Origin of the sequence: Micromonospora sp. WMMC241 (assembly GCF_027460165.1) — a bacterium.
In the GTDB taxonomy this organism is placed as follows: domain Bacteria; phylum Actinomycetota; class Actinomycetes; order Mycobacteriales; family Micromonosporaceae; genus Micromonospora; species Micromonospora humi.
In genome coordinates this window covers 3,531,662-3,645,024 of record NZ_JAPZBF010000001.1, presented here as the reverse complement: position 1 = coordinate 3,645,024, position 113,363 = coordinate 3,531,662, and the positions used below count along the sequence as shown (strand labels likewise).

Genomic DNA, 113,363 nt, shown 5'->3' with positions numbered 1-113,363 from the left:
CGCTTGGACTGCTGCGAGTGGTCCGGGCGGACGGCCGCCTTGCCGGACCGCCCGTAGCCGCGCATGTCGGGGCAGACGACGGTGAACCCGGCATCCACCAGTCGCGGGGCGACCCGGTGCCAGGTCGCCCCGGTGCGCGGGTGGCCGTGGACGAGGAGGACGGCAGGCCCGCGCCCGGCGTGCCGGACCCGGAGTTCCACCTCCCCGACGTCGATCCGCTCGTCGGTGAAGTCGTCGAACACGCACGACAGGTGTCCGGGACGGTCCCCGGCCAAACGTCCGCTCGGCGGCGCCCCGGCACCGGTCGAGCTGATGTCGATCATCCAGCCCGGCCCGGGGGTCTCAGTCGCCGCCGCCGAGTGAGCTGAACTGGACAGCGGCCAGCCGCCAGCCCTCGGGCAGCTCGACCCAGGTCTGCCCGACGCGTACGGTCAATGCCATCTCCTGCCCGCGCCAGACCGATCGGGTGCGTTGCACGCACCTGACGACGGCCGCGTGACGGTAGGAGGACACCGCCACCTCGCTGCTCTCCAGGCTGGTGTAGGCGAACTCGGCGAACTTGCCGATCCACTGCGACTTGTCGAGCACGTAGCCCTGCTCGCCGATGGAGTGGAAGTCGTCGGCCAGCAGGGCGTCGAGCGCCCCGGCGTCGGCGCGCAGCTCGGCCTCGTCGAAGGCGTGGTGAAGTCGGCGGATCTCTGCGCTCACGGACCGATCCTGCCGGATGGCGCGGTCGTGCGGTAGTCGACCGACGTCGACGCGTCGGAGCACATCAGCGTCGTACCGAGAGCAGGAGCGGCGTGGCGAGCACGACGGGCCTGAGCTGGTTCCGGTGTGCTGGGGACGGTCGGTCAGGCGCGGGACGGCAGTGGTGCGGCCGGGCGGATAGCGGTGAACCCGTCGTGTCGCTCCCGGGTCGCGGCCAGCAGCAACAGCCACTCGTCGCAGCCCTGCCAGGGAAAGAGGTCGGCGGCGCCGCCCCGGACGGTGCGGGGCCCATCGCCGATGCGTGGTCGGCCGTCCGTCGGTGCGCCAGCGAACCCGGGCAACCAGGTGTCGGCGCACATCTCGTTCGCCGAGCCCATCGCCGCCAGCCCGAACGCGTTCTCCAGGGCGGCGGTACGTCGCTCGTCGGCGAAGTCGTCGAGCAGGTGCTCCTCGCCGGGCTTGTCGTCGCCGTGGAAGGTCAGCGTGGTGGTGCCGGCGCGAGCGGCGTACTCCCACTCCGCCTCGCTGGGCAGCCGGAACGGCAGCGCGTCGAGCAGTTCGTCCAGCTCAGCCTCGACCCGTGCGGTGCCGGAGTCCGCGTCGGCGTACTCGTCCTCATAGTCGGGGAGGAAGTGCCGGACCTGCGCGACCGTGAGCGGGTGCCGGGCGAGCAGGAACGGTTCGACCCGCACCTCGCGTACCGGCTGGGCGTCCTTCGCCGCCTCGAAGAACGGCTCGACGGTGTCCTCGACCCCGCCGCTGCGCTCGATCGCGCGTACCGCCGCCACCTCGACCTCGGACAGACCCATCCGGAAGGAGCCGCCGGGAACCTCGCGGAAGACCACGCCCGACGGGATGTGTCGCCACGCCGGCCGGCCCGCGACATTCTCCTGCGCCCACATGGCGCGAGACCCTAGCAGCCGGGGCGTCGCCCGGGCAGCAGGAGCGGCGTGGCCAGCAGGCATACGCCGGAGACGGTGATCGCGGCCAGTGGGCCGACCACGGTGGCGAGGACGCCCCACAGCACCGTCGACGCGGCCTGGGTGAGTCGGCTGCTGACACTCCACGCGCTCAGCACCCGGGCGGCGCGGTCCGGGGGAGTGCGCCGCAGGCGTTCGGTGGCGAGGATCGGGTTGAACACGCCCATGCACACGATCAGCAGGGCCTCCACCACGATCACGACGGCCAGCCCGGTGACGCCGGGCCGGAGGAACGCCAGACCGAGCGGGAACACCGCGCGCAGCCAGCCGGACACGGCCATGACCCGGTGCAGGCCGTACCGCCGCGCCAGGCGCGGGGACAGGCGGGCACCCACGAATCCGGCCAGCGCCGGCAGGCCGAAGGCGAGGCCGTACTGCCAGGCCGGGAAGCCGTACTCGCCCAGCAGCAGGACGGCCAGCAGCGGCACGGTGGCCGTGATCAGACCGCTGACCAGTACCGAGTTGAGGAACAGGCACCGCAGCACCGGGTCGTGGCGGATGAACCGCCAACCGGCGAGCACGTCGGCGCCGCGAGGCCCGCCGGCCCGGGGCGTCGCCACGTCGCCGCCGCGGATGCGGCGCACCGCGGCCGCGGACAGCAGGAAGCTCACCGCGTCGGCCGCGACGGTGACCACCGGACCGAGCAGCGCGACCAGCGCGCCGCCGAGCGGCGGCCCGGCCGCCGTCGCCACCCAGGCCGTACCCTCGAACCGCCCGGTCGCGACCAGCAGCCCGTCACCGCGGACCAGATGCTTCAGGTACGCGCCGGACGCCGCGGTGAACGCGATGCCCGCGCTCCCGGAGACCACCGCGACGGCAAGGAGCTGACCGTAGGTCAGCAACCCCAGGCCGTACGCGATTGGCACGCTCGCCGCCGCGGCGAACCGGACCAGATCCGTCGCGATCATCACCGGTCGCTTCGGTCGGTGCTCCACCCACGGCCCGAGCGGGATCGCGACGACCGCCGCGACGGCGAGCCCGGCCGCCTCCAGGAGTGACACCGCGAACGCCGACGAGTGCAGCACCCGCACCGCGAGCAGCGGAAACGCCCCGAAGGCGAGCCACGTGCCGTAGGTGCTGACCGCGTAGGCCGACCACAGCCAGCCGAAGCCGGCCCCCAGTTTTCCCCGCACCCGGGCATCAGATCGAGCACCGGCGCACCCGAGCAAACAACCGCCGGCCGGCGAGCCACAACCGTCGGTTGGGCGGCCATAGGGTGGGCCGGTGGACACCGAGGCAGTGCGATCGTTCGTCCGGGCGGCCGAGCTGGGTCAGTTCCAACATGCCGCCGACGAGCTGGGCGTCACCCAGCAGGCCGTCTCGAAGCGCGTCGCCACCCTGGAGCGGGAGCTGGCCGTGCGCCTGTTCACCCGTACCGCCCGGGGGGTGGACCTGACCCCCGACGGCCGGGCGTTCCTCCCGCACGCCCGCGGTCTCGTCGCGCACGCCGACCGCGCGGTGGCCGCGGTCCGGCCGGGCTCGCGTGCCCCGCGCATCGACGTGCTCGGCCTGCGCAGCGCGCAGGCCGTCCTGCTGCACGACTACTGGCGGGCACGCCCCGGCCTCGACCTCGACGTGGTGACGCTGCGGGTGGACGACCCGCACCGGGTGGCCGCCGCCGTGCGGGACGGCGACCTCGACGCCGCCTTCCGCACCGTCACCGACCCGGCGACGCTGCCACCCGACGTGCGGATGGTCCACGCGTTCGACAACCCGCTGGAACTCCTCGTCGGACCCCGGCACCCGCTCGCCGCCGCCCGCACGCTGACCCCGCCCGAGCTGCGCGGCCACCGGATCCGCGTGCCGGGCATCGTGGCCGGCAGCGAATGGTCGGAGTTCTACGACCAGCTCACCGCCGCGTTCGACCTGCGCGTCGACGCCACCGGTCCGAACTTCGGCACCGAGGTCCTCCTCGACGCGCTGGCGGGCGCCGCCGACCTGGCCACAGTCGTCGGCGCCCGGGACCGCTACCTCTGGCCGGCCGGGCACGACCTGCGGCGCATCCCGATCGTGAACCCGACGCTCGCGTACCCGATCTCGCTCCTGCTCCCGGCGGCGGACCCGCACCCGGCGCTCCGGCCGATCCTCGACCACCTCGCGGGCCTGCCGCCGCTCCCCGAGCCGGTCTGGCGGCCCTCCTGGCCGCGGTTCACGCCGGCGGCGGTTCGGCGGTGACGCGCGCCAGGGTGCGCCGGCCCATCCGGCTCATCGGCGGGTTCGACTCCCGGTAGTACCAGACCAGGCCCATCGCCTGCTGGAACGCCCACGCCCGGCCGCGTTCCCATTCCAGGTCGTCGCAGCCCAGGCGCCGCCGCAGCGCCGCACGCGGCCCGGAGTCGAGCAGGTGCCAGCCGCCGACCAGGTCGAGCGACGGGTCGGCCGGTCCCAGACCACCCACGTCGAGCACTCCGGCCAGCCGGCCGTCACGCACCAGGACGTTGCCCGGGATCAGGTCGGTGTGGTTCATCAGGTCCGGCATGGCGCCCCGGGGCAACTCCCGCATGGCCGCCCAGTACCGGCGCAGCAGCGGCACGTCCAGCAGCGGCTCGCTGTGCCGCAGGCAGGTTTCCATCCAACCGTCGTGCGTCCGCAGGTCACCGCCGCGACCCTGACCGGAGAACGAGCGTCCCCGGGTGTCGATCGCCCGCACGTCGGCGATGAATTCGGCCAGGTCGTCGGCGAACGCGTACGACCCGCCCGGGTCCAGGTCGGTCGCCACGACACCCGGCAGCCAGGTCTGGACCGACCAGGGCAGGGGGTAGCCGGCGCCGGGTCCGCCGACGGCGACCGGCTCCGGGGTGGGGAAGCTGGTACGACCGGACAGCTCACGAGCCGCGTCCGCCTCGCGTTCCAGCCACCGCCGCGCCGTCTCCGGTTCCTGCGGCTGCCGCGGGAACCGCGCGGTCAGCCGGTCCCCCAGCCGGAAGATGGCGTTGACCGTGCCGTGCGCGACCAACGGGCGGACGGGCAGATGCCGCCACTCGGGAAACTGCGCGTCCATCAGTTCCCGCACCGTCTCCGGCGAGACGGTCAGCTCTCCCTCGTGCATCGGCATGCCCGGCAGCCTGACGGTCGCACGAAGTGCCCGCAACAGGTTTGGCGCAGCACCGCTAGTGTGCGGCCGTGGACGATTCCGGCTGGCTCGACGACACGCGGGCCTCCTACGACACGGTGGCGGAGAGCTACGCCGACCTGCTGCGCGGCGGGCTCGCCGACGAACCGTTCCAGCGGGGCATCCTCGCGCTCTTCGCCGAGCTGGTGCGGGCCCGGGGGAGCGGGCCGGTGGCCGACGTCGGCTGCGGGCCGGGGCGGATCACCGGGTACCTGCACGGCCTCGGTCTGGACACGTTCGGCGTCGACCTGTCTCCGGCAATGATCGAGGTGGCCCGACGCGACCACCCCGGCCTGCGGTTCGAGGTGGGCACCATGACCCGCCTCGACCTCGCCGACGAGTGCCTCACCGGGCTGCTCGCCTGGTTCTCGCTCATCCACGTCCCGGACGACGAGGTGCCCGCCGTCCTCGCCGAGTTCCACCGCGTGCTGCGCCCGGGCGGCGTCGTGCTGCTCGGGTTCCACGCCGGCGACGGCAGCCGACTCAAGACCGAGGGGTACGGCGGTCACCCCATGCGCGTCCACGTGCACCGCCGCCCGCCGCAGCGGGTCGCGGCCGGGCTGGCGGCGGCCGGGTTCACCGTGGAGGCCGAGATGGCGCACCATCCGGCCCCGGGTGTCGAGGGCGGGTTCGTCTTCGCCCACCGGTGAGCGCGCTACCGTGCCGGGGTGATCGAGGCTTCGGTGACGCCGGTCGCCGCGACGTCCACGCTCGACTACTACCTGCTCGGCCCGGCCGCGCCGGGCGGACTGCTGGTGGAGGAGTTCGAGCTGGCCGACGACCTGTCGGCGACGCGCCTGCGTACCGCCGGCTGGACGCCCGCGGACGGCTGGTGGAGTTCGGCGGCCTTCGCCCGCGCGGTCCGCGCGGGCCCGGACGTGCGGACCCGGGTGCGCGCCGTGACCCGAGCCGACCTCACCGGCGTCATGCCCGGCGGGACCACTCGGTGCCTCCCGTCAGTCGGCGAACTCGACACCGGCGAGGGTCGCCGAGCGGTGCGCGGCGAGGCGTTCGGCCTGCTCGGCCACGGCCCGGCGGTGGGCGGCGGTGAGTTTCTGCCACGGCTGCACGGCGACGGTCAGCTTCGCCCCGGCCTTGCGCGGACGCCAGGTGCCGACCAGGTCGCCGTCGGCCAGCACCGCGCCCGGTCGACCCAGCACCGGCCACAGCTCCCGGGCCCGGGCCGGGTCGGATGCCAGCGTCGCCCGGTCCTTGGCCTGAAGAAAGAGGTCGAACGGGCCGAGCAGGCGGGTCGGCGTGCCCCCGGCCGACGACAGTGCCGCCTCGTCGGCGGCGAGGAGCCAGCGTTTCTCGCCGTCGACCGTCACCTCCACCGCGTCCTGCGGCCAGCGCGCCTTCACGTCCTTGACCGGGGCGTCGAGGTAGTCGGCCACGTGTTTCGGCGTGGCCGGGCCGAGCAGCCGGAGGTAGGCGCGGACGAGGTCGTGCCGCTCACCGGGGGACGCCGCCCGCCGTAGGGCCGGGATGCGGCGCAGCACCGGCGGTGAGGTGCCGGGCGTCAGCTCCAGACCGGCGCGCACGGCGGCCAGGCGGAACGGCATCTCGTAGAGGTGGATGACGCCGCACGGCCGGCAGAACCGCAGGTAGGGCTCGGGCAGCGCCGCGGCGAGACGGCCCGAGACATCACCCTTGACCGTTGGCTCGGTGACGATAGTCCGCATCTTGTCGGCCACCTCGTCGAGCGCGGCGAGGATGCCGATCCCGGCCGCCTTCAACGGCTTGGCCGCGTCGTAGATGCGCTTGGCCGCGTCGGCGTCGGAGAACGGCTCGACCGCGGCCGCCACCCGCCCGACGTCGGCGCGACGGTAGAGGTGCGGAGCGCCGCGCACGCTCCAGAGCAGGACCAGGTCGTCGCCGGGGGGCGCCGACACGTCGACGCCGCGCACGGCCAGCGCCCACCGGCCGCCGTCGGGGCCGGTGTCCTGCGCGCCGAGGTCGAGCACCGCGGTGTCGGCCACCGTGCCCTCGGCGCGGTCGAGCTGCTGGGCCCGGACGCGGAAGCTCATCACCTGCCGTCGGTCGACCATCGCCACAGCCTAGGCGCAGGCACCGACACCGGCCGCGGGACGCGGCCGGTGTCGGATCAGCGTGCCGGTTACCCCGCGATCGGCGCGGAGGTCGAACCCTCCGCCCGGCGGGAGCCGCCAGAACGCTTGAGCGCGAACACCCCACCGCCGATGAACACGGCGCTGAGGACGATCCCGAAGAGGTTGCCGTCGGCGAGACTGCTGAACGCCATCAGCAGACCGATGATCACCGCCACCCCACCGACCAGTCGCAGAAGATACCGCCCGACCGCCTTGCCCCGTGAATCCATCATGGACGCCCGTCTACCCGTGGCGTCGCGCCGGCAAACCGTTCACCGGGCGCGGCGCAGCACCGTCAACGTGGCCGCGTCCACCGGCTCGGCCGACGCGAAGCGGAAGTCGGCGGGCGTGCCGGTGGCGAACAGCCGATCACCCCGCCCGAGGACCGTCGGGAAGGTGATCAGCCGATACTCGTCGACCACGTCGGCCCGGGCCAGCGCGTGCACCAGGCTGAGGCTGCCGATCACCACCACGTCGCGCCGGGCCCGCTCCTCGCCGGCCCAGGCCACCGGGTCACCGTCGATCGCCGCCGAGTTCGACCAGGCGCTCGCGTCGATGCCGGTGCGGGTCGCCACCCGCTTCGGCACGGCGTTCATCAGTCGGGGGTAGTCGCCGTCGCGGCCCGGCCACAGCCGGGCGAAGTGCTCCCACGTCCGCCGGCCGTACAGCTGGACGCCCCGCTCCATCCGCTCCCCGAGGCGGAACTTGTCACCGGCGACCGCGCCCGGCCCGTACCGGAAGGCCCAGCCGCCGTGGTCGGTGCCGCCGCGCCCGTCGGGGTCGGAGACCACCCCGTCCAGCGTGACGAACGAAATGACGATGACGTCGCCCATCGAAGGCTCCCTACGGTCGTGGCGGTGCCGGTCGGACCGCTCACCGTGCACATACCGGCGCGACGCGCAGAACTCATCGCGTCCCGGGGAGGGGAACTCCGCGTAGGCTCGCCCGGGTGGCGGGGGACACGACGCAGCACGAGGCGTACCGCGGTGACCTGCTGGCGCACTGCTACCGGATGCTCGGCTCCGTCGACGAGGCCGAGGACGCGGTGCAGGAGACGCTGGTGCGGGCGTGGCGGGCCGCCGACCGGTACGACCCGCGTCGGGCGTCGACGCGCACCTGGCTGCACCGGATCGCCACCAACGTCTGCCTCACCGCGCTGGCGGGGCGGGCCCGACGGCCGCTGCCCAGCGGACTGGGTCCGGCCGGCGACGACCCGTACGCGCCGCTCACGCCGGCCCGGGACGTACCGTGGTTGCAGCCGTTCCCGGACGGCCGGCTCGGCGACCCGGCGGACGCCGTCGCGCAGCGCGCCGGCCTGCGCCTCGCCCTGGTCGCGGCGCTGCAGGTACTACCCGCCCGGCAACGTGCGGTGCTGCTGCTGCGCGAGGTGCTCCAACTGCCGGCCGCCGAGGTGGCGCAGGCCCTGGGCAGCAGCGTCGCGGCGGTGAACAGTGGCCTGCAACGGGCCCGGGCGACGTTGCGGGCCGCCGGGCCGGTGCTCGACGAGCTGCGCGAGCCCGCCGACCCGGACGAGTACGCGGTGGTCGAGCGTTACCTGACGGCGTTCGAGGCCGCCGACGTGCCCGCGCTGACCCGGCTGCTGGCCGACGACGTGGTGCTGGAGATGCCGCCGGTGCCGCTCTGGCTCGCCGGCCGGGCGCACTACCGCGCCTTCCTGGAGCGGGTCTTCGCCATGCGCGGGACCGGCTGGCGGCTGCTCCCGGTACGGGCCAACGGAAGCCCGGCGCTGGCGGCGTACGCCCCGGCCGACGGCGCCGTACGGGCGCACTCGATCCAGGTGTTCGCGGTGCGGGGCGGTCTGGTCCGGCGGTGCGTGACGTTCGCCGACCCGGCGGTGTTCGACAGGTTCGGCCTGCCGCACGTGCGAGAGGCCGACGCGCCGCCCGCGCCGACGTCCGGCCCTGAGCGCCCCGCCACGCGCTCAGGGCCGCTGGCGGATCTCCATCTCGGCCACCAGGCCGTCGACGAGACGGTAGACGTGGGTGATCGTGTGGTTCGCCAGCTCTGATCCGGCCCGGTCCCGGACGACCTGGTGGACGGCGACCGCGATGCGGCCGTCGGGTTCGACGGCGAAGGCGGTCGGCGTCACCGTCGGGTCGATCTCCGCCCACTGCCGGCGCCAGTAGGCGCCCACCTCGGCGTGGCCGTGCAGGACACCGCCCTCCCAGCCGTTGGGCCATCTGACGTCCGGGGTCATCGCAGCCAGCAGGCTGACTGCGTCACGCTTGTTGAAGGCCGCGTAGAGGCTCGCGAGCCGCGTCTGCGCGGGCATCCGGTCCAGGATCCGTCATCCCGCGATTCTGGCCGGTCCGGGCGGATCGCGGTCGGTGACTTCGCGCTCGGCAGAACGGGCCGGACTCGCGCCTGTGCGGGTCGGCCGGCTGCCGACGCCCTTCCCGGCCGGGGCGTCGGTGACACAGCGGATAGTAGGGTCGCGCGGTGACCGCGTACGACATCGCCGCCGAACTGCCCGACATCGACGTGCTGAAACGGCGGTGCCGGGCGCTGGCCGTGCTGGAACGCGTCCTCGACGGTGGGCATCCGTACTACGCCTACGATGCGGCGTGGGGTCCGGACGAGGCGGCGTTGATGAGCAACGGCAGCGGCGACGAGTGGGCCGTCGTGTTCACCGCCGACGGCGTGTTCATCCGGGTCTTCGACCACGAGTCGTCCATGTCGCCGTACGTCGACCCGGACCGTGAGCTGTGGCCGGGTCTGCTCGACGGCCTGCCGGAGGCGCTGGGCGTGATGGTGGACGAACCGGCGTTCGGCGACGGGGAGGGGAATTTCCTCGCGACCGCCGTGCTGTGGCGGCTGACCGGCGACGACCGTTGGCACGCCGGCGCGGGCATCGACTTCCCGCCGCTCGCCGGCCCGTACGACGACGTCGGGCCGGACGGGGCCGCCATGCTCACGATCCTGCTCGACGACATCGTGGACCGGTACGTGGCATTCGCGGACGACTACTACGGGATCGCCGTGGACCGGGCCGCCGTCGAGCACGTGGTCGCCCACCGGCCGCTGACCGACGCGGTGACGCGGGCTTTGAACCCTCGCCTCGCTCTCGCCGACGTCCGGCACGACGTCGCGACGACGGGCTATCCGGTCGACTGACGCGCGGGCCGGGTTCAGCCGTCGGCGAGCAGCCGGTCGCGGACCTCGCGGCGGAGGATCTTGCCGATCTGGGAGCGGGGCAGGTCCTCGACCACCACCACCCGGCGCGGCACCTTGTAGCCGGCCAGGTGGGTCCGGCACGCGGTGCGGATCGCCTCCGGGGTGCCGGCCACGGCGACGTCGAGCACCACGGCCGCGACGACCTCCTCGCCGTCGGCGGTGGGCACACCCACGGCGGCGGCCTCGACCACGCCGGGGATGCGGCGCAGCGCCTCCTCCACCTCGGACGGATAGACGTTGAAGCCGCCGGTGATGATGAGTTCCTTGATCCGGTCGACCACTGTCACGAAGCCGTCGTCGTCCATGGTGACGATGTCGCCGGTGCGCAGCCAGCCGTCGGGCAGCAGCACCCGCGCGGTCTCGTCCGGCCGGTTCCAGTAGCCGGAGAACACCTGCGGGCCGCGCACCAGCAGTTCGCCCGGCTCACCGGCGGGACGATCGCGGGTCGGGTCCTCCGGGTCGACGATGCGGACCTCGGTGGAGGGGAACGGCACCCCGACCGTGCCGGGCCGGCGGGTCGGCGCGACCGGGTTGCCCAGCGTGATCGGGGACGTCTCGGTCATCCCGTACCCCTCGACGAGCAGCCCGCCGGTCACCTGTTCCCACAGGTCGACGGTGGCCGGGGGCAGGGCCATCGCGCCGGAGATGGCGTACCGGATCGAGGTGAGATCGGCGCCGCGCTCGCGGGCGGCGGTGGCCAGCCGCGCGTAGACCGGCGGCACCGCCGGCAGGAACGTCGGCGGCCGGCGGCGGGCCGCGTCGAGCACCTGGTCGGCGTCGAAGCGCGGGAACAGCACCAGCGTCGCGCCGATGCCCACGGCGAAGGTGAGGCAGAGCGTCAGCCCGTAGGCGTGGAACAGCGGCAGCACCGCGTACACGGTCTCCGCGCCGTCGCGCAGGCCGGGCACCCAGGCCCGGCCCTGCGCGGCGTTGGCCCGCAGGTTGCGGTGGGTCAGCACGGCGCCCTTGGGCACTCCGGTGGTGCCGCCGGTGTACTGCAGCAGTGCGATGTCGTCGACGCCCGGGCCGGGGTGCGCGGCCGGCAGTCCGCCGGCGGCGGCGACCAGGTCCGACCAGCTCAGGGCGCCGGGCGCGGGACCGGTCATGGCCGCGCGGGCGGCGCGGACCTTCGGCAGCGGCAACCGCAAGGCCCACCGCTTGAGCCGGGGCAGCGCCGCGGTCAGGTCGACCGCGACCACGGTACGCACGGCGCCGCGCCCCGCGACCAGCGGCGCGATCCGGTCCCACACGATCGCGACCTCGGCGCCGTGGTCGGTGAGCTGCCGGTCCAGCTCGTCGGCGGTGTAGAGCGGGTTGTGCTCGACCACCACCGCGCCGAGGCGCAGCACCGCGTAGAAGGCGACCACGTGCTGCGGGCAGTTCGGCAGCACCAACGCCACCCGGTCGCCCGGCGAGACGCCGAGCCGGCGCAGCGCCTCGGCGGCGCGGGTCACCTGGTCGGCCAGCTCGGTGAAGGTGGTGGTGGCGCCGTAGAAGTCGAGCGCCACCCGGGGGCCGAACCGGCCCGCCGCGTCGGTGAGCAGGTCGACCAGCGAGCCGTCCGGCTCGGCGATCTCGGCCGGCACCCCGGGTGCGTAGCTGCGGGTCCAGGGCCGCCGGTGGGTCGCGTCCATCGCCGTCTCTCCTCGCTGCGCGGATGACGGCCCCAGCCTAACGTGACCGGCCGGTAACCTACGCCAGCGTAGGTTGCCGGTTTGGTCACATCAGCGATGCGTGGCCGAATGTCGGTGTGCCACCCGCCGGGTCTTCACGATCGCGAAGATGACGACCGCGGCCAGCGCGATCACGCCGATGATGACCAGCCAGCGGACCGCCTCCAGCAGCAGCCCGAGCAGGATGAGCACGCCGGCGACCACGCCGACCACCCAGAGCAACGCGCGCATGTCGTGCCTCCGTCTCCTCCGGTGGCCGCGCGCTTTCCCGCTCCGCCGGCGACCATGCCACCGGCGGGGACGGTCAGCGCCGGGCCACGTAGACGGTGTTCGCCGCCTCCCGGCCCTGCAACGGATTGGGGAACCGGACGACGTGCGCCACCGAGGTCGGAAACACCTCGGTCAGCGTGCGCTGGAACTCGGAGTCCGGCGGGTCGTTCGACCAGAGCGCGAACACCCCGTCCGGGTGCAGCAGCGCCGCCAGCCGGCGCAGCCCGTCGACCGTGTAGAAGGGGGCGTGGCTGGGGTGCAGCACGTGGCGGGGGGAGTGGTCCACGTCGAGCAGCACCGCGTGGAAACGCCGCCCGGGCTCCTCCGGGTCGAACGCGCCGTCGGCGACCGCGGCGAAGAAGTCCGTCCGGACGAAGCGGGTACGCGGGTCCGCGGCCAGGCCGGCGGCGAACGGCAGCAGGTCCCGGCGGTGCCAGTCGATCACGTCCTCGATCGCCTCGACCACCAGCAGCGACCGCACCCGGGCGTCCTCCAGTGCGGTGCGCGCCGTGTAGCCGAGCCCGAGGCCGCCCACCACCACGTCGAGCGTCTCCCCGGTGAGCGGGGCCAGCCCGAGTCGGGCCAGCTCGATCTCCGCGACCGGGAAGGCGCTGGACATCAGGTATTCGTCGTCGAGCTTCACCTCGTAGACGTCGGCGTCCAACGCCGGGTCGTGGCGCCGGCGCAGGCTGATCTCCCCGATCGGGGTCTCCCGCCAGGCCAATTCCTCGAAACGCACGCCCACCGGGTGTCCTCTCCGCCGATCCGTCACCGGATGCTACCGGCCGGCTCGGGACCCGGCCCGGCGAACGCCCCGGCCGGCGGTCAGTCCGCGGGACGCGTGGCCACCACCACGGTGTCCAGCGCGTCGACAGTGCCGCCGTCGCTGGTCGGCACCGGGCGGCGGGCGGTCTCGGCGCGCCGGATGCGCAGCCCGGCCAGCCCGTCGACCACCGCCTCCGGGGTGAGCAGCACTGTCGCGTCCTGCGGGCCGCCGGTGCCGCCGGAGAGGTTCGCCAGGTCGTGGCCGACCACCACGAGCGTGCCGCCGGGACGCAGCGCCGACCGGGCCGCGGCGAGCACCCCGGCGAAGTCGGCGGCGGGCAGGTGCAGGTAGCTGATCAGCACCAGGTCGTAGCTGCCCGGCACCGGCCGGTACGCGGTCACGTCGGCGACCCGCCAGTCGACCGTGACGCCCCGCGCGGCGGCCAGCTCCCGCCCCCGATCGATGGCCACTGTCGAGAAGTCCACCGCGTTGACGCGCCAGCCCTGACCGGCCAGCCAGACGGCGTTGCGCCCCTCGCCGGCGGCGATGTCCAACGCCGAGCCGGGACTCAGCCCGGCGACCGACTCGACCACGAACCGGTTGGGCTCAGCGCTCCACACCAGCCCGGATGCGTTGGCGTAGCGGTCGTCCCAGGCGCTGCTGTCCACTGTGTCCCCTCCTTCGGCGGCCCCACACCGCCACCGTGACCGTACCGGCTGCGGCGAGAATGGCCAGCGCGAGTCCCGCAGCCGGCGGCAATTGCCGGGCCAGGACGAAGACGCCCATCACCACGACGAACCAGCCGAACGCCCTGCGCAGCAGGTCCTCCGGGATGCGGCCGGCGAGCCGGCCACCGAGCAGGCTGCCGACGATCGCGGCGGCGGTGACCGCGCCCGCGAGGCCCCAGTCGATCTGCACGCTGGACAGGTAACCGGCCAGGCCGGCGAACGACTTCATCGCGATGACGACCAGCGACGTGCCGACCGCGACCGGCATCGGCAGCCCGCCGAGCAGGGCCAGGGCGGGCACCACCAGGAAGCCGCCGCCGGCGCCGACCAGGCCGGTGACCAGGCCGACGACCACGCCGTCCAGGATCACCCGGGGCACCGGCAGCTCGTGTGGCGTCGGCCGGCCCTCGACGGGGCGCCGGCCGCGGATCATCGCGGCGGCGGTGGCGAGCATCATCAGGGCGAACGCGGTGAGCAGGACGCTCGCCGGGACGAACTCGGCCAGCCGGCCGCCGGCGTACGCCCCGGTCATGCCGGCCAGGCCGAAGACCAGCCCGGTGCGCCAGCGGACCCGGTGGGCGCGGGCGTGCGGCAGCACGCCGACGGCGCTGGTGGCGCCGACGACGAGCAGCGAGGTGGCGATGGCCTCCTTGGTCGGCAGGCCGGCGACGTAGACCAGCAGCGGCACGGCCAGGATGGATCCGCCGCCGCCGAGCAGGCCGAGGCTCACGCCGATGAGCACCGCGCCGGCCACGGTGAGCGCGAGGGCGGTCACGACCGCCGCCCGGCGTCGCGCAGCTGGCCGACGACGGTGTCCAGGTCGCAGCTCGCGCCCCGGTTGTAGGGCAGCTTGCTGAGCAGCATGCCCATGGCGCAGGTGTTCGAGACCGCCGCGAAGGTGAGGCCGGCGCCGATGGCGCCGGCGACCCACTTCAGGCCCGGCACCCACGCCGAGCCGACCACGGCGGCCAGCACGATCGAGCCGGCGACGAGGCGGACCTGGCGCTCCAGGTCCCACCGCGGCCGGCCCTGGTTGACCGGGGCGTTCGTGGCCTGCCACGCCAGCATGCCGCCGTCGAGGACCTTGAGGTTGGGCAGGCCCACGGCGGCGAGCGCCTGCTCGGCCTGGCTGGCGCGGGCGCCGGAGCGGCAGATCAGCACCACGTCCTCGTCGAGGTGGTTGCGCAGCTCCTCGCGGTGCTCGCGAAGCAGGTCCAGCGGCACGTTGTAGGCGCCGGCGACGTGCGCGGCCTCGAACTCGCCGGGAGTGCGGACGTCCAGCATGCGGGGGGCACGGCCGGCGGCGATCAGCTCCCGCAGGGTGGCCGCGTCGACGGTCGAGGGGCTCGCGGTGGTCATTTTCTCTCCTTCGATGGTTCCGGGCAGGGGGCATCGCCGGCCGGCGCGGTGGGCGCGCCGGCCGGGTGGGGAACGGGAAGGTCAGGCGGTCGGTGCCATCCGGACGCCGGCGGTCTCGGCCTGGCCGAACATGTCGTCGATCAGCACGACGTCGCGGCCGGCGTTGGCCAGCAGGGACGCGGCGGCGGTGGCCCGGTAGCCGGAGCCGCAGTGCACCCAGACCGTGCCGGCGGGCACGTCGGCGAGCCGTGTGGGCAGGTCGGGCAGGGGGACGTGCACCGCGCCGTCGACGTGTCCGGCCTTCCATTCGTTTGTCATCCGTACGTCGAGCACGACCTGCGGGGCCGGCAGCCCGGCCGGGGTGTTCCCGGCCTGCGCGGCGGCCAGCGCCGGGAAGTCGGCCACGGTCAACCCGCGCAGCTCCGACCGTTCGGTGACCCACCGCTCGGGTGCGCCGGTGGCCTGGGCGGCCGGTCGGTCGATGCCGATCCGGACCAGCTCCCGCTGGGCGTCCGCGACCTGGTCCGGGGTTTCGGCCAGGAGCGTGATCGGCACGCCCCAGTCGATCAGCCAGCCGAGCCAGGTCGACATCGGCCCGTCCAGGCCGAGGCTCACGGTGCCGGCCAGGTGCGAGGCCGCGTACGCCTTGCGGTGCCGCAGGTCGACCACCCACTCGCCGGCGGCGATCCGGCGGCGCAGCTCGCCCGCGTCGGCGCGGGCCACCGGGGTGAGGTCGACCGGGGCGGGACCGGCGGCGTTGGCCACGCCCATGTGGGCGTAGTACGCCGGGTAGGCGTCCAGGCCGGCGAGCGTCTCGGTGACGAACCGGTCGGCGGCCAGCCGCAGCACCGGGTTGGCCTCCTTCTCCCGGCCGATCGTCGACTCGGGCGCGTCGGCCTGGCTGGCCGAGCAGAAGCTGCCGAAGCCGTGCGTGGGCCACACCTGCGCGCCGTCGGGCAGCAGGTCGACCAGCTTGCGCGCGGAGGCGTGCTGGTGGTGGGCGAGTTCGTGGGCGTGCTGCTGGCCCAGCAGGTCGGTGCGGCCGGTGGTGCCGAACAGCAGGGAACCGCCGGTGAACACGCCGGCCGGGGTCCAGCCGCCGTCGCCCGCCTCGTCCAGCACGTACGACAGGTGGTGGAACGTGTGGCCCGGGGTACCGACGACCCGTAGCCGCAGGTCGTCGGAGACCGGGATCACGTCGCCGTCGGCCACCGGCATCCGGTCGAAGCCGACCTGGTCGGCGGCGGCCACCAGGTAGTGCGCGCCGGTGATCCGGGCCAGTTCCCGGCCACCGGAGACGTAGTCGTTGTGGATGTGCGTCTCCACCACGTGGGTGACGCGCACCCCCTTCGCACCGGCCAGGTGCAGGACGCGGTCGATGTCGCGCTGCGGGTCGACCACGATCGCCACCCGGCCGTCGGTGGCCAGGTAGCTGCGGTCGCCGAGCGAGGACGTGGCGATGACGGACACCTCGACGGTCACGTGCCGTTCTCCTCTCGATGTCGTACATACCCCAGGGGGTATGTACGGGACAGACTCCGGCCCGGGTTCGCGGGCACGGGTTACCCGCCCGGGTCGCGTTCACGCGGCCCGGGTGGGGTGTCGTTGGTGCTAGGCCAGGGAGAGGAAGAGCTTCTCCAGCTCCTCCTCGGTCATCTCCGGCTCCTCGCCCGCCTGTCGGGCGGTGCCGCAGTGCCGCATGCCGGAGGCGATGATCTTGAAGCCGGCCCGGTCGATGGCCTTGGACACCGCGGCGAGCTGGGTCAACGCGGCGCGGCAGTCCTCGCCGTTCTCCATCATCTCGATCACGGCGTTGAGCTGCCCCCGGGCCCGCTTGAGCCGGGTCAGCGCGTCGCCGGTCATCTCGGGTCGTAGCTTCACGTCCCACCTCCTGAACCGAACATACCCCAGGGGGTACCCATCCCGCCACCCGCCGCGTCCCAGGGGGCACGGAGGGTCGCAGGGGATCGACGGAGCGCTTATCCTGTGCGCCGGTGATCCGGTGGAGGGGACTCGATGGCGTCGCGGCAGGACCAGCTGCACTCGTACCAGTTCACCGTCCAGCGGGCGGTCGCCGCCCTGGTCATGCGCGAGACCGACCCGGCGCAGTCGCCGTTCCGCCGGCTGGCCGGCGCCGGCCTGGCCAGCGTGCTGGTGGCCGCGATCGCGCTCGGTGGGGTGGCGCTGTACGGGCTGTTCACCGGCGGCGGCAACTCCTGGCGGGACACCCGTGCGGTGATCGTGGAGAAGGAATCAGGCGCCCGGTTCGTCTACCGCGACGAGAAGCTGCACCCGGTGCTCAACTACGCCTCGGCCCTGCTGATCATCGGTGCGGACCGGCCGAAGACCGTGCTGGTCACCGGCCGCGCCATCGAGGGGGTGCCGCGTGGCCTGCCGCTCGGCATCGCCGACGCCCCGGACTCGCTGCCCGCCGCGAACCGGCTGGTCCGCGACGGCTGGACGCTCTGCTCGTCGGTGACCGGAGAGGCGGGCCGGCCCGAGGCCCGGTCCGCGCTGCTGATCGGCCGGGGCGTACCCGGCGGCCGGGCGCTCGGCGACCAGGGCCTGCTGGTCCGCCACCCGGACGGCGGGCTGCACCTGCTCTGGCACGACCGGCGGTACCTGCTGCGCGACACCGACCGGGTGCTCGCCGCGCTGGCCGCCACCCGGGAACGAGCCGTGCCGGTTGCGGCGGCGCTGCTCAACACCGTGCCGGCCGGCGCCGACCTGGTGCCGCCGCCGGTGGGCGACCTCGGCGCCCCGTCCGAGCGGGTGGAGGGAGCCGCCGTCGGCGACGTCTACCTGGTGCGCAACTCCGGCGGCGGCCGGCAGTACGCGGTGGCGGGGCGCGGCGGGTTGGCCGGGATCACCGAGTTGCAGGCCGCGCTGCTGCTCGCGCGCACCGGCCAGGGCGAGCCGGAGCCGATCACGCTCGGCCGCTTCGCCGCGCTGCCGAAACTACCCGACCTGGTGCCGTCCGGGCCGACCGCGCCGCCCGCCGTGCCACCCCGGCTGGCCACCGGTGAGGGTGGCGCGCTCTGCGTCCGGGCCGGTGACGACGCGGGCGTACGCGAGATCCGGCTCGGCGCGACCGCTCCCGACCTCACCGCCGCCACGCGTACCGCCGGGGGCCGGGGCGGGCTGGCCGACCAGGTCGTGGTGGAACCGGGGCGCGGCGCGCTGGTGGAGGCGGTGGCCGCGCCGGGCGCGACCGGCGGCGCGGTCTGCGTGGTCACCGACCTGGGCCGGCGGTACGCGCTGGCCGGCGCGGACGTGGCGGGCATGCTCGGCTACGCCGGGGTGCGCCCGGTGCGGCTGCCGGCGAGCCTGGTCGACCTGTTGCCGGCGGGCAGCCCGCTGGACCCGGAGGCCGCGCGGGCGGTGGCCGCCCCGGCGTGACCGGAGCGCCTCGGCTCAGGCCGGGCGGCGCAGCACGGTCACCGCGAACTCGGCCCCGTCGTGCCAGGGGCGCAGGTCCCAGGTGGCGAAGCGGTGTTCGAGGCGCAGCCCGGCGGCCACCGCGTCGCCGTCCAACTCGGCGAGCGGGTAGCCCCGGTCGGTGCCGAAGCCGACCACCACCAGCCCGTCCGGGCGCACGTGTGCGGCGACGCGGGCCAGCACGGCGCGTTCGGTGCCGGGGGCGACGAAGGTCATCACGTTGCCGGCCACCACCGCCGCGTCGAACGGTTCGGCCTCACCCTGCCCGGGCAGGTCCAGCTCGGCCAGGTCGGCGACCAGGAAGCGGGGGCCGGGGTGGTCGGCGCGGGCCGCCTCGACGAGCGTCGGGTCGGCGTCCACGCCGACGAGCGTGTGCCCCCGGGCGGCCAGCGCTCCGGCCACCCGGCCGGTGCCGCAGCCGGCGTCGAGGATCCGCGCGCCGGGCGACACCAGCGCGTCCACCAGCCGGGCCTCACCGGCCAGGTCGGCACCCTCGGCGGCGAGGCGGCGGAACCGGTCGACGTACCACTGCGAGTGGCCGGGCTTGGTGTCGGTCACCCAACGGGTCGGCTTGCTCATGGGCCAACCGTAACGGTCAGGTCAGCGCGAGGAACGTGCCGGCGGCCAGCGGCGTGCCGAGCGCCACCCCGGCCAGCACCTGTGGCCAGGTGTGGTCGCGCAGCCGCACCCGGGACCAGCCGACCGCGGCCACCAGCGGCCAGCCCAGGTGCGCCACCGGACCGACCAGCAGCACCAGCACGGCGACCGTGGCGCCGGCGACCGCCGCGTGGATGCTCAGCTTCCACCAGTGGTTGACGAGCGTGCAGGCGGCGCCGACCACGAAGATGACCACGATCACCGCGAACAGTTCGGCGGGCGCGCGCAGCGCCGCCAGCAGGAGCAGCCCGACGGCCACCGAGGCCAGCCCGATCGACAGCGGGCGGGCCCGCTGCCGGTGGTCGCCGACGTGCCGGTCGGTGAGCCGGCCCCGGCGTACGCCGTGCACGATCACCCCGACCGGGATCACGGCGCAGAACAGCAGCGCGGCGCCGCCCCAGAGCAGGAACTGGGCCGGCGAGCGACTGACCCGGGCGGCGGCGACCAGCGGCAACGCGGTGACCAGGACGCCCGGGGCGAGCACCTCGGTGAGCAGCCGGGCCAGTCGCGCGCCGGCCGGCCGCTCCCGTGGTGATCGCACCCGGTCATCCTGGCATGCCGGGTCAGCCCTTCTCCGCTCCGCTGGTGAGGCCCTCGGTGAGCAGGCGTTCGCCGGCGAAGAAGAGCACCACGATCGGCAGGGTGAGGATCACCGAGCCGGCCATCAGCACGGTCTTGGGCACCTCGACGCCGTCGGCGAGCAGCGACAGCCCGAGCGAGACGGTCCACCGGTTCGGCCGGTCGACCAGGAACAACAGCGCGAACAGGAACTCGTTCCAGGCGATCATGAAGTCGTAGAGCGCGACCGCCATCACCGACGGCGCGGCCAGCGGCAGGCTGACCCGGCGGATGATGCCGAGCCGCCCGGCCCCGTCGATCGCGGCGGACTCCTCCAGGCTGACCGGGATGGTCTCGAAGTAGTTCTTGAGCATGTAGACCGAGACCGGCAGCGTCTGCGAGATGTAGACCAGCACCAGCCCGAACAGCGACCCGCGCAGCCCGGCCCGGCTGAAGACCACGAACAGCGGGATCGCGATGACGATCGACGGGAACAGGTAGACCGCCAGGAACAGCGCGCTGACCTGCCGGCGGCCGAAGAACCGCAGCCGCGAGACCGCGTACGCGCCGGGGATGGCCACCACCAGGGTGAGCGCGGTGGCGGCCAGCGCCACCAGGCCGCTGTTGCGGATGAACGTGAGGAAGCCCTGGCCGCCGTTCTCCACCGACCGCAGCACCTCGGCGTACGTGGCGACGGTCAACTCGCCGAACGGCACCCAGAGCGAGCCGGGGTCGAGCAGCAGCCGCTCGATCGGGCGCACCGAGAGCACCAGCATGTACCAGAACGGCAGCAGCGTGACCACCAGGAAGCCGGCGATCACCAGGCGGCGCAGCCAGCGCAGGCTCACCGTCTCGATCCGGTCGCGATCCATCACGCCTCCCGTTTCGCGCCGAAGAAGCGCAGGTAGATGGCCACGAACACGAGCAGCACCACGGCCAGCACGACGGCCTGGGCGGCGGCCGCGCCGATGTCGGTGCGGGCGGTGAGGAACTGGTAGACCCGGACGCTGACCACCTCGGTGCCGGCCGATCCGCCGGTGAGCAGGTAGACGTCGTCGAACTTGTTGAACGTCATGATGAACCGGAGCACGCCGATCAGCGCGATCACCGGCATCAGCTGCGGCAGCAGGATGTGCCGGAACCGCTGCGTCGGCGTCGCGCCGTCGACCCGGGCGGCCTCCTCCAGCTCCGCCGGCACGGCCTGGAGCCGGGCCAGCAGGAACAGGAACGCGAACGGGAAGTAGCGCCACGCCTCGAACGCGATGACGGTCCACAGCGCGGTGGACTCCTGCGACAGGAACGCCACCGGGGCGTCCCAGCCGAGGAAGCGCTGTCCCCAGTCGTTGACGATGCCGAGCTGCGGGTCGAGCATCACCTGCCAGACGAACGTCATGGCGACCACCGGCGCCACGTACGGCAGCAGCATCGACGCGCGTACCAGCGTGCGGCCCCGGAACGGCCCGCGGACGACGAGCGCCGCGGCCAGGCCGACCACGATCGAGCCGACCGTGCCGCCGACGCTGTAGAGCACTGTGGTCCAGAGCGTGTCGGCGAACCCGGGCGTATGCAGCACCCGGTCGACGTTGTCCAGTGTCAGCTCGCCGAAGAGGCCGGTCTTGCGCAGCGTCGCCAGGCGTACCCGTTGGAAGGCCAGCACCACCGTCCACACGATGGGGATGCCGATCACCGCGAGCACGACGAGCAGGGTGGGCGTGACGAGCGCGAGCCCGTCGCGGGACTCGCGGCGGCGCTGGGTCAGCGGGCGGCGGCCGGGCCGGCGGGGCCGCTCCTCGGTGGGGGAGCGGCCGGCCTCCGGCGCGGTGGTGGTCAATTGACACCCTTGGCGATGGCCTCGACGTCCTTCTTGGCCCGCTCGGCGGCGGCCTGGGCGTCGGTCTTGCCGCCGACCACGTCGGCGAGCGCCTTCGGCACCGGCAGTTCGCCGAGGATCGCCCCGACCAGCTTGCCCTGGCCCTGGGTGAGGCCCCAGCGCTGGAACGTGTCCGGGCTCTTGCGCAGCGTGGCGAGCACGTCGTCGCCGTAGACGTCGGAGAGCGGCTTCTTCGTGTCCACCCCGGCCGGGCTGGTGTTCCAGGCGGTGCGGAACTTCTGCTTGTCCTCGGGGGTGCCGGTACGCACCGGGAAGCGCCCTTCGGGGGACATGCCGAACCAGCGGGGGTAGCCGTCGGAGAGCATGTACTCCACGAAGGACTTCGCCGGATCGGCGGCGCCGTCGAGCACCGCCCAGGAGCTGACCTCGCCGTACTGGGCCGGCTCGGTGCCGTTCGGACCCTTGATCGCGGTGACGAACCCGCTGTTCTTCGCCAGCCACGCCGGGTCGGACTGGCACTGCGGGCAGGTGGGCCGGGCGTCGTTGCGCAGGCCGGCCAGCTCGTCGAGGACGAACGGCGACCAGATCAGCATGGCCGCCTTGCCGGCGAAGTAGGTGGCCCGGGTGGTGTCGACGTCCTGGGCGCCCTTGACCGAGTTGTTCCGCATCAGGTCGCCGTAGAACCGGAACGCCTCCACGCACTGCGGCGAGTCCAGGGTGACCTTGCCGGAGTCGTCGGTGAGCTGGCAGCCGTTGGCGAGCGCGAGGTGCTCGAACGTCTGCTGGGTGAACACGTCGCCGGGGGCGGTCGCCGCGGTGATGCCGGCGACGCCGCCGGTGTTCAGCTTCGCCGCCGCGGCGGCGATCTTCTCGTACGTGTCGGGGGCCGGCAGGCCGGCGGCGTCGAACAGGTCCTTGCGGTAGACCAGCAGTTGGCCCCAGCCGTCGCTGGGCACCGAGAGCTGGGTGCCACCGTCGCTGGTCAGCTCCAGCGCGCGGGGGGAGAACGTGTCCCGCCCGAGCTTGTCGACCACCGCCTTGTTGGCGTCCGGCTCCAGCAGTTCGTTGGCGGCGAGCGTGCGGACGCCGGCCAGCGACACCGAGCCGACCACGTCGGGCAGGTCGCCGGCGGCGGCGCTGGACGCGATCAGGGACGGGAACTGGTCCTCGTTGACGGTGACCAGGTTGACCTTGACGCCGGTCTTCGCGGTGTAGTCGGCGATGATCGCCTTGGTGGCGTTGACCCGGTCGGCCACGTCCTCCAGGCTCCAGACGGTGATCTGCGTACTGTCGGATTTCTGCCCGTCGTCGCTGCAGGCGGTCGCACCGACCCCGGCCAGTGCCAGGATCAGGCTCGACGCGAGCAGCCGTGTTGAGGGTGATGACATCGGTGGCACCTTTCTCCAAGGAGCACGGCGTGGCATCAATACCCACGGATTCATCAATCTAATCACATATGCCCATTTTTTGGGGTTAGCATTGAGGCCGGCACTTTCTTCGGAGCGACGCCATGAGCAACTGGGTTGTCTCTCTGGCCGGGCCCCGGCGCGTTCGCCTGGAGCCCTGCCCCCCGGACCGGCTCGGCCCGGGCCAGGTCCGCGTCCGCACCTGCTACTCGGGCATCTCCGCCGGCACCGAGCTGACCCTCTACCGGGGCAGCAACCCCCGGCTCCGCAAGGACTGGGACGCGGGCGCCCGGATGTTCGTGCCCCGCCAGGCCGGACCCGCGTACCCGGTGGTCGGCTTCGGCTACGAGGAGGTCGGCGAGATCGTCGAGGTCGCGCCCGACGTCGCCGACCGCCGCGCCGGGCAGCTCGTCTGGGGCATCTGGGGCCACCGCGCGGAGGCGGTGCTCCCCGCCGTCGCGGCGCACCCGCTCGCCCCCGGCCTGGACCCGCTCGCCGCCGTCTTCGCCCGGCCCGGCGCCATCGCGCTGACCGCGGTGCTCGCCGGCGACCTGCACCTCGGTGACTGGGTCGGCGTCTTCGGCCAGGGCGTCATCGGGCTGCTCGGCACCCGCCTCGCCGTGCTGTCCGGCGCCCGGGTGGTGGCCGTGGACCGGGTGCCCAGGCGGCTGGCGTACGCGAGCCGCTACGGCGCCCGCCTGGTGGTCGACGCCGTCGGCGACTCGGCCGCCGACGCGCTCCGCGCGGCCACCGACGGCCGGGGCGCCGACGTCTGCCTGGAGCTGTCCGGCGTGTACCCGGCGCTGCACCAGGCGATCAAGGCCACCGCGCACGCCGGCCGCGTCGTCGCCGCCGGCTTCTACCAGGGGTACGCACACGGGCTGGAACTCGGCGAGGAGTTCCACCACAACCGGATCCAGCTGGTGGCCGCGCAGGTCTCCGGGCCGGACCCGGCACCGGGCACGGCCGGCCGGTGGACCCCGACACGGATCGCACACACCTTCATGGACCTGGTGGCGGAGGGCAGCGTCGACCCGCTGCCGCTGGTGAGCCACGTCGTCGACGCGGGCGCGGTGGCCGACGCCCTGGCGTTGCTCGACCGCGGTGACGGTGACGTCCTCCAAGTGGTGCTGAGGTTCTGAATGGACATCCCACTGGCCTGCCAGGAGCAACTGCTTCCCGGCGCCGACCTGATCGACAAGTACGCCCTCGCCGTCTCCCTCGGCTACCAGGGCATCGAGCTGCGCGGACGGGGGGACCTCGCGCTGGCCCGGCGGCTGCCGGAGCTGCGCCGGGCCCACGCCGCCGGGGTGGTGACGCCGACCGTCTGCGTCGAGATGGACCACTTCATCGGCGACTTCGACCCGGACCGCTCCCGGGACGCGGTGCGCAACCTCCGCTCCCAGCTCTCCGTGATCGCCGAGCTGGGCGGCGTCGGCGCCATGACGCCGGCCGCGTGGGGCATGTTCTCCCGCCGGCTGCCTCCGTTCGAGCCGCCCCGGTCCGTCGACGGTGACCGGCGGGTGCTCGTCGACGCGCTCGGCCAGCTGGGCGAGCACGCCCGCGCCGAGGGGGTCACGCTCTTCCTGGAACCGCTCAACCGGTACGAGGACCACATGGTCAACCGCCTCGACCAGGCCGTCGAGCTGTGCCGGGCGGTCGGGTCACCCGCGGTTCGGGTGGTCGCCGACACCTACCACATGAACATCGAGGAGGACGACCCGTGCGCCGCGCTGCGCGCCGCCGCGCCGTACCTCGGGCACGTGCAGGTCAGCGACTCCAACCGGCACCAACCCGGCGCCGGGCACCTGGACTGGGCCGCGCTGCTGGACACGCTCGACGAGATCGGCTATCCCGGGTGGCTGGCGCTGGAGTGCCGGCTGCGGGGCGAACCGGTCGCCGCGCTGCGCCAGGCCGCCGCCGCGTTGCGCCCGGACCGGCCGTGGCGGGTCGCGGCGTGACCGGCAGCCTGGCCGCCGGCGTACGGGCCGGCGCCGAACGGGACGCCCGGCTGCGCCGGCTCGCGCTGGCCACCCTGGACGCCAACTGGGAACACGACCACACCGTGCCGTCGCGGACGCTCTACCCGCACCAGTGGAGCTGGGACTCGGCGTTCATCGCGGTCGGGCTGGCGCACGTCCGCCCGGACCGGGCCTGGCGCGAGCTGCGCACGCTGTTCGCCGCGCAGTGGGTCGACGGGCGGGTGCCGCACATCGTGTTCAACCCGGCGCTGCGCGTCGGCTCGTACTTCCCCGGCCCCGAGTTCTGGGACTCGGCCCGCGCCGAGGGCGCCCCGGCGGCGCCCACCTCCGGCATCGTCCAACCGCCCGTGCACGCCCCCGCCGCGTGGTTGGTGCACCGGCGCGCGCCGTCGGAGGCGTCGGTGGCCGCGTTGCGCCGGCTCTATCCCCGGCTGGTCGCCCAACAGCGCTACCTGACCGGGCGACGGGACGTCGGCGGGGGCGGACTGGCCGCGATCGTGCACCCGTGGGAGTCCGGCCTGGACAACAGCCCCGCCTGGGACGCGCCGCTGGCCGCGGTGCCGGCCGACGAGTCGGTGATGCGCGCGTACCGCCGGCACGACACCGCGCACGCCGACGCCGCGCACCGCCCCACCGACCTGGACTACGCGCGCTACGTCGCCCTGGTGGACAGCTACCGGGCCGGCCGCTACCGCGACGAGGGGCTGCTCGGCCGGCACCCGTTCCTGGTGGAGTGCCCGCTGGTCAACGCCGCGCTCGGCGTCTCCGAGTACGCGCTGGCGCGGATCGCGACAGTCGTCGGCGCGGACCCGTGCCCGCACCGCGACCGGGCCGCCCGGATCACCGAGGCCCTGGTGAACCGGCTCTGGGACCCGGTCGCCGGCACGTTCCGCCCGCGCGACGTCCGCACCGACCGGCTCGTCGGTCCCCGTACCGTGCTCGGGCTGCTGCCGCTGGCGCTGCCCGAGCTGCCCGAGCCGCAGGTGCGGGCCGTGCTGGCCGAGGCGTGCTCGCCCCGGTTCGGCCTGGCCGCCCGGATGGACCGGCCGCTGCCCACCCACGACCGCACCGCGCCGAACTTCGAGCCGCTGCGCTACTGGCGCGGGCCGAGCTGGGTGAACACCGGCTGGCTGCTCTGGCAGGGGCTACGCACCCACCGCCGGGCCGACCTGGCGGCCGGGCTGCGCGAGTCCCTGCTCGACCTGGTCGACGGCGCCGGCTGCCACGAGTACTTCCACCCGGACACCGGGGCCGGCCTCGGCTCACCGGCGTTCAGCTGGACCGCCGCGCTGGTGCTGGACGCGCTCGCCGAAGGGTGAGCGGGCCGGCGGCGTCACCCCCAGGCCGACGCCGCCGGCCGTCCCGGCCCGCCCCGGCGGCGTACCCCTGCCGGCCCGGCGGCGCGCTCGCTCAGGCGATGCCGGCCGGCATGCCGCCGCCGAGCCGCAACGCCGAGTGCGGCGCGTCGTCGATCGCGTAGCCGAGCGCGTCGATCACCTCGACCACGCCGCTGACCTGCCGGGTCAGCCGCAGCGCCAGGCGCACCGTGGACCAGCGCTCCAACTGGCCGGTGAGCGTCACCACGCCTTCGTGCACTGTCACGTCCACCACGCCGTCGCGCACGCCGAGCGTGCGCCGCAGCACCTCGTCGACCACGTCCCGCCGGATGTCCGCGTCCGGGCGCAGGTGCACCTTGAGCAGGTCACCGCGGGTCACGATGCCGACCAGCCGGCCCAGGTCGTCGACCACCGGCAGTCGTTTCACCCCACGCGAGTCCATCCGCCGGGCCGCCTCGACGAGCGTCGCGTCCGGCGCGACGGTGACCGGGGGAGCCGTCATCAGGTCGGCCGCGAGCGTCGCGCCGGCCTTCGCCCGCGCCTCCCGGCGGTGCCGGTCGGGCACGATCCGACGCTCTCGCGGCTGCCCGGACAGCTCCACCTTGTACATCAGGTCCGCCTCCGAGACCACCCCGAGGACCCGCCGGTCGCCGTCCACCACCGGGGCCGCCGTCACCCGCCGGTCGGTCAGCACGTCGACGATCTCCCGGTACGCCGTGCCCTCGCGCACCGACGCCACGTCGGTGGTCATCACGTCCCGTACCTGCCACGTACGCATGGCGTCCTCCCTCGTCCCCGCCGCCTCCGGCACCCTCGTCCCCGACGCTAGGCGGCGGGGACGAGGTGGAGCAGGGGCGCACGGACCCGGTGCCCGGGCCGGAAGTCCCGGGGTTCAGCGGGCCGGCACCGGCACGTCCGCGACGTGGTCGGCGGGCGGATCGGTGGCCAGCAACTCGGCCGGCACCGGCTCGACCTCGACCCGGCAGTCGTGGAACGTCGGCGCCCCGCCCAGGTCGGCGTCGCGGACCGCGGTCACCGCGTTCACCGTGGACCGCCCGGGGCTCGACCGGGCCCAGTACGCCTTGTAGGTGAACGCCAGCCCCGGCCGGGTCGCCTCGTCCACGGCCACCGCGGCGAGGAACGCGCCCCGGTCGTTGCGCACCCGAACCGCGTCGCCGTCGGCCAGCCCGCGCGCCGCCGCGTCGTCCGGGTGCAGGTGCACCCGGGGCGGCCCGGCCCGGCGGGCGTGCCAGGGCAGCGAGGCGAACGTGGAGTTCATCAGGTAACGGCCGGCCGGGGCGAGCAGCAGCAGCGGGAACCGGCGGGCCAGGTCGACGTCGACCGCCTCGACCGGCGGCGTGTAGCCGGGCAGCGGATCCACCCCGAGCCGGGCCAGCGTCGGGTCGTGCAGCCGGGCCCGCCCGTCCGGGGTGGGGAACCCGCCGTCGGCGAACGGCGCCGAGCCGACCGGGACACCGGTGAGCCGGGCGTACGTGCGCTCGCGCAGCTCCTCGAAGCTGATCGGCGCGCCGGCCAGCAACTGCCGGGCGAGGTCCTCGTCGCTGTCCCGGAACGCCGGGTGGTCGACGCCGAGCGCGGCGGCGATCCGGCGGAAGATCTCGGTGTTCGGCAGCGCCTCGCCGGGCGCGCGGGTGACCGGCAGGTTCAGCGTCGTGTAATGGTGCCCGTAGGAGGTCTGCAGGTCGAGGTGCTCGGGCTGCATGGTGGCCGGCAGCACCACGTCGGCGTGGTCGCAGGTGTCGGTCCAGCGCTGCTCCAGCACCACGGTGAACAGGTCGGCGCGGCGCAGGCCGGCGAGCAGCCGGGTCTGGTCCGGCGCGGTGGCGGCCGGGTTGGCGTTGAACACCACCAGCGACGTCACCGGCGGGTCGGCCTCGCCGGTGAGCACCGCGGCGAGCCGGCTCATGTTCACCGACCGGGCCGGCGGCGCCGGCATGCCGGCCGGCCGGATCACCGGCCCGTTGTCGACCACGTGGTGGCCGCTGGTGGTCACCAGCGCCCCGCCGCCGGGATACCGGAAGTCGCCGGTGACCAGCGGCAGCGCGCAGATCGCCCGGATCGCCTGGCCGGCGCCGGCGTGCCGTTGCAGGCCGAGCCCGACGCGGATCGCGGTGGGCCGGGTGGTGGCGATCCGGTCGCCGAGCCGGCGCACCACGTCGACCGGCAGGCCGCACTCGGCGGCGGCCCGCTCCACCGGCCACTCGTCGAGCCGGGCGGACAACTCGGCCCAGCCGACGGTGTGCGCGGCGAGCCACGGCTCGTCGGCCGCGCCGGCGTCGCGCACGTGCCGCATCAGCCCGAGCGCGAGCGCCGCGTCGGTGCCGGGCAGCGGCGCGACGTGCTCGTCGCTGCGGGCCGCCGTGTCGGTCCGCAGCGGGTCGACCGTCACCACGTACGCCCCGCGCTCGCGGGCCTGCTGCACGAACGGCCACTGGTGCAGGTTGGTGACGAGCGGGTTGGAGCCCCAGAGCACGATCAGCCGGGCGTCGACGACGGACTCCGGCTCGAAGCCCACCGAGCGGCCGTAGATCGACCGCGTGGCCGCGTTCGCCGCCGCCGTGCAGATGGTGGTGTCCAACCGGGACGCGCCCAGGTGGGCGAAGAGCCGCGGCCCCATGGTCCAGCCCTGGACGAGCCCCATGGTGCCGGCGAAGTAGTAGGGCAGCACCGACTCCGGCCCGTCGCGGTCGATGCTCGCCCGCAGCCCGGCGGCCACCCGGTCGAGGGCCTCGGCCCAGCTCGCCGGCCGGTACGCGACGCGCCCGGCGCCCTTCGGGCCGGTGCGGATCCAGGGCGTGGTGAGCCGGTCGGGACCGTTGACCGCGTCGAGGTAGCGGTTCACCTTGCCGCAGAGCGCGCCCCGGGTGAACGGGTGGTCGCGGTCGCCGCGCAGCGCGACGGCCCGGCCGTCGTCGACGGTGAGCTGCCAGACGCAGGTGTCGGGGCAGTCCAGTGGGCAGGCGCCGGGACGGGTGACGGGGGCCATGCCGCGGATGCTACCGATCCGGGGCGTCTCGTCGGGGGCGGCGGATCGGGGACCGCTCGGGCAGGATGGTGCGGAGCCGACCCGGGAGGACACGATGACGGTCACCGCCGACGACCTGGACCGGGCGGCCGCGTGCGTGGCGGCGTCGCTCGCGTCGGTGACCGGGGCGGACTGGTCCCGACCCGCCGGCGGGCTGGACTGGGACTGCCGGCACACCGCCGAGCACCTCGCCGACACCCTGCTGTCGTACGCGGCGCAGGTGGTGTCCCGCCCGGCCGCCCGGTTCGTGCGCCTCGCCGCCGTGGTGGAGCCCGGCGCCTCGCCGGCCGAGATGGTCGAGTGTGTGACCTGCGCGGCCGGGTTGCTCGCGCTGGCGGTCCGCGGCACCCCGGCCGGAGTACGGGCGTTCCACCCGTCCGGCCAGGCCGACCCGGCCGGTTTCGCCGCGATGGGCGTGGCCGAGGTGCTGCTGCACGGTGAGGACATCGCCGCCGGCCTGGGCACGGCCGTCGACGCGCCCCGCCCGGTGTGCGCGCGGGTGGTGGCGCGGCTCTTTCCCGACGTGGCGCCCGGCCTGGCCGGCGTCGACCCGTGGGCGGCGCTGCGTTGGTGCGTCGGCCGCACCGACCTGCCCGCCCGCCCCCGCCGCGACACCTGGCAGTGGCGCGGCGCCCCGATCGGCGGTTGACCTCCACTCCTCCTCCTCGCCGAGAGGCGATTTCCGGTCCCGTCTCGATGGGCGATCGGCTGAGCGTGGCGCCTTCCCCGTCACTTCGCGCCCCACTCGGCACCCGGGTGGAACGGTATGGGTGTGTCGCGCCCCGGTAGACACCCATGGCGTTCCACCCAGGCCCCACCCTGGCCGTGAGTGGAGCGGTATGGGTGTGTCGTGGGGCGGTAGACACCCATGGCATTCCACTCGGCGGTCGATGCCCTAGCTGAGGAGGCGCTGCCAACCCGGCGTCCCGCGAGCGCAGCCCGTCCGAGTAACCGCCGCCCACTCGTCCGACCGGGTGAAGCGTTCGGTGATCAAGGAGTTCGCATCGGAGTCGATCTTCGCGGCGACGCGAACTCCCTCTCGCCGATCTTGCAGTTGGTGCCTTCGATACGTCGCATTTATCGCCTCTGCCAGGGCCGCAAGTGCAAGATCGCGGGAGCGGGAGCGGGAGCGGGAGCGGGAGCGGGAGCGGGAGCGGGAGCGGGAGCGGGAGCGAGGGGCGTTTGGTGGGGGTGGGGGTGGGTACTCGCCGGGGCCGGCGGGGCGGCGCGGGGTCGCGGCGGTCGGCGGGGAGGGGAGGGGCGGGGTGCGGTTTCCCCTGTTCGTCGATGCGGTGGCGCGTCGGGCCGAGTTGCCCACCGACGACGCCGCGACGATCTCCCGGGCGGTGCTGCAGACGCTCGCCGAGCGGATCACCGCCGACGAGTCGGCCGATCTCGCCGCCCAGTTGCCGGACGACGTCGGCGGCTACCTGTCGGCGCCCGACCGGGGCGGGGCGACCGGCGCCGCGGTGGACTTCCTCTACCGGGTGGCGGAGCGGGCCGCGGTGGACCCGGCGGTCGCCGAGGTGGGTGCCCGGGCGGTGCTCGCCACGTTGCGCGACACGGTCACGGTCGGCGAGTTCGAGGATCTCGTGGCGCAGCTCCCGCGCGGGTTCGACGCGATGGTGGACCCGATTCCGCGCCCGCCGTACGATGTCTGAGCAGGCTCCCCGCGACCCGGGTTGAGCTGCCCAGCAGGGCCCGTCGAGCGAAAATTTGACGGCTCGGAAGTATTTTCACCGTAAAATAACTCGCCAGTAGCCGCCTACGCTGAAAATCGTCTACGCGCTAGAGGGATGATCGGACGAAATCCTCCGTCCCGGGTACCACGTGCCCTCCCACCTTCGGCTCAACCCGCATCGATGCTCTTCCGGTCGAGAGATTGAGCTTTATTCTGCTTCCAATGTGAAGTCCTGGGGGGGATCAATGGTCACATTCGTCGATTGCTGCGTGCCTGCCGTCAGTGGAGCGCAACCCGCATCCTGATATGGCAGAGACGATGATCATCAATCGTTTCGGCGCGGTCGCAGCGGTCCACGGTGGCCGTCCGGCGCTTCTCGGTGAGACCCACGAGGTCGGTTACGCCGAGCTGGCCGGTGCGGCCGGCGGGAACGCGGCCGTGCTCGTCGCCGCCGGTCTCCGGCCGGGCGACCGCATCGCGCTGCTCACCACGCACGGCGCGCCGACCGTCGCCGCGCTGCTCGGCACGCTGGCCGCCGGGTGCGCCTACGTGCCGCTGGACCCGGGCTTCCCGGTCGCCCGACTGCGGCACATGGTCGCCGCCGCCGGGGTCACCGCCGTGGCGTGCGCCGCCGAGCACCGGGAGCTGGCCCGTGAGCTGGCCGACGGGCGTGCCGTGGTGCCGCTGGACGACGTGCCCCCGGCCCCGCTGCGACCGGTCCCGGTCGACCCGGACGCGCCGGCGTACGTGCTGTTCACCTCCGGCTCCACCGGCGTGCCCAAGGCGGTCGGGCAGACCCACCGCAACCTGGCCCACGTGGTCGACAACCAGATCGAGGCGCTCGCCGTCGGCCCGGCCGACCGGCTCAGCCTGCTCGCCTCGTTCAGCTTCGACGCCGCCATCCCCGACCTCTACCCGGCGCTGCTCACCGGCGCCGCGGTCGTCCCGGTCGACCTGCGCAGGCAGGGCCTGGCGTACGCGGTCGAGCAGCTCGACCGGCACCGGACCACCGTGCTGCACTGCACCCCCACCGTCTACCGGTTCCTGCTCGACACGCTCGGCGAGCGCCGGCTGGCCTCGGTACGCGCGGTGCTGCTCGGCGGCGAGCAGGCCACCTGGGCCGACGCCGCGCGCGGCCGGGACCGGTTCGCCCCCGACTGCGTGCTGGTCAACGGCTACGGGGCGACCGAGATGACGTTCGCGGCCCGGCACCTGCTGCCGCTGTCCGAGGTGGACCCGACCGCCGTCGGGCCGCTGCCGGTCGGCACCGCGTTCCCCGGTTACCGGCTCGACCTCGACCCGGACACCGCCGAGATCGTGGTCCGCAGCCGGCACCTCGCGCCCGGCTACCTCAACCAGGACAGCGACCGCTTCGCCGTCGGCGAGGGCGGCGTGCGGTCGTACCGCACCGGCGACCTCGGCCGGCGCCTGCCCGGGGGAGAACTGGTCTGCCTGGGCAGGCTCGACCGGCAGGTCAAGGTGCGCGGGCACCGGGTGGAGCTGACCGAGATCGAGGCCGTGCTCGCCGACCGGCCCGGCGTGGCCGGCGTCCGCGCCATCGCCCGCGACGGCGAGCTGCTGGCGTACGTCCGGCCGACCGGCGTCCGCCCCGACCCGGCCGCGTTGCGGGCGGCGCTGGCCGCCGCCCTGCCCGACTACGCCGTGCCCCGCGCGGTGGTCGTGGTCGACGAGTTCCCGCTCACCGTCAGCGGGAAGGTCGACGAGCGGGCGCTGCCCGACCCGGCCGCCGAGGTGCCCGCCGAGGCGGCGCCGGCCACCGAGACCGAACGCGCCGTGCACGACATCTGGTGCGCCGTGCTCGGCCGCCCCGCGGTCGGCCGCACCGACAGCTTCTTCGACGTGGGCGGGCAGTCGCTGCTGCTGGGCCGGGTGCAGCAACGGATCGCCGAGCGGTTCGGCGTCCGGCTGCCGATGCTGCGCCTGTTCGACCACCCCACCGTCGCCGCCCAGGCGGCCCTGCTCGACGCCCCGCCCGACGCGGTCCGCGCCCCGCTGCTGCCCGCGCCGGCCGCCCCGGTCAGCGCCGCGCGCGACTACACCGGCGACGAGATCGCCGTGGTCGGCGTCGCCGGCCGCTTCCCCGGCGCGCCCGACGTGGCAACGTTCTGGTGGAACCTCTGCACCGGCGTGGACTCGATCCACGACCACACCGACGACGAGTTGGCCGCGCTCGGCGTCGGGCCACGGCTGCGCGCCGACCCCCGGCACGTCCGCGCCACCGGCCGGCTCGACGGGGTGACCGACTTCGACGCCGAGTTCTTCTCGTTCGGCGCCGACGAGGCCGCCCGCACCGATCCCCAGCACCGGATCTTCCTGGAGACCGCGTGGGAGGCGCTGGAGGACGCCGGGCACGACCCGCGCCGCTTCCCGGGACTGGTCGGCGTCTACTCCGCCACCTCCGCCAACCGCTACTTCCTGTTCCACCTGATGGACAACCCGGCGGTGGTCGGCGACGTCGACCCGGACGACTGGGAGGCGCGGCTGGTCGGCCGGCAGTTCACCGACCATCTGCCCGGCCAGGTGGCGTACCGGCTCGGCCTGACCGGGCCGGCGCTGGCCGTGCAGAGCGCCTGCTCCAGCTCGCTGGTGGCGGTCTGCCTGGCCGCGCAGAGCCTCGCCGACTACCAGTGCGACCTCGCGTTGGCCGGCGGCGCCACGGTCACCTGGCCGCGGCAGCGGGCCACCCCCGGCGGCCTCGCCTCGCCCGACGGCCGGTGCCGCGCCTTCGACGAGGCCGCCGACGGCTCCGGATTCGGCTCCGGCGCCGGCGTGGTCGCGCTGCGCCGGCTGGCCGACGCGCAGGCCGACGGTGACCGGATCTACGCGATCCTGCCCGGCTGGGCGGTCACCAACGACGGCCCGGACCGGGCCGGGTTCGCCGTGCCCGGCCCGGCCGGGCAGGCCGCCGCCGTGGCCAACGCGCTCGCCACCGCCGAGGTCGCCCCCGGCGAGGTCCGCCTCGTCGAGGGGCACGGCAGCGGCACCCCGCTCGGCGACGCCATCGAGGTGGCCGCGCTGCACGAGGTGTACGCCGGCGCCGCGCCGGCCGGCACCTGCGCGCTCGGCTCGGTGAAGACCAACATCGGCCACCTCGACGCCGCCGCCGGCATCGCCGGGCTGATCAAGACGGTGCTCGCCGTGCGCCACGGCGTGATCCCGCCGAACCTGCACTTCACCCGCCCGCACCCGGAGATCGACCTGGCCGCCGGCCCGTTCTACGTGCCCACCAAGGCCCGGGACTGGCCGGACGGCGGGCGCCGGGTCGCCGGGGTGAGCGCGTTCGGCCTCGGCGGCACCAACGCCCACGTGGTGGTGGAGCAGCCGCCGCCGGTCGAGCCGGCCGACCCGCCCGGGGACGGGCCGTGGCTGCTGCCGGTCTCCGCGCGTACCCCGGTGGCGTTGCGGGCGGCGCTGGCCCGGCTGCGGGCCCACCTGGCCGGCGCCGCGCCGGCACTGCCCGAGGTGGCCGCCACGCTGGCGCTCGGGCGGCGGCCGTTCGCCCACCGGGCGGCCGTGGTCGCCGCCGACCTGCCCGCCGCGCTGTCCGCGCTGGACGTGCTGCTCGACACCGACGCCCGGACGGCCGGCGACGCCGGGCCGTTGCGCGAGCTGGCCGCCGACTGGGTGGCCGGGCGCGACGTCGACTGGGACGCCCTGCACCCCGAGGGCGCCGTCCGGCGCACCGGGCTGCCCACCTACCCGTTCCAGCGCCGCCGGCACTGGATCGACCCCGTGCAGAGAGGCCCGCGGTGAACTGGTTCGTCTCCACCGGAAGCCGACCCGAGGCGCCGGTGCGGTTGTTCTGCCTGCCCTACGCCGGCGCGGGCGCCAGCGCGTTCCGGCGCTGGCCGGCCGCGTTCGACCCGGGCGTCGAGGTGCTGCCCGTGCAGCTGCCCGGCCGGGAGAACCGGATCACCGAGGACCCGCGCTTCTCCGTCGCCGACGTCGCCGACGCCATCGCCTCCCGGGCCGACCGCCCGTACGCGATCTACGGCCACTCGATGGGCGGTCGCCTCGGCTTCGAGGTGGTGCGGGAGCTGCGCCGTACCGGCCGGCCGCTGCCGTTGCGGCTCTACGTCGGCGGCGCCCGCGCCCCGCACGTCGCCGCGCCGGGGCTCTTCGACGGGTTGTCCCGGGCCGACGACGAGGAGCTGCTGCGCCGCCTCGGCGACGGCGGCGGCCTCCCGGCCGAGCTGCTGGAGCACCCGGAGCTGGTGGAGCTGCTGCTGCCGCTGCTGCGGGCCGACTTCGGCCGGGTGGACGACTACCGCTACGTCCCCGGCGAGCCGCTGCCGGTGCCGATCGTCGCGTTCGCCGGTGACCACGACGGGGCGGTCACCCGGGAGCAGAACGCGGCCTGGGCGGAGCACACGGCCGCCGGGTTCACCCTGCACGAGCTGGCCGGTGGGCACTTCTTCCTGCACGACCGGCTTCCCGAGCTGGCCGCGCTGATCGGGGCGGACCTGGCCGCCGCGACGACGCCGGGCAGCGCGACGACGCCGGGCGCCGCGCCCGGCACCCCGACCACCCGCGCCGCGATGCCGGACGCGGGGTCGGCACCGGTGCGCGCCGCCGGCCGCGGGACCGCCGGCGGTGCGCACCGGGTGCCGCTCGGGAACACCGACTGGTCGGTGTGGCGCGACGCGATGCTGCGGACCACCGGCTTCCCCGCCGACGGGCTGGAACTGCTGAGCGCGCCGCGGGCCGCGGCGGCCGCCGACGAGCTGCTCGACACCGGCACCGGCGAGGACCGCTTCGACAAGGAGTTCGACGAGGCGGTGCGCGCCGGTGCCGAGCGGCTCACCGCGCTGGCCGCCGACCCGCTGCTGCGCGAGGCGGTGACCTGGCAGAACCGGGGCGCCCTGGTCGCGCTGGACGGGCTGGTGCGCGGCGGCGCCGACGCGCCCCGCAACGTGCGCCGGCGGGACCGGGAACGGGCGCTGCTCAAGTACTGGCAGCGCTACGGCGGCAAGAACGAGACGGTCGGCTTCTTCGGCCCGGCCTGCTGGGTCACCGTCGACCCGGACGAGCCGGAGGTTGCCCGGGTCAACCCTGGTGACCGGCTGACCCGGCGGCGCTGGGTGTGGTTCGAGTCGTGGGCGCTGACCGCGTACGCCGACCGGATCGGCGCGGACCTGGCGGTCCGCCGCTGGTGGCCGCCGGCGCTGCGGCCCCACCTGGCGATCCGGGACCGGGCCGTGCTGCGGCCCGGCCGCCCACCACTGACCCTGACTCCGGTGGAGGCCGCGCTGCTGCACGCCGCCGACGGTCGCCGCCCCGCCGCCGACCTGGTGGCCGACCCGGCGATCGGGCTGCGCCGGCCGGAGGACGGCTACGCGCTGCTGGACCGGCTGGTGGAACGGGAGTTGATCACCTGGGGCGCGGCGCTGCCGGTGAGCCCGGACGCCGAGCGGGTGCTGGCCGAGCGGATCGCCGCGATCGGCGACGAGCCGGCCCGCGCCGCCGCCCGGGCCGGCTTCGACCGGCTGCGCGCCGCCCGCGACGAGGTGGCCGCGGCGGCCGGCGACCCGGTGCCGCTGCGGGCCGCGCTGGACGCCCTCGACGCCACGTTCACGGAGCTGACCGGCGCGCCCGCAGCGCGCCGCGCCGGCCAGATGTACGCCGGCCGCACCATCTGCTATGAGGACACCGCGCGCGACCTCGACGTGGTCTTCGGCGCCCCGCTGCTGGCCGAGCTGGCCGCCCCGCTGGACGTGCTGCTGCGCGCCGCCCGCTGGCTGGCCAACGCGCTCGCCGACGCCTACCTCGGCGTGCTGCGCGGCCTCCACGACGAGCTGCGCGCCGAGTCCGCCGGCCCGGTCGCACTGGCCGACCTGTGGTTCCTGGCGCAGGGCATGTTCTGGGGCGGCGGCGAGCGACCGGTCGACGCGGTCGCGGCCGACTTCGCGGCCCGCTGGGCCGGGCTGTTCGGCCTGGACACGCTGCCCGTCGGCGCCACCGCTGTCGAGCTGCGCGCGGCCGACCTGACCGAGCGGATCGACGCGGTCTTCCCGGGCACCCGGCCGACCTGGTCCAACGCCGCCATGCACAGCCCCGACCTGCAGATCTGCGCCACCGACGAGGCGGCGCTGCGGCGCGGGGACTACACCGTGGTGCTCGGCGAGCTGCACGCCGCCTGGTCGTCGTTCGACTGCGCGGTCTTCACCCCGTCGCACCCGGACGTGGAGCGGCTGCGCGACGCGCTCGCCGCCGACCTGGGCGAGCGGCGGATCCGGCTGCTCTTCCCGGCCGACTGGCCGCGCCGGACCAGCCGCACGGCGGAGTCGCTGACCGGCCCGACCGACAGGCAACTGGCCTTCCTCGACGCGCCGGGCGCCGACCCGGCCCGGGTGCTGCCCACCGTGGACCTCACCGTCGACGAGACCGACGGCGAGATGGTCGCCACCGCGTCGGACGGGCAGCGCTGGCCGCTCGCCGAGATCTTCGCCGAGGCGTTCAGCGCGCACGCGGTGGACGGCTTCAAGCTGGTCGCCGCCGCGCCGTACACGCCCCGGATCACGGTGGACCGGCTGGTGGTGGCCCGGCAGACCTGGCGTACCACGGTGGGGGAGAGTGGCCTGGCCACCGCCACCGGTGAGCGGCAGCGGTTCCTCGCCGTGCGGGACTGGCGACGCCGGCTCGGCCTGCCCGAGCAGGTCTACGTCAAGCTCGGCACCGAGACCAAGCCCTGCTTCGTCGACCTGTCGGCGCCCGGGTTCGCCGCCATGCTCTGCGCGCTGGTGCGGGCCGCGCGCGTCGACGGCGGCGACGCGGTCCCGCTCACGGTCAGCGAGATGCTGCCCGCCCCGGACCAGGCCTGGGTGCCCGACGGCGCGGGCCGGCGCTACTTCAGCGAGCTGCGCCTGCACATCACCGACGCCGGACGGGAGGACGCGCGGTGAGCCACCTGGTGCCCCTGGGCGAGACGGGCTGGTCGGTGTGGCGGGACGTGGTCCTGCGTACCGCCGGGTTCCCGGCCGCCGGGCTGGACCGGTTCGCCGCGCCGGAGTGCGCGGCCGCCGCCGACGGGCTGCTGGCGGGCGCCGGCACCGTCGAGGTGTTCGACAAGACGCTGCGCGAGGCGTTCGCCGAGTCGTCGGCAGTGGCCGGTGAGCTGGCCGCCGACCCGCTGCTGCGCGAGGCGGTCACCTGGCAGAACCCGGACATGCTGATCGCGCTGGACGGCCTGCTGCGCACCGATCCGCTGGTGCGCAACGTGCGCCGGCGCAAGCGGGAGCTGAGCCTGCTGCGCTACTGGCAACGCTACTGCGGCAAGGCCGAGACGATCGGCTTCTTCGGCCCGGTCTGCTGGGGCACGTTCGACCCGACGGTGCGCGGCGTGCGGACCGCGCCCGGCGCGACGCTGGTGCACCGCCGCCGGGTGTTCTTCGAGGCGTGGGCGCTGATCGCATACGCCGACCGGCTCGCCGACGACCTGGCGGTGCGCCGTTGGTGGGCGCCGGCGCTGCAACCGCACCTGACCGTCGCCGGTCGGGAGCTGCGCTGGCCGCTGCACCCGCCGATCGCGCTGACCCCGGTGGAGGCCCGGCTGCTCGCCGACTGCGACGGGCGCACCCCGGCGCGGGAGCTGGCCGAGCGGCTGTGCGCCGAGGGAGCGGTGCACGGCGCGGACGACGTCTACCTGCTGCTCGACCGGTGGGTCGAGCGCGGCCAGCTGAACTGGGGCGCGAACCTGCCGATCGCCCCGGACGCCGAGGAGGTGCTCGCCGCGCGGATCGCCGCCATCGGCGACGAGCCGGTCCGCGCCGCGACCGCGGCGGAGTTCGACCGGCTGCGGGCCGCCCGCGACGAGGTGGCGGCGGCGGCCGGCGACCCGGGCCGGCTCGGCGCCGCGCTCGCCGCGCTCAACGCGGAGTTCACCGCGGTCACCGGGCGCCCGGCCACCCGCAACAGCGGGCAGATGTACGCGGCCCGCACGGTCTGCTACGAGGAGACCGCCCGGGACCTGGAGTTCCGGATCGGCTCGGCGGTCACCGACGCGCTCGCCGAACCCCTCGCGGTGGTGCTGCGCACCGCCCGCTGGTTCACCGGGCAGGTGGCCGAGCGCTGCGGCGTCCTCTTCACCGAGCTGCACGAGGAGTTGGCCGCCGGCGGCGAGCCGGTGCGGCTGGCCGACCTGTGGCTGCTGGCCCAGGGCACGCTGATCGCCCCGGACGGCCCGATCGGCCGGGCCGGGACGGCGCTGACCGAGCGGTGGGCCGAGCTGTTCGGCCTGCGTGACCTGCCCGCCGGGCAGGCGGAGCTGCGGGTGCGCGCGGCGGACCTGGCGCAGCGGGTGCGGGAACTGTTCCCGGCCGACGGCCCCGGCTGGCCGTCGGCCCGGCTGCACAATCCGGACGTGCAGCTCGGCGCCGCGTCCCCGGAGGCGGTCGAGCGGGGCGAGTTCCTGCTCGTGCTCGGTGAGCTGCACCCCGCCTCGGTGGCGTTCGACAGCGCGGTGCTCAGCCCGTTCCACAGCGACCCGGCCGCGCTGCGCGCCGACCTCGACGCCGACCTCGGCCCGGTGCGGCTGCGGGTGCTCTGGCCGGACAGCTTCCCCCGGCGGACCACCCGCACCACGTACGCGCTGACCGGCCCGGCGGACCGCCAGCTCGGCATCGACACCGCGCACGGCGCCGACGTGGACCGGTTGGTCCCGGCCACCGCGGTGGTGGTGGAACGGGACGGCGACCGGCTCACCGCGGTCTTCCCGGACGGGGCCCGCTGGCCCCTGATGGAGGTCTTCGCCACCCTGCTCGGCTCGCTGCTGCTGGACGCGTTCAAGCTGTTCGGCGCCGCGCCGCACACGCCCCGGATCACCATCGACCGGCTTGTGGTGGCCCGGCGCACCTGGCGCACCACGGCCGGGGAGTGCGGGCTGGGCGGCCACCCCGACGAGAGCGCCCGCTATCTGGCGGTGCGTCGCTGGCGGGCGGCCACCGGCCTGCCCGAGCGGGTGTTCGTCAAGGTGGGCACCGAGATCAAACCCTGTTACGTGGACCTGACCGGTCCGCTGTACGCGCAGTCGCTGTGCGCCATGGTGGACGCCGCGCTGCGCACCGGCGCGGACGTGCCGGTGGTGGTCTCCGAGCTGCTGCCCGCCCCCGCCGAGGCCTGGGTGCCCGACGCCCGGGGCCGTGGCTACGTCAGTGAACTCCGCCTCCAGATCACCGATCCGGCCGAGCACCTGGGAGCACACCGGTGACCGACACCCTGACCGTCAGCGCCGCCTTCGGGGCGGACCTGCCCTGGCCGGACGCGACCCTCGCCGACCTGATCACCGACCGGGCCGCCCGGGTGCCGGACGCGGTGGCGGTACGCCAGTGGGACACCCGGCTCACCTACCGGCAACTCGTCGAGCGGGCCGCCGGGGTGGCCGCCGCGCTTCGCGCGCACGGTGTCGGCCGGGGCGACCGGGTCGGCGTGTGCGGGGCCCGCACCCCGGACCTGGTGGTGACCGTGGTCGGTGTGCTGCTGGCCGGCGCCGCCTACGTGCCGCTGGAGCCGGGCGGCCCGCGGGACCGGTTGCGCGAGATCGCCCGGGACGCGGGCGTGCGGGTGGTGGTCGGTGACGCGGCGGCGGCCGAGTTCGGCGACGAACCGGGCGTCGAGGCGCTGGGCCTGCCCGGCCCGGCCCCGCTCGCGCCCTGCCCGGCCCGCCCCGGCGACCCGGCGTACGTGCTGTTCACCTCCGGCTCCACCGGCCGCCCCAAGGGCGTGCTCACCACCCACCGCAACGCTGTCGAGTTCGTCACCGGGGTCACCGCGCTGACCGGCGCGGACGCGTCGGTGCGCAGCCTCGGCATCGCCTCGCTCGGGTTCGACGCGGCCACCATGGACCTGTTCGTGCCGCTGACCCTCGGCGGTGCGGTGCAACTGCTCGGCGCCGACGACCGGTCCGACCCGGCGCGGCTGGCCCGGTTCGTCGCCGCGCACGAGGTGACCTGGGGCTTCGTCACGCCGACCGTGCTCGCCCTGCTCGATCCGGCGGACGCGCCGTCGTGGCGGGTGCTGCTCTGCGGCGGCGAGGCGGTCCCGGCCGAGTTGGTCGCCCGCTGGGCTCCCGGGCGGCGGTTCCTCAACGGTTACGGGCCCACGGAGACCACCGTGCTGGCGGTCGGCGGCGACCTCACCCCGGCCGACGCCGACCCGGTGCCGATCGGCCGCCCGCTGCCCAACCACCGCGCCTACGTGGTCGACGCCCAGCTGCGGCCGGTGCCGCCGGGGGAGACCGGCGAGCTGCTGATCGGCGGGCCGGGCCTGGCCGACGGCTATCTCAACCGGCCCGCGTTGACCGCCGAGCGGTTCGTGCCCGACGAGTTCGGCGACGTCCCGGGCGGGCGGCTCTACCGCACCGGCGACCTGGTCCGGCAGGCGCCGGACGGCCGGATCGTCTACCTGGGCCGGGCCGACCGGCAGGTCAAGGTGCGCGGCCAGCGGATCGAGCTCGGCGAGATCGAGGCGGTGCTGGCCGCCCACCCGGGCATCGAGCGGGTCGCCGTGGAGGCGGTGCCCGGCCCGGCCGGCACCGAGCTCGTCGCGTTCCTCACCCCGGCCGCCGCGCCGGACGACGACGTGCTGCGGGCGTACGCCGAGCAGCGGCTGACCGCCGCGATGCTGCCGGCCCGGACGGTGCGGCTGGCCGCGTTGCCGGTCAGCCCGACCACCGGGAAGCTGGACCGGCCGGCGCTGCGCGAGCTGGCCACGGCCGCCGCGCCGTCGCACGACAGGCCCGAGGGCGGCGACGAGGTGGAGCGTGCGGTCCGGCGACTGTGGACCAGGCTGCTCGGCGTCGCGCCCGCGCCGGACAGCGACTTCCTCGCCGCCGGCGGCAACTCGATCGCCGCGATGCGGCTGGTCGCCGCGCTGCGCGCGGAGACGGGCCGGCAGGTGGACACTCGGGTGCTGTTCACCGACCGCACGTTCGCCGCGCTCGTGGACCGGGTCCGCGCCGCCGACCCGGCCGGCGGCGACGGCCTGACCACCGGCAACCCGCCCACGCTCTCCCCGCCGCAGCGGCGGCTGTGGTTCATGGACCAGCTCGCGCCGTCCAGCGCGCCCTACAACATCGCTGTCGCGCACCGGCTGCGCGGGCCGCTCGACGTCGCCGCGCTCGGCGCCGCGCTGCGCGTGGTGGCGGAACGGCACGACGTGCTGCGCTGGCGCATCGCCCAGCAGGGCGGCGTGCCCTACGCGGTGCGCGAGGAACCGACCGACGTCGCGGTGCCGGTGGTCGACCTGACCGCCTCCGCCGCCCCGGACGCGGAGCTGGCAGCCATGCTCGCGGCCGGCGCGGGGCACGCGTTCGACCTGGCCACCGGCCCGCCCTGGCAGGTGACCGTCTACCGGCTCGCGGCCGAGGAACACGTGCTCGCGGTGACCGTGCACCACGCGGTCTTCGACGGCTGGTCCGAGGCGTTGCTCTACGACGAGCTGGCGACCGCGTACGACCGGGTGCTCGGCCGGCCGACGCCGGGCCGCCCGCCGCTGCCCGCCACGTACGCCGACTACGCGGTGTGGCGGGAGGACCGCGACCGTCGGCGGGGCGAGGCCGACCTGGCCTGGTGGACCGGGCACCTGGCCGGCGCGCCGACCGTGCTGGAGCTGCCCCGCGACCGGCCCCGCCCGGCCGTGCAGACGTACGCCGGCGCGGAGGCCGCGGTCGCGCTGGACGAGTCGGCCGACCGGGCGGTGCGTGACCTGGCCGCCCGCCGCGGCACCACGGTCGCGGCCGTGCTGCTGGCCGGCTTCGGTGAGCTGCTGCGCCGGCTCACCGGCGGTGACGACCACGTGCTCGGCGCGATCGTCGCCGACCGGCGCCTCGCCGCGTTCGACGAGGTGATCGGCTTCTTCATCGACGCCGTGCCGGTGCGGGTGCGCGCCGGCGGCAGCTTCGCCGAGCAGGTCGACAGGTGCGCCGCCGAGCTGCACGAGGTGACCGCGCACCCGGGCGCGCCGCTGGAGCGCATCGTGGAGGCGCTCGGCGTCGGCCGGGACACCTCCCGCGCCCCGTTGGTGCAGGTGCTGTTCAACGTGCTCAACTTCGTCCCGCCCCGGCTGAGCCTGGCCGACCTCGCCGTCGAGGCGGTGCCGGTGCCGAAACCGGGGTCGCCGTTCGACCTCACGGTCTACGTGGTGGAGCGCGACGGCCGCGCCGGCGTCGAGGTGGTGCACAACCCGGACCTGTTCGACGGCGACCGGATCACCGCGCTCCTGGCCGACCTGGCCGCCCTGGTCGGCGCGCTCGCCGCCGACCCGGACGCGCCGGCCGGCGAGGTGGCCGTCGAGCTGCCCCGCCCGGCGGTGCGGGTGGCCGCGCTCGGCGCGATGACAGTGGTCACCGCCGAGCCGGCCCGGGCACCGCTGCCCACCGGGCCGGACGCGCTCACCCCGACCGAGGAGCTGATCGCCGGCATCTGGCGGGACGTGCTCGGCCGGGACACCGTCGGCGTGGCCGACAACTTCTTCGACATCGGCGGCCACTCGATGGCCCTCGCCGCGGTGCACGCCCGGCTCACCGAGGCCACCGGCCGCTCGATCACCATGCTCGACCTGTTCCGTCACCCGACCGTGCGCGCGCTCGCCGCCAGCCTCGACGGCGCCGCCGAACGGCCGGAACTGGCCCGCGCCGCGCTGCGCGCCGCCGCCCGGCGGGGCCGCGCCCGCCGTACCCCGCCACCCCGCCGACCTCACCAGCCGTGATGCCGCAACCCCGTGCGAATGAAGGACGACCTCCCATGCAGAACGACATTCCCGCCGCCGACGACGGCATCGAACCCATCGCCATCGTCGGCCTGGCCGCCCGCCTGCCCGGCGCGGCAGACGTCGACGAGTTCTGGCGCAACCTGGTCGACGGCGTGGAGTCGACGACCGAGCTGACCCGCGAGGAGCAGCTCGCCCGCGGCGTCAGCGCCGACGAGGTCGACGACCCCAGCTGGGTGAACCGGGCCCCGCTGGTCGACGGCTACGACGAGTTCGACGCCGGCCTGTTCGGGATGACCGCCCGCGAGGCCGAGATCACCGACCCGCAGCATCGGCTGTTCCTGGAGAGCTGCTACACCGCGTTGCAGGACGCCGGCTACGACCCGGGCCGCTACGACGGCGCGGTCGGCGTGTACGCGGGGACCGGCGGCACCACCTACCTGAACCGCTACGTGCTGCGCAACAAGCGGGTCGGCGGCAGCCCGCACGGCGCGGTCTCCATCGCCACCGGCAACTCGCCGAACTACGTGGCCACCAACGTGTCCTACCGGCTGGACCTGCGCGGCCCGAGCCTCACCGTGCACACCGCCTGCTCCACCTCGCTGGTCGCGTTCCACCTGGCCTGCGAGGCGCTGCGCAACGGCGAGTGCGACATGGCCCTCGCGGGCGGCGTCAACATCGAGCTGCCGCACGCCGGATACATCGGCATGGACGGCTTCACCTCGCCGGACGGGCGGTGCCGCCCGTTCGACGCCGACGCGAACGGCACGGTGTGGGGCAGCGGCGTCGGCGTCACCCTGCTCAAGCGGCTCTCCGACGCGATCGCCGACGGCGACACCATCCGCGCCGTGGTGCTCGGCAACGCGATCAACAACGACGGCGCCGGCAAGGTCGGCTTCACCGCACCCAGCATCGACGGTCAGGTGGAGGCCGTCGCCCAGGCCGTCGGGCTGGCCGGGATCGACCCGCGCAGCATCAGCTACGTCGAGGCGCACGGCACCGGCACCGCGCTCGGCGACCCGATCGAGATCGCCGCGCTCTCCGCCGTCTACACCCGCGACACCGAGGACCGGGGCTGGTGCGGCATCGGCTCGGTGAAGTCCAACATCGGCCACCTCAGCCAGCCCTCCGGCATCGTCAGCGTGATCAAGACGGTGCTCGCCATGGAACACGGGCTGATCCCGCCGACCATCAACTACGAGACGCCGAACCCGGCCATCGACTTCGCCGACACCCCGTTCTACGTGGCGAACACGCTGACCAAGTGGGACGCCGACGGCGGGCCGCGCCGGGCCGGGGTCAGCTCGTTCGGCATCGGCGGGACCAACGCGCACGTCGTGCTGGAGGAGGCGCCGGCCGCGTACCGGTCGGAGCGGCGGGTCCGCCCCGCGCACCTGCTCCAGGTGTCCGCGAAGACCCCCACCGCGCTGGACGCCGCGGTCCGCGACCTCGCCGACCACCTGGAGCGCGCCACCGCGGGCGGTCCGGACCTGCTCGCCGACGTGGCGCACACGCTGCGCGTCGGCCGCCAGCGCTACCCGCACCGCGCCGCCGTGGTCGCCGGTGACCCGCAGGCCGCCGCCGCCGCGCTGCGCGACCGGCGCAGGGCGCAGCGGGGCGTCGCCGACGGGCCCGCCCCCCGGGTGGCCTTCCTGTTCAGCGGGCAGGGCTCGCAGTACGCCGGCATGGGCGCCGAGCTGTACGCCGAGGACCCGACGTTCGCCGCCGCGGTGGACGAGTGCGCCGAGCTGCTCCGCGCCGACCTGGGCCTGGACATCCGGGACCTGATCCTCGGCCGGGACCCGGAGGCGGCGACGAAGCTCACCGAGACCCGCTGGACCCAGCCCGCCCTGTTCACCGTCGAGTACGCGCTCGCCGCCGCGTGGCGCGCCGCCGGGGTCACCCCGGCCGCGATGATCGGCCACTCCATCGGCGAGTACGTGGCCGCCACCGTCGCCGGGGTGCTCAGCCTCCCCGACGCGCTGCGGGTGGTGGCCGCCCGGGGCCGGCTCATGCACGCCCTGCCGGCCGGGTCCATGCTGGCCGTCACGCTCGACGAGTCGGCGGTGGCCGACCGGCTGCCCGAGGGCCTGTCGGTGGCGACCGTGAACGGCCCCGGCACCTGCGTGGTGGCCGGCGAGACCGCGCTGGTCGAGGCGTTCGCGGAGAGCCTGGGCAGCAAGAACAAGTCGAAGCTGCTGCGTACCTCGCACGCCTTCCACTCGCCGATGATGGATCCGATCCTCGACGAGTTCACCGCGCTGATGGCGGGCGTGCCGCTGCGCGCGCCGGCGATGCCGTTCGTGTCCAACGTGACCGGCACCTGGATCACCGACGCGCAGGCCACCGACCCGGCGTACTGGGCGGCGCACCTGCGCCGGCCGGTCCGCTTCGGCGCGTGCGTCGCCACCCTGCTCGCCGAGGGCACCTGGGCGCTTGTCGAGTGCGGCCCCGGCCGGCAGCTGGCCAACCTGGCCCGGATGCAGGTCGCCAAGGCCGGCGAGGCGCAGCGCGCGCTCACCCCGCTGGGCAGCCTGCCCGGGTCGGGGGAGCCCACCGGCGACCTGGCCACGCTGCTCGGCACCGCCGGCGCGCTGTGGTGCGCCGGCGTGCCGGTGGACCTGGCCGTCGACCCGGACGCGCGGCGGGTGCCGCTGCCCACGTACCCGTTCGAGCGGCGCCGCTACTGGGTCGACCCGGACCCGGTGCGCGCGGAGGCCGCGGCGCCGGTGGAGACCGGCCCCCGCCCGCTGCCGGAGTGGTTCGCCGTGCCGGTGTGGCGGCAGGCCGCGCCGGCCCGCGCGGTCGAGCCGCTCGGCCGCTGCCTGGTGCTGGCCGACGGCCCGCGCGGCGAGGCGCTCGTCGCCGCGTTGCGCGCCGCCGGCGACGACCCGGTCGAGGTACGCGCCGGCGCCGCGTTCACCGCCACCGCGACCGGCTTCCGGCTGCGCCCCGGCGCCCGGGAGGACGCCGAGGCGCTGGTCGCCGCGCTCGGCGCGGACCTGCCCCGGCGGATCGTGCACGCGTTCGCGCTCGACGGCGAACCGGCCGGCACCGACGTGGCCGCCGCCTGGGCGGCCCAGGAGCGCGGCTTCTTCGGCGCGCTGCACCTGGTGCAGGCGCTGGCCGGCGCCGGCCTGACCGCCGACGAGGCGGGCGTCCGCCTCGACCTGGTCACCGCCGGCATCGGCGACGTGCGCGGCGACGACCTGGTCCGGCCGGAGCACGCCACGCTCGCCGGCCTGGCCCGGGTGCTCCCGGTCGAACTGCCTGGCCTCACCGTCCGGCTGCTCGATGCCGACCCCGCCGCGCGCGGGGTGGCCGCGCTCGCGGTGGAGCTGCGCAGCCCGGTCGACCCGGAGCACCCGGAGGTGGCGCTGCGCCGCGACCGGCGTTGGGTGGCCGGCTACGAGCAGGTCACCGTGGCCGCCGAGGACGAGCCGGGCGTGCTGCGCGAGGAGGGCCGCTACCTGATCACCGGCGGTCTCGGCGGCATCGGTGTCACCCTGGCCGAGGACTTCGCCCGCCGGGCCCGCGCCAAGTTGGTGCTGCTGGCCCGCTCCGGCCTGCCCGAGCGCGACGACTGGGACGCGCACCTGGCGGTGCACGGCGGCGCGGACCGGGCCGGCCGGGCCATCGCGGCGATCCGCCGGATGGAGGCCGCCGGCGCGGAGGTGCTGGTGCTCGCCGCCGACGTCACCGACGCGGCGGACCTGCGTCGGGTGCGCGCCGAGGCGGAGCGCCGCTTCGGCGGGCTGGACGGCATCGTGCATGCCGCCGGCCTGCCCGGCGGTGGCATGGCCGAGGTGAAGGAGCGGGCCGAGGCGGAGCGGGTGCTCGCGCCGAAGCTCGCCGGCACGCTCGCGCTGGCCCAGGTCTTCGGCGACCTGCCGTTGGACTTCGTGGCGCTCTGCTCGTCGATCACCGCGGTGATCGGCGGTTTCGGCCAGGTCGACTACTGCGCCGCGAACAACGTGCTGGACGCGCTGGCCCGCTCCGGCGCCGGGTTCCGGGCGCCGGTGGTGTCGCAGAACTGGGGCGGCTGGGCCGAGGTCGGCATGGCGGTGGAGACGGCCGCGCCGGCCGCGTTCCGGGCCGCCGGGCGGGACACCGTGACCAGCGCGGTCACCCACCCGGTGCTGACCACCATGGTCGCCGGGCCGGACGGCACCGTGCTGCACGGCCTGGTCGCGGCGGACACCCACTGGCTGCTCGACGAGCACCGGATCGGCGGGGTGCCGGTGGTGCCCGGCACCGCCCACCTGGAGTCGGTGCGCGCCGCGGTGGTCGCCGCGCTGCCCGCGCCGGCGCCGGACGCCGCGGTGGAGCTGCGCGACGTGGTCTTCCTGGAGCCGTTCTCGGTGCCCGACGGCACCGTCGCCCAGTACCGGGTGGAGCTGGCCCCGACCGAGGAGGGCGTGGACTTCACCGTGGCCAGCCTCGCCGCCGGCCGGCTGCGCACGCACGTACGCGGCACGGCCGGGTGGACCACCGAGTCCGCGCCGCCGGCCGCCCCGGCCGCTGTGGCCGGCCGGCGGGTCGACGACGACGCCTCGTTCGGGCGCGGTCGCACCAGCATGCTCACGTTCGGGCCGCGCTGGGCGGCGCTGGCCGAGCACCACCTCGCCGAGGGTGAGGAGTTGGCCCGGGTGCAGGCGCCCGCCGCGGCGCTGGCCGACCTGCCCGACTGGGGGCTGCACCCGGCGCTGCTCGACGTGGCCACCGCGTTCGGTCGCGGCCAGGGCGCCGGCACCTACCTGCCGCTGTCCTACGGTCGGATCGTGGTGCGCGGGGCGCTGCCGGAGCGGTTCCTCAGCCACCTGCGGCACCGGCCCGCGGCCACCGACGAGGTGGTCGCCGCCGACCTGTCGCTGCGCGACCCGGACGGCCGGGAGCTGGTCTCGATCAGCGACTTCGTGCTGCGTCGGGTGGACCAGGGCGCGGTCACCGGCAACCTCGCGGAGTCCGCGGAGGCCACCGACGCGCCGGCTGCGGTCACCGAGGACATCCGGCCGGTCGACGGCGCGGAGGCGTTCCGCCGCAGCCTCGGCGCCGGCCTCGGCGCGCAGGTGGTCATCGCCACCCGCACCGTTGCCGACATCCGGCGCCGGGCGGCCCGGGTCACCACGGACAGCCTGGCCGAGGAGACCGACGCCCCGGCCGGCCCGGCCACCGCCGGCGGCGGCTCGGCCGCGCCCGGCACCGAGCTGGAGCGGACCATCGCCCAGGTGTGGCGCGACGGCCTCGGCGTCACCGACGTCGGCGTCGACGACGACTTCTTCGCCCTCGGCGGCAACTCCCTGGTCGCCGTGCAGCTGATCGCCGCGATGCGCAAGGCGACCGGGGTGCGGCTGCCGATGCGCAGCCTCTTCGAGACCCCCACCGTGGCCGGACTGGCGGCCCGGATCGAGGAGCTGCGGGCCGAGGCGCCCGCCGACCAACCGGCCGCCCCGGCGGCGATCCCGGCCATCCCGCGGCTGCCCCGCGGCTGACACCCCCCGACGGAAACAAGGAGACACCGCATCATGAGCGAGACAACCGCCACACTCCCGGTGGTCGTCGAGAACGACGGCCGGCCGCTGACCGACCTCATCGCGGCCCGGCGCGCCGAGCTGCGGGACACCCTGGTCACCAGCGGCGGGCTGCTGTTCCGCGGCTTCGACGTGGGGGGCGTGGACGGCTTCGACGCCGCCGTGCGCGCCCTGGCCGGTGAGCCGCTGACCTACACCGAGCGGTCGTCCCCCCGGCACTCCATCAAGGGCCGGGTCTACACCTCGACCGACTACCCGCCGGACGAGGAGATCTTCCTGCACAACGAGAACTCGTACCAGGCGCGGTGGCCGCTGACGCTGTTCTTCTACTGCGTCACCGCGCCGCAGACGCAGGGCGCGACGCCGCTGGCCGACGTGCGCCGGGTGTACGAGCTGATCGACCCGGCGGTGCGCGAGGAGTTCGTCAGGCGGCGCTGGATGCTGGTGCGCAACTTCCACGGCGACTTCGGCACCCGCTGGCAGGAGGTGTTCAACACCGAGAGCCGCGCCGAGGTCGAGTCGTACGCGGCGGCCAACGGCATCACCCCCGAGTGGGTCGGCAAGGACGGCCTGCGCACCCGGGCGGTGCGCGACGCGGTGCACCACCGGCCCGGCTCGGACACGCCGCGCTGGTTCAACCACGCCACGTTCTTCCACCTGAGCACCTTGCCGAAGGACTACCAGGAGGGGCTGCTGGCCATGTTCGGCGCGGACGGGCTGCCGTCGAACACCTACTACGGCGACGGCGGCGAGATCCCCGCCGACGTCATGGACCACCTGCGCGCCGCCTACCGGGCGGCCACGGTCCGCTTCGACTACCAGCGCGACGACGTGCTCGTGGTCGACAACATGACGGCCGCGCACGGCCGGGAGCCGTTCACCGGCCCCCGCAAGATCGCCGTGGCGATGGCCGAGGCGTACACCCCCGACACCGCTGGAGCGAACTGACATGGCCGAACCCCGATTCCTGGTCGTCCGCAACGACGAGGAGCAGTACTCGATCTGGTCGGCCGACCGGGAGCTGCCCGCCGGCTGGCACGACGCCGGCTTCGCCGGCAGCCGCGAGGAGTGCCTGGCCCACGTGGACGAGGTCTGGACCGACATGCGTCCTCGCTCGGTGCGCGAGGCGACCTCATGAGTCAGGAGTGGACCTTCCCGGCCTCGTACGCCCAGGAGCGGGTGTGGATGGCCAACCAGCTCGACGCCGGCTCGCCGGTGTTCAACGTCTCCGTCCCGTGGGCCTTCCCGGCCGGCGTGGACGCGGCGACCGCGAGCGACGTGGTCAACCGGATCGTGGCCCGGCACGAGGCGCTCCGGACCCACCTGCGGGTCGACGACGGTGCGCTGGTGCAGGTGGTGCGCGCCCACGAGCCGACCCCGCTGCCCACGGTGGACCTGAGCCACCTGCCTGCCGGCGAGCGGCTGGCCGAGTTCGAGCGGCTGCGCGGCGAGCTGGCCCGCACCCCGATCCCGCTGGACGCGGCGCCGCTGTGGCGGGCCCGGCTGATCCGCCTGGAGGACGCCTGGGCGCTGGCGTTCGTGGCGCACCACGCCGTCTTCGACAGCCACTCCGCGGTGCTGTTCCATGCCGAACTCGCCGCGATCTGCGAGGCCGCGCGCACCGGCGCCGAGCCCGCCGTGCCCGAGCTGCCGATCCAGTACGCCGACTTCGCGGTCTGGCAGCGCCAGCAGCTCACCGGCGACGAGTTGGCGCGGCAGCTGGCGTTCTGGACCGGTCACCTGGCCGGCGCGCCGGCGGTCACCGGCCTGCCGCTGGACCGGCCCCGCCCGGCCCAGCTGGGCTTCGCCGGCGACGAGGTGCGCTTCACGCTGCCCGACGGGCTGCTCGACCGGGTCGGCGCGCTGGCGGTGGGCGCGCAGGCCACCCCGTACATGGTGCTGCTGGCCGGCTTCGCGGCGCTGCTGTCGCGGATCTCCGGCGACACCGACGTGGTGGTCGGCGTCTCCACCGCGGGCCGCGACAACCCCGAGCTGGCGCCGCTGATCGGCATGTTCGTCAACCCGGTGGCGTTGCGCTGCGACGTCTCCGGCGACCCGACCTTCGCCGAGCTGCTCGGCCGGGTGCGCAACGGCCTGATCGACGCGATGGAGCACGGGCAGACGCCGTTCCAGAAGATCGTCGAGGCGGTCGACCCGCAGCGCGACCCGTCGGTGCAGCCGGTCTTCCAGACCGCCCTGAACTGGATCCCCGACTCCGGCCTCGACCCGGTGGAGCTGGGCACCACCAAGGACGACCTGGCGTTCGACATCACCACCGGGGAGTCCCGGCTGGTCTACCGGTCCGCGTTGTTCGACCGGGGGAGCGCGGCGGCGGTGGTCCGACGCTACGTGCGGCTGCTCGCCGCCGCGGTGGCCGAGCCGGAGCGCACGGTCGGCGCGTTGCCGCTGCTCACCGACGACGAGCGGGACCTGGTGCTCGCCGGCGACACCGCGCGCGACGTGCCGGTGACCACCGTGGTCGACGAGGTGCAGCGGCAGGCCGCCGCCACCCCGGCGACCGCGGCGCTGGTCTGCGACGGGGTGACGCTCAGCTACGCCGAGCTGAACACCGCGGCGAACCGGCTGGCCCGGCTGCTGGTGGCCCGCGGCGCCGGCCCGGAGACCCGCGTCGCGCTGCTGCTGCCCCGCTCCTGCGAGCTGGTGGTGGCGATGCTCGCGGTGCTCAAGTCCGGCGCCGCGTACGTGCCGGTGGACCCCGCCTACCCGGCCGGTCGGATCGCCTACCTGCTCGCCGACGCCACCCCGACGCTGGTGGTGGCCACGCCCGACACCGCCGCGTCCGCCGTCGGCGACACGCTGGTGCTCGACGGGGAGGTCGGCGCGGACCAGCCCGGCGACGACCTCACCGACGCCGACCGGGTCGCCCCGCTGCGCCCCGGGCACCCGGCGTACGTGCTGCACACCTCCGGCTCCACCGGCCGCCCGAAGGGCGTGGTGGTCGAGCACCGGGCGGTGAGCGCCTACCTGGCCTGGGCCCGGGAGACCTACCCGGGGCTGGCCGGCGTCGCGCTGCTGCACTCGCCGGTCTCGTTCGACCTCACCGTCACCGGCCTGCTCGGCACGCTCACCGCCGGCGGCACGGTGCGGCTGGCCGCGATCGACTCGCCGGCCGCCCGCGCCGGCGGCCGGCCGTCCTTCCTCAAGGTCACCCCGAGCCACCTCCCGCTGCTCGACGGTGAGCTGTCGCCCACCACCGACCTGGTGATCGGCGGCGAGGCGCTGACCGGCGAGCAGCTCGCCGGCTGGCGGGCCGCGCACCCCGAGGTCGCGGTGGTCAACGAGTACGGTCCGACCGAGGCGACGGTCGGCTGCGTCGCGGCCCGGATCGCCCCCGGCGCGCCGGTGGCCCCCGGCCCGGTGCCGATCGGCACGCCCACCTGGAACACCGGCGCGCTGCTGCTCGACGGCGCGTTCCAGCCGGTGCCGCCGGGCGTGGTCGGCGAGCTGTACGTCACCGGCGTCCAGCTGGCCCGCGGCTACCACGACCGTCCCGGCCTGACCGCCGAGCGGTTCCTGCCCTGCCCGTACGGTCCGCCCGGCGCGCGGATGTACGCCACCGGCGACCTGGCCCGCCGGCGTCCCGACGGGACGCTGGACTACCTGGGTCGCCGCGACGACCAGGTCAAGGTGCGCGGCATGCGGATCGAGCTGGGCGAGGTGGAGGCCGCGCTGCTGGCCCACCCGGACGTGCGGGCCGCCGCCGCGGCGGTCCGCGTCGACGGCGGTGGCGAGCCGATGCTCGTCGGCTACCTGGTCGGCCCGGCCCACGAGGACTCGGTCCGCGCCGAGCTGGCCCGCGAGCTGCCGGCGCACCTGGTGCCGGCCGCCCTGGTCCGGCTGGACGCGTTGCCGTTGACCCCGAACGGCAAGCTGGACCGGGCCGCGCTGCCCGCCCCGGCGGCCACCGAGCCGGCCGAGGACCGCTACGTCGCCCCGCGCACCGAGGCCGAGGGCCTGGTCGCCGAGGTGTACGCCGACATCCTCCAGGTGGAGAAGGTGGGCGCGCTCGACGACTTCTTCACCCTCGGCGGCAACTCGCTGCGCGGCATGCGGGCGATGGCCCGGATCCGTGCCGAGGTGGACGTCGATCTGCCCATGCGGGCGCTGTTCGCCAGCCCCGTGGTGGCGGACCTGGCCGCCCAGATCGAACAGCGGATCGCCGCCGAACTCGACGGGCTCTCCGACTCCGAGGTCGCCGCGCTGCTCGCGGCGGAAGAGGGAACCAACTGATGACCGACCTGAAGGATCCGGCCCGCGAAGCGGCCCGGCAGGCGCTGATCGCCAAGCGACTGCGCGCCCGCCAGGCCGCCCCCGCGGCCCGGATCACCCCCCGGCCCGAGGGCGCCGAGGTGCCGCTGTCGTACGCCCAGGAGCGGGTCTGGTTCATGGACCAGCTCGCTCCGGGCGAGGCCGCGTACCACATCGCGGTGCCGCTGCGGGTGCGCGGACCGCTCGACGTCGACGCGCTGCGCGCGGCCCTGGCCGCGCTCGGCGCCCGGCACGAGTCGCAGCGCACCCGCTTCCCGGCCGACGCCGACGGCCGTCCCACGGTGGTGGTCGCCGAGACGCCCGACATCCCGCTGACCGTGGTGGAGGCGGCCGACGAGGCCGCCGCGCAGGCCCTGGTGGACGCGGCGGCGGCCGAGCCGTTCGACCTGGCGCACGGGCCGCTGCTGCGGGCGCTGCTGATCCGCCTGTCCGACTCGGACCACGTGCTCTTCCTCGGCCAGCACCACATCGTCGGCGACGGCTGGTCGGTGGACGTGCTGCTGCGCGACCTGATCACGCTCTACCGGGGCGGGGAGCCGCCGGCCCTGCCGATCCAGTACGGCGACTTCGCCGCCTGGGAGGCGCGGGAGCTGGACGGCCCGCAGGCCCGCGCGCACGTGGACTACTGGAAGCAGCGCCTCGCCGGCATCACGCCGTTGGAGCTGCCGTCGGACCGGCCCCGCCCGGCCACCCAGACCTACCGGGGCGACTTCGTCGAGTTCCAGCTCGACCCGGCGGCCACCGAGGCGCTCAACGCGCTCACCCGCGACAGCGGCGGCACGTTGTTCATGACGTTGCTGTCGGCGTACCAGGTGCTGCTGGCGCGGCACGCCGGGCAGGACGACTTCGCCGTCGGCGCGTCGGTGGCCGGCCGGTCCGCTCCGGAGCTGGAGAACGTCGTCGGCATGTTCATCAACATGCTGCCGCTCCGCGCCGAGCTGGCCGGCGACCCCACCTTCACCGAGCTGCTGGCCCGTACCCGCCGCGGCGTGCTCGACGGCTTCGAGCACGCCGACGTGCCGTTCGCCAAGGTGGTGCACGAGCTGGGGCTGCCGCGCGACGTCAGCCGCTCGCCGGTGTTCCAGACCATGTTCGTGCTCCAGAACTACGAGATGGGCCGCTTCCGCGGCGTGTCCCGCAGCGACGAGGTCACCTTCGAGTGGACTCCGATGGAGCTGAAGGCGACCCGGTTCGACTTCGAGCTGCACGCCGTGGAGACCGTCGACGGGCTCTGGGGCAAGCTGGTCTTCAACACCGACCTGTTCGACCGGGCCACCGTCGAGCGGATGGCGCGACGCTGGACCGCCCTGCTCGACGCGGTCGTCGCCGCGCCGGACACGCCGGTGTCCCGGCTGCCGCTGCTGTCGGACACCGAGCGGGCGCTGCTGGCCGGCTGGAACGACACGGCGGCGGACTTCCCGCGTGAGGAGACGCTGCACGGCCCGATCGAGGAGCGGGCCGCCGCCACCCCGGACGCGGTCGCCGTCACCATCGACGGACACAGCCGCACGTACGCGCAGCTCAACGCGGACGCCAACCGGATCGCGCACCGGCTGCGCGCGGCCGGCGTCGGCCCGGAGACGCTGGTCGGGGTGTGCGCCGAGCGCTCCGTCGAGCTGGTCGCCGGCCTGCTCGGTGTGCTCAAGGCCGGCGGCGCCTACCTGCCGCTGGACCCGGAGTACCCGGCGGACCGGCTCGCCTTCATGGTCGCCGACGCGGACGCGCCGGTGGTGCTGGTCCAGTCGCACCTGCGCGACGTGCTGCCGGCCACCTCGGCCACCGTGCTCGACCTCGACGACGCGACGGTCTGGGCAGACCAGCCGGCCACCGACCCGGCGCCGCTGGCCGGCCCGGAGCACCTGGCGTACGTCATCTACACCTCCGGCTCCACCGGCCGGCCGAAGGGGGTGCCGAACACCCACCGGGGCATCGTCAACCGGCTCGACTGGATGCAGAAGACGTACGGCCTCGGCGCCGACGACGCGGTGCTGCAGAAGACGCCGGCCAGCTTCGACGTGTCGGTCTGGGAGTTCTTCTGGCCGCTGCGCACCGGCGCCCGCCTCGTGCTGGCGAGGCCGGGTGGGCACAAGGACGCCGGTTACCTGCGTGACCTGCTGGTGTCCGAGCGGATCACCACCACCCACTTCGTGCCGTCGATGCTGACGGTCTTCCTCGCCGAGGAGGGCGTGGAGGCGGCCACCGCGCTGCGCCGGGTGATCTGCTCCGGCGAGGAGCTGCCGTTGACCGCGGCGGTCGACTTCACCGCCCGGCTGCCCTGGTGCGGCCTGCACAACCTCTACGGCCCCACCGAGGCGGCCATCGACGTCACCTCGTGGCCGTGCGAGCCGGCGCGGCTGGCCGAGGTGAGCGCGGTGCCGATCGGCGCGCCGATCGCCAACCTGCGGCTGCACGTGCTCGACCCGTCCGGGGCGGTGTGCCCGGTCGGTGTCGCCGGTGAGCTGCACATCGGCGGGGTCGGGCTGGCCCGCGGCTACCACCGCCGGCCGGCGCTGACCGCCGAGAAGTTCGTTCCCGACCCGTTCTCGGCCGAGCCGGGCGCGCGCCTCTACCGCACCGGTGACCTGGCCCGCTGGGTGGTCGGGCCGGACGGCGCGGGGGTGATCGAGTTCCTCGGCCGGATCGACCACCAGGTGAAGCTGCGCGGCCTGCGGATCGAGCTGGGCGAGATCGAGAGCGCGCTGCGCGAGCAGCCGGGCGTCACCGAGGCCACGGTGATCGTCCGGGAGGACAGCCCCGGCGACAAGCGGCTCACCGCCTACCTGGTCGGGTCGGCCGAGCACGCCGCGCTGAAGGCGGCGCTGAAGGACACGCTGCCGGAGTACATGGTGCCGGCCGCGTTCGTCACGCTCGACGCGTTGCCGCTGACCCCCAACGGCAAGCTCGACCGCAAGGCGCTGCCCGCCCCGGTGGTGACCCGCGAGGCGTCGGTGGCGCTTGTCGAGCCGCGCGACGACACCGAGCGGGCCCTCGCGGCGATCTGGTCCGAGGTGTTGGGCGTGGAGACGCTCGGCATCGACGACGACTTCTTCGACCTGGGCGGGCACTCCATGCTCGCCACCCAGGTGGTCGCGAAGATCCGCAAGGCGGAGCTGGGCGGCCGGGCGGTCGGCGTGATGGACCTGTTCCAGCAGCGCACCATCCGCGAGCTGGCCGCGTTCGTCTCCGGCGACGCCGCGCAGGAGGGGCCGCGCCGGCTGCTCTACGAGCTGACCAAGCCGATCCCGGCCGGCAAGCGGGTGCTGACCTACGTCTGCGTCCCGTACGGCGGTGGCAGCGCCATCGTCTACCAACCGCTCGCCGACGCGCTGCCGGCCGGGTACGGGCTGTGGTCGCTCGCCATCCCCGGCCACGACGTGGGCCTGAGCGAGGACGCGGTGCCGTTCGACGAGCTGACCACCCGGGTCGCGGACGAGATCGTGGAACGGGTGGAGGGGCCGATCGCGCTCTACGGCCACTGCGGCGTGGGCAGCGCGATCGTCGCCGAGGTGGCCCGCAAGGTCGAGGCGGCCGGCCGGGACCTGACCGCCGTCTACATCGGCGCGATGTTCCCGTTCGCCCGCCCGAAGGGGCCCTTCGCCGCCGCCCGCAACCGGTTGGAGCAGCTGCGCAGCAACAAGCACTACGCGAGCTGGCTCAAGTCGATGGGCGTGGACACCGACGAGCTGGACCCGGAGCAGGCGGACCGGATCATCAGCAACATGCGCGCCGACTCGCGCGCCTCGGAGGAGTACTTCACCGGCCTGCTCGACCGGCAGGCGACGAAGCTGCGCGCGCCGATCGTCTCGGTGGTCGGCTCCGAGGACCCGGTCACCGACTACTACCGCGAGCGGTACGCCGAGTGGCAGTTCCTCAGCGACACGCTCGGGCTGGTCGTGCTCGACCAGGCCGGGCACTTCTTCCTGAAGTACCGCGCCGAGGAACTGGCCGAGATCGTCACCCAGGTGCACCCGGCGGTGGTGGCCGGCGACGTCGGCGGGCTGGACCCGGAGGCCCGGGGCGAGGACGCCGGCTGGGCGGTGCACGACACGTTGCGCGTCGGCGACACCGGCAGGGCCGCCACCAGGGTCAAGCCCAGCATGGGCCGGTTCCTGGCGGTCACGATCGGGCAGCTCGTCTCCAGCACCGGTTCGGCGCTGACCGCGTTCGCGCTGCCGATCTGGCTGTTCAACCGGACCGGCTCGGTGGCCGACCTGGGCCTGCTGTGGGCGTTGGCGTTGATCTGCGGCGTGCTCATGCTGCCGGTGGCCGGCGCCCTGGTGGACCGGGTCAGCCGACGCCGCATCATGATGCTGGCGAGTTCCGTGGCCGGCTCGGTCCAACTGGTGCTGGCCGCCCTGCTGTGGACCGACAACCTGGTGCTCTGGCACATCTACCTGCTGGTGGCGTTCAGTTCGGTGGCCGGGTCGTTCCAGCGGATCGCGTTCCAGTCGGCGGTGCCGCAGCTGGTGCCGAAGCGCTATCTCGGGCACGCCATGGGCATCACCCAGCTCTCCACCGGTGTGGCCACGCTGCTGATGCCGGCGTTCGCCGCCGGGCTGCTCGCCGCGATCGAGCTGAAGGGCATCCTGGTCGTCGACGTGGCCAGCTACGTGGTGGCGATCCTCACCCTGGCCGTGGTGCGCTTCCCGGACCTGCTCGGCTGGCGGCCCCGGGAGCGGATGCTGGTGGCCATCGCGAACGGTATGCGCTACTCCTGGCGGCACCGCGGGTTCCGGCTGATGCTCGGCTACTTCGCGCTGGGCAACATCTTCCTGGCGCCGGCGCTGGTGCTCACCACCCCGCTGGTGCTGTCGTTCGGCAGCCCGACCCAGGTGGCCCAGGTGGCGCTGGCCGAGGCCGTGGGCGCGGTGCTCGGCGGCGTGCTGATGTCGTTGTGGGGCGGCCCGCGCAAGCGGCGGATGATCGGCGTGCTGATCGGCAACCTGGGCACCGCGATCGGCTGCGTGCTGATCGGCCTGGACGCGTCGATCGTGATGATCTGCGTCGGCTTCTGCTGGCTGGCCATGGCGATGACCACCGCACAGTCGATCTACGCGACGATCGTCCAGGTGAAGGTGCCGCAGCGCTTCCACGGCCGGGTGTTCAGCCTGAACCAGACCATTGCCTGGTCCACGCTGCCGATCGGGTTCGCGCTGCTCGCGCCGGGCGCCACCGCCCTGTTCGAGCCGATGCTCGCCCCGGGCGGTTCGTTGGCCGGCACCGTGGGCGAGGTGATCGGCACCGGTCCGGGCCGCGGCATCGGCTTCGCGTACATCTGCTTCGGGGTGATCCTGATCCTGATCACCCTGGGCGGCTTCGCGATCCGGCTGCTGCGCCGCTTCGACCTGGAGGTCGAGGACTCCCTGCCGGACGACCTGATCGGTGCCCAGGAGCGCGAGAAGCGCCTCGCCGCCAAGGCGGACGCCCGGGAGGCCGTCCCGGTCTGACCTCCACCCGCACCCGGTCGATCAAGGAGTTCGCGTCGGTTCCCGCTCCGGGACCGACGCGAACTCCTTGGTCACCTCACCTCGGCGTCAGTCGGCGGCGACGTACAGGCGTTCACCGGTGGGGCGGTAGCCGACGCGCCGGTACACCCGCCAGGAGTCCTCGCCGCCGGCCTCCAGCCAGGCCACCTCCGCGCCCGTGGCGAAAAGCCGCCGGGTCACCTCGGCGGTGATCGCGCCGGCCAGGCCCCGGCGGCGGTACGGCGCGCGGACGGCGATGCCGGCGACCTCGCTCACCCCGCCGGCGGGTGGGGCCGCCCCGCCGCCGCCCGCGCAGGCACCGGATCCGGTGACCGCCGTGACGGCCACGGCGCCGGCCTCCTGCTGGCGCCGGAGCCGGGCCACGTCGGCCGGGGTGGCCTCCGGTTCCCCGCCGAAGGCCTCGTTCTGCGCGCCGATCAGCGCGGCGCGCTGGTCGTCGGTGCGCGGCTCGATCAGGTCGATGCCGGCGGGCGTGGGTGGTGTCCGCAGCGTGTCGGGCAGGCAGACCAGGTAGGTGTGCCGGGCCTCCACGACGAACCCGGCGGCGGTGAGCAGCGCCTCCAGACCGGGCGCGGAACTGGCGACGTACTCCAGGCGGGGTCGGCGACCGGCGGCGCGGAACGCGGCGACCAGCGCGGTGACGTCGGCCGCGGTGACGGCCGAGCCCGGCCGGGGCGTGGCGTAGTTGATGTGTGGGCTGGTGGTGGTCGGGTCGACCCCGACCACGAACGGCCCCACCTCGACGGGCGCGGGACGCGCCGAGAGGGTGGCGACGACGCACTGTTGGACGCGAGCATCCATGATCAACGTAGAACCTCGATGCAGGGAAGAGCGGACGGTGGACGAACGATGCGTCGGACCGCCGAATTGTGGCCGGACAGCACGACGGTCACCCGTCGCGCGGTCGACACTCAGGCGGCCGCTGGGCCTACCTGGATCACAGGCGTCATTCCCTCATGCGTGGTGCCACGCCGAACGCGTGGTCGGCGGCAAGACTGCCGCAGGCCACGCCGGCCTGTCAAGCAAAAGGTCGGTGTGAGCTGGCATGGTGGAGGCATGTGCCGCAACATTCGCGTGCTCCACAACTTCGAGCCGCCCGCGACCGACGACGAGATCGAAGCCGCCGCCCTTCAGTACGTGCGGAAGGTGAGCGGCGCGACCCGCCCGTCCGCGGCCAACGAGGAGGCGTTCGACGAGGCGGTCCGCGCGGTCACCGCGGCCACCCGTACCCTGCTGGAGAGCCTCGTGACGAAGGCGCCCTCCCGCGACCGCGAGGTGGAGGCCGCGAAGGCGAAGGCGCGCGCTGCCGAGCGGTACGGGCCGCGGGCGGCCACGTCCTGAGCCGACCGGGCACGCGCCGTGCCTGTCGTCAGTCGGCGGGTGCGGGCTCGGTGGGCCGTGGGGTGAAGAAGCGGACGAGATCGTCGGCCGCGGTGGGGGAGAGCATCATCGCGTGCACCCGGGCCGACATCTCGGCGATCGGGCGGGTCCGGGTGAACATCGCCTCCTCGTATGCCCGGATCGCCGCGTCGGGGTCGGCGGGGTCGGCGGCGAGCGCGGCGGCGAGTTCGGCGGCGTCGAGCATCGCCTGGTTGGCACCCTCGCCGACCGGCGGCATGAGGTGCGCGGCGTCACCGACGAGGGTGATGCCGGATCGGTGTGCCCAGCGGATGCCGGTGGGCATCGCCTCGACCCGGTGCGGGACGGGCGGGCCGTCGCCGGCCTCGATCAGCGCGGTGAGGCGGGGGTCCCAGCCGTCGAACACCTCGAGCAGGGCTCGCCTGCTGCGGTAGGTGTCGAGGTGGCGATCGTCGGCCGGCAGGGAGATCCCGACCCGGATGCTGCCGTCGCCGAGGCGTTGCCCGGACAGGATCCGGCGTTCACCGACGCACCAGAGATTGCCGGGGCCGACCAGGTCGGCGACCTCCGGATGGCGCCGGTCGGCGTCGGCGATGGTGAGCTGTACGAGCGTGGACACGGCGGCCGGTGTCGCGTCGGTCAGCAGCGGCCGGACGACCGAACGGGCGCCGTCCGCGCCGACGAGGACGTCGCAGTCGGCGTGGTGGCCGCCGTCGAACGCCAGCCGGAAGCCACCGCCGGGTCGCGGCGTCGCGGCGACGAGCCGGTGGCCCCACGCCACCGCGTCACCGGGGAGCGAGTCGAGCAGCAGACCCCGCAGGGCCCGGCGGTCGATCTCGGGCCGTCCGGAGAACGAGCCGGTCGGCGGCCGGTGGTGCACGAGGACGCGTCCGGCCGGGTCGAGGATGCGATGTTCCTCGCCCTGCGGCCGGGCCGCGGACCGGAACTGCGCCTCGAGGCCGGCTGCGGCCAGGGCCCGCTGCCCGGACTCCGGGTGCAGGTCGAGCGAGCCGCCGGGTGAGCGCGCGGTCCGGTGCGCCTCGCGTTCGTACACCACCGCGCTCAGGCCGTGCCGGTGCAGGATCCGGGCCAGCGTCAGGCCGCCGAGCCCGCCGCCGGCGATGGCGATGCACATCGCCGCCCCCTTACCGTACGCTGTATTTCGTGGATACACCGTACGGTAACGTACCCCTGCCGATCTGGGAACGGCCCGAGCCCCGGCCCCGGGCGACGCCGGTGCCGCTGACCCGGGCGAAGATCGCCGCCATGGCGACAGGGATCGCCGACGCGGACGGCCTCGACGGGCTGTCTCTCCGCAAGATCGCCAAGGAGCTCGGCGTCGGGCCGATGCGGCTCTACGACTACGTGCTCAACCGCTCCGAGCTGCTCGATCTGATGGTCGACGCGGTGTACGCCCGGATCGCCGGGACCGCCCCTCAGGACGGGTGGCGCGCCACGGCGCGCGCCCTCGCCCGGGCGACCCGGGACGCCGCGCTCGACCACGAGTGGTTCGCCGACCTGCTCGGCGCGCGGCCGCATCTCGGGCCGCACGCGCTGGCCGTGGGTGAGGCGACCGCGGCGGCGCTCGCCCAGGCCCCGGGCGTACGCGACGTCGACGATCTCCAGCGGGCGCTGGGCGCGTTCAACGCGTACCTCGTCGGGGCGCTCCGCCGGGAGATCACCGAGCGGCGCACCGCGCGGGCGACCGGCGTCGACGTCTCCGCCTGGCAGTCCGCGCTCGGGCCCTACCTGACCCGGATGCTCGACACGGGTCGCTATCCCACCGTCGCCCGGCTCGTCGTCGACGGCGCCCACCTCGACGCCGCGGAGACCTTCCACCACAACCTGACCATCGTCCTGGACGGTATCGCCGGCCCTCGCCGGCCGTGACCTACCGGGGTCGGGGTGCGGCGTCGCCGAAGGCCGCGGCGAACGCCTCGCTGATGAGGTCCGGCAGATCACCGCGCCCGTCCTCCGAGGCCCAGCGCACCAGCGCGGTGTGCATGGCGGCCAGGCAGGCGCTGGCCGCCGCCGCGGCCTGGAAGGCCGCCTCCGGGTCGGCGGCCTCGTCGCCGAGGCCGTCCACGATGGCCTGTCGAAGCACGTGGTGGTTGTCGAGGTGCCGGGCCCGGAGCGCGGGCGTCGAGATCATCAGTCGTAGCCGGGCCAGCAGGAACCGGTCGTCGCCGGCGGCCAGCGCCCGCGCCGACTCGACGAGCGCGTCGCCGATGCGGCGCACGAGCGGCTGCCCGGCCGGCGTCGCGGCGATCCGTTCGGCGACCAGTGGGCCGTTCTGGTCGACCAGGACGAGGTCCTCCTTGGTCGGGAAGTGCCGGTACACCGTCATCGGTGACACACCGGCGGCCGCGGCGACGTCGTTCACGGTCGTGCCGTCGTAGCCGCGCTCGACGAACAACCGGACCGCATGCGCCTGGATGGCGCGCTGCGTCTCGGCCCGTCGCTGCTCCCGCAGGGTTGAGTGTCGCCCATCCACGTGTTAGACACTAACACAATGATAGTAACTAACAATTCGGGAGCGACTAACACCGTGAGTGATCTGATCGGTCGGACGGCGCTGGTGACCGGCGCGTCGCGTGGCATCGGGCAGGCGATCGCGGTCCGGCTGGCGGCGCGGGGTGCTGCCGTCGTCGCGCACTTCGGCGCCGACGGGGAGGGAGCGAGGGCGACGGTCGACCAGATCGTGCGCGCCGGCGGCACGGCGTACGCCGTCGGCGCGGTGCTGGGGGTGGACGGGGACGTCGAGACGCTGTTCGCCGGCGTCGAGGCCCACCTGGCCGGACGGCCGCTCGACATCCTCGTCAACAACGCGGCGGCGCCACCCGCCGGCCCGCTCGGCACCACCACCCGGGCCGCCTTCGACCACCTGTTCGCGGTCAACGTGCGAGCGCCGTACTTCGTCATCGAGCGTGCCCTGCCGCTGTTCCCCGACCGCGGCGGCCGCATCGTCACCGTCTCCTCCGTGGCGACCCGGATGGCCAACGCCGCCCAGACCTCGTTCGCCATGACCAAGGGCGCGGTCGAGACGATGACCCTGACCCTGGCCAACCAGCTCGGCGCCCGGGGCGTCACGGTGAACGCGGTCGCGCCGGGCGCCACCCGGACCGCGACCAACGGCCCGGTCTTCGAGACGGCGGGCCTCGCCGAGCTGATCACCGGCATGACGGCGCTCGACCGGCTGGGCGCGCCCGGTGACGTCGCCGACGTGGTCGCGTTCCTCGTCTCCGACGCCGCGCGGTGGGTCACCGGGCAGGTCATCGACGCGAGTGGAGGCCTGTTCCTGGGCCCACGCGCCTGACCCGCCGGTGCCGCCCTTGCCATGCTGGTTGACTGGTGTTCTACTTGACCATAACAATCGTCAGGGGGTCACCAGGTGATCAACTTCCATGTCGACCGGTCCAGCAGCGTCCCCGCCTACGCCCAACTGGTGCGCCAGGTGCGCGAGGGGCTGCGGATCGGGACGCTGCGGCCGGGGGACCAACTGCCCACGGTGCGCAGCGTGGTGACCTCGTGCACGGTCAACCCGACCACGGTGCTCAAGGCCTACCGGGAGCTGGAGCTGTCCGGCCTGGTGGAGGCACGGCAGGGGGCCGGCACCTTCGTCAGCGGCACGCTCGGCCACGCCGACCCGCATGTCATGGCCCGCCTGCGCGGCAGCCTGGCCCGGTGGCTCGGCCAGGCCCGCGAGGCCGGCCTGGAGGACGAGGACGTCCAGGCGCTGCTCGCCTCGGTGATCGTGGAGAACTCGGCGCGTCGGGCCCAGCCGGGCGCGGAGCCCCAGAAGAAGGAGGGCGCCGCGTGAGCGAGCAGTCCATCGCGGTGCGGGCCCGCGACGTGAGCAGGCGCTACGGCTCCGTCTGGGCGCTGCGGGAGTGCAGCTTCGAACTGCCGGCGAACCGGATCGTCGCGCTCGTCGGTGCGAACGGCGCGGGCAAGTCGACGCTGATGAGCATCATCGCCGGCACGCTGGGGGTCACCAGCGGCTCGTTGCTGGTGCACGGCCGCCGGGTGGTGCGGGGCAGGTCCGGCGGCGAGGGTGGAGACGCCGGAAGTCGGGTCGCGATCCTCGCCCAGGACAAACCGCTCTACCGCGACTTCAGCGTGTCGGACATGCTCCGCTTCGGCCGGGCGACGAACCGGGTGTGGGACCAGCGGCGGGCGCTGTCATGGCTGAGGCGCTTCGACATCCCCCTGGACCGCCGCTGCGGCAAGCTCTCCGGCGGGCAGCGGGCGCAGGTCGCGCTGGCGGTCGCGCTGGGTTCCCGCCCGGCGGTGCTGCTGCTGGACGAGCCGCTCGCGAACCTGGACCCGGTGGCCCGCACCGAGGTGACCGGTGAACTCATGGCGGAGGCCGCCGACGGCGACCTGACGATCATGCTGTCGACCCACATCATCGCCGAGCTCAGTGGCGTCGGTGACCATCTGCTGCTGCTCGACGCGGGCCGGCCCGTGCTCGCCGGTGACGTCGAGGAGCTGCTCGACGGCCACGTGCGGCTGACCGGCCCCCGCGCGGACCAACCACCCGGCCCGGGCACGGTCGTCCAGGCGCGACACACCGACCGCCAGTCCACGTTCGTACTGCGGCAGCCGGCGGAGCCGACGGCACACTCGATCGTCGCGCCCGGCTGGACCAGCCAGCCCCTCACCCTGGACGAGCTGATCCTGACCTACCTCAAGGCGTCGTCCACGGCACACCGCGAGATGGAGGCAGTCGCATGACCGAGCGCACCGAGCGAAGCGAGGTCCGTGAGGGCTTGCCCAGCCCGCCCGGCATGAGCCGGCTCGTGCACGCGGCCCCCGCCAGGCGCGCGGACGACCTCGGAACCGGCGGCGGCCTACGCGGCCTGCTGTGGCTGACCTGGCGCCAGCACCGCTGGACCCTGGTCGGCACGCTCGTCCTGGCCGCGGTCCTGGTGGGCTGGATGACCTACCTGTCCATGGAGTTGACGGACCTCTGGCACCAGTGTCACGAGGCGTACTGCGCGGAGGGCTCCCCGCAGGGCAGGCGACTCGGTGGGTCCTCGCCGCTGGTCCTGACCCTGGCGGCCCTCTCGCGCGTGGTGCAGTACATGCCGCTGCTGATCGGCTTGTTCGTCGGCGTCCCGGTGCTCAGCAGGGAGCACGAGCAACGGACGTTGCTGCTGGCCTGGAGCCAGGACGTCTCCCCGACGCGCTGGTTGTGGACCAGACTGGGTCTGCTCGGCCTGTTCGTGGCGGCGGTGACGGCGGTCGTCGCCGGGGTCAGCGACCACCTGGAGCGGACGCGGGCCCTGGTCGGCCCGATGAGCCTCTTCGAGTACGAGTCGTTCCTGAACACCGCGATGCTGCCGGTCGTGATCAGCCTCTGCTGGTTCGCGGTCGGTGTCGCGCTCGGCGCCGCGATCCGACGCACGCTCCCCGCCGTGTTCGTCGTGATCGCGGGCTTCATCGGCCTGACCTACCTGGTGCGGTGGCGCTATCCCACGCTGATGGAGCCGTTGTCCGCGAACCGCCCCATCGGCGGGCCGAACATCGACGTGCTGCGCGACAACGCCCTGGTCGTGAGCGGCGGCATGATCAAGTACGGGAGCGACGGACCGTCCAGCACGTTCGACGCCTCCGGGCGGGAGCTCACCGGCGTCGAACTGCAACGTCTCTGTCCGCCCGACAACGGCAGCGGTCGGACGCTCGCCTGCTTCATGGAGAACAACCTCCAGCAGCACCTGCAATACCAGCCGGGCAGCCGGATCCCCGAGTTCCACCTGATCGTCGCCGGCGGCTACCTGGGCCTGACCGCGCTTGCCCTGCTCGCCGCCGGGTGGATCGTCCGCCGCACCGACCTCAGTGCGGGGTGACCCGCGGCCCCGATCGATCTGGGATGCTTCGCTCATGCCGTCGTTCCCGCCCACCTTCGCCGACCGGGTCGTCGCGCTGCCGGCCGGCGGTCAGTTCGAGGCGTTCCTCGACGAGCACCGCGCCGCGCTCGACGGCTGCCTGGACGGGTTGACCGAGGAGCAGGCGCGCCGGTCGCTGGTGGCCTCCCGGACCACGCTGCTGGGTCTGGTCAAGCACGCGACGTTCGTGGAGAAGGTCTGGTTCGACGAGGCCGTCACGGGCCGGTCCCGGGCGCAGATCGGCATCCCCGAGCGGTCCGAGGAGTCCTTCGTGCTCGACGACGGTGACACGATCGCGACCGTCCGGCAGGCACACCGCGACGCCTGCGCGGCATCGCGCCGGGCCACGTCGTCGCTCGGCCCGGACGACGTCCTGCGCGGGCACCGGCTCGGGCCGCTGCCGCTGCGCTGGGTCTACCTGCACGTGCTGCGCGAACTCGCCCAGCACTGCGGGCACGCGGACATCCTCCGCGAACAGATCCTCGGCGCCGGCCCGGGTCAGCCGACCTCGTCGGCCGGGACGTCCTCCGGGTCCCGCACCCAGGCGGAGTAGACCGGGAGGGCGTGCCAAGGGCCGCCCGCCGTGTCCGTAGCCACCGCGACCACCGCGTACGGGTGGGCGAAGCGCAGGTCGGCGACGCGGGCGACGCCCTCCGGCGGCAGCCCGGCCACCATCCCGAACGCGGTCACGGCGGCGGCCTCGAAGCCGTAGCGGCCGAACCTCGCCACCGCCGACTGCGCCGCGGCGAACGGCGGCTCGGTCAGTCCGAGCAACTCGCCCAACGCCCGGGCGGCCGCGTCGAAGCCGAACCCGGCCGTCGTGAGGTCGTGCCGGCTGCGCGCCGCCCAGCACGGCAGCACGGCGGTGGCGCGCTCCTCGCGGCCGTCCCGGGCGAACGTCCGGGTCGGCTCCTCCCGCAGCGTCCACAACGGGGTCTCGCCCAGCGGCAGGTCGAACAGCGACCGCCGTCCCGGCACCGGCCCGTCCGGAACGGTGGCGGCGGCCACCGCCAGCTCCCGGGCGGCGGCCAGCACCTCCACGGGCGACACGTCCGGCGCGGCGATCACCGACACCACCAGCATCCCGGCGCCTTCGTCGCCCACGCGCGCCGGCGCCACGTGTACCGCGACGTCGCCGGCCCGTTCGGTGGTGGACACCCAGCACCGGTGCCCGACCGGAGGCGTCCGGAGCACCTGCCGCAGCCGTCCCGCCCAGGCGCCGCCCAGCGTTGCGGCCGGCGCCACCTCGAACGGGTCGGCCCAGGAGACCCGGGTGGCCAACGCGTTGGCCAGGATCAGCAGCGTCTCCGGGGCGACGTCGACCGGGAACCGCTCGATCAGGCCGCCGGTGCGCTCCCGGGCCCACGCGTCGAGCGCCGCCTGGTCGGGCAGCGGACCTCGCTCGGTCTGCTCGGGCAGGCCGGCTCGCCACTCGGCCAGCTCCTCGAACGGGGTCCGCTCCCACAGCGCGGTGGCCGCGGCGACCATCGGGTGCGGCGCGGCGAGCAACGCCCGGGCCGCCGCGGCGGCGTCGTCCGGATCGACGCCGAGCGCCTCGGCCAGCGCCGCCCGGGCCTCGCCGGTGGCGGCCGGGCCGGTCAGCGCCAGCAGCAGCCAGGCGCCCAGCGGCGAGGCGACGTGGTGGGTGTCACCGGCGGCGCGGTGCAGCCGCTCGGCGTAGTGGGCCAGGGGTGCGTGGAGAGGAGTCACCGCTCCACTCTGCCCGTTGGCGGGGCTCCCGGCACGTCGGTCAGGACCAGAGTTCGAACGGCTCGTCGATCTCCTCGCCGGCGAGGAACGCCGGCAGCAGCTCCGGCAGCCGACCGGGATAGCAGCGCGGCCGGTCGGCGAGCACCTCGGCCAGCGGCCACCAGCGGAACCCGAAGTAGTCCTCCACCTCGTAGTCCAGCCGGTTCGTCCCGTCGACCTCCGGCCCCGGACCGGGTAGCCGCACCGGCACCACCACCTCGTCCTGCAGATGTCGCCGCTGCCGGTGCCGGAAGCTGGCCCGCCGCCGCCAGGTCGGCGCGCCGATCTCGTCCGGCGCGACCACGATGCCGGTCTCCTCGCGCAGCTCGCGCACCGCCGCCTCCCGGTACGTCTCACCCGGGTCCAGCCCGCCGCCGGGCAGTTCCCACCACACCCCCAGGTCGGCGTGCTCCGGGTCCCGGGTGTGGAACAGCAGCATCCGGTCGGCGACGTCGAGCACCACCACCCGCACCGCGCTTCGCTCGAACAACGGCAGATCGCGAGGCAACTCCATGACCGCAGCTTAAGGAAGGGCCCCCGCTCAACGCCTGCGGTAGAGGAACGGGACCCGCTTGACGCCGGGCCGCACGATCGGCGCAGCCCGTTCGGCGCCGCAACGGGGGCAGCGCACCCGCACGCCGGCCGGCGTGCCCGGAGCGCGTAACCGCTGGCCGCACCGGCAGGCGAAGACCACGGACCGCACCATGCGCAGGTACTCCGCCCGGTCCCGGCGCGGCCACCGGCCGTGGCAGCGCCGGCAGAGCCGCGGCGGAAAGCTGTGGTACCAGGCCATCCCGGCGGCGCCCGCGACCATCACCGCGCCGGACGCCACCAGACCCAGCGGCGCGGCCAGGCCGGGCAGCGCCGCCGCCAGGTCACCCGCCCACGCGGTACGGACCCCGAGCGCGACCAGGAGCACGACCACCGGTACGCCGAGCAGCGTCGCGGTGAATCCCCAGGCGAACGCCAGCACGGCGAGCACGAACATCGCCGTCGCCTGACGCGGCGCCCACCGGGCCACGCCGTACCCGCCGCAGCGTGGGCAGTTCGGCGGCGCGAGGTGCGGCACCGATCGCAGCACCCTCGGGGCGAGCCACTCGACGAGCAGCTTCAGCAACTCCTCGGCCAGCTTCGTGACGAGCGCCTGCAGGAACCCGCCCATGGTCGCTCCTCCCGCCCGCCGTCGCCGGTCCATCGTCGCCGCCCGGGGGCGGTGGGAGGGCGCGCGGCGCGTGACGGGCATCCGACATCGCCGGGGTCGGGGAGGATGGCGGCATGTCGCAACTTTTCGGGGAGACCGCCGACATCTATCACGAGGCGCGACCGGGCTATCCGGTCGAGATCGCCGACGCCGTCCGCGCCTACCACGGCGGGTCGCCCGACACCCTGGTCGAGGTCGGCGCCGGCACCGGTCTGGCCACCACTGCGCTGCTCGCCCTCGGCGCGGCGACGACCTGCGTCGAGCCGGACGTCCGGATGGCCCGGGTGCTCGCCAAGCGATTTCCGGACGTGGACGTGGTGACGGCGAGCTTCGAGCAGTGGAGCCCGCCGCTCGGCGGCGTGGCGGCGTTGGCCTGCGCGATGGCGTGGCACTGGCTCGACCCGGCCACCCGCAACCAGCACGCCCGGGACGCGCTGCGCCCCGGCGGCACGCTCGCCGTTCTCGGCCACCGCTACGCCTACGTCGAGGCGGAGCAGGCGGAGGCGATCCGGGCCGCGTTCGCCTCCGCCGATCCCGCCGACCGGGGAGACCGTCCCGACGGTTGGTTCCACGACGACATCGCCGCCAGCGGCTGCTTCACCGACCTGCGGTTGTCCCGGTTCCGCCGGGCGGTGCCGCTGGACACCGCGGCCTACCTGCGGCTGGTCGACACGTTCTCGCCGCAGCTGCGCCGCCCGCCCGAGCTGCGCGAGCGGGTGCGCGCCGCGGTCGGCGCGGCGATCGACGGCTTCGGCGGCACCGTCGTGCTGGACCTGCGCACCACGCTCGCCCTGGCCCGCCGCCCGGCCTGACCGCGCCCGGCCTGACCGCCAGGCCCGACCGCCCGGCGTGGCCACGGCGCCTGACCGCCCGGCCCGACCGCTACGCCTGACCCCCGGCGTGGCCGCCAGGCCTGGCTGGCGCGGCGACCGCCCGAGCCGCCGGTCCCGCCGCGCGGCAGGACCCGGCCCGGGGTGCCGGTCCCGGTGGTCAGGAGGCGTCGACCGCCCGGGCCACCTCGGGCGGGAGGGGGTACGGCCGTTCGACCGGAAGCAGCGCCGCCGCGCCGGCCTCGTCACCGGCGGTGAGCCGGCCGTGCACCGTACGGGCCAGCGCGGTGACGTCGGTGAGCCCGACCAGCCACTCGTCGACGTACCGCCGGACCGCCTCACCGGAGAGACCCACCTGCACCGACCGGTAGGGCAGCGGGGCCAGCCGCAGCGATCGTTCCGGGTCCCACTGCACCCGCACCGGGCTGGTGCGCAACAGGTGGCGCCAGCCGTCCCGGTCCGGGTGCCGGCGGGGGTCGTGGCTACTGAGGCAGGCGTGCCCGAGCGCCCACTCGAAGCCGGCCCGGCTGATCTCGACCGCGAGCACCCGCTCCTGCCCGGGCTTGAGCGCCCAACCGCAGCGGCACATCATCCACCGGAACGAGGGCTTGATCCAGGTCATCCGCTCCCGCTTGAACGGCGGCACGAACCGGCCGGCGGCCAGCGCCGCGTCGGCGATCTCCGGCGGGTACGCCTGATAGACGGTGACGGTGTCGTCGGTGAAGGTGGCGCGGATCTGGTGGCGAGGAACGGTCACCGGGGCATGGTGGCGAACGCGACGGCGTGACCGCCACCGGATTGCCCCGGGCGCCGGCGGGATAGGCTGCCCGCCGTGGCAGGTCTGTTGAGGAACGTGGCGTCCCGGCTCGGCCGGATCACCGGGGGCGCCGCCGCGCCCGCCCGCCCCGGCGGGCCGATCCCGGCCCAGGTCGCGCGCCGCCGTCAGGTCAGCGCGCTGCAGCGCCGCGAGCTGTCGTACGCGCCGGAGCCGGACGGGCAGGCGGACCCGGGTGAGATCGTCTGGACCTGGGTGCCGTACGAGGACGATCCCCGGCAGGGCAAGGACCGGCCGGTGCTGGTGGTGGGCCGGCACAGCCGCACCCTGTTCGGGTTGATGCTCTCCAGCCAGGGTGAGCGGGACGGCCAGCGACACTGGCTGTCGCTCGGCCCGGGGGAGTGGGACCGGGAGAAGCGGCCCAGCTGGGTGCGCCTGGACCGGGTGCTCACCATGCGCGAGGACAGCATCCGTCGCGAGGGCGCGGTGCTGGACCGGCCCCGGTTCGACCGGGTCGGGCAGGCGTTGCGCGCCGGCTACGGCTGGCGCTGACCGGGCCGTGTCGACCGGCCGGACCGCCCGGCTGGTCGTCGCCCCGACTGGTCGGGCCGGCCAGGCCGACCGTCGCCGGGGTGAAGCGGTGACGCCGGCGGCGTCCACGCGCTCGGCCGGCCGGTGCGGTCAGTGCTCGGCGACGAGTTGGCGGGGGGCGCGGGCGGCGCCGAGCGTCTTCGCCTCGTACATGGCGGCGTCGGCGCGGCACAACGCGTCGGTGAGCTGGGTGGGGCTGTGGACCGGGGCGAGCCCGACCGATGCGGTGACCCGGATGCTGCGACCGCCCAGCGGGATCGGCGCGGCGAGCGCCTCGTAGAGCCGGCGGGTGGCGTGCTCGATCCAGCGCCGGTCGGCCGTGGGGCTGGCCAGCAGGCCGGCGAACTCGTCGCCGCCGAGGCGGGCCACCAGGTTGTTGCCGGCGAAGGCGGCCAGCCGCTGGGCGACGCACACCAGCACCTGGTCGCCGGCGGCGTGCCCGAAGCGGTCGTTGATCTGTTTGAAGTCGTCCAGGTCGAGCACCACCGCCACCAGGGGCTGCCCGGCGGGGTCGGTGAGCAGGGCGGCGGCCAGCCGGAAGAAGGCGCGGCGGTTGGGCAGCCCGGTCAGCGGGTCGTGGCTGGCGGCGTGCCGTTCGGCGGCCAGCTCGGCCTGGAGCAGTTCGAGTTCGGCCTCGGCGCGCAGGGCCCGCCGGCGCAGCTGCCAGGCGGAGACCAGGGCACCGGCGGCGGAGATGCCAGAGGCGACGGTCATCGGATCCGGCACGCGCCCCCCTCACCACAGTCCCTGAGGTCACCGAACGTGAGCGACCCGGCACACCGTACGTTCGGCTATCATGCTCGCAGTCCATTGCAGATGCAATAGCAGATGCACGTGCATCTCACTCCTCAGTCGACAATCGACGCCACCCACCGCTCCTCCCCGCGGCCTCGGCTGGCCTTCCCGAAGGACGCCCATGCAACCGCCTCCCAACGGCGTACCCGTGCCCCACCTGCCCCCGATGCGGTGGTTGAAGAGTCGTCGCAGCAACCCCAGCGGCAACTGCGTCGAGCTGGCCGAGCTGCCCGGCGGTGGCGGCATCGCGGTGCGCAACTCCCGGCACCCGGAAGGGCCGGCGCTGATCTACACCGTGGACGAGATCGCGGCGTTCGTGCTCGGCGCCCGGGACGGGGACTTCGACCACCTGATCCCGCCGTCCCGTACACGGGACTAATTCGTCCGACCGGGGGAGTTCACCTCACTGTCGGTTCATGGCATGCTTACTCGTCGGCCGGGAGGGCGCCCGGTCGGGAGCAGCCGGGATGCGAGGGCGGTCAGGTGGCGACGGTGCCCGTCGAGGGCGGACCGACAAGCGGTCCGACGGTGCTGCGCATGCTGCTCGGGGCGCAGTTGCGCCGCCTGCGCGAGAGCGCCGCGGTCAGCCGGGAGAGCGCCGGTTGGGAGATCCGTTCCTCCGAGTCCAAGATCAGCCGGATGGAGCTGGGTCGGGTCGGCTTCAAGGAACGCGACGTCGCCGACCTGCTCACGCTCTACGGGGTCGCCGCGCCGGAGGACCGCGCCGCGTTGCTCAAGCTGGCCCGCGACGCCAACAGCCCCGGCTGGTGGCACCGCTACGGCGACGTGCTCCCCAGCTGGTTCCAGTCCTACCTGGGGCTGGAGGCGGCCGCCGCGCTGATCCGCACGTACGAGGTCCAGTTCGTGCCCGGCCTGCTGCAGACCGCCGCGTACGCGCGGGAGGTGATCCTGCTCGGGCATCGCGGCGCCGCCCCGGCGGAGCTGGACCGGCGGGTCGACCTGCGGATGGAGCGCCAAGGGCTGCTGAGCCGCACCAACCCGCCGCAGCTCTGGGCGGTGCTCGACGAGGCCGTGCTGCGCCGGCCGATCGGCGGCGCTGCGGTGATGCGCGAGCAGCTGGACGCGCTGATCGAGGCGACCGCCGCGCCGCACGTACGGCTCCAGATCGTCCCCTTCACCGCCGGCGGGCACGCCGCTGCCAGCGGCGCCTTCAGCATCCTGCGCTTCGGCGACGAGGACCTGCCCGACATCGTCTACATCGAGCAGTTGACCAGCGCCATCTACCTCGACAAGCGGGACGATCTCGACTACTACGCGGAGGCGATGGAGCGGCTGTGCGTCGAGGCCGCGCCGCCGGAGCGTACGCCCGAGCTGCTGGCCCGCGTCCGCGACGAGCTCTACCCGGCCTGACCGGAGCGCCGCCGGGCGATACCATGGCCGCCGACCGGTGACAGTGGACGGACGTCATCCCACGACGGTGGCGCATGAGTCGTGGAGGCGGCGTTGACCAACGAGGCGAGCGGCACGGCGACCGAGGCGGGCCACCCGGCCGACCGGATCGACACGTCGGTGGTGCACCCGGCGCGGCGTTACAACTACTGGCTCGGCGGCAAGGACAACTTCCAGGCCGACCGCGAGTCCGGCGACGCGATGGCCGCCGCGTTCCCGACCATCCGGACCAGCGCGCTGGAGAACCGGCGTTTCCTGCGGCGCGCGGTCCGGCACCTGGCCGCCGAGGTGGGGATCCGCCAGTTCCTCGACATCGGCACCGGCATCCCGACCGCCGACAACACCCACGAGGTGGCCCAGTCGGTCGACCCGCGCGCCCGGGTGGTCTACGTCGACAACGACCCGATCGTGCTGGCCCACGCCCGGGCCCTGCTCACCAGCACCGCCGAGGGCGCCACCGCCTACCTCGACGCCGACCTGCGCGACCCGGAGCGGATCCTCGCCCACCCCGACCTGCGCCGCACGCTCGACCTCACCCAGCCGGTGGCGTTGATGCTGGTGGCGGTGCTGCACTTCGTGCCGGACACGGACGACCCCTACGCCACGGTCGCCCGGCTGCTGGACGCGCTGCCCGCGGGCAGCCATCTGGTCGCCTCGCACGCCACCCACGACCACCTGCCGGCCCACCTCGCCGCCGAGGCGAAGGCGGCGGCGCGCGGCGGTGGCCCGCACGGGGTGATCAACCTGCGCGCCCGGGACGAGATCGTCCGCTTCTTCGACGGTCTCGAGCTGGTCGAGCCGGGCGTCTGCTCGGTGGCCGAGTGGCGTGCCGACGGCGAGCCCGAGCCACGCCCCTCGGTGGTCGACGTGAGCATGTACGGCGGCGTCGCCCGCAAGCGCTGACCGGCAGGTCAGACCGGGACGAAGCGGCCGCCGGTTGGTGCGGACGGGGGCCGGCCGGGCAGACTGGTGAGCATCATGTCGCCGTTCACGCCCGACCTCCGGCTGCACGACCGCTACGTCCTGCGCGAACGCGTCGGGCTCGGCGGCATGTCCGAGGTGTGGCGCGCCGACGACGAGGTGCTGCACCGCCCGGTCGCGGTCAAGGCGCTCGCCGGCCGGCTCGCCGCCGACCCGCACCTGCGCGCCACCATCCAGCGCGAGGCCCGCGCGGCGGCGCGGCTCACCCACCCGCACGTGACCCAGGTGTACGACTACGGCGAGGCGACGCTGCCCGGCGGCGTGGTGACGCCGTACCTGGTGATGGAACTCGTGCCGGGGCAGACGCTCGCCGACCGGCTGGCCGGCGGGCCGCTCGCCTGGCCGGACGCGGTCCGGACGGCCGGGCAGGTCGCCGCCGCGCTGGCCGCCGCGCACCGGATCGGCGTGGTGCACCGCGACGTCAAGCCGGCCAACGTGATGCTCACCGAGACCGGTGCGAAGGTGCTCGACTTCGGCATCGCCGCGCCGGCCGGCCCGCAGCACCCGGTGGCCGGGCCGGCGGGTGAGCCACTGGCCGGCACTCCGGCATACTTCGCCCCGGAACGGCTCGACCCCGGCCCGACCCATCCGGCCGGCGACGTGTACGCGCTCGGCGTGCTGCTCTACCGCAGCCTCACCGGTCGACCTCCACTGCCGGTGCGGACCTGGGACGACGTCGTCGAGCTGCGGGACCGGCGGCCACCGGTGCCGCCGCTTCGGGTGCCCGGGCTGCCCGCCGACGTTGCCGACCTGGTCCTGGCCTGCCTGGCGGTGGATCCGTCCCGCCGCCCCGGCGCGGCCGAGGTGGCCGACCGGCTCGGCGCGGGCCGCCCGGTCGATCCGCCGACCGCGATCCTGCCCACGGTCAGCCCGGCGCGCCACCCGCCGACGCTGATCGAGCAGCTTCCGGCGCCGTCGCGCGCCATTCCGCCGTCGTCGCGGCCGGAGGTGCCGCCGAACCGGCTGACCGGTGTGCTCGTCGCCGGCGCCGTGGTGCTGCTGCTCGGGCTGGTCGGCGCGCTGGTACTCGACGGCAGATCCGGCCCACAGCCCACCGCCGCGCCGGTGGTCACGACGACTTCCCGCCCGAGCGCCGCCGTCGCGCCCCCTGCCGCCCGGCCGACGCCGACACCGACGGCGACGCGCACCAGGGCGCCCGAACCGGTCACCGCGCGCCAGCTCAGGAGCCGGTTCGCCGACCTGCTGGACCGGGCCGCGGCGGTCCGGCTGGTCGACCGCAAGACCGCCGACGAGCTTCGGAAGAAGGCCACCGAGCTGGATCGGGGCCGGCCGAAGGACCGGGCCAAGCGGGTCGAGGACCTGCGGGAGCGGATCGAGGACGCGGTCGACGACGAGAAGCTTGACGAGGCCACCGGCGCAGCGTTGGGGAAGCTGCTGGACAGCTACGACCGCCTGGGCGGCGGCGACCAGGGCTAGGAGTCGTCACCGCCGGCGGATCGTCTCCGTGACCAGGGCCGCCGCCTGGGGTAGGCGGTCGGGATCGGGCGCTCGGCCGTCGGCGCGGTGCCGGATCGCATCGGCCAGCGGTTCCAGCCGTCCGGCCGCTGCAACGTAGTCCGCCAGCAGCTCGGCCGCATGCCCGGCCAACGGCCCGCAGCCTACGGCGACCTCCGCGAGGATCAGCGCGGTCACCACCCGATCCAGCGCGGGCACGCCCTCAGCACTGTCGGTCCAGTCGATGAGCACCGGGCCGGTGGGTGCGAGCAGCACGTTGTGCGGGTGCAGGTCGAGGTGGAGGATGCGGACACCCGGGTCGGGCGACCGACGGGCGGGCAGCGCGTGCAGGCGGGTGTGTAGGTCGACCAGGATCTGCGCGCCGTCCGGCGGGCTGACGTCGCCGGCCTGGAGCGCCTGCACCAGAGTCGGGCCGCCGACCCGGTCGAGCACCATGTCGCCACCGTGTGCGTAATGCACCCGGGGGACCGGGAAGCCGGCCCGGTGCAGGTAGCGCATCACCTCGGCTTCGGCGCGGACATCGCCACCGGTCCGGCAGCGGCGCAGGACCCGGTCGTGTGGCAGCTCCCATACGTCCGCGGTGTGGCCGGCGGCCAAGAGACGAGCCCCGTTGATCGGGGGACGGTGCTGCTCCACCGCTCTACGGTAACCGTGGTGTCCTCAGTGCAGGGTGGCGGTGACCAGCTCGCCGGTGGCGGCGCCGGCGCGTGCCACCACCACACCGGCCGGCGACCAGACGCCCGAGCCGCCGGCCGCCCGCGCGTACCCGCCACCGGTCGACCCGGCGAAGCTCGCCGTCGCCACCCACACGCCGTGCGCGGCGGTGATCCGCCGGGCGCGTTCGGCCGGCACCGCGGCGTCGTCGGCCGACTCCAGCACGCCGGCCAGGTAGCCGTCCGCGCCCGCGGCCACGGTCGCCGCCGCGTGCGCCGGCACCCCGGTGTCCCTGCAGACCGCCAGGCCCAGCCGCCAGCCGTCGACGGTGAGCACCGCCGGCTCCCGGCCCGGCCGGAACCGCTGCGGCTCCGCGCCGCCCAACCACATCTTCCGGTACGCCACCCGCACGCCCTCGCCGTCGACCGCGAGCACCGCGATGTGCGGTCCCGCCACCGGCGCGCCGGCCAGCGCGAGCGTTCCGGTCTCCGCGCAGGCCGCCCGCAGCGGGGCGAGACGGTCGTCGGCCGGGTCCAGCGGTGCGGCGGCCAGCTCGTACCCGGTCAGGGACAGTTCGGGGAAGACCACCACCCGGGCCCCGGCGGCCCGCACGGCGGCGGCGTGCCGTGCCGCGTTGCCCGCCACGTCGTGGGCGAGGGTGAGCGGTTGGGCGACCGCGATCCGCAGCGGCGTACGCATGTGCGGCAGCGTAACCGGCGCCGCTTTCCGTGGTCGTCGGCCGACTCGCCCCGTAACGTGGTCGGATGATCGGAAACGCACAGCTGCTCGCCGGCCCCCGGGTGAGTGCCGCGCGGGCCGCGGAGCCGGCCGGCGAGGGACCCGTCGGTTGGGTCACCGGCCTGGTGGAACGGCTCGGTGGCCCGGGCGCCGGGCTCGCGGTGGCCCTGGAGAACCTGTTCCCGCCCATCCCCAGCGAGGTCATCCTGCCGCTGGCCGGGTTCACCGCCAGCCAGGGCCGGATGAGCCTGGTCGGCGCGATCGTGTGGACCACGCTCGGGTCGGTGGTGGGCGCGTTGGCGCTCTACTACGTCGGCGCGGCGCTCGGGCGGGACCGGATGCGGGCCCTGGCCGCGCGGCTGCCGCTGATCAAGCTGGACGACGTGGACCGCACCGAGGCGTGGTTCCTGCGCCACGGCGTCAAGGCGGTGTTCTTCGGCCGGATGATTCCGATCTTCCGCAGTCTGATCTCCATTCCGGCCGGCGTGGAACGGATGCCGGTGCCGGTGTTCCTGCTCTTCACCGCGTTGGGCAGCCTGATCTGGAACACCACGTTCGTGCTCGCCGGCTATCTGCTGGGTGAGAAGTGGCACGTGGTCGAGGCGTACGCCGGCACGTTGCAGAAGGTGGTGATCCTGGCGGTGGTGGCCGCTGTGGGCTGGTTCGTGGTGAGCCGGGTGCGCCGGTCCCGCCGGCCCGCCGCGTCGCCGGACGCCCCACCCCGGCCGGGCACCGTCTACCGGGGCGGCTGGTACGGCGCGGACGAGGACTGACACGCCGGGTAGAGGCGGCGGGTGCCGGCGCCGGCGGTCCAGGCGGCCGGGTCGCTGAACCGGCAGCCGAAGTCGGCCGCCGCCACCGCCCGCGGGTCGGTGACCGGGTCGCCGGCCGGGCGCTTTCCGGTGCGGACCCAGCGGGTCAGGTCGTCCCAGGCGGCGCCGGCCTCGGCCGCGCTGAACTCGCAGTGCTGCGCGGCTCGGACGGCCCGCTGCACCAGCAGCCGGGACCGGCCGTGCCACGCCACGTCCCGGGCGTACGCCTGCTCCATGCTGAACGGCACGAACAGGTCGCCCAGGTCGTGCAGGCTGAGCACCGGCACGCCCGGTCGACCGGCGATCCGGGGCACCTCGGTCAGGCCGGGGGAGAGCCGCTGGCGCAGGTTCTCCGGGGCGACCCGCTGCACGGTGGTGTTCAGGTTCACCGGCTGGTTCGGCGTGTAGCGGGTGAGCAGGTTGGTGGCGAGTTGGCCGGGGCGCTGGGCGGGGGAGTCGCCGCCGTCGGTGGTGGCGATGCCGAACAGGAAGTCCTTCCACACCGCGAACGCGGCGTCGGCGCCGGGTCGGGGGCCGCCGGAGCGGTTCACGGTGACCGCGCGCAGTTGCTTGCCGAGCGCGTTCGTGGTGTCGGGGCCGGTGGGGGTGAGGCCGGCCAGCCCGGTCGCCACCTGGATGCGGGGCACCGCGTTGGTCAGGTAGTCGGCCGGCGGCGGGTAGGCGCGCACTCCGGTGAGCGCCTGCGCGACCAGGTTGTAGTCGAGGAAGTAGTCGAACAGTTCCTGGTCGCCGAGCACCCCGCACATCGGCAGCGCGCCGGCGTAGTAGCCGGGGTACTGCTCCAGGGAGCGGCCGATGACGTGCCCGCCCATGGAGACGCCGGCGATGAGCACCCGGTGCGGCCGCCGCACGGTGCGGGCGAACAGGTCGGCCAGGGACCGGGTGCCGAGCACGCCGGAGCGGATGTCGTAGCCGTTGCGGTCGTACGAGGAGGACGCCCACGCGTACCCCTGGGTCAGCAGGCGCTGCCGCAGGTCGAAGGCGGGCGGTTCGGGGGAGAGTTCGGTGCCCTGGCCGCGGTAGCCGTGCGCCCACATCACCAGGTCGCCGTTCCACTTCGCGGGGACCTCGACGACGTAGCCGGCGTGCGCGTGCACGCCCTGCCGGACGGTGGTGGCGGCGCCGTCCACGACCAGTGGTGGCAGTGGGGGGTTGACGATGGTGTAGCCGGGCAGCGGCCGGCCGCCGTCGTCACGGCCGGCGGCCGCGGCGGGCGCCGCACCGGCCAGGCCGAGCGCGAGCACGAGGGCGGCGCCGGCGGCGAGCAGCCGGCGGGTGGGTGAGGTCTGCATCGCTGCTCCCCGGAGGACAGGTCCCTACCGGCCGGTAGGAACCTGAACCTAGGCCGGACGTCGAGACCTGTCAATCGCTGATCGACCGGTCAGACCAGGCCGTGCGCCAGCATCGCCTCGGCCACCCGCCGGAACCCGTTGATGTTCGCGCCGGCCACGTAGTCGCCCGGCAGGCCGTACTCCTCGGCGGTGGCCCAGCACCGGTCGTGCACGTCCCGCATGATCTCGCGCAGCCGCTGCTCTGAGCGGGCGAACGTCCACGAGTCGCGGCTGGCGTTCTGCTGCATCTCCAGCGCGCTCACCGCCACCCCGCCGGCGTTGGCCGCCTTGCCCGGCGCGAACCGCACCCCGGCCCGCCCGAGGATCCGCACCGCCTCCGGCGTGGTGGGCATGTTCGCCCCCTCCACCACCGCGACGCAGCCGCCGGCCACCAGCGCGGCGGCCTCCGCGCCGCCGATCTCGTTCTGCGTCGCGCACGGCAGCGCCAGATCGCAGGGCACCTCCCAGACGGTACGACCGGGGACCGCCACCGCGTGCGGCACGTGTTTCACGTAGTCGTCGAGCCGGGTCCGGCGCTCCTCCTTCAGCTCGCGCAGCAGCGCCAGGTCGATGCCCTTCTCGTCCAGCACGTAACCGTCCGAGTCGGAGCACGCCACCACCGTGCCGCCGAGCTGGTGCACCTTCTCGACGGCGTAGATGGCCACGTTGCCGGAGCCGGACACCACCACCCGCTTGCCGTCCAGGGTGTCGCCGGTCTGCTTGAGCATCTCCTCGGCGAAGAAGACCGCGCCGTACCCGGTCGCCTCCCGCCGCACCTGCGCGCCCCCATAGGTCAGTCCCTTGCCGGTGAGCACGCCGGCCTCGTACCGGTTGGTGATCCGCTTGTACTGCCCGAACAGGTAGCCGATCTCCCGGCCGCCCACCCCGATGTCGCCCGCCGGCACGTCGGTCTGCGCGCCGATGTGCCGGTACAACTCGGTCATGAAGCTCTGGCAGAACCGCATCACCTCCCGGTCGGAGCGGCCCTTCGGGTCGAAGTCGGCGCCGCCCTTGCCGCCGCCGATCGGCAGGCCGGTCAGCGCATTCTTGAAGATCTGCTCGAACCCGAGGAACTTCACGATGCCCAGGTAGACCGACGGGTGGAACCGCAGTCCGCCCTTGAACGGGCCGAGCGCGCTGTTGAACTCCACCCGGAAGCCCCGGTTCACCCGCACCCGGCCGTGGTCGTCCTCCCACGGCACCCGGAAGATGACCTGCCGCTCCGGCTCGCAGATGCGCTCGACCACCCCGGCGTACTCGGGGTGCCGGTGCAGCGCCGGGCCGATGCTCTCCAGCACCTCCCGGACCGCCTGGTGGAACTCGGGCTCGCCCGGGTTCCGCGCGACCACCTTGGCGAACACCGTCTCGACGGTCTCCGGCATCACGGGCACGTCCTTCCGACTCCCGGCGCCGGCACCGTTGCCCGCACCGCCCCCGGATACGGATCGTCACCGCCGTCCGGTTCACTTGACCGGGTGGACGACATGATCTGGACCGCGGCGCGGGACGCCCGCGCCTGGCTGGACGCCGCCAACGGCACCGGCGACACGGAGCTGACCTGCCGCATCCTCAAGCTCGGCGAGGAGACCGGTGAGGTGGCCGCGGCGTGGATCGGCCTGCTCGGGCAGAACCCGCGCAAGGGCGTGACGCACACCCGGGCCGAGGTGGCCGCCGAGCTGGCCGACGTGGCGTTCACCGCGCTGGTCGCGATCGAGAGCCTCGGCCTCGACGCGCAGGCCACGCTCGCCGGCGGCGCCGCCAAGGTGCGGGCCCGACTGGCCGACGCCTCTCCGCCAGGTGGAATGAACCGCGGCGGAAACGGAGACGTATGACCCGGTGGGGACCGGCGAGAGGGGACGACCATGACGACATCCGGGGACGACGCTGACCTGACCGACACACGCTGGTCCGCCACCGCCCGGCTGCTCGTCGCCGCCGCCGTGCTGGTGGTGGTGCTCGGCGCGGTCGCGGTCGCGGTCACCCTGTCCAACCCGGCCCGCCTCGGCGTGGTCTTCTCCGGCGGACCGTCGTCGCCGGCCACCGGCGCCGGTGGCTCGGGTGGCGTCGGCGGCGCCGAGGTTGCCGCCACCGAGACGCTCACCGCCCCACGCGGGGACCGCCGGCGGGCCGACTTCGAGCTGACCGACGGCCTGACCAGTTTCACCCTGCGCGCCGCGGACCTCGGCGACGATCTCTACCGGATCGGCGCGCCGGACGACGCCGGCGTGACGCCGCGCCCGCAGGTGGCCGGCGACCGGGTCCGGTTGCGGATCCAGGAGAACGGCCGCCCCGGCCCGTCCGCCGTCGAGGTGGTGCTCAACTCCCGGCTGACCTGGCGGGTGCGCCTGGTCGGTGGCGTTCGGGAGCAGCAACTGGACCTGGGCGCGGCCCGGCTCGCCGGCCTCGAGATGGTCGGCGGCGCGTCCCGTACCGAACTGCGGTTGCCGCCCCTCGACGGCACGCTCGCCGTGCGGATGACCGGTGGGGTCAACCAGCTGGTCGTCACCGTGCCCGGCGGCCCGCCGGTCCGGGTGCGGGTCGCCTCCGGCGCCGGCTCGCTGGCCGTCTACGACGAGCGTCGCGCCGGGATCGCCGCCGGTGACGTGGTCGGCTCGTCGGGTTGGGACCGGGCGGCCGACCGGCTCTACCTCGACCTGGTGGCCGGCGCGAACGCGGTGAGCGTCACCGCGGACTGAGCGTACAGTTCGGGCGGTGGACCGCACCGAATCGTTGCCCGCGCAGACGCTCCCGCCCGGCGTCGGCGCCACCGACCCGGGCAGCGTGCTGCTGCCCGGCCACGACGTCCCCCTCGGCCGCTACACCACGGTGCGCCGGCTGCTGCCGCAGCGGCAGCGGCGGATGGTCGGCGCGTGGTGCTTCGTCGACCACTTCGGCCCGGACGACGTGGCCGAGCGGCCGGGCATGGAGGTGCCGCCGCACCCGCACACCGGGTTGCAGACGGTCACCTGGCTGCTCGACGGCGAGATCCTGCACCGGGACAGCCTCGGCAACGTGCAGCCGATCCGCCCCGGCCAGCTCAACGTGATGACCTCCGGGCGGGGCATCGCCCACTCGGAACGCTCGCCGGCGGCGCACCCGCCGCTGATGCACGGCGTGCAGCTCTGGGTGGCGCTGCCCGACCCGGCCCGGGCCGGCGACCCTGATTTCGCCCACCACGCCGACCTGCCCCGGTGGCGCGACGGCGACTGGGACCTGACGCTGCTCGTCGGGGAGTTCGGCGGGCAACGCTCGCCCGCCGTCGCGCACACCCCGCTGCTCGGCGCGCAGCTCGAGGCGCGCGGTGCCGCGCCGGCCACGCTGCCGCTGCGGCCCGACTTCGAGTACGGGCTGCTGGCGATGTCCGGTTCGGCCGACGTGGACGGTGTGGCGCTCGCCCCCGGCGCGCTGCTCTACCTGGGCACCGGCCGCACCGCGCTGACCCTGCGCGCGGCGCCCGGCAGCCGGCTGCTGCTGCTCGGCGGCGCGCCGTTCGAGGAGCCGCTGGTGATGTGGTGGAACTTCGTCGGCCGGTCGCACGAGGAGGTCGCCGCCGCACGCGAGGACTGGATGGCGGGGCGCCGGTTCGGCACGGTCGCCGACGACGCAGCGCCCCCGTTGCCCGCGCCCGCGCTGCCCACCACCCGGCTCAAGGCCCGCGACCGCAGCGGCGGCGTACGCGGCTGAGGTCGCCGGGCGCGGCGTGCCGCCCGACACACTTTCCCGAATCTCACCCGTTCGGCTGATGCCGCGTCGTATGATGATCGTGGCAGTGATGCCCGCCCGGTTCGGGCGAACATCCACCACCTGGTGATCGCGACCCGGTTCGGGCGCGCACCGTCAGGAACAGGTGCTGCGTGGCGCCCCAGGTCGCGGTTCGCGACCCGGGGCGCCCGCCTGTCGCCGTTCCCCCGCTGTCCAGCGTCGTGCCCGGCCGCGCGGCGACCGGGCACCGCCGTGCCGCTCAGATGCCACGCAGGTGCTGTGAGACGCGTGTGTGGTCGTCGCGGGCCTGCGCCGCCCGCTGCGACCGGTCCACCTCGGGTGCCGCGTCGATCCCGGCGGAGCGGGCCACCTGGACGCCGTTGGCATAGTCCACCGGCGGCAGCGCGCGCAACGCCCGCAACACGTCCGGCGGCGCACCCTCCCGCTCGGCCTCGCGGATTACGTCGTCCTTGCCAGCCGGGTAGTCCAGCGCGGACAGGTACTCAAGGACGTCCGAATAGCTCGCCATGGGTCGGGGCTCCTCGCGCCAGTCGTCGGGTCGTGACCGCGCGGCGGTTACCCGTCGCGCCGCGGCTCACGCCTGTGACCTCCCGCTGTTTGCGCCGCTCCGGTGCGGGTAGCCGCTGCGCGCACCGAAGGGGGAACACCGATGGACCACCACACGTTCGTGGCCCGGGTCGCCCGGCTCACCGGGACCGCCGAGGACCGGGCCGCGACGCTCACCGCCGCCACGCTGGAGACGCTGGCCGAGCGGATGACCGGCGGAGAGGTGCTGGACCTCGCCGCGCAACTGCCGAAGCCGCTGTGGGGGGCGCTCCGCCCCCACCCGCACACCGAGGCGGCCGAACGGTTCGGTGCGGGCGAGTTCGTCGCCCGGGTCGCCCGGCGGGCCGACTGCGACGAGAACACCGCCCGGACGGCGGCGCGGGCGGTGTTCGCCACCCTGCGCGAGGCGATCAGCGGCGGCGAGTTCGCCGACGTGGTGGTTCAGCTGCCCCGCGACTACCGGGACATGGTCGAGCCGGCCCTCGCACCGACCCCCGCCCGCCGCCGCTGACCCCGGCCGAAACCGAGGGCCGGGCCGGGGCTGGGCAGGCGTCGCGGCGGTCATCCGCGCGCCCGCCGCCGCCCGCCCGCCGCCCGCCCGCCGCCCGCCCGCCGCCCGCCGCCGCCCGCCCGCTGCCCGCCCGCCGCCCGCCGCCGCCCGCCCGCTGCCCGCCCGCCGCCCGCTGGCCGTCCGCCAGCCGGTGGCGGCCGTCGGCGCCGCCGCCCCGAAAGCGGCTACGTTCCGTCACGGGTCGCGCGTGTGTCGCCTGTGTCACCGACCGCCTTTGCTCTGCAGCCATCGGCGCAGCACGCACGTAGCGTGACATTTCTGAGTGGATCGTCGTTGCATCGCGGTCCCGGTGGGCCCAGCTCAAGGCGCCGCTGCGTCGGTGGCTGCAGAGCAAAGGCGGTCGGAGCGATGCCCGCAGCCCGCGTGACACGGACACGTTGAGTGACACCAGGATTGGCTACCGTCAGTGGTCGGCGGCAGGGTCCGCGACCGTGGCGGCGCGGTCGTGAATCGCCACGCGTCCGGTCCTCCCGCGACCGGGACCCGGTCGCGGTAAACGGTCTCGCGCCGTTGGCTCAGCCGATGGTGCCGGCGGCGCGCAGCGCGGCGATCCGTGCCGCGTCCACACCGGCCTCGGCCAGCACCTCGTCGGTGTGTTCACCCGGCTGCGGCGGCGGTCGGCGGACCGAGGTCGGCGTGGCCGAGAAGCGGGGCGCCGGTGCCGGCTGGGTGACTCCCTCCGGCGCGACGAAGGCCTCCCGGGCGGCCAGGTGCGGATGCCGTGGGGCCTCGGCCCAGTCGAGCACCGGCGCCACGCAGGCGTCCGTACCGGCCAGCAGCTCCGCCCACTCGTCACGGGTGCGCGTGCGGAACAGCCGGGCCCAGGCGGCCCGCAACGCCGGCCAGTTCGTCGGGTCGTCCCGGTCCGGGGCCTCGTCGTCCGCCAACGGGAAACCGGTGAGCCGGACCAGTTCGGCGTAGAACTGGGGCTCCAACGCGCCGACCGCCACGTACCGGCCGTCGGCGCACTCGTAGGTGTCGTAGAACGGCGCGCCGCCGTCGAGCAGGTTGACCCCGCGCGGATCCTGCCAGAGCCCGAGGCCCCGCAGCGCGTGGATCTGGGTGGCCAGCACCGACACCCCGTCCACGATGGCCGCGTCGACCACCTGGCCGGGCGCGCCGCCGCGTACCGCGTGCAGCGCCGCCACCACGCCCAGGGCCAGCATCATGCCGCCGCCGCCGAAGTCGCCGAGCAGGTTCATCGGCGGCACCGGACGCTCGCCGGCCCGACCCACCCCGTGCAGCGCGCCGGTCAGGGCCAGGTAGTCGATGTCGTGGCCGGCGGTGCGGGCGAGCGGCCCGTCCTGCCCCCAGCCGGTCATCCGCCCGTACACCAGGCGGGGGTTGGCGGCGAGGCATTCGCGCGGGCCCAGGCCGAGGCGCTCGGCCACGCCCGGCCGGAAGCCCTCGACCAGCGCGTCCGCGCCCGCCACCAGCGACCGCGCCAGCTCCTGCCCGTCCGGGTGCTTGAGGTCCAGCGCGACCGAGCGGCGGTTGCGGTTCAGCAGGTCGCCGGGGAAGCTGCCGAAGCCGCCCCCGCCCACCCGGTCGACGCGCACCACGTCCGCGCCCAGGTCGGCCAGCATCATGGCGGCGAACGGCCCCGGGCCGATGCCGGTCAGCTCGATCACCCGTACGCCGGTCAGCGGTCCGGAGTTGCTCACCCGCGTCACCCTAGGGTCCTCGAGCCCCGCGGCGCCACGCCCGATCCGGGACACAGCGGTTGACCAGGGCAATCATGCGTGCCGTGACTTGGCGTCCGGGCCCTGCTTGGCCTAGCCTTGGAGTCGCGAGGGGAGTACTTCCCACGAACCATTCCGGTCAGTACGGCGAGCCCCCGGAGGCGAGCCTCGGGTGGTTGCCCACGAAACCGTGGGTGAAGGAGACCTCGAACATGACACGGTGTTCGAGGAGGCCCCATGACCGAAGTGTCCTACCTGTCCGCGGGTGAGCTGTCGTCGATCGGCACACCCACGCTGTGGGCGGTGACGATCGCCGGCGTGCTCGCCCTGCTGGTGCTGGACTTCCTGGTCACCCGCAAGCCGCACGAGGTCTCCATTCGCGAGGCGCTCGGCTGGTCGGCCTTCTACATCGCGCTTCCGCTGGCCTTCGGCGCCTGGATCTGGTCCCGCTGGGGCGGCCAGCAGGGCATCGAGTACCTCACCGGTTACCTGGTCGAGAAGTCGCTCTCGGTTGACAACCTCTTCGTCTTCATGCTGCTGCTGGCCGCGTTCGCGGTGCCCGCCGCGCTGGCCCAGCGGGTGCTGCTCTACGGCATCGCCGGCGCGCTGGTGCTGCGCGCGATCTTCATCGCGCTGGGCGCCGCCGCCCTGCAGACGCTCGACTTCGCCTTCCTGCTCTTCGCGATCATCCTCATCGCCACCGCGGTGAAGCTGCTGCGCGACGCCCTCTCCGGGCACCAGCAGGAGGTCGACATCAACAAGATGCGGTCGGTGAAGCTGCTGCGCAAGGTCATGCCGGTGGTCGAGGAGTACCACGGCACCCGGATGACCATCCGCCAGCAGGGCCGCCGCGCCCTCACCCCGTTCGCGCTCGTCGTGGTCGCGGTGCTGGCCACCGACATCGTCTTCGCGGTCGACTCGGTGCCCGCCGTCTACGGCATCACCGAGGACCCGTACCTGGTCTTCGCCACCAACGCGTTCGCGCTGCTCGGCCTGCGGGCGCTCTACTTCGTGCTGCACGCGGCGCTGAGCCGGCTGGTGCACCTGAGCTACGGCCTGGCCGTCATCCTGGCGTTCATCGGGCTCAAGCTCGGCCTGCACTGGGCGCACGGCATCTGGAAGGGCGTGCCGGAGATCCCGACGCTCGCCTCGCTCGGCGTGATCATCGGCGTCCTGGTGATCGTCACCATCACCAGCCTGCGCGCGACCCGCAACAGCGGCGACGGCGACCGCACCGTCGTGCACCAGTGACCGCCCGGGGCCCCGGTCGACACCGGGGCCCCGGAACCCGTTCCTCGGCCCGGCCGGGGGTGGTAGGACTGACGGGTGGGAATCGTGTCGCCGGGCTTCCAGGGCCGGCCCCGTGCGTCCGCGCCGGACCTGCCCCCGGGGCAGTACCTCACCGAGGACTTTCCGGTGCTCTCCGCCGGCCCGACGCCACGGGTGCCGCCGGACACCTGGGAGTTCGTGCTCACCAGCGAGACCGGCGCGGAACACCGCTGGTCGTGGGACGAGATGATGAGCCTGCCGCAGGACACGCTGACGGTGGACCTGCACTGCGTCACCCGCTGGTCCAAACTCGGCACCAGCTGGCAGGGCGTCTCGCTGGACACGTTGCTCGACGGCGTGGACACCGAAGCCCGCTACGCGCTGGCCCACTCCTACGGCGGCTACACCACCAACCTGCCGCTGGACGACCTGCGCGGTGGGCGGGCCTGGGTGGTGCACACGTACGACGGAGGTCCGCTGCCGGCTGAGCACGGCGGCCCGGCCCGGCTGCTCGTGCCGCACCTCTACCTGTGGAAGTCCGCCAAGTGGGTGCGCGGCATCCGGCTGCTCGTCGACGACCGGCCGGGCTTCTGGGAGACGGCCGGCTACCACGACTACGGCGACCCGTGGCGCGAGCAGCGCTACCAGGGCGACTGAGGTGACGGCGCCGACCACCGGCCGGGTGGCGCCGCTGACCTGGCGGGTTGCCCGGCTGGTCGAGCGACGGATCGAGACGCCGACCGCGCAGACGCTGCTGCTGGACGTGCCGGGCTGGCCGGGCCACCTGCCCGGGCAGCACGTCGACGTGCGCCTGACCGCTTCGGACGGCTACCAGGCGGCCCGGTCGTACTCGCTCGCCGGCCCCGCCGACGGCGAGCGGATCGAGGTGACCGTGCAGCGGGTGCCGGACGGCGAGGTGTCTCCGTACCTCGTCGACACCTGGGCCGAGGGCGACCCGGTGGAGGTCCGCGGCCCGGTCGGCGGCTGGTTCGTCTGGCGGAGCGACGAGACCGCGCCGGTGCTGCTGGTGGGCGGCGGCTCCGGGGTGGTGCCGCTGATGGCCATGGTCCGGGCCCGCCGGGCCGCGGGCAGCCGGACGCCGTTCCGGCTGATCTACTCGGTGCGGACCCCGGGCGACGTGATCTACGCCGACGAGCTGCGCCGCCGGGCCCGCGACGACCAGGGCCTGGACGTCGCCTACGTCTACACCCGGCAGGCGCCCGAGGGCTGGCGGGGCGAGCCGCACCGGATCGGGCTGGCGGACGTGAACAGCCACGGCTGGCCGCCGGACCTGGAACCGCTCTGCTACGTCTGCGGCCCCACCGGGTTCGTGGAGACCGTGGCCGACCTGCTCGTGGGGTTGGGCCACCCGACCCGGCGGGTGCGGACCGAGCGGTTCGGGCCGACCGGCTGACCACCCGAGGAGGGCGCATGACCGACATGACCTACCTGGACGGCAACATGCTCGACGGGCCGCTGCGTGAACTCCTCGCTGTCGACCTGAGCGCCACCACCGGACGCTGCGACAACTGCGGCATGACCGGCCCGATGGCCGGCCTGCACGTCTACTCGCACGCCCCGGGCCTGGTCGGGCGCTGCCCGGCGTGCACCGGGGTGATGGTGCGCCTGGTCCGCGCGCCCGAGCGGGCCTGGCTGGACCTGCGCGGCACCACGTACCTCCAGGTCCCCATGCCGGTGGACCAGGGCGCCCGCCCGCCGCGCTGACCTTCCGCCCGCGCCGGGGAGGTGGCGGCGGAGCCGGCCGACGAGCTGACCGACGGTCACCGGCACCACCGACAGGACGAGTTGGCCGTTGCGCGGGTCGACGGTCGCGGCCACCCCGTACAGCCGGGCGCCGTGCCGCAGCAGCCGAGGTCGACCGGTGGCGAGCCGGGGCGCGCGCACCGGCGCCCGGCCCCGACCCTGGTCGCCGTCCACCTCGGCGCGGACCGGGTGACGTTGGCCGCTGGCCGCGCTGGCGGCGAGGAGCCGGTCGACCGGGAAGTCGGCGCGCATGGTCCGCCCGCTCGGGTCGGTGGCGTCGAGCCGGGTGGCGCCCGCGACCGGGCCGGCCACCAGCCGGACCGGCCCGACCTCCGCGGCGAAACCGGGGTACGGGCTGCGCGCGGTCACCGTGACGGTCTGCCCGTCGACCCAGCTCACCTCGACGGTGTCCAGCCGGGCCAACCAGTCGGCGCGTACGTCGGTGACGTCGGTCCAGGCGGCCGGCGCGCCCGGGTAGCCGGCGTGCCAGCGGCCCGCCTCGACCACGGTGACCGGTACGCCCCGGCGGATGTCCTGGTCGATGACGGCCAGCAACTCGTCGACCCCGCCGGCGCTCACCGCGCCCAGGCGCAGCCGGGCCTCGATGTCGAGCCGCTCCCGCAGCCCGTCGGTGACGTACCGATCGACCAGCCGGCGGACGCTCGCGTGGATTCGTTCCTGGGTGGGCCGGTCCAGCCGGCGGAAGTCGTCGCCGACCAGGTTGGCCAGCTCCAGCCCGACGTGGCGGCACAGCACCGCGTCGCGGCGCGCGCCGGCCGGGATCAGCCCGTCGACGAACGCGAACAGCCGCTCTACGCTGGTCAGACGCTGCTCGACGCGGCTGTGGTAGGTGATGTTGCGGGCGTCCAGCCGGCGTACGGCGTGGTAGTAGTCGTAGTCGGCGAGCGCCGTGATCCGGCGGGCGTGGTAGCAGGCCGCCAGCGTGAACGGCTGGTCGCTGAGGACCGGCATGTCCTCCGGGAACCGCAACCCGAGGCTGTCGACGAGGTCCCGGCGGAACAGCTTGGTGTTCGCCAGCGACCACGGCAGCGCCGAGTCGAAGAGGCTCACGTCGACGGCGTTGCCGGCGGCGAACACGTCGGAGAAGACGTGCCGGCCGTTGACGCCGACGACCTTGCCGAGCACCACGTCGGAGCCGTACCGGTCGGCGGCGGCGACCAGCCGTTCCAGCGCCTCGGGGCCGAGCCGGTCGTCGGAGCCGAGGAAGAAGACGTACCGGCCGGTCGCCAGATCCAACCCACGGTTGCAGGGCGCGGCCGGGCCGCCCGAGTTGGGTTGGTGGACCACCCGCAGCGTCCCGGGGTGCCGGGCGGCGAGCCGGTCCAGCAGGCGACCGCTGCCGTCGGTGGACCCGTCGTCCACCGCCACGATCTCCATCCGGTCCGCGCCGATGGTCTGCCGCAGCAGCGAGTCGAGGCAGGGGCGCAGGTAGCGCAGCGTGTTGTAGACCGGCACGATCACGCTCACGTCGGGGCGGGCCACCGGTGGGCGGTCCGTCGCCTCCTCGGCTGTCACTGCTGGTCCTCCGTCGGTCGTCCGGCTCGTCCGGCGCGACCCAGCGTGGTGGGGCGACCCGTCCGGGTGACGACACCGACGTGACGCCGAGGTGACGTCGAGGCGGCGGTTGGATACGCGAAAGGGCCCGACCCCTGGTGGGGTCGGGCCCTGTTCGGGTGGTGTCAGCTGGTGCTGTAGCCGCGGGTGGCGATCCAGTCGGCGAGGTTGTCGACGGTGATGCGGTAGGAGGCCTGGTCGGGGTTGGCGCTGTCGGCGATGGTGACGGTGCGGCCGTCGTCCTGGTAGCCGACGACGCTGATGTAGTGGCCGCCTTCGAAGGAGTGGGTGGTGCCGTCGGTGTCGGTGGCGGTGCCGGCGATGTTGGCGACCACGGCGCGGCCGTCGTCGACGGTCTTGACGATGTCGGCGCGCAGCTTGTCGGTCTGGGTGTCGTCGGCCTTGCCGGTCTTGATCTCGACGGACTTGTAGGGCTTGCCGGTCTCCTTGTTCAGGACCGGGGTGATGTCGTTGATGCTGTTGGTGCCGTTCTCGGTGGTGCCCATCTCCTTGGCCATGGCGTCGACGTCGATGTTCTTGCCGAGCACGCTGATGGCGTTGCGGGCGGCGGCGGGGCCGCAGTAGTAGAAGTTGGGCTGGGCTTCGTAGCGCACGTCGAGTTCCCGTTCGCCGTGGCCCTTGCGGTCGGCGACGACGGTGGTCTTCTCGGCCGGGGCGGCGTGCGCGGCGATGGCGGGTCCGGCGATGCCACCGGCGGTGGCGGCGATACCGGCGGCGGTGAGCACGGTCTTACGCAGCAGGGTGGTAGCCATGATGGTGCCTCCCAAGGGGGGTTGGGGGATCACGCGGCGCGGGGGATGCCACGCGGAGGGGAAAGTCTGGGGGATGGGCCCGGCGGCGTGCGGCCTGCTCGGGGGCCCGGGGTGCCGGCGGGTACTCCGGCGGCTCGGGGATGTAACGACGGCCGGTGGCCGGTCATTCCCACGCCGGCCAGCGGTCGGCCAGGCGCCGTGGCCGGTCATGCCGACCGGGCTGCCCGGTGCCTCGACGGCCCGGGCCCCACGCGGCCTGCCAGGTATAACGCCCCGCCCCCCGCCCCGATTCCGCCGCCACGATGACGCCCACCACACCGCCCCACGCCCCGCCGCCCAGACCGGTCGATCATGAAGTTGACGGTGTCGGAAAGCGCTCTCCGGTCAGCTAACTTCATGATCGACGATGAATCGGGCGTTCGGGAGGGGGGTGGGTGTGAACCCGGGTGCGGGTGGGGGGCGGGGATGGGCGAGAGTGGTGCGTTGTGAGGTATCTGCGCAGCGACGGGCGCGTCGCGATCCGCCGTCCCCGGGCCGGCGACGAGGCGGAGTTCGTGGCCGCCGCCCGGCGCAGCCGGGACCTGCACCACCCGTGGCTGTCGGCGCCGGCCGACGCCGAGGGCTACGCGGCGTACCTGCGCCGGATCCGACGGCAGGACACCTCCGGGTTCCTGTTCTGCGACCGCGCCAGCGGGGAGATCGCCGGGTACGCGAACATCGGCGGTATCGTGCTCGGCGCGCTGCGGGGCGGCTACCTCGGTTACGCCGCGTTCCGCCCGTACGCGGGGACCGGCCATGCCGCGGCCGGCGTGCGGCTGGTGATTGAACACGCGTTCGGCGCGCTCGGGCTGCACCGGTTGGAGGCGAACATCCAACCGGGCAACGAGCCGTCGAGGAGGCTGGCCCGCCGCCTCGGTTTCCGGTTGGAGGGCTTCTCCCCGGACTACCTGTTCGTCGACGGCGCGTGGCGGGACCACGAGCGCTGGGCGATCACGGCCCCGCCGACGTCCTGACCGGTCGCCGCCCTCAGCTGCCGGGTTTCGGGAACGCGACCGGGCTGCGGTGCCCGGCCCGGTCCACCGCCCGCACGCCGAAGAACACGTTGTCCTTGGACAGGTCGATCGTCACCTCGGTGACGTCGCCGACCGCGAGCACCTTCTGCCACCGGTCGGCGGTGGTCTCCCGCCACACCACCTCGTAGCCGGCCAGGTCCGGTTCGGCGCCGCGCTGCCAGCGCAGCGTGGTGTCGTTGGTCAGGTTCGTGGTGACCACGATCGCGCCCTTCGGGGTGCCCGGGGCCTGGGCGAGCGACCACAGCGTCGCGGCGTTCACCCGGGCCACCCGGGTGATGTAGTCGAAGTCGCAGAACTCCGGCAGGTCGCCGTACTGCACGCCGTCGACGACCCGGACGTCCTGGTGCTGGTGGGCGAAGTCCTCCGCCGGCTCGGTGAAGCGGCCCGCCGGCCAGCCCTCCCGCAGGAACGAGATGTGGTCGCTCCCGCGCAGGTAGCGGTCGCGCCGGTAGATCACCCGGACGTCCATCCCGGTCGAGCCGTTGTCCGCCACGTCGCTGACGAACCGGGCGAGCTGCCGCGACGGGGAGTCGTTCTCGCCGCCGACGGACTGCCGCACGCTCGCCTCGGCCGGTGTCTCCGCGGTCGGCACGCCCTCGGCGAAGAGCCGCACGGTACGCGGGTCGCGGGTGCCGTCGTCGGCGGTGCTGCTGCCGACGATGTCGTTGCTGAACATGCCCTGCACGTCCACGCCGGCCGCCTTCAACCGCCCGGCCAGGTACGCCGAGCCGTACAGTCCCTGCTCCTCGCCGGCGACGGCGGCGAGCACGATCGTCGCCTCGCTGCGCCGGGTGGCCAGCACCCGGGCCAGCTCCAGCACCACGGCCACCCCGGAGGCGTCGTCGTCGGCGCCGGGCGCGTCGCTGACCGCGTCCATCACGTCGGTGGCGCGGGAGTCGTAGTGGCCGGTGATCACGTACACCCGCTCGGGGCTGACGTCGCCGCGCAGCGTGGCCACCACGTTGGTGATGGTGGTGGCGGTCGGGATCCGGGACGCCGGTTCCTGCACGTAGGACTGGAGTTCGACGGTCATCCGGCCGCCGGACGCGGCGGCGTACCCGGACAGCTGCGCGTGGATCCAGTCGCGGGCGGCGCCGATGCCGCGTACCGGATCGTCCTGGCTGGAAAGCGTGTGCCGGGTGCCGAACGCGGCGAGTCGCCGGACGGTGGCCTCGATCCGCCTCCGGTCGATCTCGCGCAGCAGCGCGGCCAGCTCGCGGTCCGGCGGCTGTGGCCGGGCCGGCCGGCCCGGGCCGGGCGGGACGGCGGACGCGGCGGACGCCGGGTCCGCGGCGAGCGGGGTGGCGACGGCGGCGGCGGTGGCCGCGGCGGAGGCGGTGAGGAAGGTACGCCGGGTCGACCTCGTGGGTCGGCCCTCGGCGGTCTCGTGGTTTCCCATCCCGGCATCCTCGCGCCGATCACGAGGAATGTCCATATCGGCCCGGGTGGATGGATTGTCGAGACGTTTGTCGGTGGTCTGCCCGGGAACGGCAGCGGACATGACGAAACCACGTGTGGTGATCGTGGGGGCCGGGTTCGCCGGGTACCACGCGGCCAAGACGTTGCGCCGACTGGCCCGCGACCGGGCCGAGATCGTCCTGCTGAACACGACCGACTACTTCCTCTACCTGCCGCTGCTGCCCGAGGTGGCGGCCGGCGTGGTCGAACCGACCCGGATCTCGGTGCCGCTCGCCGGCACCCTCGACGGCGTGCGCGTGGTGGTCGGCGAGGCCGACCGGGTGGACCTGCAGAACCGCTGGGTCGGCTACCGCTCCGCCGAGGGCGAGCACGGCCAGCTCGCGTACGACCGGCTGATCCTCTCCGTCGGCAGCGTCAACAAGCTGCTGCCCATCCCCGGCGTGACCGAGTACGCGCACGGCTTCCGCGGCCTGCCCGAGGCGCTCTACCTGCACGACCACGTGGTCCGGCAGGTGGAGTTGGCCGAGCTGACCGACGACCCGGCCGAGCAGCGGGCCCGCACCACGTTCGTGGTGGTCGGCGCCGGTTACACCGGCACCGAGGTCGCCGCGCACGGGCAGCTCTTCACCGACCGGCTGGTGGCCCAGCGCCCGCACCTCAACGTCCGACCCCGCTGGATGCTGCTGGACGTCGCGCCCCGCGTACTGCCCGAACTGGACCGGCGGATGTCCGTCACCGCCGACCGGGTGCTGCGCCGCCGCGGCGTCGACGTGCGGATGGGCACCTCGGTCGGCGAGGCCACCCCGGACGGGGTGATGCTCACCGACGGCGAGTACGTCCCCACCTGCAGCCTGATCTGGTGCGTCGGGGTGCGCCCCGACCCGTTCGTGGCCGAGCTGGGACTGCGCACCGAGAAGGGCCGGCTGGTGGTCGACGAGTACCTCAACGTCCCCGGCTATCCCGAGGTGTTCGCCTGCGGCGACGCGGCGGCGGTGCCCGACCCGACCCGCCCCGGCCAGGTGTGCGCGATGACCGCGCAGCACGCCCAGCGGCAGGGCAAGCTGGCCGCGCACAACATCGCCGCCTCGTACGGGCAGGGCACCCGCAAGTCGTACAAGCACCACGACCTGGGCTGGGTGGTGGACCTCGGCGGCAAGGACGCGGCGGCCAACCCGCTGCACGTGCCGCTGTCCGGCCTGCCGGCCAAGGCGGTCACCCGCGGCTACCACCTGCTGGCCATGCCCGGTAACCGGCCCCGCGTCGCCGCCGACTGGGCGCTCGACGCGGCGCTGCCCCGCCCGGCGGTGCAGCTCGGCCTCGTGCCGGCCAACGCGGTGCCGCTGGAGAGCGAGTCGCCGGAGCTGGTCCGCCGGGGCACCTGAGCACGTGGTCACCCGCCGGCCGGCGGACGGTCCACCGAACCATCGTCTCGTTCCCCGTCGGCCGGTGCGGCCAGGGCCGACCGACCGGCGGGGACGAACTCGCGCAGCAGCACCTGCACGATGCCGGCCGCCGGGATCGCCAGCAACGCGCCGACCAGGCCCGCCAGCTCGGCCGCCAGCAGCACGCTGAACAACACGGTCAGCGGGTTCAGCCGGACCGCGCGGGCCATGATGACCGGTTGGAGCAGATGGTTCTCCACCTGCTGGTAGACCACGAAGAAGACCAGCACCACGAGGCCGGCGGTGGGGGAGCGGGCGAACCCCGCGCCGGCCGCGACGATCGCCCCCAGCGTGGCACCCACCAGCGGGATCAGATCCACCACGGCGACCACCAGGGCGATCACCGCGGCGAACGGCACCCCGAGCAGGAGCAGCACGGCGAACGTCAGTCCGCCGCAGATCAGGCTGATCACCAGGTTGCCGCTGAGGTAACCGGTGACGATCCGGGACGAGTCGCGGCCGATGCGCCGCAACCGCTCCGCCGGGCCGTCACCGACCAGGCGCAGCGTGGCCCGCACGATCCGGGGCGCCTCCAACACCATCAGGTACGCCAGCACCACCACCGTGACCAGCGCGGCGACCGCCTGCGCCACGCCCCGGACCAGCCCGACGGTCGGCTCGCCGAGGCGGGAGCCGTACCGGCGCAGCTGACCCGGCTCGGCGTACCGGAGCAGGTGCAGGCGGTCCAGCAGCTCGCCGATCGGCCCCCGCCCGGCCTGTGCCTCGTGCACCACGTGCGGCGCCCGGTCGGCGAGCCGGCCCAACTCGTCCACCAGCGGCAGGACGATCAGCGTGCCCAACGCCGCGAGCAGCACGAACGTGGCCAGGAAGACCAGCAGGGTGGCGAGCGCCCGCCGGCGTACCCGGCGCTCCAGCCGGTCGACGAGCGGCTTGAGGGCCACCGCGAGGAACGCCGCTACCAGCCCCCACACCAGCACCCGCCGGGTCGCCCAGATCAGCGCCAACCCGACCACGCTGGCCAGCACGAGGCCGATCACGATCAGCGTCCGGCGGGCGGTGGACCGGTCGTCGGCGACGCTCATCCGGCGCGGCTACCCGCCCTGCCGGGCGGAAAACCCGGCCCGGGGCGGCCGGCCGGCTCAGGTCAGGTCGGCGTCGGTGACCGGCGAGGCGCCGGCGGCGAACGTGTCGAGCGCCGGACCGTGCAGCACGGTCCCGGGCACCGGGTCGGCGGCGACCCGGGCGGCGAGGCGGCGCACCGGCAGCCGTCCCGGGCGGAGGGTGCCCGCGAGCACCACGTTGCCGTAGCGCCGGCCGCGCAGCATCCGCCGGTCGGTGACCAGGTAGACGTCGGCGAAGACCGCGCGCAGCGTGGCCACCTGGGCGCGGGTGTGCGCCAGCGGCGGCAGGTCGGTGAGGTTGACCAGGTAGACGCCGTCCGGGCGGAGCACCCGGGCCACCTGCGCGGCGAACTCCACGGCGGCCACGTGCCCGGGCATCCGGGCCGCCCGGTAGACGTCACCCACCACCACGTCGTACGCCCCGGCCGGCGCCTCGGTGACCGCGTAGCGGGCGTCACCGAGCGCGACCACCACCTCCGGCGGCGCCGGCGGCAGCCGTCGGCGAACCAGGTCGACCACGGCGGGATCGCGCTCGACGACCCGCTGCGCGGAACCGGGTCGGGTGGTGGCCAGCCAGCGCGGCAGGGTGAGCGCGCCGCCGCCCAGGTGCAGGGCGGCCAGTGGGCGTCCGGGCGGCGCGGCCAGGTCGATCACGGCGGCGATCCGCCGCACGTACTCGAAGTGCAGGTGGCTGGCGTCGACCACGTCCACGTAGGACTGCTCGACACCGTCGGCGAGCAGCGTACGCCCGGTGGGGCGGGCCGGGTCCACGACGATCTCCAGGACCTCGGTGTCGCTCTCCACGCCCGGAACGCTACCGGGCGGTTCGGGTGTGGAGCGGGGGCCCCGCCTGTGCCCGAGGCGTTCAGCGGGGCCCCGCCTCGCACGTCAGCCGGCGGCCATGCCGGCGCCGGCCTCGTCGATCGCGGCGTCGACCCGGTGTGCCAGGTCGACGTCCGCCGCGGTCACGCCGTCGACCTGCTGGGTCCGGACGGTGAGCACGGCGTTGTCCGGATCCGGCCGGCCGATCTGCGGCCCGCGCCCGCCGGCGGCCTTGAGCCGGTCCAGCCGGTCGAGCACCCGGTCCAGGTTGCCGCCGGGCAACTCGATGGTGCGCACCAACGACCGCCGGTCACTGGACCAGTAGGGGAGCGTGTCCAGCGCGTCCCGCAGTTCCGGCTCGCTCAGCGGCGCGGTCGCCGAGGACGCGCCCACCAGGCCGCCGCCGTAGTCGGCCGGTGCGAGCAGGTCCCGCAACCCGTCGGGTACGCGCAGCGAACCGACCAGCTCGGCATCGGCGTCGGCCAGCGCGGCCAGGGTGGCCTCGGCCTGGTAACGGGCCTGCTCCGGGGTGAGCCGGCTGCGCCGCCCGACCTCGGCCAGGAAGCCCGGCAGGTCCTGCCGCCGCTCGATGCCGTCCACCGGCACCACGTCGTGCAGCTTCACCGGCACGGCGTCGAGCAGCCGGTCCCGCCCGGTGTCGTCCAGCGCCCAGGCCAGGGCGAGCACCGTGGCCTCCGCCGCGACCTTCGCCTCGGCGAAGTCGACGCCGGCCCGCCGGCTCACGGCGTCCACCAGATCCCGGTACCCCATTCCGACCGCCGCGTCCGGCCGCGGGTCCGGCAGCGGGCGCGGGCGCTCCGCCACCCCCACCGCCGGCGGGGCGGGACCGCCGCGCGTGCTGTCCGGCTTGTGCCGGCCGGCCGGCGGCGGGCCGGACCGGTCGTGCTGGTCCAGCGAGGTGACCTGCTTGGACGCGCTCAGGCTGGCGCCGATCTCGCTCGGCCGCAGCCCCTGCTCCCGGGCCTGCCGGGCGAGGGCCCGGCGCCGCTGGTTGTCGCCCTCCATCTGCTTGCGCATGTCCTCGCACCTCGTTCCTGGTCGGTGGTGCCTGCGCCGGACGCCTTCCCGGCGCTGCCGGGAAGCTAACGGGCCGCCGCCGGGCGGCCCGCTTCATTCGCTGCGGGTGAGGGGCGCTCACCCGACGGGGCCGCAGGATCGCAGGGACCGGACAACTTCCGACGCACGCGGAAGGGCAGGTCGTCATGAAACGGATCGTGGAGATCGTCCCCGCCCGTCCCGGCTGGTACGCCCGCTGGCGCCTCGGCCCGGACGCGACCCGGTGCTACCCGGTGACGCTGTGGGCGCTGCTCGAGGAGAACGACGGCGGCGGTCGCGAGGTCGTCGGCGTCGACTGCGTCGGTCAGTGGCCGGGCGCGGACGACGACGCGGACGCGGACTTCGTCCGCTATCTGTTCCAGACGCCCGATTCCGGTGTGCCGGAGGACGCCGAACCGCCGTCGGCGGCGGGAGAACCGGACAGCGGGCCGCGTCGTACGGCCGTGCCCGCCGTGTGAGCCAACCTCCCCGGCCCCCGACCCCTGGTCCCAGGGTCGGGGGCCACCCCCCGCCCGTGGACCCGTCGCGGGTCGCTCAGCCCACCTCGCGGGCGTCGGCGGCCGCCGGTCGGGGCGGAGCGGGGAGCAGCTCGGCCAGGCCGGTGCGGTCCAGCAGTTGCCGGACCTGCGGTTTCATGTCGGTCACGTGCACCCCAGCGGTGCCGGACCGGTGGATCACCACCAGCGCGCTCAGACCGGACGAGTCGCAGAGCGTCACGTCGGCGAAGTCGAGCCACAGCTCCTGGTGACCGTCGCGGCGCAGCTCGGCGGCGGCCTCGACGAGCTCCGGGGCGGTGTCGAAGTCGAGCTCACCGGCCAGCCGCAGCCGGGCGGACCCGGCGTCGAGCCGGTCCACCTCGATGGTCAACAGCGGGGAGAGCATGCGTCCATGTTCCCAGTCGGCGGTGTTCCGGAAACCCCCGGGGTCACGCGGACGCGGCCGACCCGGACGCCGGCCGCCCGTCGACCGGTGGACGGTCCAGCAGACCGGTGACGCCGGTCATGTCGAGGATGGTCTCCAGGAAGCGCGGAACCGCCCGGAGTTCGATCGCCGTACCGATCTGCTGCCCCTCACGCCAGGCGTGCACGATCACGGACAGGCCGGTGCTGTCGAGGAAGTTCAGACCACCGAAGTCGAGCACCAGCGCCGCGGGACGGTCGGCGAGCAGGCGGTCGATCTCGGCGCGCAGCGGCGCCGAGGTGGCGTAGGCCAGGTCGCCGCCGACACCGACCACCGGGGCCGCGGGGTCGGAACGGTCCACGGAGATGCTCACCGGGGTGGCTTCGGGCTTTCTCCGTTGGGGAACCACCATCACGCCTTTCCGCAGGCTGCCGGTCGGGCAGGGACGTCCGGATCGTAACAATGCCGGAACCGGACCGCTCGGCGTGTGCCCGGCCACCACGGCGTCGTCGAGTGGCGGTCGGGGCGTACCGGCGTAGGGTGGGACGACGGGATGTGACCACAGGCGCCGCTCTCGGCGCCTCGCGGATGTCGACGAGGAGAGTGGGGCTCAGCTGGTGACTGCTGCCGACGTCAGGGGTTCCGACCCGGGCGACGGACGGATCTCCACGCCGGGCGCCGCACGGGCTCGGGTGTGGTCCGCCGCCGCCCCGACGGCGTCCGCCCTCCCGCGTCTGGCCCCCGACCACGACGTCGCCGCCGTCCCGGGCTGGTCCGAGGTGGTGGAGCACTTCCGCGAGGGGCTGATCGTCTGCGACCCCGACGGTGTGGTGCGCCACGTGAGTCCGGTCGCGGAGCGGCTCGTCCCCGAGGTGGTGCCCGGCGAGGTGCTGGCCGCCACCGGTGTGACAGCGCTCGCCGGTGACGGCCCGGCCGAGTTCACCCACCACGGGCGGCGGCTGCGGCTGCGCCCGGTTCCGCTCTCCGCGGCCCGCCGCTGCTGGTACGTCGAGGACGTCACCGAGAGCGTGAGCCGGGCCGACGCCCTGCTCGCCGAGCGGGCCCGCTCGCTCTTCCTCGCCGTGGTCGGCGAGAAGCTCGGCAACCCGCTGCACCCCGACCGTGCCGCGGCCGCCGTGGCCCGGCTCGCCGTGCCCACGCTCGCCGACGTGGCGGTGCTGGTGCTGGCGCCGCGGTCCGGCCGGGCCCGCTGGTGGCGGGCGGTGCGCGCGGACGACGAGGCCCCCGCCGTGGACAGCGGCGTGCTGGCGGCCGCGGCGCTGCCCGCGGCGATCGAGACCGGCCTCGCCGGCACCGAACCGCACGCGCTGGACTGGCTCGTCGAGCAGGCCGCCGAGGCGGGCTGGCTGCCCGGCCTCGACGTGGCCGGCGCGACCGCGCGGGTGGTGCCGCTGCCCGGTCGGGAGGCTCCGGCCGGTGTGCTGCTGGTGGCCCGCCGCGCCGGCCACTGGTACGACGAGGCGGACGTCGACCTGGTCCGCGCGTTCGCGGCCCGGGCGGGGGCGGCGCTGACCACCGCCATGCTCTACCGCGACCAGGCCGAGGTCGCCGACACCCTGCAGGCGAGCCTGCTGCCGGTGGAGCCGGCGGCGGCCGCGGGTGTGCAGTGGGGGACGGCCTACCGGCCGGCGCAGGCCGGGCTGCGCATCGGCGGCGACTTCTACGGTTCGCACCGGCTCGCCGACGGCGGTTCGGTCTTCTTCCTGGGTGACGTGTCCGGCAAGGGCGTGGAGGCGGCGGTCTTCACCGGTCAGCTCCGCCAGTGCCTGCACGCCCTGCATCGGGTCGAGGCGCAGCCGGGGCGGCTGCTGAAGCTGCTCAACGACGCGCTGCTGGAGACCACCCAGGCCAACGGGCAGGGCCGCTTCGCCACCATGGTGCTCGGCGTGACCCGCCCGCACCGCGACGGCGGGCTGACCCTGACCATGGCCGGCGGCGGTCACCTGCCGCCGCTGGTGCTGCGGGAATCCGGCGAGGTCGAGGTGGTGCCGTTGAGCGGCATGCTGATCGGCGTGGTGCCGGACCCGCGGATCGGCGAGACCACCGTGCACCTGGCGCCCGGGGAGACCTGCCTGCTCTACAGCGACGGGGTGACCGAGGCGCGCGGCGGGTGGCGCGGCGACGAGCAGTTCGGCGCCGACCGGCTGCTCAACGCGCTGAGCGGTTGCCACCGGATGCCCGCGCCGGCGCTGGCCGAGCGGGTCGAGCAGGTGACCTGCGACTGGCTCGCGCACGGTGACCACGACGACATCGCGGTGCTCGCGCTGCGGGCCTCCGGTCCGGCCGGCCGGGCGTCCCGTCACCTGCACGCGGTGCCGGAACCCAGGAACGCCGTCCGATCGAGGGAGCTGCCCGCGTGAGCGCGACCACCACCACCGGGGCCGGACCGGCCCAGGCCTTCCCCGGCTACCTGGAGTGCCTGGCCGAGGCCGACGAGCAGGCCGCCGTGGCGGTGGCGCGCGGGCTGCTGGAGGCGGGCGTGCCGGCCGAGCGGGTGCTGCTCGACCTGGTCGCCCCCGCCCAGGCCGAGGTGGGGGAGCGGTGGGCGCGTAACGAGTGGAGCGTCGCCCAGGAGCACGCCGCCACCCACATCAGCGAGCGGGTGGTGGCCGCGGTGGCCGCGTACGCCGATCCCCGCCCGACCCGCGGCCGGATCGTGATGGCCTGCATGGACGGTGAGTGGCACGCGCTGCCGGCCCGACTGGTCGCCGAGGTGCTGCGGCTGCGCGGCTGGCAGGTCGTCTTCCTCGGCGCCAGCGTCCCCGCCGCGCACCTGGTGTCCTACCTGCACCGTTACGACGCCGACGCGGTGGCGCTGGCGTGCGCGTTGCCGATGCGGTTGCCGCACGCCCACCGGATGATCGAGGCGTGTCGCCGCTCCGACGTGCCGGTGGTGGTGGGCGGGCGCGGCTTCGGCGCGGACGGCCGCTGGGCCCGGGTGCTCGGTGTGCCGTGGGCGCCGGACGCGCCGGCCGCGGCCGACCTGGTCGCCGACGACCGGGCGCTGCGCGCGGCGCCGGTCGCGCGGCTGGACCACCTGGCCGACGACGAGTACGCCAGCCTGGTCAAGCGCCGCGGTGAGCTGATCGACAGCGCGCTGGCCGACCTGCGCGAGCGGGTGCCGGCGGTGGCCGACTACACGCCGGCGCAGCTCGACTCCACGGTCGGCGATCTCGGCTACATCGTCGACTTCCTGGCCGCCGCGCTCTACGTCGACGACCAGACGTTGTTCGCCGAGTTCGTCGAGTGGCTGGTGGAGATCCTGGTCAGCCGGGGCGTGCCGGCGGGTGCGGTCGGCCTGACGCTCGACCACTACGGACACGAGCTGCGGGACTTCCCCCGCGCGGCCGGGTTCCTCGAGCGGGGGCGTGCCGTGGTCGGCGGGCTGTCGGCGGCGACCGCGGGCCGCTGACTCGCGGACGCCGCGACGGCCCCTATACTTGCTGCACTGCAAGGGTTCGCCTGCGGTGGGAGCGAGAGGGGCCACGGTGACGTTCACCGTCACGTACGCCCAGCGGGGCGAGATCGGCGCCGGTCTCCGGCTCACCGGTGAACTCGACCTGAGCACGGCCGGCGAGTTGAACGCGGCGATCGACAGGCTGGTCGCCGACGGCCGCCGCGAGCTTCTGCTGGACCTCACCGAGCTGACGTTCTGCGACTCGACCGGCATCGCCGCCTTCGTCCGCGGGGACAACCTCGTCGCCGCCGACGGCGGCTGGTTGCGGCTGACCGGGGCGGGCGGCCGGGTGGCCCGGGTGCTCCAGGTGACCGGCCTCGCCGAGGTGCTCGCACACCGCCGTGACGCGGCCGACCCGACGGCGTCGGCCAGCTCCTGATCGGATAGATTTCCCCGCCAGCGGCCGGCCGTGCGTCGGCGCCCTCCTCAAGACGAAGCAGGTAGCCCCATGGGTCAGCCCAGCCCCAACCCCGTTCGCATCCTGGTGGTGGACGACGACCCGGGCGACGTCCTGATGATCGAGGAGGCGCTCGCGGAGTCGGACGTCGAGAAGGTCATCCACGTGGTCGCCGACGGCGAGGAGGCGATGGAGTTCCTCCGTCGGGAGGGTCGGCACAGCGAGGCCCAGCGGCCGGACGTCATCCTGCTCGACCTGAACATGCCGCGGATGGACGGGCGGCAGGTGCTCGGCGAGGTCAAGCGGGACGAGAACCTGCGGACCATCCCGATCGTGGTGCTGACCACCTCCAACGCCGACACCGACGTGGTCAGCAGCTACACGCTCCAGGCCAACGCGTACGTGACCAAGCCGATCGACCTGGACGACTTCAACGACGTGGTGCGCCGCATCGACGAGTTCTTCGGCCGCGTGGTCGTGCTGCCGAAGCACGCCTGACGGCCCCGAAGCCCGCGCCTGGCGGATGCTGAACATTTTCCGCGAACGGCCGCTCCCGGCCTCGCCCGCCGGAGCAGGATCGTCGTGGGGGACGTACGCGGCTGCCTGGGGGGCGACAATGAGGTTCTCGGTGGTGGAGTCCGGTTACGACCGGCGTCAGGTGGATTCCTGCCTGGACGAGCTGGATCTCCAACTGGGCCGGCTGGCGGCGCGCGTGGAGGGCGCCGCGGGCACGGGCCGGGAGTGGGACCAGATCCGCCTGGACGCCCGGCACCTCGGTGACTTCCTCCGGCGCCGCGCCGCGCCGGCCGAGGACGCGGCCGGCGCCGACCCGTCCGCCGCCGAGCGGGAGGCCGCCGCCCTGCTGGCTCGCGCCCGCGCCGAGTTGGAGGCCGCCCGGGACGAGGCCTGCCGGGTGCGGGAGGAGGCGTACGCCGAGGCGGTTCGGGCGCGCCGCGAGTTCGAGGCCGCGTTGCTGGCCCGCCGCCGCCACGAGGCCCGCGTCGACGACATCCTCTCCGGCGTGCGCTGAGCAAGCGCCCCGCCGCACGCGCCCGGTAGGGGCAGGGCCCGCCTGCCACGTGCCGCCGCCGGCTCAGGCCAGCGCGGCCACCACCGTGGCGGCCCGGTCCTCGTGCTTGGCGTAGGCGTCGGGGAACGCGGAGACCTGCACCGCCTGGGCCGCGCCGGTCACGCTCATGTCCTCCCAGCCGGGCACCTCGGCCAGCGCGGTGAAGAACGCCCGGGCCGCGTACGCGGGACGCATGAGTTGGGCGACCGTGCCCCAGCCGCTGCTCGGGCGCTGCTGGAACAGCCCGACCGAGTCGTGGTCGGAGCCACTGCCCTGGTGCGGGTGGTCGAACGACTCCGGCAGCACGTCGCTGGCCAGGTTGTGCAGGTCGCTCTCCTGCATGGCGGTGGCCACCGCCACCACCAGCGCCCGGCGCGGCAGTCGCATGTCCCGTCCGACGTCGACGATGGCCTTCGCGTTGTCCATCTGCCGTTGGTCGAGCCCGGCGACGGGTCGCGGGTGGGCGGGGCGGGGAGCCTTCCGCGGTGCCTTCTTCCGGGCCGGCGCGGGGCTGGGCGTGACGGCCGGGGCCGGTGCGGCGACCGGCGGCGCGACGCGGGTGAAGTCCCGGGAGACCCGCTGCTCGGTTGCGGCCCGGTCGGCGAGCGCCTCGCGGACCTTCAGGTTCGGCGGGGCGACCTCGCCGACACCGACCACGCCGACCAGACCGAGGCAGCAGGTCACGCCGGTGGCGACCGCGATCCGGCCGGGGACGGAGCGTCCCGGGCCGCGGCGGAGCGGTTCCGGGGCCCGGTGCCGGCCCACCCTCCGTTCGGCCGATGCCGGGTCGATCGTTCGGCGAACCGGGTGCTGCGCGGACAGGGGCTGGGGATCGGAGTGGTCGGGGTGCACCCGCCGAGGTTAAAGATCTTCCCGGCGCTTGCCATCGGGCTACTTGGTGGGATGCGCCACACTTTGCCGGATTCCGCCCCGGCATTACCCTCGGTAGATCATGAACCGCGCCAACCTCCTGTCTCCGAAACAACCGGCATGTCGGGTTGGGGAGCAGGAAACGGGCGCGTTCCGGATCGCCGAGGACCCGTCGGTGGCCTCCTCCGTTCGGCCGATGGTGCGCTGTTCACCTGGTCCGCCTCCTCCGCCGGCCCACCGATGCCGTGGTCCCGGTCCGCGTACCCGGATCGGCCCCCGGGAAGGCCCGACCGCTCGATACGATGCTGACGGTGACGGGGCAGATGGTCGACGAACGGGCCGCCGGAGAGCCCGCCGGCCGCCGAGGCCGGCGGGGGACGGTCGTCATCGCGTGCGCCGTGCTGCTCACCGTGCTCCTCGTCGGGCACCGCGCGGTGCCCAACGTGCAGGGGCTGGGCAGCCTGGTGGACAGCGTCACGCCGCTGCTCGGCGTCGGCGTACCCCTGCTCGGGCTGGCGGCGCTGCTGCGCCGCTCCCGCCGGGCGCTGCTCGCGGTGCTGCTGCCGGCGCTGGCCTGGGCCGCGCTCTACGGCCGGGCGTGGTTGCCACCGGCCGCCGGGGCCGACGGCACCTCGGTGCGGGTGGCGAGCCAGAACCTCCGCGCCGGCAACCCCGACCCGGCCGCCACGGTCGGCGCGCTGACCGTCGGCGCCCCCGACCTGATCGGTCTCCAGGAGGTCGACGACGACGCGCGGGTGGCGCCCGCCCTGGCCGGTCACTACCCGCACCGGACGGCGGTCTCCACCGTCGCGCTCTGGAGCCGCTGGCCGATCCGGGAGGCCCACGGCGTGGACACCGGGCTGGGCTGGGACCGGGCCCTGCGCGCCGTGGTGGCCGCCCCGCAGGGCGACCTGACGGTGTACGTCGTGCACCTGGGCTCGGCCCGCGCCGGGCACACCGCCACCCGCGACGAGACGGTGTCGGCGCTGGCCCGCACGGTCCGCGCCGATCCGGCCGAGCGACTGGTGGTGCTCGGCGACCTGAACACGGCCACCACCGACCGGGCCTTCGCGCCGCTGACCCGGCTGCTCGGCGACGCCCAGGCCGAGGCCGGGCAGGGCTTCGGCTTCACCTGGCCGGCGGAGGTCCCGCTGACCCGCCCGGACCACGTGCTCTATCGGGGGATCACCCCGACCACGGCCGGCGTGGTGCACACCCCGGACACCGACCATCGGGCGGTGACCGCCGGCTTCCGCTGGTGAGACCGCGGATCAGTGTCGGCCGTTCTCGGCCGGGGTGACCGTGAGCCGGTGGCGGCTCGGGTCGCCGCTGGAGAACGGCCAGAGCCGGTCGGCGTACGCGACCAGGTCGGACAACTGCTCCCGGGTGAGCCCGGCCGAGGAGATCTCGGCGTGCACGTCCGCCCGGTAGCGGCCGTCGTCGTCGCGGCCCAGCTTCGCCTCCGCCGTCACCTGCACGGTGTGCGCCTCGTCGGTGATCTCGCCGGCCGCCTCGACCGCCGCGTGGTGCAGACACGAGGCGAACGCGGCGGCCAGGAGCTGCTCCGGCGTCAGGCCGGTGCAGTGCGGCGCCAACGGGGACGCCAGGGCGGAGGAGAGACCGCCGTCGTCGGTGCGTACGTGACCACCCGCCGCGGTCGCCGTGGCCGACTCGGCCAGCCAGGAACTCGGATCCGGCATCGCGTTCCTCCCGTCACTCACCGGCAGGCGTTCCCGGCCCCCGACCGGCGAAACCGCCGCGGGCCCGGGAGTGCGTTCAGCGGATCCGGCCGCTCGTCGCGGCGTCGACGGCCATCGCCTCGGTCGCCTCGGTGGCGGCGCGGCCGGTCCACGGCGACACCTCCGGCATGCGCTGGCGGGGCAGCACCACGGTCATCGGCACGTAGATGCGCGCGTCCACGGCCTCGGCCAGCAGCAGCGCGGCCATCGGGCTGGTCGGGCGCGCGGCCGGATCGGAGTCGAGGCAGCGCTCGCACAGCTCCGCCACCTCGGCCGGCAGCCCGGGGACCTCCGGCAACGGCCGGGGTGGCAGGCGGCGGCGGACGCCGAGCAGCTGGGTGGTGCTGGCGGCCTCGTAGGGCAGCCGGCCGGTCAGGCAGTAGTAGAGCAGCACGCCGAGCGCGTACATGTCGGCGGCCGGGGTGGCCGGTTGCCGGTCGAGCTGCTCCGGAGCCAGGTAGGCCGGGGTGCCCACCACCATCCCCTCCGGCGTGCGGTCGGGCTCGCCGGCCGGGGTGGCGATGCCGAAGTCGAGCACCTTCACGCCGGACGGGGTGAGGATCACGTTCGCCGGCTTCACGTCCCGGTGCACGATGCCGTGCCCGTGCGCGGCGGCCAGCGCGGCGCACACCTCGGCGCAGACCCGCACCGCGATGCGCCAGTCCAGCGGGCCGGCGCGCAGGTGTGCGGCGAGCGTCTCGCCCTCGGCCAGCTCCATCACGATGTACGGGACCGGTCGCCCGTCCGGCAGGGTGGCGGTGCCGAAGTCGTGCACGCTCGCGACGTTCGGGTGCACCAGCCGGGCCGCCGAGCGGGCCTCGGCCTGGATCCGTTCCACCGAGCCGGCGTCGCCGTCGAGCCCGGGCGAGATCACCTTGATCGCGACGGTCCGGTCCAGCACGCGGTCGTGCGCCCGCCAGACCTCGGACATGCCACCCAGCGCGGCTCGCTGTTCGAGCTCGTACCGCCCGCCCAGCGTCCTCATCGACCACTCCTCGCCGTCATCCGGTTCCCCGGGGTTCCGCTACCCCGCGCCCGAGCTGTGCAAACCGCCGGGACCGGGCGGGCGGCCGGGGTAGCTTCGCGAGCGGGAGTGTCGACACCGCAACGGAGGGTGAGCGATGGCGCTGGTGCGGGTGCGGTTCGTCGGCGGGCCGGCCGACGACGTGGTCCGGGACCTGCCGGCCGAGCCGGACGGCGCGCCACCGGCCCGCTGGATCCTGCGCCATCCCGACCGGCCGGCCGGCGACGTGGCGGACCATCTGTACGAACGCGGCGTACGGGCCGGGCCGGACGGCTGGACCATGCGCTTCGTGCGCACGGACCCGTTCGGCGCGACCGAGTGACCCGGCTCAGGCCGGGTGCGGCCCGGTGGTGTCGAGGATGACCGAGGCGACCAGCTCCGGGTCGTCGTGCATCGGCACGTGCCCGCAGCCGGGCAGGTCCAGGTGTCGGGCGGTGGGCAGCCGGGTGCGCGCCAGCGCCGCCTGGCGGTAGGGCAGGATCCGGTCCCGGGTGCCCCAGGCGACCGTCACCGGGACGGTGGGAGCGCCGGCGAACGCGTAGCCCCGGCCGGCCCGGGCGACGGCGCGGAACGCGCGCGCGTCGCGCAACGCACGGGCGTCGGCGAGCGCCACGTCGAGCGCCATCCGGTTCGGCCGGGCCAGGAGCATGCCCATGGCCAGGGCCCGCAGCGCCGGCGCGGCGAACAGGTGCCGTAGCACCGGCTCGGGCAGCCGCGCCGCGTTGCGGTGCAGGGCGAGCACGGTGAGCGCCCAGCGCAGCTCGCGCGGGGTACAGAAGCCGGCCGGTGACAGCGCGGTGGCCGAGGAGACCGCCCCGGCCGCGGCCAGTTCCAGCGCGATGGCCCCGCCGAGGCTGTTGCCGGCCACGTGCGGTCGGTCCAGCCCGAGCGCGGCGAACAGCTCGACCATGCCGCTCACCAGCGCGGGCATGTCCACGGGCAGGCCGGTCGCGGGCACCGGGGACCGGCCGAAGCCGGGCAGGTCGACGGCGATCACGTCGTGGTTCTCGGCGAGCCGGTCGAGCACCGGAAGCCAGGCGCCCCAGTGGTGGCCGATGCCGTGCAGCAGCACCAGCGCCGGCCCGGCGCCGCGCCGCTCGAAGACCACCTCCACCGGCGCGCTCATCGGCGCGACTCCGGGGTGCTCACCCCGAAACCGCGGCCCAGCGCCCGGGCCTGCTCCTCGATCAGCGGCACGGTGACCCGGGCGGTGCGTCCGACCAGCCGGTCGGCCAGCGGGCTGACCAGCACCGACCGGACCGCCTGCACCGCGCCGACGGCGCGCGGCACGTAGACGCGGCGGCTGCGGCGCTCGATCGCCCGCACGAACGCCTCGGCGCACTCGGTGACCGTGGTGGTGCGTCGCATCGGCCAGGGCAGCCGCGCCAGCGCCGACTCGAACGCCGGCAGGTCGGCCCGGGCCTCCCGGACCAGGTCGGTGTCCACCCAGGACGGGTGCGCGGTGCCCACCGCCACCCCGCGGTGCGCCAGCTCCAGCCGGATCGCGGTGCCGAAGTGCTCGACGCCGGCCTTCGAGGCGCAGTAGGCGGCCATCCCGGGCAGTGCGGCGAACGCCGCGGCCGAGGAGACGATGAGCAGGTAGCCGCCGCGGTCGATCAGTGCCGGCACGGTGGCCGCCGCGGTGCGCATCACCCCGATCAGGTTGACCTCCACGGTGCGCGCCAGCGCCTCGACGTCGCCCACGGCGATGGTGCCCCGGTTGGCGACCCCGGCGTTGGCCACCACCGCGTCGATGCCGCCGAGCGCGGCAACCGTGCCGTCGACCGCCGCGCCCAGCGCGGCCTGGTCGGTCACGTCGGCGGCGAACCAGACGTGCCCGGGGCCCAGCTCGGCGGCGAGGGCGGCGAGCCGGTCGGGCTCCAGCCCGACCAGCGAGAGCTTCGCGCCCCGCGCGGCGGCGAGCCGGGCGGTGTGCGCGCCGATGCCCCGGGCCGCCCCGGTCACCAGCACCACCCTGCCGGCCAACCGGCCGGTGGGACCACCGTCGATGGACATGCCGGCAAGTTACCACCGGGTAGCTGTCGGGGAAAGACCCGTACGCGCCGCCGCGACCGCGCACAGCTGGTACACAGGATCGGGACAGCACCGGTTCAGCGGGTGCGCCCACGATGGGAGCATGGTCATGAACGGGCAGGCCGCGCAGGGCCGCATCGAGCTGCGCCGACCGGACGGCGAACCGGTACGGGTGCTGGTGGTCGACGACGAACCGACCCTCACCGACCTGCTCTCGATGGCCCTGCGGTACGAGGGCTGGCAGGTGACCACCGCCGGCAACGGGATGGCGGCGATCACCACGGCCCGGCAGTTCCGCCCGGACGCGGTGGTGCTCGACGTGATGCTGCCCGATCTGGACGGCTTCCAGGTGCTGCGCCGCCTGCGTGAGCAGTCGCCCGAGGTGCCGGTGCTCTTCCTGACCGCCCGCGACGCGGTGGAGCAGCGGATCGCCGGGCTCACCGTCGGCGGCGACGACTACGTCACCAAGCCGTTCAGCCTGGAGGAGGTGATCGCCCGGCTGCGCGCCCTGCTGCGCCGCTCCGGGTTCGCGGTGGCCGCCCGGGAGGAGGCGGTCCTCACCGTCGGCGACCTCAGCCTCGACGAGGACAGCCACGAGGTCCGCCGTGGCGACGACCTGATCACGCTCACCGCCACCGAGTTCGAGCTGCTGCGCTACCTGATGCGCAACCCGCGCCGGGTGCTCAGCAAGGCGCAGATCCTGGACCGGGTCTGGAACTACGACTTCGGCGGCCAGGCCAACGTGGTCGAGCTGTACATCTCGTACCTGCGCAAGAAGATCGACGCCGGTCGGGCGCCCATGATCCACACGCTGCGTGGGGCGGGCTATGTCCTCAAGCCCGCCCCGTGACGCCGGCGGGCGGCTGACGCGCCGGCTGGCCGGCTGGTCGCTGCGCCGCCGCCTGGTGCTCTCCGTGGTGGCGCTGCTCGCGCTGGTCAGCCTGGTCATCGGCGGGTTGACCACGATCGCCCTGCGCCACTTCCTCGTCGGCCAGGTGGACAACCAGCTCACCTTCGGCGACCGCCGCCCGGCCGACTTCGCACGTTGGGCGCGCCCCGACCCGTACCGGCCGGACCAGACGGGACGGCCCGTCCCATCCGCGCCGGAGGGGGCACCGCCGCCACCGGGAGGGTTCCCGCCGGGCTCGATCGCGGTCCGGGTGCCCGCGTCCGGTGCTGCCGCCGGGCAGATCCGGACCGAGAGCGGCAGCGCCGAAGCGGTGTCCACCGCCGACCTGACCGCGCTGGCCGCGTTGCGTCCCGCCGATCGCCCCCGCACGGTAGACGTCGGTGACCGGGGGGACTATCGGGCGATCGCCGTCAACTCCCCGCGGGGCGACGGCGACGTGCTGGTGCTGGCCATCCCGCTCGCCCAGGTCGAGGAGACGGTCATGTGGATGGTGGTGGCGCAGGCCGGGGTGATCGGGGCCGGCCTGGTCGTCGCCGGTGGCCTCGGCGCGCTGATCGTGCGCGGCACGCTCCGCCCGCTGAACCGGGTCGCCGCCACCGCCGCCCGGGTCACCGAGCTGCCGCTGGACCGGGGCGAGGTGGCCCTGTCGGTCCGGGTGCCGGCCGCCGACACCGACCCCCGCACCGAGGTCGGGCAGGTCGGCGGCGCGCTCAACCGGATGCTCGGCCACGTCGCCGCCGCGCTCGCCGCCCGGCAGGCCAGCGAGACCCGGGTACGCCAGTTCGTCGCCGACGCCAGCCACGAGCTGCGCACGCCGCTCGCCGCCATCCGGGGGTACGCCGAGGTGGCCCGGCGCGGCCGGCAGGAGGTGCCGCCGGACGTGGCGCACGCGCTGCGCCGGGTCGAGTCGGAGAGCACCCGGATGACCAGCCTCGTCGACGACCTGCTGCTGCTGGCCCGCCTGGACTCCGGTCGCCCGCTCACCGCCGAGCCGGTCGACCTCACCGCCATGGCGGTGAACGCGGTCAGCGACGCGCACGTGGCCGGCCCGGAGCACCGCTGGCAGCTCGACCTGCCGGACGAGCCGCTCACCGTCACCGGCGACGCGCACCGGCTGCACCAGGTGCTGGCGAACCTGCTCGCCAACGCGCGGGTGCACACCCCGCCCGGCACCACGGTGACCACCCGGCTGGCGGCGGCGGCGGACGGGGTCGAACTCCGGGTCACCGACGACGGGCCGGGCATCCCGGCGGACCTGCAACCGGAGGTGTTCGAGCGGTTCGCCCGGGGCGACAGCTCCCGCTCCCGGGCGCACGGCAGCACCGGCCTGGGCCTGGCCATCGTGGCCGCCGTGGTGGAGGCGCACCACGGTCGGGTCGAGGTGGCCAGCGGGCCCGGCTGTACCGCGTTCACCGTGTGGCTGCCGGGATCCACAGCGTAGGCATAGGCCGCTCACGGGAGCGCGTCAGCGAGCCCTCCGAGGCTTGCCGGCATGGACAGAACCGAGAGGCTGCTGACCGCGTCGACGAACGGCCGGCCCGAGCCGGCAACCGTCGGCCAGCCCGTGCCTGCCAAGGCCGCCGACCAGCCCGAGCCTGCCGCAACCGTCGGCCCGCCCGTGCCCGCCGCAGCCGCCGGCCCGCCCGTGACCGGGCCCGCCGCCGCGCCCGTACCCGAACCGACGTCGACCCCGGCGGACCGGCCGGCGGACGACCCGCGCTGGGCCCGCCCGGCCCTGCTGGGCCTGCTGGCGGCGACCGGGGTGCTCTACCTGTGGGGTCTGGGCGCCTCCGGGTGGGGCAACGCGTTCTACTCGGCGGCCGCCCAGGCCGGGTCGGAGAGCTGGACAGCGTTCTTCTACGGCTCCTCGGACGCGGCCAACTCGATCACCGTGGACAAGACGCCCGCCTCGCTCTGGCTGATGGCGCTCTCGGTGCGCCTCTTCGGGCTGAGCAGCTGGTCGGTCCTGGTGCCGCAGGCGCTGCTCGGCGTCGCGTCGGTCGGCGTCCTGTACGCGACGGTGCGCCGCTGGTACGGCCCGGCGGCCGGCCTGCTCGCCGGCGCGGTCCTGGCGCTGACCCCGGTGGCCACGCTGATGTTCCGGTTCAACAATCCCGACGCGCTGCTGGTGTTCCTGCTGCTGGCGGCCGCGTACGCCACGGTGCGGGCGACCGAGACCGCGAGCACCAGGTGGATCGCGCTGGCCGGCGCGCTGGTCGGCTTCGGCTTCCTCACCAAGATGCTCCAGGCGTTCCTGGTGGTCCCGGTGTTCGCCGGCGTCTACCTGCTGGCCGCGCCGACCGGTCTCGGGCGGCGGATCCGTCAGCTCCTGCTGGCCGGGCTGGCGGTCCTGGTCTCCGCCGGCTGGTGGGTGGCGATCGTGGAGCTGGTGCCGGCGGGCGCCCGCCCGTACATCGGGGGATCGCAGGGCAACAGCATCCTGGAGCTGACCCTCGGTTACAACGGCCTGGGCCGGATCACCGGCGACGAGGTGGGCAGCGTCGGCGGCGGCGGTCGGCCGGGCGGCGGTGGGCCGTTCTCCGGGCAGACCGGCCCGCTGCGGATGTTCGACACCGAGGTCGGTGGGCAGATCTCCTGGCTGCTGCCGGCGGCGCTGATCCTGCTGGTGGCGGGCCTGTGGCTGG

Annotated in this window: 104 protein-coding genes and 1 pseudogene (2 of these 105 running past the window's edge); 54 read left to right on the top strand and 51 right to left on the bottom strand. The window is 74.8% G+C overall.

What is annotated here, in order from left to right; all coding sequences use genetic code 11:
- From O7598_RS16920 to O7598_RS16905, 4 genes are all read right to left on the bottom strand, one after another.
- A protein-coding gene (locus O7598_RS16920; RefSeq protein ID WP_269692297.1) for an alpha/beta fold hydrolase crosses the window boundary here: on the bottom strand, positions 1–242 show its start. Its footprint begins 619 nt before the window's first position; the window shows 242 of its 861 coding nt (coding positions 1–242); it begins with the start codon at positions 240–242; the stop codon falls past the left edge of the window.
- A 100-nt stretch (positions 243–342) separates the two neighbouring features.
- Complete coding sequence (locus tag O7598_RS16915) at positions 343–708, bottom strand: nuclear transport factor 2 family protein (protein WP_269692296.1); 366 nt, start codon at positions 706–708, stop codon at positions 343–345.
- A gap of 143 nt (positions 709–851) precedes the next feature.
- Positions 852–1,610 carry a formylglycine-generating enzyme family protein gene (locus O7598_RS16910; protein WP_269692295.1) on the bottom strand — a complete coding sequence of 253 codons (759 nt, stop codon included), beginning with the start codon at positions 1,608–1,610 and terminating at the stop codon, positions 852–854.
- Between the two features lie 11 nt (positions 1,611–1,621).
- The gene (locus O7598_RS16905) at positions 1,622–2,821 is read right to left on the bottom strand and encodes an MFS transporter (protein WP_269692294.1); all 1,200 of its coding nucleotides are present in this window, start codon (positions 2,819–2,821) and stop codon (positions 1,622–1,624) included.
- Between the two features lie 91 nt (positions 2,822–2,912).
- On the opposite strand from O7598_RS16905, the gene O7598_RS16900 reads away from it, so the two are divergent.
- On the top strand, positions 2,913–3,863 hold the full coding sequence (locus O7598_RS16900) for a LysR family transcriptional regulator (RefSeq protein ID WP_269692293.1): 951 nt from the start codon (positions 2,913–2,915) through the stop codon (positions 3,861–3,863).
- On the opposite strand, the gene O7598_RS16895 is transcribed toward O7598_RS16900, so the two are convergent.
- On the bottom strand, positions 3,838–4,743 hold the full coding sequence (locus tag O7598_RS16895; protein ID WP_269692292.1) for an aminoglycoside phosphotransferase family protein: 906 nt from the start codon (positions 4,741–4,743) through the stop codon (positions 3,838–3,840). The genes O7598_RS16900 and O7598_RS16895 overlap by 26 nt on opposite strands.
- A 68-nt stretch (positions 4,744–4,811) precedes the next feature.
- Between O7598_RS16895 and O7598_RS16890 the strand changes: the two genes are divergently transcribed.
- Entirely contained in the window at positions 4,812–5,450 is a 639-nt protein-coding gene (locus O7598_RS16890) for a class I SAM-dependent DNA methyltransferase (RefSeq protein WP_269692291.1), read from the top strand.
- A gap of 306 nt (positions 5,451–5,756) precedes the next feature.
- Here O7598_RS16890 and O7598_RS16885 read toward each other — a convergent pair whose 3' ends face one another.
- From O7598_RS16885 to O7598_RS16875, 3 genes are all read right to left on the bottom strand, one after another.
- Complete coding sequence (locus tag O7598_RS16885) at positions 5,757–6,848, bottom strand: winged helix DNA-binding domain-containing protein (protein WP_269692290.1); 1,092 nt, start codon at positions 6,846–6,848, stop codon at positions 5,757–5,759.
- Positions 6,849–6,916: 68 nt separating this feature from the next.
- Positions 6,917–7,141: a hypothetical protein gene (locus O7598_RS16880; RefSeq protein ID WP_269692289.1), complete on the bottom strand. Its 225-nt coding sequence runs from the start codon at positions 7,139–7,141 to the stop codon at positions 6,917–6,919.
- Between the two features lie 39 nt (positions 7,142–7,180).
- Complete coding sequence (locus O7598_RS16875; RefSeq protein WP_269692288.1) at positions 7,181–7,741, bottom strand: dihydrofolate reductase family protein; 561 nt, start codon at positions 7,739–7,741, stop codon at positions 7,181–7,183.
- A 116-nt stretch (positions 7,742–7,857) separates the two neighbouring features.
- On the opposite strand from O7598_RS16875, the gene O7598_RS16870 reads away from it, so the two are divergent.
- A complete protein-coding gene (locus O7598_RS16870; protein ID WP_269692287.1) occupies positions 7,858–8,937 on the top strand; it encodes a sigma-70 family RNA polymerase sigma factor in 1,080 nt (359 codons plus the stop codon).
- On the opposite strand, the gene O7598_RS16865 is transcribed toward O7598_RS16870, so the two are convergent.
- Complete coding sequence (locus tag O7598_RS16865) at positions 8,851–9,201, bottom strand: nuclear transport factor 2 family protein (protein WP_269692286.1); 351 nt, start codon at positions 9,199–9,201, stop codon at positions 8,851–8,853. The two genes, O7598_RS16870 and O7598_RS16865, sit on opposite strands and share 87 nt — an antisense overlap.
- 167 nt (positions 9,202–9,368) lie before the next feature.
- Here O7598_RS16865 and O7598_RS16860 point away from each other — a divergent pair, with 167 nt between their 5' ends.
- Positions 9,369–10,043 (top strand): hypothetical protein, encoded by a 675-nt coding sequence (locus O7598_RS16860; protein WP_269692285.1) that lies wholly within the window; start codon positions 9,369–9,371, stop codon positions 10,041–10,043.
- 14 nt (positions 10,044–10,057) lie between these two features.
- Here O7598_RS16860 and O7598_RS16855 read toward each other — a convergent pair whose 3' ends face one another.
- The 8 genes from O7598_RS16855 to O7598_RS16820 all read right to left on the bottom strand — a co-directional run bounded on the left by O7598_RS16855 (position 10,058) and on the right by O7598_RS16820 (position 16,780).
- Positions 10,058–11,737, bottom strand: a complete 1,680-nt coding sequence (locus O7598_RS16855) for a long-chain-fatty-acid--CoA ligase (RefSeq protein WP_269692284.1) — start codon at positions 11,735–11,737, stop codon at positions 10,058–10,060.
- A gap of 90 nt (positions 11,738–11,827) precedes the next feature.
- Positions 11,828–12,007, bottom strand: coding sequence for a hypothetical protein (locus O7598_RS16850; protein WP_269692283.1), 180 nt, complete (start codon positions 12,005–12,007; stop codon positions 11,828–11,830).
- Positions 12,008–12,080: 73 nt separating this feature from the next.
- Complete coding sequence (locus tag O7598_RS16845; RefSeq protein WP_269692282.1) at positions 12,081–12,785, bottom strand: spermidine synthase; 705 nt, start codon at positions 12,783–12,785, stop codon at positions 12,081–12,083.
- Positions 12,786–12,871: 86 nt separating this feature from the next.
- On the bottom strand, positions 12,872–13,480 hold the full coding sequence (locus O7598_RS16840) for a class I SAM-dependent methyltransferase (protein ID WP_269692281.1): 609 nt from the start codon (positions 13,478–13,480) through the stop codon (positions 12,872–12,874).
- Entirely contained in the window at positions 13,419–14,315 is an 897-nt protein-coding gene (locus O7598_RS16835) for a sulfite exporter TauE/SafE family protein (protein ID WP_269692280.1), read from the bottom strand. Before O7598_RS16835 ends, O7598_RS16840 begins: the two co-directional genes overlap by 62 nt.
- Positions 14,312–14,899 (bottom strand): rhodanese-like domain-containing protein, encoded by a 588-nt coding sequence (locus tag O7598_RS16830; protein ID WP_269692279.1) that lies wholly within the window; start codon positions 14,897–14,899, stop codon positions 14,312–14,314. Before O7598_RS16830 ends, O7598_RS16835 begins: the two co-directional genes overlap by 4 nt.
- A gap of 81 nt (positions 14,900–14,980) precedes the next feature.
- On the bottom strand, positions 14,981–16,381 hold the full coding sequence (locus tag O7598_RS16825) for an MBL fold metallo-hydrolase (RefSeq protein WP_269692278.1): 1,401 nt from the start codon (positions 16,379–16,381) through the stop codon (positions 14,981–14,983).
- Positions 16,382–16,510: 129 nt separating this feature from the next.
- A complete protein-coding gene (locus tag O7598_RS16820; RefSeq protein ID WP_091064957.1) occupies positions 16,511–16,780 on the bottom strand; it encodes a metal-sensitive transcriptional regulator in 270 nt (89 codons plus the stop codon).
- 135 nt (positions 16,781–16,915) lie between these two features.
- Between O7598_RS16820 and eccB the strand changes: the two genes are divergently transcribed.
- A complete protein-coding gene (gene eccB / locus O7598_RS16815) occupies positions 16,916–18,298 on the top strand; it encodes a type VII secretion protein EccB (RefSeq protein WP_269692277.1) in 1,383 nt (460 codons plus the stop codon).
- A gap of 15 nt (positions 18,299–18,313) precedes the next feature.
- Here eccB and O7598_RS16810 read toward each other — a convergent pair whose 3' ends face one another.
- The 5 genes from O7598_RS16810 to O7598_RS16790 are packed head-to-tail and all read right to left on the bottom strand — an operon-like array spanning position 18,314 to position 22,771.
- Entirely contained in the window at positions 18,314–18,916 is a 603-nt protein-coding gene (locus O7598_RS16810; RefSeq protein WP_269692276.1) for a class I SAM-dependent methyltransferase, read from the bottom strand.
- A 16-nt stretch (positions 18,917–18,932) separates the two neighbouring features.
- Positions 18,933–19,535, bottom strand: a complete 603-nt coding sequence (locus O7598_RS16805) for a phosphatase PAP2 family protein (protein WP_269692275.1) — start codon at positions 19,533–19,535, stop codon at positions 18,933–18,935.
- A gap of 22 nt (positions 19,536–19,557) precedes the next feature.
- Positions 19,558–20,424, bottom strand: coding sequence for a carbohydrate ABC transporter permease (locus tag O7598_RS16800; RefSeq protein ID WP_269692274.1), 867 nt, complete (start codon positions 20,422–20,424; stop codon positions 19,558–19,560).
- Entirely contained in the window at positions 20,424–21,383 is a 960-nt protein-coding gene (locus tag O7598_RS16795; RefSeq protein ID WP_269692273.1) for a carbohydrate ABC transporter permease, read from the bottom strand. Before O7598_RS16795 ends, O7598_RS16800 begins: the two co-directional genes overlap by 1 nt.
- Positions 21,380–22,771: an ABC transporter substrate-binding protein gene (locus O7598_RS16790; RefSeq protein WP_269692272.1), complete on the bottom strand. Its 1,392-nt coding sequence runs from the start codon at positions 22,769–22,771 to the stop codon at positions 21,380–21,382. Before O7598_RS16790 ends, O7598_RS16795 begins: the two co-directional genes overlap by 4 nt.
- Positions 22,772–22,893: 122 nt before the next feature.
- On the opposite strand from O7598_RS16790, the gene O7598_RS16785 reads away from it, so the two are divergent.
- The 3 genes from O7598_RS16785 to O7598_RS16775 are packed head-to-tail and all read left to right on the top strand — an operon-like array spanning position 22,894 to position 26,090.
- Positions 22,894–23,931 (top strand): zinc-binding dehydrogenase, encoded by a 1,038-nt coding sequence (locus O7598_RS16785; RefSeq protein WP_269692271.1) that lies wholly within the window; start codon positions 22,894–22,896, stop codon positions 23,929–23,931.
- Positions 23,932–24,750, top strand: coding sequence for a sugar phosphate isomerase/epimerase family protein (locus O7598_RS16780; protein ID WP_269692270.1), 819 nt, complete (start codon positions 23,932–23,934; stop codon positions 24,748–24,750).
- Positions 24,747–26,090, top strand: coding sequence for an MGH1-like glycoside hydrolase domain-containing protein (locus O7598_RS16775; protein WP_269692269.1), 1,344 nt, complete (start codon positions 24,747–24,749; stop codon positions 26,088–26,090). Before O7598_RS16780 ends, O7598_RS16775 begins: the two co-directional genes overlap by 4 nt.
- Before the next feature lie 91 nt (positions 26,091–26,181).
- Here the strand turns inward: O7598_RS16775 and O7598_RS16770 are convergent, their stop codons facing one another.
- Together O7598_RS16770 and O7598_RS16765 are read right to left on the bottom strand one after the other, a co-directional pair.
- On the bottom strand, positions 26,182–26,886 hold the full coding sequence (locus O7598_RS16770; RefSeq protein ID WP_269692268.1) for a CBS domain-containing protein: 705 nt from the start codon (positions 26,884–26,886) through the stop codon (positions 26,182–26,184).
- Between the two features lie 114 nt (positions 26,887–27,000).
- Complete coding sequence (locus O7598_RS16765) at positions 27,001–29,115, bottom strand: molybdopterin-containing oxidoreductase family protein (RefSeq protein WP_269692267.1); 2,115 nt, start codon at positions 29,113–29,115, stop codon at positions 27,001–27,003.
- Between the two features lie 94 nt (positions 29,116–29,209).
- On the opposite strand from O7598_RS16765, the gene O7598_RS16760 reads away from it, so the two are divergent.
- The 11 genes from O7598_RS16760 (at position 29,210) to O7598_RS16710 (ending at position 58,826) form a co-directional block, all read left to right on the top strand.
- Complete coding sequence (locus O7598_RS16760; RefSeq protein ID WP_269692266.1) at positions 29,210–29,803, top strand: maleylpyruvate isomerase N-terminal domain-containing protein; 594 nt, start codon at positions 29,210–29,212, stop codon at positions 29,801–29,803.
- Positions 29,804–30,419: 616 nt separating this feature from the next.
- Positions 30,420–30,815, top strand: a complete 396-nt coding sequence (locus O7598_RS16755) for a DUF2267 domain-containing protein (RefSeq protein ID WP_269692265.1) — start codon at positions 30,420–30,422, stop codon at positions 30,813–30,815.
- A gap of 338 nt (positions 30,816–31,153) precedes the next feature.
- On the top strand, positions 31,154–34,609 hold the full coding sequence (locus tag O7598_RS16750) for an AMP-binding protein (RefSeq protein ID WP_269692264.1): 3,456 nt from the start codon (positions 31,154–31,156) through the stop codon (positions 34,607–34,609).
- A complete protein-coding gene (locus O7598_RS16745) occupies positions 34,606–37,758 on the top strand; it encodes a thioesterase domain-containing protein (protein ID WP_269692263.1) in 3,153 nt (1,050 codons plus the stop codon). Before O7598_RS16750 ends, O7598_RS16745 begins: the two co-directional genes overlap by 4 nt.
- The gene (locus tag O7598_RS16740) at positions 37,755–40,061 is read left to right on the top strand and encodes a lantibiotic dehydratase (protein ID WP_269692262.1); all 2,307 of its coding nucleotides are present in this window, start codon (positions 37,755–37,757) and stop codon (positions 40,059–40,061) included. The genes O7598_RS16745 and O7598_RS16740 overlap by 4 nt, the downstream gene beginning before the upstream one ends.
- The gene (locus O7598_RS16735) at positions 40,058–43,558 is read left to right on the top strand and encodes an amino acid adenylation domain-containing protein (protein ID WP_269692261.1); all 3,501 of its coding nucleotides are present in this window, start codon (positions 40,058–40,060) and stop codon (positions 43,556–43,558) included. Before O7598_RS16740 ends, O7598_RS16735 begins: the two co-directional genes overlap by 4 nt.
- A gap of 35 nt (positions 43,559–43,593) precedes the next feature.
- Positions 43,594–49,050 carry a type I polyketide synthase gene (locus O7598_RS16730; protein ID WP_269692260.1) on the top strand — a complete coding sequence of 1,819 codons (5,457 nt, stop codon included), beginning with the start codon at positions 43,594–43,596 and terminating at the stop codon, positions 49,048–49,050.
- A gap of 33 nt (positions 49,051–49,083) precedes the next feature.
- Complete coding sequence (locus O7598_RS16725) at positions 49,084–50,037, top strand: TauD/TfdA family dioxygenase (protein WP_269692259.1); 954 nt, start codon at positions 49,084–49,086, stop codon at positions 50,035–50,037.
- A gap of 1 nt (position 50,038) precedes the next feature.
- A complete protein-coding gene (locus O7598_RS16720) occupies positions 50,039–50,227 on the top strand; it encodes an MbtH family protein (protein ID WP_269692258.1) in 189 nt (62 codons plus the stop codon).
- Entirely contained in the window at positions 50,224–53,340 is a 3,117-nt protein-coding gene (locus O7598_RS16715) for a non-ribosomal peptide synthetase (RefSeq protein WP_269692257.1), read from the top strand. Before O7598_RS16720 ends, O7598_RS16715 begins: the two co-directional genes overlap by 4 nt.
- Positions 53,340–58,826 (top strand): non-ribosomal peptide synthetase/MFS transporter, encoded by a 5,487-nt coding sequence (locus tag O7598_RS16710; protein ID WP_269692256.1) that lies wholly within the window; start codon positions 53,340–53,342, stop codon positions 58,824–58,826. Before O7598_RS16715 ends, O7598_RS16710 begins: the two co-directional genes overlap by 1 nt.
- Before the next feature lie 87 nt (positions 58,827–58,913).
- On the opposite strand, the gene O7598_RS16705 is transcribed toward O7598_RS16710, so the two are convergent.
- Positions 58,914–59,666, bottom strand: a complete 753-nt coding sequence (locus O7598_RS16705; RefSeq protein WP_269692255.1) for a GNAT family N-acetyltransferase — start codon at positions 59,664–59,666, stop codon at positions 58,914–58,916.
- A 255-nt stretch (positions 59,667–59,921) separates the two neighbouring features.
- Between O7598_RS16705 and O7598_RS16700 the strand changes: the two genes are divergently transcribed.
- Positions 59,922–60,206 (top strand): DUF2277 domain-containing protein, encoded by a 285-nt coding sequence (locus O7598_RS16700; RefSeq protein ID WP_269692254.1) that lies wholly within the window; start codon positions 59,922–59,924, stop codon positions 60,204–60,206.
- 28 nt (positions 60,207–60,234) lie between these two features.
- Here O7598_RS16700 and O7598_RS16695 read toward each other — a convergent pair whose 3' ends face one another.
- Positions 60,235–61,359, bottom strand: a complete 1,125-nt coding sequence (locus tag O7598_RS16695; RefSeq protein ID WP_269692253.1) for an FAD-dependent oxidoreductase — start codon at positions 61,357–61,359, stop codon at positions 60,235–60,237.
- Positions 61,360–61,388: 29 nt separating this feature from the next.
- Between O7598_RS16695 and O7598_RS16690 the strand changes: the two genes are divergently transcribed.
- Positions 61,389–62,114, top strand: coding sequence for a TetR/AcrR family transcriptional regulator (locus O7598_RS16690; protein ID WP_269692252.1), 726 nt, complete (start codon positions 61,389–61,391; stop codon positions 62,112–62,114).
- A gap of 1 nt (position 62,115) precedes the next feature.
- Here O7598_RS16690 and O7598_RS16685 read toward each other — a convergent pair whose 3' ends face one another.
- On the bottom strand, positions 62,116–62,718 hold the full coding sequence (locus O7598_RS16685; RefSeq protein WP_269692251.1) for a TetR/AcrR family transcriptional regulator: 603 nt from the start codon (positions 62,716–62,718) through the stop codon (positions 62,116–62,118).
- A 54-nt stretch (positions 62,719–62,772) separates the two neighbouring features.
- On the opposite strand from O7598_RS16685, the gene O7598_RS16680 reads away from it, so the two are divergent.
- From O7598_RS16680 to O7598_RS16660, 5 genes are all read left to right on the top strand, one after another.
- Complete coding sequence (locus tag O7598_RS16680) at positions 62,773–63,540, top strand: SDR family NAD(P)-dependent oxidoreductase (RefSeq protein ID WP_269692250.1); 768 nt, start codon at positions 62,773–62,775, stop codon at positions 63,538–63,540.
- A 75-nt stretch (positions 63,541–63,615) separates the two neighbouring features.
- Complete coding sequence (locus O7598_RS16675) at positions 63,616–64,044, top strand: GntR family transcriptional regulator (protein WP_269692249.1); 429 nt, start codon at positions 63,616–63,618, stop codon at positions 64,042–64,044.
- Complete coding sequence (locus tag O7598_RS16670; protein ID WP_269692248.1) at positions 64,041–64,961, top strand: ABC transporter ATP-binding protein; 921 nt, start codon at positions 64,041–64,043, stop codon at positions 64,959–64,961. Before O7598_RS16675 ends, O7598_RS16670 begins: the two co-directional genes overlap by 4 nt.
- Positions 64,958–66,076, top strand: a complete 1,119-nt coding sequence (locus O7598_RS16665; protein WP_269692247.1) for an ABC transporter permease — start codon at positions 64,958–64,960, stop codon at positions 66,074–66,076. Before O7598_RS16670 ends, O7598_RS16665 begins: the two co-directional genes overlap by 4 nt.
- Before the next feature lie 34 nt (positions 66,077–66,110).
- Positions 66,111–66,668 carry a DinB family protein gene (locus O7598_RS16660; RefSeq protein ID WP_269692246.1) on the top strand — a complete coding sequence of 186 codons (558 nt, stop codon included), beginning with the start codon at positions 66,111–66,113 and terminating at the stop codon, positions 66,666–66,668.
- On the opposite strand, the gene O7598_RS16655 is transcribed toward O7598_RS16660, so the two are convergent.
- The 3 genes from O7598_RS16655 to O7598_RS16645 are packed head-to-tail and all read right to left on the bottom strand — an operon-like array spanning position 66,614 to position 69,026.
- Positions 66,614–67,825, bottom strand: coding sequence for a serpin family protein (locus O7598_RS16655; protein WP_269692245.1), 1,212 nt, complete (start codon positions 67,823–67,825; stop codon positions 66,614–66,616). The genes O7598_RS16660 and O7598_RS16655 overlap by 55 nt on opposite strands.
- A 40-nt stretch (positions 67,826–67,865) precedes the next feature.
- Positions 67,866–68,378, bottom strand: coding sequence for an NUDIX hydrolase (locus O7598_RS16650; protein WP_269692244.1), 513 nt, complete (start codon positions 68,376–68,378; stop codon positions 67,866–67,868).
- 27 nt (positions 68,379–68,405) lie between these two features.
- Complete coding sequence (locus O7598_RS16645) at positions 68,406–69,026, bottom strand: hypothetical protein (RefSeq protein WP_269692243.1); 621 nt, start codon at positions 69,024–69,026, stop codon at positions 68,406–68,408.
- Between the two features lie 113 nt (positions 69,027–69,139).
- Between O7598_RS16645 and O7598_RS16640 the strand changes: the two genes are divergently transcribed.
- Positions 69,140–69,877: a class I SAM-dependent methyltransferase gene (locus O7598_RS16640; protein ID WP_269692242.1), complete on the top strand. Its 738-nt coding sequence runs from the start codon at positions 69,140–69,142 to the stop codon at positions 69,875–69,877.
- Between the two features lie 178 nt (positions 69,878–70,055).
- Here the strand turns inward: O7598_RS16640 and O7598_RS16635 are convergent, their stop codons facing one another.
- Positions 70,056–70,652, bottom strand: a complete 597-nt coding sequence (locus tag O7598_RS16635; RefSeq protein ID WP_269692241.1) for a DUF4291 domain-containing protein — start codon at positions 70,650–70,652, stop codon at positions 70,056–70,058.
- A 75-nt stretch (positions 70,653–70,727) separates the two neighbouring features.
- Here O7598_RS16635 and O7598_RS16630 point away from each other — a divergent pair, with 75 nt between their 5' ends.
- Entirely contained in the window at positions 70,728–71,222 is a 495-nt protein-coding gene (locus O7598_RS16630; RefSeq protein ID WP_269692240.1) for a type II toxin-antitoxin system PemK/MazF family toxin, read from the top strand.
- 129 nt (positions 71,223–71,351) lie between these two features.
- Here the strand turns inward: O7598_RS16630 and O7598_RS16625 are convergent, their stop codons facing one another.
- The gene (locus O7598_RS16625; protein ID WP_269692239.1) at positions 71,352–71,987 is read right to left on the bottom strand and encodes a GGDEF domain-containing protein; all 636 of its coding nucleotides are present in this window, start codon (positions 71,985–71,987) and stop codon (positions 71,352–71,354) included.
- Positions 71,988–72,177: 190 nt separating this feature from the next.
- Between O7598_RS16625 and O7598_RS16620 the strand changes: the two genes are divergently transcribed.
- The 4 genes from O7598_RS16620 (at position 72,178) to O7598_RS16605 (ending at position 75,884) form a co-directional block, all read left to right on the top strand.
- Positions 72,178–72,435 carry a DUF397 domain-containing protein gene (locus O7598_RS16620; RefSeq protein ID WP_091065094.1) on the top strand — a complete coding sequence of 86 codons (258 nt, stop codon included), beginning with the start codon at positions 72,178–72,180 and terminating at the stop codon, positions 72,433–72,435.
- A 104-nt stretch (positions 72,436–72,539) separates the two neighbouring features.
- Positions 72,540–73,427, top strand: a complete 888-nt coding sequence (locus O7598_RS16615; protein WP_269692238.1) for a helix-turn-helix domain-containing protein — start codon at positions 72,540–72,542, stop codon at positions 73,425–73,427.
- A 93-nt stretch (positions 73,428–73,520) separates the two neighbouring features.
- Positions 73,521–74,369, top strand: a complete 849-nt coding sequence (locus O7598_RS16610; RefSeq protein ID WP_269692237.1) for an SAM-dependent methyltransferase — start codon at positions 73,521–73,523, stop codon at positions 74,367–74,369.
- Between the two features lie 75 nt (positions 74,370–74,444).
- Entirely contained in the window at positions 74,445–75,884 is a 1,440-nt protein-coding gene (locus O7598_RS16605) for a serine/threonine-protein kinase (RefSeq protein ID WP_269692236.1), read from the top strand.
- A gap of 6 nt (positions 75,885–75,890) precedes the next feature.
- Here O7598_RS16605 and O7598_RS16600 read toward each other — a convergent pair whose 3' ends face one another.
- Complete coding sequence (locus O7598_RS16600; RefSeq protein ID WP_269692235.1) at positions 75,891–76,559, bottom strand: phosphotransferase; 669 nt, start codon at positions 76,557–76,559, stop codon at positions 75,891–75,893.
- Between the two features lie 24 nt (positions 76,560–76,583).
- The gene (locus tag O7598_RS16595; protein WP_269692234.1) at positions 76,584–77,276 is read right to left on the bottom strand and encodes a nitrilase-related carbon-nitrogen hydrolase; all 693 of its coding nucleotides are present in this window, start codon (positions 77,274–77,276) and stop codon (positions 76,584–76,586) included.
- A 65-nt stretch (positions 77,277–77,341) separates the two neighbouring features.
- Here O7598_RS16595 and O7598_RS16590 point away from each other — a divergent pair, with 65 nt between their 5' ends.
- Positions 77,342–78,088 (top strand): DedA family protein, encoded by a 747-nt coding sequence (locus O7598_RS16590; RefSeq protein ID WP_269692233.1) that lies wholly within the window; start codon positions 77,342–77,344, stop codon positions 78,086–78,088.
- Here the strand turns inward: O7598_RS16590 and O7598_RS16585 are convergent.
- Both O7598_RS16585 and gdhA read right to left on the bottom strand, forming a co-directional pair.
- Positions 78,052–79,440 (bottom strand): alpha/beta hydrolase family protein, encoded by a 1,389-nt coding sequence (locus O7598_RS16585; RefSeq protein WP_269692232.1) that lies wholly within the window; start codon positions 79,438–79,440, stop codon positions 78,052–78,054. The two genes, O7598_RS16590 and O7598_RS16585, sit on opposite strands and share 37 nt — an antisense overlap.
- 89 nt (positions 79,441–79,529) lie before the next feature.
- Positions 79,530–80,861: an NADP-specific glutamate dehydrogenase gene (gdhA, locus tag O7598_RS16580; RefSeq protein WP_269692231.1), complete on the bottom strand. Its 1,332-nt coding sequence runs from the start codon at positions 80,859–80,861 to the stop codon at positions 79,530–79,532.
- A 93-nt stretch (positions 80,862–80,954) separates the two neighbouring features.
- Here gdhA and O7598_RS16575 point away from each other — a divergent pair, with 93 nt between their 5' ends.
- The 3 genes from O7598_RS16575 to O7598_RS16565 are packed head-to-tail and all read left to right on the top strand — an operon-like array spanning position 80,955 to position 83,163.
- Positions 80,955–81,311, top strand: a complete 357-nt coding sequence (locus tag O7598_RS16575; protein WP_332367375.1) for a MazG-like family protein — start codon at positions 80,955–80,957, stop codon at positions 81,309–81,311.
- A 30-nt stretch (positions 81,312–81,341) separates the two neighbouring features.
- Positions 81,342–82,175 carry a hypothetical protein gene (locus O7598_RS16570; RefSeq protein WP_269692230.1) on the top strand — a complete coding sequence of 278 codons (834 nt, stop codon included), beginning with the start codon at positions 81,342–81,344 and terminating at the stop codon, positions 82,173–82,175.
- 16 nt (positions 82,176–82,191) lie between these two features.
- Entirely contained in the window at positions 82,192–83,163 is a 972-nt protein-coding gene (locus O7598_RS16565; protein WP_269692229.1) for a pirin family protein, read from the top strand.
- A 277-nt stretch (positions 83,164–83,440) separates the two neighbouring features.
- Here O7598_RS16565 and O7598_RS16560 read toward each other — a convergent pair whose 3' ends face one another.
- Positions 83,441–83,710 (bottom strand): DUF2795 domain-containing protein, encoded by a 270-nt coding sequence (locus O7598_RS16560; RefSeq protein WP_091065135.1) that lies wholly within the window; start codon positions 83,708–83,710, stop codon positions 83,441–83,443.
- Positions 83,711–83,851: 141 nt separating this feature from the next.
- Between O7598_RS16560 and O7598_RS16555 the strand changes: the two genes are divergently transcribed.
- A complete protein-coding gene (locus tag O7598_RS16555) occupies positions 83,852–84,259 on the top strand; it encodes a DUF2267 domain-containing protein (RefSeq protein WP_269692228.1) in 408 nt (135 codons plus the stop codon).
- A gap of 575 nt (positions 84,260–84,834) precedes the next feature.
- Here the strand turns inward: O7598_RS16555 and O7598_RS16550 are convergent.
- Positions 84,835–85,992: a CaiB/BaiF CoA transferase family protein gene (locus O7598_RS16550; protein ID WP_269692227.1), complete on the bottom strand. Its 1,158-nt coding sequence runs from the start codon at positions 85,990–85,992 to the stop codon at positions 84,835–84,837.
- Positions 85,993–86,238: 246 nt separating this feature from the next.
- Between O7598_RS16550 and O7598_RS16545 the strand changes: the two genes are divergently transcribed.
- The 4 genes from O7598_RS16545 to O7598_RS16530 all read left to right on the top strand — a co-directional run bounded on the left by O7598_RS16545 (position 86,239) and on the right by O7598_RS16530 (position 88,995).
- Positions 86,239–87,252, top strand: coding sequence for a TerC/Alx family metal homeostasis membrane protein (locus O7598_RS16545; RefSeq protein WP_269692226.1), 1,014 nt, complete (start codon positions 86,239–86,241; stop codon positions 87,250–87,252).
- 84 nt (positions 87,253–87,336) lie between these two features.
- Entirely contained in the window at positions 87,337–87,927 is a 591-nt protein-coding gene (locus O7598_RS16540) for a sulfite oxidase-like oxidoreductase (protein ID WP_269694892.1), read from the top strand.
- A 1-nt stretch (position 87,928) separates the two neighbouring features.
- Positions 87,929–88,684 carry a ferredoxin reductase gene (locus O7598_RS16535; protein ID WP_269692225.1) on the top strand — a complete coding sequence of 252 codons (756 nt, stop codon included), beginning with the start codon at positions 87,929–87,931 and terminating at the stop codon, positions 88,682–88,684.
- Positions 88,685–88,701: 17 nt separating this feature from the next.
- Positions 88,702–88,995, top strand: a complete 294-nt coding sequence (locus O7598_RS16530) for a DUF6510 family protein (protein ID WP_332367405.1) — start codon at positions 88,702–88,704, stop codon at positions 88,993–88,995.
- On the opposite strand, the pseudogene O7598_RS16525 reads toward O7598_RS16530, so the two are convergent.
- A pseudogene (locus O7598_RS16525) lies at positions 88,996–90,537 on the bottom strand (glycosyltransferase family 2 protein); the annotation flags it as partial.
- 197 nt (positions 90,538–90,734) lie between these two features.
- Complete coding sequence (locus O7598_RS16520) at positions 90,735–91,382, bottom strand: C39 family peptidase (protein ID WP_269692224.1); 648 nt, start codon at positions 91,380–91,382, stop codon at positions 90,735–90,737.
- A gap of 485 nt (positions 91,383–91,867) precedes the next feature.
- On the opposite strand from O7598_RS16520, the gene O7598_RS16515 reads away from it, so the two are divergent.
- Positions 91,868–92,395 (top strand): GNAT family N-acetyltransferase, encoded by a 528-nt coding sequence (locus O7598_RS16515; protein ID WP_269692223.1) that lies wholly within the window; start codon positions 91,868–91,870, stop codon positions 92,393–92,395.
- A gap of 13 nt (positions 92,396–92,408) precedes the next feature.
- Here the strand turns inward: O7598_RS16515 and O7598_RS16510 are convergent, their stop codons facing one another.
- Positions 92,409–93,854, bottom strand: coding sequence for a M20/M25/M40 family metallo-hydrolase (locus O7598_RS16510; RefSeq protein ID WP_269692222.1), 1,446 nt, complete (start codon positions 93,852–93,854; stop codon positions 92,409–92,411).
- A 100-nt stretch (positions 93,855–93,954) separates the two neighbouring features.
- Between O7598_RS16510 and O7598_RS16505 the strand changes: the two genes are divergently transcribed.
- Positions 93,955–95,256, top strand: coding sequence for an NAD(P)/FAD-dependent oxidoreductase (locus tag O7598_RS16505; RefSeq protein WP_269692221.1), 1,302 nt, complete (start codon positions 93,955–93,957; stop codon positions 95,254–95,256).
- Between the two features lie 8 nt (positions 95,257–95,264).
- Here O7598_RS16505 and O7598_RS16500 read toward each other — a convergent pair whose 3' ends face one another.
- The 3 genes from O7598_RS16500 to O7598_RS16490 all read right to left on the bottom strand — a co-directional run bounded on the left by O7598_RS16500 (position 95,265) and on the right by O7598_RS16490 (position 98,258).
- Complete coding sequence (locus tag O7598_RS16500; protein ID WP_269692220.1) at positions 95,265–96,359, bottom strand: AI-2E family transporter; 1,095 nt, start codon at positions 96,357–96,359, stop codon at positions 95,265–95,267.
- Between the two features lie 57 nt (positions 96,360–96,416).
- Positions 96,417–97,202 carry a spermidine synthase gene (locus O7598_RS16495; RefSeq protein ID WP_269692219.1) on the bottom strand — a complete coding sequence of 262 codons (786 nt, stop codon included), beginning with the start codon at positions 97,200–97,202 and terminating at the stop codon, positions 96,417–96,419.
- A gap of 84 nt (positions 97,203–97,286) precedes the next feature.
- Complete coding sequence (locus O7598_RS16490; RefSeq protein ID WP_269692218.1) at positions 97,287–98,258, bottom strand: DUF2267 domain-containing protein; 972 nt, start codon at positions 98,256–98,258, stop codon at positions 97,287–97,289.
- Between the two features lie 185 nt (positions 98,259–98,443).
- On the opposite strand from O7598_RS16490, the gene O7598_RS16485 reads away from it, so the two are divergent.
- Positions 98,444–98,755, top strand: coding sequence for a hypothetical protein (locus O7598_RS16485; RefSeq protein WP_269692217.1), 312 nt, complete (start codon positions 98,444–98,446; stop codon positions 98,753–98,755).
- A 76-nt stretch (positions 98,756–98,831) separates the two neighbouring features.
- Here O7598_RS16485 and O7598_RS16480 read toward each other — a convergent pair whose 3' ends face one another.
- Positions 98,832–99,179: an STAS domain-containing protein gene (locus O7598_RS16480; protein WP_269692216.1), complete on the bottom strand. Its 348-nt coding sequence runs from the start codon at positions 99,177–99,179 to the stop codon at positions 98,832–98,834.
- Between the two features lie 43 nt (positions 99,180–99,222).
- The gene (locus O7598_RS16475; RefSeq protein WP_269692215.1) at positions 99,223–99,570 is read right to left on the bottom strand and encodes an STAS domain-containing protein; all 348 of its coding nucleotides are present in this window, start codon (positions 99,568–99,570) and stop codon (positions 99,223–99,225) included.
- Positions 99,571–99,814: 244 nt separating this feature from the next.
- On the opposite strand from O7598_RS16475, the gene O7598_RS16470 reads away from it, so the two are divergent.
- From O7598_RS16470 to O7598_RS16450, 5 genes are all read left to right on the top strand, one after another.
- Complete coding sequence (locus O7598_RS16470; RefSeq protein ID WP_269692214.1) at positions 99,815–101,578, top strand: PP2C family protein-serine/threonine phosphatase; 1,764 nt, start codon at positions 99,815–99,817, stop codon at positions 101,576–101,578.
- Positions 101,575–102,630 carry a cobalamin B12-binding domain-containing protein gene (locus tag O7598_RS16465; RefSeq protein ID WP_269692213.1) on the top strand — a complete coding sequence of 352 codons (1,056 nt, stop codon included), beginning with the start codon at positions 101,575–101,577 and terminating at the stop codon, positions 102,628–102,630. Before O7598_RS16470 ends, O7598_RS16465 begins: the two co-directional genes overlap by 4 nt.
- Before the next feature lie 76 nt (positions 102,631–102,706).
- Complete coding sequence (locus O7598_RS16460) at positions 102,707–103,054, top strand: STAS domain-containing protein (RefSeq protein WP_269692212.1); 348 nt, start codon at positions 102,707–102,709, stop codon at positions 103,052–103,054.
- Between the two features lie 69 nt (positions 103,055–103,123).
- Positions 103,124–103,570, top strand: coding sequence for a response regulator (locus O7598_RS16455; RefSeq protein ID WP_269692211.1), 447 nt, complete (start codon positions 103,124–103,126; stop codon positions 103,568–103,570).
- A 118-nt stretch (positions 103,571–103,688) separates the two neighbouring features.
- Complete coding sequence (locus O7598_RS16450; RefSeq protein WP_269692210.1) at positions 103,689–104,102, top strand: ATPase; 414 nt, start codon at positions 103,689–103,691, stop codon at positions 104,100–104,102.
- Positions 104,103–104,165: 63 nt separating this feature from the next.
- On the opposite strand, the gene O7598_RS16445 is transcribed toward O7598_RS16450, so the two are convergent.
- Positions 104,166–104,993, bottom strand: a complete 828-nt coding sequence (locus O7598_RS16445) for a hypothetical protein (RefSeq protein ID WP_442929864.1) — start codon at positions 104,991–104,993, stop codon at positions 104,166–104,168.
- A 329-nt stretch (positions 104,994–105,322) separates the two neighbouring features.
- On the opposite strand from O7598_RS16445, the gene O7598_RS16440 reads away from it, so the two are divergent.
- Entirely contained in the window at positions 105,323–106,273 is a 951-nt protein-coding gene (locus tag O7598_RS16440) for an endonuclease/exonuclease/phosphatase family protein (protein WP_269692208.1), read from the top strand.
- A gap of 9 nt (positions 106,274–106,282) precedes the next feature.
- Here O7598_RS16440 and O7598_RS16435 read toward each other — a convergent pair whose 3' ends face one another.
- Positions 106,283–106,711, bottom strand: a complete 429-nt coding sequence (locus O7598_RS16435) for an OsmC family protein (RefSeq protein WP_091058427.1) — start codon at positions 106,709–106,711, stop codon at positions 106,283–106,285.
- Positions 106,712–106,787: 76 nt separating this feature from the next.
- Positions 106,788–107,735, bottom strand: a complete 948-nt coding sequence (locus tag O7598_RS16430) for a serine/threonine-protein kinase (RefSeq protein ID WP_269692207.1) — start codon at positions 107,733–107,735, stop codon at positions 106,788–106,790.
- 136 nt (positions 107,736–107,871) lie between these two features.
- Between O7598_RS16430 and O7598_RS16425 the strand changes: the two genes are divergently transcribed.
- The gene (locus tag O7598_RS16425; protein WP_269692206.1) at positions 107,872–108,096 is read left to right on the top strand and encodes a hypothetical protein; all 225 of its coding nucleotides are present in this window, start codon (positions 107,872–107,874) and stop codon (positions 108,094–108,096) included.
- Between the two features lie 6 nt (positions 108,097–108,102).
- Here the strand turns inward: O7598_RS16425 and O7598_RS16420 are convergent, their stop codons facing one another.
- Positions 108,103–108,900, bottom strand: coding sequence for an alpha/beta fold hydrolase (locus tag O7598_RS16420; protein WP_269692205.1), 798 nt, complete (start codon positions 108,898–108,900; stop codon positions 108,103–108,105).
- Complete coding sequence (locus O7598_RS16415) at positions 108,897–109,790, bottom strand: SDR family oxidoreductase (protein WP_269692204.1); 894 nt, start codon at positions 109,788–109,790, stop codon at positions 108,897–108,899. Before O7598_RS16415 ends, O7598_RS16420 begins: the two co-directional genes overlap by 4 nt.
- 127 nt (positions 109,791–109,917) lie before the next feature.
- Here O7598_RS16415 and O7598_RS16410 point away from each other — a divergent pair, with 127 nt between their 5' ends.
- The 3 genes in view from O7598_RS16410 to O7598_RS16400 are tightly spaced (at most 51 nt apart) and all read left to right on the top strand, a layout consistent with a single transcriptional unit that may run on beyond the window.
- Positions 109,918–110,658, top strand: coding sequence for a response regulator transcription factor (locus tag O7598_RS16410; RefSeq protein WP_269694890.1), 741 nt, complete (start codon positions 109,918–109,920; stop codon positions 110,656–110,658).
- Complete coding sequence (locus O7598_RS16405; protein WP_269692203.1) at positions 110,636–112,159, top strand: sensor histidine kinase; 1,524 nt, start codon at positions 110,636–110,638, stop codon at positions 112,157–112,159. Before O7598_RS16410 ends, O7598_RS16405 begins: the two co-directional genes overlap by 23 nt.
- Before the next feature lie 51 nt (positions 112,160–112,210).
- Positions 112,211–113,363: the 5' portion of an ArnT family glycosyltransferase gene (locus tag O7598_RS16400; protein ID WP_269692202.1), read on the top strand. Its footprint extends 1,208 nt past the window's final position; the window shows 1,153 of its 2,361 coding nt (coding positions 1–1,153); it begins with the start codon at positions 112,211–112,213; the stop codon falls past the right edge of the window.

Excerpts from the sequence above, each read along its gene's own strand:
- O7598_RS16910 (WP_269692295.1), bottom strand. The coding sequence starts at position 1,610 with ATGTGGGCGCAGGAGAATGTCGCGGGCCGGCCGGCGTGGCGACACATC.
- O7598_RS16895 (WP_269692292.1), bottom strand. The coding sequence starts at position 4,743 with ATGCCGATGCACGAGGGAGAGCTGACCGTCTCGCCGGAGACGGTGCGG.
- O7598_RS16885 (WP_269692290.1), bottom strand. The coding sequence starts at position 6,848 with ATGGTCGACCGACGGCAGGTGATGAGCTTCCGCGTCCGGGCCCAGCAG.
- O7598_RS16880 (WP_269692289.1), bottom strand. The coding sequence starts at position 7,141 with ATGATGGATTCACGGGGCAAGGCGGTCGGGCGGTATCTTCTGCGACTG.
- O7598_RS16875 (WP_269692288.1), bottom strand. The coding sequence starts at position 7,741 with ATGGGCGACGTCATCGTCATTTCGTTCGTCACGCTGGACGGGGTGGTC.
- O7598_RS16865 (WP_269692286.1), bottom strand. The coding sequence starts at position 9,201 with ATGCCCGCGCAGACGCGGCTCGCGAGCCTCTACGCGGCCTTCAACAAG.
- O7598_RS16855 (WP_269692284.1), bottom strand. The coding sequence starts at position 11,737 with ATGGACGCGACCCACCGGCGGCCCTGGACCCGCAGCTACGCACCCGGG.
- O7598_RS16850 (WP_269692283.1), bottom strand. The coding sequence starts at position 12,007 with ATGCGCGCGTTGCTCTGGGTGGTCGGCGTGGTCGCCGGCGTGCTCATC.
- O7598_RS16830 (WP_269692279.1), bottom strand. The coding sequence starts at position 14,899 with ATGACCACCGCGAGCCCCTCGACCGTCGACGCGGCCACCCTGCGGGAG.
- eccB (WP_269692277.1), top strand. The coding sequence starts at position 16,916 with ATGGCGTCGCGGCAGGACCAGCTGCACTCGTACCAGTTCACCGTCCAG.
- O7598_RS16810 (WP_269692276.1), bottom strand. The coding sequence starts at position 18,916 with ATGAGCAAGCCGACCCGTTGGGTGACCGACACCAAGCCCGGCCACTCG.
- O7598_RS16800 (WP_269692274.1), bottom strand. The coding sequence starts at position 20,424 with ATGGATCGCGACCGGATCGAGACGGTGAGCCTGCGCTGGCTGCGCCGC.
- O7598_RS16790 (WP_269692272.1), bottom strand. The coding sequence starts at position 22,771 with ATGTCATCACCCTCAACACGGCTGCTCGCGTCGAGCCTGATCCTGGCA.
- O7598_RS16785 (WP_269692271.1), top strand. The coding sequence starts at position 22,894 with ATGAGCAACTGGGTTGTCTCTCTGGCCGGGCCCCGGCGCGTTCGCCTG.
- O7598_RS16780 (WP_269692270.1), top strand. The coding sequence starts at position 23,932 with ATGGACATCCCACTGGCCTGCCAGGAGCAACTGCTTCCCGGCGCCGAC.
- O7598_RS16770 (WP_269692268.1), bottom strand. The coding sequence starts at position 26,886 with ATGCGTACGTGGCAGGTACGGGACGTGATGACCACCGACGTGGCGTCG.
- O7598_RS16765 (WP_269692267.1), bottom strand. The coding sequence starts at position 29,115 with ATGGCCCCCGTCACCCGTCCCGGCGCCTGCCCACTGGACTGCCCCGAC.
- O7598_RS16760 (WP_269692266.1), top strand. The coding sequence starts at position 29,210 with ATGACGGTCACCGCCGACGACCTGGACCGGGCGGCCGCGTGCGTGGCG.
- O7598_RS16750 (WP_269692264.1), top strand. The coding sequence starts at position 31,154 with ATGATCATCAATCGTTTCGGCGCGGTCGCAGCGGTCCACGGTGGCCGT.
- O7598_RS16730 (WP_269692260.1), top strand. The coding sequence starts at position 43,594 with ATGCAGAACGACATTCCCGCCGCCGACGACGGCATCGAACCCATCGCC.
- O7598_RS16725 (WP_269692259.1), top strand. The coding sequence starts at position 49,084 with ATGAGCGAGACAACCGCCACACTCCCGGTGGTCGTCGAGAACGACGGC.
- O7598_RS16720 (WP_269692258.1), top strand. The coding sequence starts at position 50,039 with ATGGCCGAACCCCGATTCCTGGTCGTCCGCAACGACGAGGAGCAGTAC.
- O7598_RS16715 (WP_269692257.1), top strand. The coding sequence starts at position 50,224 with ATGAGTCAGGAGTGGACCTTCCCGGCCTCGTACGCCCAGGAGCGGGTG.
- O7598_RS16710 (WP_269692256.1), top strand. The coding sequence starts at position 53,340 with ATGACCGACCTGAAGGATCCGGCCCGCGAAGCGGCCCGGCAGGCGCTG.
- O7598_RS16705 (WP_269692255.1), bottom strand. The coding sequence starts at position 59,666 with ATGGATGCTCGCGTCCAACAGTGCGTCGTCGCCACCCTCTCGGCGCGT.
- O7598_RS16700 (WP_269692254.1), top strand. The coding sequence starts at position 59,922 with ATGTGCCGCAACATTCGCGTGCTCCACAACTTCGAGCCGCCCGCGACC.
- O7598_RS16695 (WP_269692253.1), bottom strand. The coding sequence starts at position 61,359 with ATGTGCATCGCCATCGCCGGCGGCGGGCTCGGCGGCCTGACGCTGGCC.
- O7598_RS16665 (WP_269692247.1), top strand. The coding sequence starts at position 64,958 with ATGACCGAGCGCACCGAGCGAAGCGAGGTCCGTGAGGGCTTGCCCAGC.
- O7598_RS16660 (WP_269692246.1), top strand. The coding sequence starts at position 66,111 with ATGCCGTCGTTCCCGCCCACCTTCGCCGACCGGGTCGTCGCGCTGCCG.
- O7598_RS16650 (WP_269692244.1), bottom strand. The coding sequence starts at position 68,378 with ATGGAGTTGCCTCGCGATCTGCCGTTGTTCGAGCGAAGCGCGGTGCGG.
- O7598_RS16645 (WP_269692243.1), bottom strand. The coding sequence starts at position 69,026 with ATGGGCGGGTTCCTGCAGGCGCTCGTCACGAAGCTGGCCGAGGAGTTG.
- O7598_RS16640 (WP_269692242.1), top strand. The coding sequence starts at position 69,140 with ATGTCGCAACTTTTCGGGGAGACCGCCGACATCTATCACGAGGCGCGA.
- O7598_RS16620 (WP_091065094.1), top strand. The coding sequence starts at position 72,178 with ATGCAACCGCCTCCCAACGGCGTACCCGTGCCCCACCTGCCCCCGATG.
- O7598_RS16605 (WP_269692236.1), top strand. The coding sequence starts at position 74,445 with ATGTCGCCGTTCACGCCCGACCTCCGGCTGCACGACCGCTACGTCCTG.
- O7598_RS16595 (WP_269692234.1), bottom strand. The coding sequence starts at position 77,276 with ATGCGTACGCCGCTGCGGATCGCGGTCGCCCAACCGCTCACCCTCGCC.
- O7598_RS16590 (WP_269692233.1), top strand. The coding sequence starts at position 77,342 with ATGATCGGAAACGCACAGCTGCTCGCCGGCCCCCGGGTGAGTGCCGCG.
- O7598_RS16585 (WP_269692232.1), bottom strand. The coding sequence starts at position 79,440 with ATGCAGACCTCACCCACCCGCCGGCTGCTCGCCGCCGGCGCCGCCCTC.
- gdhA (WP_269692231.1), bottom strand. The coding sequence starts at position 80,861 with ATGCCGGAGACCGTCGAGACGGTGTTCGCCAAGGTGGTCGCGCGGAAC.
- O7598_RS16570 (WP_269692230.1), top strand. The coding sequence starts at position 81,342 with ATGACGACATCCGGGGACGACGCTGACCTGACCGACACACGCTGGTCC.
- O7598_RS16560 (WP_091065135.1), bottom strand. The coding sequence starts at position 83,710 with ATGGCGAGCTATTCGGACGTCCTTGAGTACCTGTCCGCGCTGGACTAC.
- O7598_RS16555 (WP_269692228.1), top strand. The coding sequence starts at position 83,852 with ATGGACCACCACACGTTCGTGGCCCGGGTCGCCCGGCTCACCGGGACC.
- O7598_RS16545 (WP_269692226.1), top strand. The coding sequence starts at position 86,239 with ATGACCGAAGTGTCCTACCTGTCCGCGGGTGAGCTGTCGTCGATCGGC.
- O7598_RS16530 (WP_332367405.1), top strand. The coding sequence starts at position 88,702 with ATGACCGACATGACCTACCTGGACGGCAACATGCTCGACGGGCCGCTG.
- O7598_RS16520 (WP_269692224.1), bottom strand. The coding sequence starts at position 91,382 with ATGGCTACCACCCTGCTGCGTAAGACCGTGCTCACCGCCGCCGGTATC.
- O7598_RS16510 (WP_269692222.1), bottom strand. The coding sequence starts at position 93,854 with ATGGGAAACCACGAGACCGCCGAGGGCCGACCCACGAGGTCGACCCGG.
- O7598_RS16505 (WP_269692221.1), top strand. The coding sequence starts at position 93,955 with ATGACGAAACCACGTGTGGTGATCGTGGGGGCCGGGTTCGCCGGGTAC.
- O7598_RS16500 (WP_269692220.1), bottom strand. The coding sequence starts at position 96,359 with ATGAGCGTCGCCGACGACCGGTCCACCGCCCGCCGGACGCTGATCGTG.
- O7598_RS16490 (WP_269692218.1), bottom strand. The coding sequence starts at position 98,258 with ATGCGCAAGCAGATGGAGGGCGACAACCAGCGGCGCCGGGCCCTCGCC.
- O7598_RS16485 (WP_269692217.1), top strand. The coding sequence starts at position 98,444 with ATGAAACGGATCGTGGAGATCGTCCCCGCCCGTCCCGGCTGGTACGCC.
- O7598_RS16480 (WP_269692216.1), bottom strand. The coding sequence starts at position 99,179 with ATGCTCTCCCCGCTGTTGACCATCGAGGTGGACCGGCTCGACGCCGGG.
- O7598_RS16455 (WP_269692211.1), top strand. The coding sequence starts at position 103,124 with ATGGGTCAGCCCAGCCCCAACCCCGTTCGCATCCTGGTGGTGGACGAC.
- O7598_RS16450 (WP_269692210.1), top strand. The coding sequence starts at position 103,689 with ATGAGGTTCTCGGTGGTGGAGTCCGGTTACGACCGGCGTCAGGTGGAT.
- O7598_RS16435 (WP_091058427.1), bottom strand. The coding sequence starts at position 106,711 with ATGCCGGATCCGAGTTCCTGGCTGGCCGAGTCGGCCACGGCGACCGCG.
- O7598_RS16430 (WP_269692207.1), bottom strand. The coding sequence starts at position 107,735 with ATGAGGACGCTGGGCGGGCGGTACGAGCTCGAACAGCGAGCCGCGCTG.
- O7598_RS16425 (WP_269692206.1), top strand. The coding sequence starts at position 107,872 with ATGGCGCTGGTGCGGGTGCGGTTCGTCGGCGGGCCGGCCGACGACGTG.
- O7598_RS16420 (WP_269692205.1), bottom strand. The coding sequence starts at position 108,900 with ATGAGCGCGCCGGTGGAGGTGGTCTTCGAGCGGCGCGGCGCCGGGCCG.
- O7598_RS16415 (WP_269692204.1), bottom strand. The coding sequence starts at position 109,790 with ATGTCCATCGACGGTGGTCCCACCGGCCGGTTGGCCGGCAGGGTGGTG.
- O7598_RS16410 (WP_269694890.1), top strand. The coding sequence starts at position 109,918 with ATGAACGGGCAGGCCGCGCAGGGCCGCATCGAGCTGCGCCGACCGGAC.
- O7598_RS16405 (WP_269692203.1), top strand. The coding sequence starts at position 110,636 with ATGTCCTCAAGCCCGCCCCGTGACGCCGGCGGGCGGCTGACGCGCCGG.